Origin of the sequence: Stutzerimonas stutzeri (assembly GCF_024448895.1) — a bacterium.
Classification (GTDB): domain Bacteria; phylum Pseudomonadota; class Gammaproteobacteria; order Pseudomonadales; family Pseudomonadaceae; genus Stutzerimonas; species Stutzerimonas stutzeri_Q.
The window spans coordinates 57672-165192 of record NZ_JAMOIC010000012.1 but is presented as its reverse complement, the minus strand read 5'-3'; the positions used below and the strand labels follow the sequence as shown (position 1 = coordinate 165192).

Here is a 107521-nt window from a genome sequence, read left to right as displayed (position 1 = left end):
AACCCTTGCTCAGGCACGACAATGAAAAGTCGACCGCGGCTCCATCTATCTATGCCTACGCATGCCGCGGATGAACGCAGATTCGTAGGATGGGTCGAGCGAAGCGATACCCATCACAACCGCTCGGTCTACGGATCGTCACCGACCCAACCATCTGGCAGCGCTATCGCCCAGGCATGGCAATGAAAGTCGACCGCGGCTGCATCTATCTATACCTACGCATGCCTCGGATGAACGCAGATTCGTAGGATGGATCGAGCGAAGCGATACCCATCAAAACCTCTCGATCTGGGCATCGTCACCAGCCCAATCACCTGGCAGAACACCATCCCGAACGTAGCGGTGAAAGGAAGACCATGGCCAATCCGACACACGTTCTACATGCCCATGCTTGCGTGGGTTGTGGTGGACGTAATCGACGTGTCGCTCGAAATCCCGGTCGTCGCGGATGCGGTGTTCCCAGAAGCGTCGTTGCCAGATACCGCGCTCGCCCTTGCGCAATCGGCTGGGGCTGATGGGTTCGGTTCGGTTGAGGCTGCGTGAAAAAGTCGTTTTGATCAGGCGCCAGCGCAGCGCGTAATCGGCCTCGGTCGGTGGCAGCGTACAAATGGCATGGAGGTGGTCGGGAAGGATGACGATCGCATCGATCCGCCAAGGATGACGGCCCATGCTGTAACGGAAGGCGTCGCGTAACAAAGGGATGTTGTCGGTAAGCAGCGAGGATTGGCGGTCAGCGAGATTCAGGGTGAAGAACCATGTGGCGCCGGGGGTTTGGTCGCGGCGGTAGTTGGTCATGATGCAATCCTTTGCATTGTTCATAAGTGTGAGGGGGCGGTGTGATGGGTATCGCTTCGCTCAACCCATCCTACGATCGTAAGGCCTTTCTATTTCGATGGCTTCAGGCTGCGTGCATATAGCGCCTTGCCGCCCGTGGAGGTGGTGCCGCGGGCTTCCAGTTCGAAGCGTTTGGGTTGCGATTTGATCAGGTCGCTGAGTTTCTTGAAGCCGTAGAGGCGTGGGTCGAACGCGGGGCGGAGTTTGCTGATGTTGGAGCCGAGCTCGCCCAACTGGACCCAGTCGTCCTCGTCGTCGGCGATGTCGCTGAGGACTTTGGCGATGAAGTCAGCCGGGACCTTTTGCGCTTTGACCTGAGCGGTCTTGTCTGAGGCTTTTGCCTCTTCCTCGGCTTTCTCCATTGGCCCGGAAGCGGGGGCCTTGTCGCCATTGCTTGGCGGTTCCTGCGAGGTCTTGGGTGCATCGGCGCGGAGGATTTCGGTGTAGATAAACTTGTCGCAGGCTGAGACGAAGGGCGAGGGCGTTTTCTGCTCGCCGAAGCCGTACACCGTCAGGCCTTCCTCACGGATGCGCGCGGCCAGGCGGGTGAAGTCGCTGTCGCTGGAGACAAGGCAGAAGCCGTCGAAACGACGGGTGTAGAGCAGGTCCATCGCGTCGATGATCAGCGAGCTGTCGGTGGCGTTCTTGCCGGAGGTGTAGGCGAACTGCTGGATCGGCTGGATGGAGTAGTCGAGCAGCACCTTTTTCCAGCTGCCCAGGTTGGGCTTGGTCCAGTCGCCGTAGATGCGCTTGACGCTGGCGACGCCGTATTTGGCAATCTCTTCGAACAGCCCCTCGACGATGGCGGCGGGTGCGTTATCGGCGTCGATGAGTACCGCGAGATGGATCTGCTGACGGGTATTGCTCGGTTTAGCGGCCATGATTCGTCCCAGGGTGGAGGTGTGTCGACCTTAACGTCAGTGGTGCCGGTGCGGCCATAGTCATCTGTAGCCAATGCGTGGCCTGTCGCGGAGCGACCACAGCGCCGCTTGAATCTGTAGCGTGCAGACCCAGGTCGCGATTACAGAGCGGTCTGACGGAACCCTGGCGGCCGAGGCCTTTCAGAGACCTTGGTCCGCTGCGGATGCGCTTGGTCAATGCGTGTCCCGCACTCATATTCATCGGACGGTTTCGACCGATGCGGCGCTCTGGCTGGTGCTCTCGGGCTCAGCGACTAGAGTTAGCCGTATCCGTCCGTCCCTCAACGACAAGGCGTTTCCATGACCGCGATCATCGACTTCCTCAACACGATCTTCTGGGGCTATGTCCTTATTTACGGTCTGCTCGCGGTTGGGGTGTTCTTCACCATCCGCCTGGGCTTTCTGCAGTTCTTGCACTTCGGCGAGATGGTGCGCGCCATTCGCGGCGCGCGGCAAAGTGACGCCTCGGGGATCTCACCGTTCCAGGCGCTGTGCACCAGCCTCGCATCACGGGTGGGTACCGGTAACCTGGCCGGCGTGGCGGTTGCGCTCTATCTGGGCGGCGCTGGGGCGATTTTCTGGATGTGGGTGGTGGCACTGGTGGGGATGGCGACGGCCTACGCCGAGAGTTCGCTCGCTCAGCTCTACAAGGTGCGTGACGGCGAGGGCCAGTATCGCGGCGGCCCTGCCTTCTATATAGCCAAGGGCTTGAGAGCCCCTTGGGCCGGCGGAGTGTTCTCCGTCGCGCTGATCATCTCGTTCGGGCTGGTGTTCAACGCCGTGCAGGCCAACTCCATCGCCGATGCCATGGAGGGTGCGTTCGGCTTTTCCAAGCTCTGGGTCGGGATCGCCATCGCCATTCTCGCTGGCGCGGTGATCTTCGGCGGGCTGCGTTCGATCGCGCGCTTCGCCGAGCTGGTAGTCCCGCTGATGGCGGGCCTCTATGTGCTGATGGCGTTGATCGTCCTGGTGATGAACATCACCGAAGTGCCGGGCGTCCTGATGACCATCGTCCGCAGCGCGTTCGGGCTGGAAGAGGCCGCCGGCGGTGTGGCGGGCTCCGTGACCGCGGCGATGCTCAACGGCATCAAGCGCGGGTTGTTCTCCAACGAAGCGGGCATGGGATCTGCGCCCAACGTGGCTGCGACTGCAACGCCGGCCCCACACCATCCGTCTTCGCAAGGACTGGTGCAGTCGATGGGTGTGTTTATCGACACCATCGTCATCTGCACCGCCACGGCGATAATGATTCTTCTGTCAGGCGTGCTTGAGCCGGGTTCGGGCGTGACCGGCACTCAGCTCACCCAACAGGCGATGGAAAGCCATATCGGCGTGGCGGGAACCTACTTCATCGCCATCGCGATTCTGTTCTTCGCCTTTACCTCCATCGTGGCCAACTATTCCTATGCCGAGAACGCGCTGATATTCCTCGGCGGCGGCAACAAGCTCGGGCTGACGCTGCTGCGCATGGCGGCTTTGGGCATGGTGATCTGGGGTGCTTACGAGGCGGTGGCCACTGTGTTCAACGCGGCGGATGCGTCCATGGGGCTGATGGCGACGATCAACCTGATCGCCATCACGCTGCTTTCCGGCACGGTGGTCAAACTAACGAAGGACTACATGGCGCAGATCAAGGCGGGCGTGGTGCCAACCTTCAAAGCGGCTGATTACCCGGAGCTTAAAGAGAAGATCAACAACAACATCTGGCGCTGAAAGATACATGCCCCGGCATGCGTGCCGGGACATGGTGTTGCGGGATCACTCCGGGAGCCGGTCCAGGCTTTTCGGCTCATGCATCGGGCAGCCATTGTGGCGAGCGCGAAACTCGGACGACATTTCATACGCCGGCTTGCGTGAACGCATGATGCCGCCGAGTGGGCGGTGCGCCGCGAGACCGTGCCAGGGGCTGAATGACATCTCGTCATCCACCTTCTTGGCACGCGCCTCGCTCCAGGCCGTTTGCGGCTGGACGTCGATCCGCGCCACCGTGACGTAAGGGCTGAGATCTTCCGGCCAGACCACCGAGGCATCTTCGATTGGCATCTTGTCGATGTCGGTGGCCAGCTGAACGCGCAACTCCCAGCTTCCGCCTTCTGTTGCGAAATGCGCGGCAATGGCCTCGCGCAGTCCGTTGGGCTTGTCGCTCAGGTCGACAGCTTTGTCAGTCAGTGCTTTCAACCCGGGAGAGACTGGCACCAGCGACAGCTTGGCGAAATAGCGGCCGTACAGGATCGGGACCACGCTGTAATAGGTTTCGCCCAGCAGATTGGTCATCGGGTGGCCGCCCATTCCCTTGAGCGTAGGACTCTCGCCTCCCGCTTTCTCGAGCAGGCTTTCAGCACCGCGCAGCGCGGCGGAAAGCGCCTGTTTGGCCCGAGGCGCGCGGTCGGTGGTCTTGGCAATCAGCTTCACTGACTTGAGAAAGTCCTTGGGTGTCGGCGCAAGGAAAGCTGGCGCGTTGACCATGACGAAGTCCTGGGTCACCTGGCCGTCGCTGTTGGGCAGCCGCTCACCGTCGACGCCAATCAGCTTGATCGCCAGCCCGCGCGGGGTCGACACCTTGTCATCGAGGATGTCGCCGGGGTTGGTCGAAAACCGCATCACCACCGGCATCCGCCCCGCCTTGGCAAACGCGCCCTGGGCCAGCTCCGGCGGCAAGTCGTCCATTACCTCGATCTCGCCCTGCAGCAAGCCGTGGCTCTTGGCGTGCACGCTGCGGATCGCATGGCCGCTGTGGGCGAAGGTCGTCTCGGTGATCTCGCGCATGGCCTGGATAAGGCCGGAGATGGTCTCGGACTCATCGTCAGGAACCTGTTCGTAGGCAGGGTCGAAGGGAAGAGGCGTGATGCTCAGGTGATCGGTCATAGGCTCGGCTCCGGAAGGTGATGCGGCTTATGTACGGCTGCGCCGCTGTCCAGTAAGTCGACTGCCCTCTGGTGTGATCGTTTCCTGATCCTGCATCTAGCCGGTGCCGTTCGGCACTCCGCTCCACCCGATGCTCTGCGGTTCGCCAATCAGACGGAACAGCGCTTAGCGCAGCCCTTGATTTAGCATCAGTCTCTGCTTGGTATGACCTGTATGCGGAATGTCGTAATACTACTCGTCTGATTTTTGTGGGCATTCGAAGTCGGGTTAAAGCCGTGGATGCCCAGTAAAGCCATCAATATCAATTATTTAAGATGGTTTCCGATCAGCTGATAGCGTCTAGCGTCCAATGTCTGGTCGTCATACCTATAGTTGACAATATGATGACTTGGGAAAATACTTGCACGTAGTACGACGACATACAGAGTCTCAGCTCTGATAACAAAAATGCTCAGGACAGTCTCGCTGCTATGAAAATCACCCGTGTCAGTGTCGAAGTGTTTGCCTACCCAACGCGCCGCGCCGTAGACAGCGCAGGCCATTCCCATCCAGGCGAGGAATCGCAGGCCAGCATGGCGATGCTGCGCGTCGTCACTGAAGACGGCTGCGAGGGTTACGCCTTCGGTGCGCCGGAATTGTTGCGGCCACACCTGATTCATAACTTCGTGCGCAAAGTCCTGATCGGACAGAACGCGATCGACCGAGAGCGTATCTGGCAGGACCTGGCGCATTGGCAACGGGGGAGTGCGGGGCAGTTGACCGATCGCAGCCTGGCGTTGGTCGAGCAGGCACTGTGGGACTGGGCTGGCCGGCGCTTCGAAGTACCGGTGTACAAGCTGCTGGGCGGTTATCGCGACAAGGTTCGCGCGTACGGCTCGACCATGTGCGGCGACGACACGCCGGGCGGCTTGTCCACGCCGGACGAGTATGGCCGGTTCGCTGAAAAGCTGGTCAAGCGTGGCTACAAGGGCATCAAGTTGCACACCTGGATGCCGCCGATCTCATTCGCGCCGGACCCGAAGATGGACGTCCGTGCCTGCGCCGCAGTACGCGAAGCAGTTGGTCCGGATATCGCGCTGATGCTCGACGGTTATCACTGGTACAACCGCACGGACGCGCTCTACATCGGCCGCGAGATCGAGAAGCTCGACTTCGCCTGGTTCGAGGAGCCGATGATGGAGGAGTCCGCCGAATCCTACGCCTGGCTGGCGGCCAACCTGACGATCCCTGTGCTTGGCCCGGAAAGTCTGGGCGGCAAATACCACAGCCGCGCTGGCTGGGTCAGTGGCCAGTCCTGCGACATCCTGCGTGCAGGTGTGGCCGGAGTGGGCGGTATCGGCCCGGTAATGAAGGTTGCCCATCTGGCCGAATCATTCGGTCTGGACTGTGAAATCCACGGTAATGGCGCGCCCAACCTGGCCGTGGTCGGCGCGATCAAGAACTGCAGCTGGTACGAGCGCGGTCTATTGCACCCCTTCCTTGAGTACGACGACGTACCGGCGTATCTGAACAGCATCGTCGACCCGATGGACGACGAGGGCTATGTGCATCTCCCGCAGCGTCCGGGGCTAGGTGAGGACATCAATTTCGCCTACATCGAGGCCAACACCCTCAGCCGACACTGATACCTGCAACCCCACGCATCAAGTCTGAATAACTACAAAAAAGGACTGATCGATGAAGCGCTCCTGCACCGTCTCACCGCGACCGGCCTGCCCGGTCGCCCATTCTCAGCCGTCGTGGACACTCGCCTACGACGTGCGGCCCGGTTCGCCGTGCGGGCGCTCTCCGCCCGGATAGCGATGGCGAGCGCATTGCTCGTCTAACTGAAGTTGTTCTACCTGGTTATTCAATTTGTTCTTTCAGCTGCTTGTTTTGGCAATGAGCGGGACGCTTTCGCTCGGAAAAAAGCTGGAACAGCATATGGAATATAAGAGCGTGGATAGTTTTCCAGGTGATCCTTTGTCTGTGCCTATAACTTTCAACAAATAAGAATAAAACCATGAAAAAGACAATTATCACGTTCGCTGCTGCAACACCGCTGATCCTTCTTTCATTTGCCCAGCCGGCTTTTGCCAATGAAGGTTACGTAAACTATCGCCACCAATATCTGGATGATTCGGAGCTGCACTCGGATCGTTTTCTGATTGGTACACGGTTGAAGAATGGCCTCGGCTTTCATGGCGAGTTGAAATACAAGACGGCCGGCAACCGCGAAGGTGTGGCATTCGACAACACCGTCGGCAGCGGTCACGAGCTGGTCATCGACTACCGTCACGTACTTTCACCTCAATGGGCGCTGACGCCCTTCCTCCGACTGGACAGCGTCGAGGAAGCCATGACATATAGCGGCGGTTTGCGTGTGGATTACCGACTGAACGAGCAGCTGAACCTGGCCGGGCGCTATCGCTACGAGGCGCGCAAGCTGGATCGGGACAAGGTGGACGAGTCGATGCCGGACCGGGCGCGGCAGGATCAGCACATCAATCGCTTCGACGGTTGGCTGACGTATATGCCCGAGGGTAACTGGACGTATGAATATAACTTCGTCTACCTGAAGACTGATTACATACGTTTCGATAACAAGAAATACGATTACGAGAACAACTTTGCCTTCAAGTACAAGTGGGACAAGAACTGGCATCCCTTCTTCGAGATCGGCGACGTCAAAGTCAATTCATTTGACGATGACCGGCAACTGCGTTTGCGCGTGGGCGTGCATTACAAGTTCGACTAGCCAACAACAGGCGTGCACGGCGAGTAATTGCCGGGCCGACCAGCCTGTGGTGGCGGCTCGGCACGACGTTGATGCCCACCGATACGAGAGAGCGCAATGAACATAGATATTATGGTGGTGGCGGGTTATTTCCTGCTGATGGTGTTCATCAGTGTCGCCTTCCGCAAAATGGCCAGTAAGTCGGCCAGCGATTATTTCCGTGGCGGCGGCCGAATGCTGTGGTGGATGGTCGGGGCGACCGCCTTCATGACGCAGTTCTCCGCATGGACCTTCACCGGTGCCGCGGGCAAGGCCTTTTCCGATGGCTTCGCTGTGACCTTCGTGTTTCTCGGCAACATCTTTGCCTACATGTTCTCCTACTGGTGGTTCAGCCACCGCTTCAGGCAGATGCGCGTCGATACGCCTACCGAAGGCGTGCGCCGCCGGTTCGGCAACGGCAACGAGCAGTTCTTCACCTGGGCCATCATTCCACTGAGCGTGCTCAACGGCGGAGTCTGGCTCAACGGTCTGGCGATTTTCGTCGGTGCCGTGTTCGGCTATGACATGACCACTACCATCTGGATCACCGGCATTTCGGTGCTGCTGGTTTCGCTGCTCAGCGGCGCCTGGGGTGTGGTGGCCAGCGACTTCGTGCAGACGCTGGTGGTGGCGGTGATCTCGGTAGCATGTGCGGTTGTGGCGCTGGTAGCGGTGGGCGGCCCCGGTGAGATCGTCACCAAATTCCCGTCCGACTTCTTCATGGGACCGGACATGAACTACGGGTTGCTGTTGGTGGGCTCGTTCATCTTCTTTCTGGTGAAGCAGCTGCAAAGCATCAACAACATGCAGGACTCCTACCGCTTCCTGAATGCGAAAGACTCGGTGAACGCGCGCAAGGCGGCGCTGTTTGCCCTGGTGCTGATGGTCTGCGGCACGCTGATCTGGTTTATCCCTCCCTGGGCCACCGCGGTGCTCTATCCGGATGCGCTCAGCGCCCACGCCGAACTCGGCAATAAGGCCAGCGACGCGGTGTATCTGGTGTTTGCAGAGCGACTGATGCCAGTCGGCACCATCGGTTTGCTGGTGGCGGGACTGTTTGCCGCGACCATGTCATCGATGGACTCGGCGCTGTGCCGCAATGCCGGAATATTCGTCCGCAGTTTCTGGGCGCCGGTGGTGGCTCGCAACAAGCCACTGAGCGAGAACAAACTGCTGCGGATCAGCCAGGCGGCCACCGTGGTCAACGGCATCCTGGTCATTCTGATTGCGCAACTGTTCGCTCAACTGAAGGGGCTGAGCCTGTTCGAACTGATGATGCGCGTGGCGACACTGCTGCAATCGCCGATTCTGGTGCCGCTGTTCTTCGGCATGTTCATCCGTCGTACGCCGAAGTGGGCAGCGTGGGTCACCGTCTGTTTCGGCATGCTGGTGTCCTGGCTGGTGATGACGGTGTTCACGGCGCAATGGTTCGCTGGCCTGGCGGGCGTCACCCTGACGGCGCGCGAGCTGTCCGAGCTGACCACCACGATTACCGTGGCGGCGCATCTAATCTTCACTGGCGGCTTTTTCTGCCTGACCAGTCTGTTCTATCGGGCAGAGGCCAGTACCAGTGAGGAACTGGAACGCACGGCCAAGTTCTTCCGCGACGTGGAAACGCCGGTCATCGCCAAGGATGATCAGGACATCTATGACCGGCTGCAGCGCAACAAACTCGGCCAGATCACCCTGATGATGGGTGCCGGGCTGATGCTGATGGTGCTGCTGCCCAATCCACTGTGGGGGCGGCTGATGTTTGCGGCCTGTGCGCTGTCGATATTGCTGATCGGCTACCTGCTCAAACGAAGTGCCAATGTCGAAGAGGTGATCCGGACCATCCCGACACCTCTTGCCGAACGGCCTTCCTGACGCTTTGCGTTTACCAGCATCGGCCTACTTTGCGGTGCTGGTTTTTTTATTCTCGATGGTGGACGTGAAAAAGGCGCGGCGATGACCTCTCTCGACCTGGCGGTGTTGGCGGTCTACGTGCTGTTCATCATCGGTTCGGCCTGGTGCTTTCGGCGGATGGCCAACAACAGCAGCCAGTACATCAACGGCGGCGGCTCCATGCAGTGGTGGATGGCGGGCGCCACGGCATTCATGACCCAGTTCAGCGCCTGGACCTTCACGGGCGCCGCCGGCAAGGCCTACACCGATGGCTTTGCGGTGCTCATGCTGTTCTGGGGCAATGCCCTGGGCTTCTTCATCGCGAGCCGCTTCTTTGCCGCACGCTACCGCAAGTTGCGTGTTGAAACCTCGATGCAGGTGATCGCGCTGCGTTTCGGCAGGCCGACCGAACGGCTGTTCACCTGGCTGCAGCTGCCGCTCTCGACCCTGAGCGCGGCGGTCTGGTTGAACGGGCTTGCCTACATCATTTCCGCTATGACCGGGCTGGACATGCTGCCCGTGCTGCTAGTTACCGGCGTCATCATCACCTTTATTGCCAGCAGTGGCGGGGCCTGGACGGTGAGCGCGACGAACGTCATCCAGCTGGTGCTGATCCTCGCCATCACACTGGTGACAGGTGGATATGCGCTGTACATCGGCGGCGGGCCTGCGGGGGTCGTGAGTCAGTTTCCGGTGGATTTCTGGCTTGGTCGCGAAATGAACATTCCGGGCATCCTGGCGCTGTGGATGGCGGTGATCCTGATGCAGCAGACGGTATCGACCAACAACGCCATCACCTGCTATCGCTTTCTGGTCACGCGCAACGAGCGTGAGGCACAGAAGGCCGCGTTGCTTGCGGGGGTGCTGTTCGTTATCGGGCCGGTGATGTGGTTTATCCCGCCTTGGGTAGCCGCGGCGCAAGGTGTGGATCTGGCGGCGTACTACCCGCAGCTCGGCGATCGCGCCACCAACGCTGCCTACCTGCTCTTCGTCGAGCAGGTGATGCCGGCCGGCACGCTGGGGCTGACCATGGCGGCGATGCTGGCTGCGACCATCGCGCCGATGAGCGCCGCGTTGAATCGCAACGCCGGCATTTTCATTCGCAACGTGTACCAGCGCAGCCGCCACAGCGAGCCACAGTTAATGAGGGTGGGGCGGCTGTTCACTCTGGTCAACGGGCTGGTGGCGACCCTTGTTGCGTGGTGGATGTCCCGGCAGACCGAGCTGAATTTTTTCGATCTGGTGCTGATGATCAGCTCGATGCTGCTGTTGCCGATGTCGATTCCGGCGCTGCTGGCCGTGGTGGTGCGTCGCACGCCGGACTGGGCGGGCTGGAGCACCGTGGCCGTCGGTGGTCTGGTGTCCGCGGCTATGTACCTGGGCTTCAACCCCAGCGGCCTGCCGGGGTGGCTCGGCGGTGAATCGCTGAGTGCGCGCGAGGCGGGTGATCTCAAGTTCGCGGCAACGGTCCTCGCGCACCTGCTGATTACCGGCGGGTATTTCTTCGCCACCAGCCTGCTCTACCAGCCGCGTGGCGAGCGGGGTCGCAGGCGGCAGCTGCGTGGAATGTTCACCAACATGTGTCGCTCGCTGCAGCCGGCCGAAATGGCGCGAGTCGACCCTCTGCAAGCCCGGCAGCTGGGCGCCTTGCTGATCATGCTCAGCATTTTGTTGTTGCCTCTGCTATGGATCGCTGACGGGTCGCAGGGGCTGTGGTTGCACGCGGCGATTGCGCTGACAGTGGCGATGGTCGGGCTGGCGCTGCGGTTGTTGGCTGGTGCGCGTCCGGTGGGAGACGACGAGTCCCGACTCGGTCGGTAGTGGGGGCTGAGCTAGTTGCCGTTCGGCACCGGCGTGACTTTCGCCATGCGCGTCCGGCGAAGCCGCTCGCGGCTGTTGTTCAGGTGCAGGTACATGGCCGCACGCGCCGAGTCTGGGCTCTGCATGGCGATGCCGGCGTAGATGCTGTCGTGCTCGTGGTGGACCATTTCCAGATACGCCAGCCGTTCCTCGTTCGAGGCATAAGCCGAGTTCATCTGGGTGCGCGGAATCATTTTGGTACCCAGGTGCTTCATGATGTCGAACATGTACTGGTTGCCCGACGCCCTGGCGATGCGCAGATGGAACTGAAAGTCTGCCTGGATCGCGATGCCGGGCTTCTTCGAGTCCGGCTCCTTCATGGCGTGAAGTGCCTGCCGGATGTCGGCCAGATCAGCGTTGCTGCGATTGCTGGCAGCCAGACCGGCCGCATCGACTTCAAGGCTGATGCGCAGCTCCAGCAGATGCAGCACGTCTTCCAGGGTGGTGATGCTTTCCGGCCCCAGGCGCAGCTCCTGTGGCGGCGGCATGTCGATGACGAAGGTGCCGACGCTGCGTCGTGTTTCAACCAGGCCAGCGGCCTGTAGACGGAGAATCGCTTCACGCACCACGCTGCGGCTGAAGCCTTCCTGGCTGGCGATATCAACTTCGGTGGGCAGTTTTTCCCCACGCTTCAGCACACCTTCACGGATGTACTGGGAGAGTCGTTGCACCAGTATTTCCGCTCGGCGCTTAGGCGGTTGTGGTTGCCCTTGGATCATGTCCGGCTCATCTGTTGATGGTTCGCTCGATTGCCTCAGCGTCGCAGCATACACAGTTCGCCTGCGATGCCGCCTGCCTTGCCTGGGCGGTGGCATTGGGGGTCAGGCGCGTGGCCTCGTCACTGCGGAATCACTCCGAGCCCGCGTGTCATCAATGCTGCCAGCAGAGGCAGTAGCAGCAAGGCGAGCAGTTCGATGCGGATTACCAGCTTGACCATACGTGCGTGGGTCGGGGTGATGCTCGGTACTTGGCCGGCCTTGAGCGCTGGCCGCCATTTCAGGAAGGTCACAGTGGGGTAGATCGACAGCAGCGCGACAACCACGAACAGCCCGAGCTTGGCGTGGAAAAAGCTGTTGTTGAGGTAATAGTCCAGCCCTTTGCCGTAGCGCATGGCGCGTGCTGCGCCGGTAACGAGTACGAAGCCCGCGGCGATGCCGAACGCCAGGTCGACTCGGAACAGGCTGCGTGCGCGCTTGAAATTCAGCGGCAGGCGAAACAGCTGGTGTTCAAGCACCAGCAGCGCAAACAGCAAAAAGATCGCCACGAAGTGCAGGTAGGCGGCGACGGCATAGGCCATTTTTTCAGGATCCTTTGGTTAGTGTTGCAGCGGCGTCTTCGTCATGGACGGATGCCGTATGGCTAGAGCGGAACCATAGGGCCTGACGTTGCAGCCTTCGGGCGATGCTGCCCAGGCAGACGCCCCGCAGGAGCATGAAGGCGAGGAAGGCCAACCACAATCCGTGATTGCCCATTCCGCGTAACAGCCAGCCCAATGGTAACGAAATCGACACGGCAAGCAGCATGGCGTTTCGCATTTCCCGCGCGCGGGTAGCGCCGATGAACAGGCCGTCGAGCAGGTAACTCCAAACGGCTACCAGCGGCAGCGCAGCGAGGTACGGCAGATAGGTGAGGGCGGTTTCGCGCACCGACGGGATGTCGGTCTGCAGGCTGATGAACAGCTCACCACCGAGCAGGAAAAACAGGCCGAACGCCAGGCTTGCCAGCAATGACCAGCCACCAGCAACGGTAAGGATCCGGCGCAATTCGGTGCGGTTCTGCGCGCCAATGGCATGGCCGCTCAGCGCTTCGACCGCATGCGCCAAGCCGTCCAGTGCGTGTGCTGTGAGCATCAAGCCGTTGAGCAACAGTGCATTGGCCGCCACCGTGGCGTCGCCCAGGCGCGTGCCCTGCACCGTGACCAGAAAAAACACCAGCTGCAGCGCCAGCGAGCGCAGGAAGATATCGCGATTGACCGACATCAGCGGTCGCCAGCTGGCCCAGCGGCGCATGGCCTGGCGGTTCAGCCGCCCCGGATAGCGCAGCAAGGCACCGCGAGTCAGCGCCAGGCCGACCAGCACGCCGCTCCATTCGGCAATGACCGAGGCGCGCGCGGCTCCGGCAACGCCCCATTCCAGGCCGATGACGAACCAAAGATCCAGGGCGACGTTGATCAGGTTGGTGGTCAGCAGAATGGCCAGCGGGGCTCGCGCGTTCTGAGTGCCGAGAAACCAGCCAATCAACGCCAGGCTGGCCAATGCGGCGGGCAGGCCGAACAGGCGCGTATGGAAATAGGCTTGGGTGAGGCTGTCCAGCTCGGCTGAAGGTTGCATCAGTTGCAACGCAAAGCCTTTCAGCGGCTGAGCCGTAACACTGAGAAGCAGGGCGAAGCCCAGCGCCAATAACAGTCCCTGCAGCAATACCTGGCGTAGTGCGCCGCCGTCGTCACGCCCTGCGGCTTGGGCGGCGAACCCGGTGGTGCCCATGCGCAGAAACCCCATGACCCACACCAGCAGGGTGTAGAGGCTGCCGCCGACGGCCACAGAAGCCAGCTGGTGGGCGTGTGGAAGATGGCCGATCACCGCGCTGTCCACCAGCGCCACCAGGGGCACGGATAAATTGGACAGGATCATCGGTGCAGCCAGCGCCCAGACCCTTTTATGGGTCGGGGCGTGCTGCCAGGCGGTCATTAGCCGGGACATGAAAGGCTCCAGAACAGCCGGGCATGATACGTCGCCGAGGTTCTGAGCGCAGCCAGGCGATGGGGTCTTGGCAGGGTTTAGGCTTGAATCAGTGGATCAACCAGCTCAACAGCCACAGGCCGAGGAAGAGATAGATCACGCCCGAGATGAACGAACGTCGGAAGAACGCACGGAAGGCGCCAACCAGCAGCATCAGGCCGATCGCCAGGGCAATCAGGCTGATCAGTGAGCGGTCCATGCCGAGGGTGCGTGACAACCCCTCTAGAAAGTTGGCCCCGGCAGCAGCGAACAAGCCGAAGAACCCGCTGAGCGCATCGACGATGTAGCGAATCACCGTACCGAGCGCCTGGCCCAGCCATTCGAAAAAACTTTCCACCCGCATGTCGCTCTCCTGCCATTCGATCCAGGGCTGCAAGCGCAGCCGTTTCCTGGGGCATTGGGCTATCAATCCGCCCGGCAGTTCCCAAGGCGCAACTGAACCGAGATCCGCATGGTGGGTCTGTTCAAGGCTGACCGGCGCTTCAGGCCGCGTCGTCATGCAATTGCAATCCTTCCCGAGCAGGCTGTGTGCCACTGCTCCGACGAGAAAATAACGATGCCGATTGTTACCAGTCTGCGACCGGAATGGCTATCAGCTGTGCGCCCGCGTGCTTGGGCGCTGGGCCTGCTGGCCACTGGCATGCTTTACGCTGCGGCCACTTTCCACCTCGATGAGCGCGTGTTCTACAGCCTGAAGTCGGCCTGGCACGAGAATACCTGGGTCTCTCGCAGCCTCTGGTTGCCGGAGTATCAGGTGCGGGTCGATGCGCTGCCCGTGGCGTCGGTCGCCAACAACCTCTCTGGCCTGACCTTTGATGAACACCGTAACCATCTCTGGGCGGTGGTGAACAACCCGGAGCAACTGGTCGCACTGGATCGCGATGGCAACTTCATCGCGGGCTATCCACTGGCCGGTTTCAAAGACGTCGAAGGGATCACCTACCTGGGCGACAACCTGCTGGCCGTCACCGAGGAGCGCAGCCAGTCAGTGGTGATCGTGCCGGTGCCCGACCGACCCGGTGCGTTGCAGCGCGGCGATCACGCTTCGATCACCCTGGGCATTGGAGCAGGGGAGAACGCCGGTTTCGAAGGGGTTGGCTACGATCGCGCCGGCGACCGCCTTTTCGTCGTCAAGGAGCACTCGCCGCGAAAGCTCTACGAGATCAAGGGCATCAAGGCCACCTACAACGGCCAGATGAACCTGGAAATCATCGACCGTGAGGCCTGGATCGAAGACAAAGACATGGCCAGCGATCTGGCGTCGGTGCATTTTGACGAGCGCACCGGCCATCTGGTGCTGCTGAGCGATGAAGCAAAGATGATTCTGGAGCTCGATGGCGAGGGCGAGCTGGTCAGCTTCCGCTCGCTTTGGAGCGGTTTCGCCGGATTGAAAGACAGCGTGCCGCAGGGCGAAGGCATGACCTTCGATGCCCAGGGCGATCTCTATCTGGTCAGCGAACCCAACCTGTTCTACGCCTTCGAACGCAAGTGACCGCCCGCCGCGCTCAGCCGCGGCGGATCATCCACACGCCGCCAACGATCAGCAGCAGACCGGCAACCTTGCCGATGCTGATCGACGACTGACGAAAGCCTGCCCAGCCGAAGTGGTCCAGCAGCAGCGCCATGCCCAGCTGCCCGGCCAGCACCAACGCCATGAACAGCAGCGCACCGATGCGCGGCCCGGCAAAGGCTGCGGTAGCGATAAAGAACATGCCCAGTAGCCCGGCGCACCAGTGCCACCAATTCAGCCCTCGCAGCGCCTGCAGCGCGGGTAACTCCCGCTGGAACAGCACGATGCAGAATAGCGCCAGCGTCCCCACTGCGAAGGACAGCATCGCCGCGCTCATCACGCTGCCGAAATGCCTGGCCACCTGACCATTGATGCCGGCCTGCAACGGCAGAAAGGATCCAGCGACAAAGGGCAGCACGAGGAGCCACCAGGCAACAGCGGGCATTTGAATTTCTCCGGTAGTCACGAATGGATTGCTAGAAGCGAGACGGGATCGAGGACGACACTCGTATTGGCAAGTTTGCAGGCCGTGGCAGCCACGGTGGGATAAATCCCACCCTACAAAGCGGCGCCGTTACGGCCATTTATGAGGGGCGCGGCCGATCCCGACTCGTAGGGGCGAATTTATTCGCCCATTGCTAGCGCGGCGGGTACTGCGAGAGCACCTTGCTGACGGTTTCCCGGTACATGTCCGTGCGCTCCTGCGGGCCGCCTGGGTTGTCGCGCAGAACATGCTCGGCGCTGCCTCGCCAGACCAACTTGCCGTCGGCTGCATCGTAGAAATCTACCTGTAGCGTGCCGACTTGGTAATGAATGGTGCGGGTGTCGCTATACATCGGACCGCCCCAGAAGCCGTGCCAGGGGCTGCCCCAGGCGCCCATCGAAGCGGTGGTGTACTGCTGCGAGCGCTCATCGACAATAAGCCAGGCCTGCACCAGCACGTCCGGTTGGGCGCCTGACGCGGCCGGTCGCAAGCCGCGCTGGTCCAGCTGCTCGCTAACTGCGCTGCGGATGCGTTGCTCGGTGAGGTCGCTCTTGATGCGTGGATCGTCGGGGCGATACTGCAACGCCGGCTCCTTCCAGCCCCAGGAGCGATACGCGGAAAAGTCGCGCTGCGGATCGAAGTCACGTTGCACCTGCGTGCTTTGGCACGCGGCCAGCAGAAAAAGCAGGGGGAGCATCATCAACTGCCGGAACATGTCGGTTTCTCCTGGGAATTTGCTGAATTCAGCGCGGCGGGTAGTCAGCCAGCAGACGGTTTATGGCGTCGCGGGCGGCATCCTTGCGCTCGGCCTGGTTACCGCCACTGCGGGCTTCTGCCCGATTGCTCCAGACGCTCTGGCCCGAGGCACTGTCGATCATCTCGACGCGCACGGTAACGACTTCCTCTTCGTAGTTACGCACGATCGGTGCACTGGCGCCGATGCCAATCCCGGAACCGTAGCCTGGACCGTATCCGCCATAGCGACCGGCACCCACCCGGCTCCCGTAGTCATCGTATACCTGTCGCACCCGCGTCTCCATCTGCGCACTGGCGCTGATCTGCACGTCGCCCTTGCTGCCCTGAGGTGCAGGGCGCAGACCGCGCTGATCGAGCGCGCCGGCGACCATTTCCTGCAACTCCTCACCGCCGATGGATGCGGTGCCGGCCGGTGGATTACGCCAGCTCCAGCTCTGATAGGACGAGAAATCCCGTGGCGCGGCCGGGTAGGTCGGCGACTGGATCTGCTCGATGGGGGGCGCCGGCGGAATCGGTTCGGATTCATCGGTATAGGGGTTGCTGCTCTGGCAGGCTGCAAAGCTCAAGAACAAGGGGCACAGCAGCGGTAAAGCAATGCGGATCGACATCGGTACCTCCCGGCCGGCATTCAGCGGGGCCGGCACAACCAGTGCAGGTAACGCCCGAGGCCGGCGAAGCTGGGATGGCGGCGGTAGGCCAGTTCCATCTCGATCAAATCGGCAGGCTCGGTACGGGCCTGGAAATCGGCGGGCATGTAGTCATGGAATACGCGCACGCCACTGGTTGATTCGACCTGCCAGTGCGGCGCTAGTTGCGCGGCCAGCTCACGGGGGTCGAGCGGTTGTTGTGGTGTCAGGCTCTGGCGCTCGCCAGCATAGGTCTGGCTGCGCAGCTTCTTGAAATGGCCCTTGAGCAGGTTGCGGTAGATCAGCGCGTCGCGGTTGTAGAAGGCCAGCGAGAGCCAGCCATCCTCGGCAACCAGGCGATGCAGTACCGGCAGGATCGCCTCAGGCTCGGCCAGCCATTCCAGCACGGCATGGCAAATCACCAGATCGAAGCGGCCTTCGACCTGGCTTTCGACGGCCTGCCAGGGCGCCTGAATGAAGGTCGCATTCTGGCCGGCTTTGGCGAATCGCTGCCGAGCGCCTTGGAGCATGGGCTCGGCGGGTTCGGCGAGCGTGACCTCATGGCCTTGCTGCGCCAGCCACAGGCTCATGTGGCCGAGGCCAGCACCAATGTCGAGCACCCTCAGTGGGCGTTGCGGCAGGACCTCGGCGAGATCGGCCTGCAGCACCGCGAGACGGATCGCACCCTTTGCGCCACCGTAGATCTTCTCGGCGAAGCGCGTTGCCAGCTCATCGAAATGGCGGTCGCTCATCGGGCGAACCGCTGCTCGTTGTCGGCCAGCTTGGCCAGCAGCGCCTGTTCCATGTCGATGCCCAGCTCGCTGCACATCAGCAGCAGGTACATGAGGATGTCACCGACTTCCTGGCCGGCATGCTCCAGCTTGTCCGCTGGCAACTGGCGCGATTCATCCTCGGTCTGCCATTGGAAGATTTCCACCAACTCGGCCATTTCCACGCTGGCGGCCATGGCGAGGTTTTTCGGGCTGTGAAAGCGCTGCCAGTCGTTCTGGTCGCGGATCGCATGTAGGCGTTGGGTGATCTGTTCGATGTTCATTTGAAAAAGCGGGCTCGTTGTTTTGAGTGTGTGCCGGAAGCTGGTGGCAACAGCTCGTTCGCGCCTGGCGCGGCAGGGTCTCGTAGGAGCGTGCTTGCTCGCGATCAGCTTCTTCAGGCTACGGCTGCACTTGGCTGGTGTGGCGGCTTTGATCGCCAGCAAGCTGGCTCCTACAAAATCGCTGCAACTCGTGCAGGTCGCGCCAGTCGAGCTTCCTCGCGGGTCCGGTCGCCAGAGAGGCCGCAAGCTTCCTTCAGCTAAACAACGCCCGCAAGGGGCAGATTGATCAGAGCCGGCGAATCTTGAGCTCACGCTCGATCGCGATGACCCCGGGGCGATAGTCACGCAGCTCAATGGCACGTATCGCGAGGTCCAGTGCTTGCTCGGCGATTTGCTCGTGCTGCTGGGAAATCCCATTGACCCGGATCGGCAGGAAATCCAGCAGCTGCGCGTCCCCAAAGGTCGCCAGCCGCAAATGCTCCGGCCAGAGCAGGTCCCGTTCACGCAGGGCATCGAAGACGCCTTCGAGCAACACATAGGCGGTGGTGATCAAGGCATCGGGCAGCGGTCCGCGGTCGAGCAGGGCGAGCATCTGCTCGCGGCCACAGGCCCGGCTGAACTGTTCGGCCCGCAGCACGCTGACCTGGCCCTGATGCTGCGCAAGAGCCTGATGGAAGCCCTCTTCGCGTTGCTGGCTGATGCGCAAGGCTGGCCTCGCGCTGATCAGGGCGATGCTCGCTCCCGCGGGAGCGTCCAGTGAGCGGGTCAGCTGCGCTGCCGCCTCGCGGTCATCACTGACCACCGAACAGAAATGCTCGGCATCCAGCGCCCGGTCGAGAGCGATCACCGGGGTGCCGCTAGCTTGAAGCTTGCGGTAGCTCTGGTCGTCAGCCGGCAGGCAGCTGGCAACGATCAGCGCGTCGCAACGGCGGGAGCGAAGCACCTGAATGACCTGACGCTCGGTGTCCGGCTCGTCATCGGAACCTGCGATCAGCAGTTGATAGCCGCGCAAGCGGGCGCGCTGTTCCAGCAATTTGGCCAGGCGCGCATAGCTCGGGTTCTCCAGGTCCGGAACGATGAAGCCAAGGGTTCGCGACTGCCCGCGGCGCAGCCCGGCCGCCTGCTGATCGAGCTGGAAACCCTGTTGCTCGGCTACGGCCATGACGCGCTCGACCGTGGCTGGGCTGATTCGCCGTTGCGCAGCCTTGCCGTTAAGCACATAGCTGGCGGTGGTTACCGATACGTTGGCGAGGCGGGCGATGTCGGTCAGTTTCAACTAGAAATCCTTGGTCTGTTCCTGTCTGCAGTGACTATGGAACACGTTCTTACGGAGGGGTACATGGATGCCCGAGACGGGTGGTTTGAACTCGGGCTTCTAGAGTTACCCAAAATTGCGTAATGTGCCAAGTTCTGGTGAAACGTTTCAGCAGCTGTCCGGTCATAAGCGCCAGCCCAGGATTCGGGTCATGCCGGCGCGCTGTCGTTCGCACGCCGCCGGTATAAAAACAATCGCGAGCCCGCAAGGAGTTCTCCATGCTTGAGTTGAATGCCCAGCACATCCACATGCGTCAGCACGCGGCGGACAAGCCCGCGGCCCTCGCCCTGCTTGGCGAGGTACTGGTCGCCGATGGACTGGTGGCGCCCGGTTATCTCGACGGCCTGCGCGCGCGCGAAGCGCAGGGTTCGACCTATCTCGGGCAGGGCATCGCGATCCCTCATGGCACGCCGGAAACCCGCGATCAAGTGTTCACCACCGGCGTACGGTTACTGCATTTCCCCGCCGGGGTGGATTGGGGTAATGGCCAGCTGGTGTATCTGGCGATCGGTATTGCCGCGCGGTCGGATGAGCATCTGCGGCTGCTACAGCTGCTGACCCGAGCATTGGGCGAGGGCGATCTGAGCGAGGCGCTGCAAAAAGCCGAAAGTCCCGAAGCCATCATCGACCTCCTGCAGGGTGCGCCACAGGCGCTGGCGCTGGATGGCGAGCTGGTCTCATTAGGGGTCGCTGCGGATGATTTCGACGAGCTGGCCTGGCAGGGCGTCAAGCTGCTCAAGCGCGCCCAGTGCGTGGAGCCAGGCTTCAATGCCAGCCTGCCGCTTGGCCAGGCGTTGCCGCTGGGTGATGGCCTCTGGTGGCTGAGTAGCGAGCAATCGGTGCAGCGCCCAGGGCTGGCGTTCATCACCCCGACATCCAACCTTGAACACCAGGGCCAACCCCTCAACGGTCTTTTCGTGCTGGCCAGCCTGGGCGAAGCGCATCGGGCGATGCTCGAGCGCCTGTGCAACCTGCTGATTGAGGGCCGCGGCCAGGAGCTGAGTCAGGCAACGTCCAGTCGCACAGTGCTTGAAGCCCTGGGCGGAGAAGTGGCTGCAGACTGGCCGAGTGCCCAGGTGCCGCTCGCCAACGCCCATGGCCTGCATGCGCGTCCGGCCAAGGTGCTGACCGAAATCGCTCAGGCCTTCGATGGAGAAATCCGTGTGCGGCTGGCTGGCAGTGAGAGCGCCGGGGTATCGGCCAAGAGCTTGAGCAAGTTGCTGGCCATGGGTGCGCATCGCGGTCAGATGCTGGAATTCATGGCCGAACCTGCCATTGCCGGCGATGCGCTGCCGGCGCTGGTGCGCGCCGTGGAAGACGGGCTGGGCGAGGAAGTCGAGCCCTTGCCGGCCGCGGGTGAGTTGGAGCAGCCGGTTATCGCCATGCAACCTGATGAATCGGCCACCGAGCATGCCGCCTTGCGTGCGGGCGACCAGCTGAATGGCATTGCTGCCTCGCCCGGCATCGCCATCGGCCCTGTGCTTGTGCGTAAACCGCAGGTGATCGACTACCCCAAGCGCGGCGAGTCCCCTGTAGCAGAGTTGCGGCGTCTGGATGCCGCGCTGAAAGGCGTGCACGACGACATCGGCACGCTGATCGAAGCGAGTCAGGTCGCCAGCATCCGCGACATCTTTACCACCCATCAGGCCATGCTGCGCGACCCGGCGCTGCGCGAGGAAGTCCAGGCGCATCTGCAAAAAGGTTTGAGTGCCGAAGCCGCCTGGATGGAGGAAATCGAAATTGCGGCGCAGCAGCAGGAGGCCTTGCACGACAAGCTGCTGGCTGAGCGTGCGGCCGATTTGCGTGACGTTGGCCGCCGTGTGCTGGCCTGCCTGACGGGCGTTGAAGCCGATCAGGCCCCAGACGAGCCCTACATTCTGGTGATGGACGAGGTGGCGCCTTCGGACGTCGCCACGCTCAACGCCCAGCGCGTCGCAGGCATTCTTACCGCTGGCGGCGGCGCCACTTCGCACAGCGCCATCATCGCCCGCGCGCTGGGCATTCCAGCTATCGTCGGTGCTGGGCCGTGTGTGCTTGGGCTGGCGCCGAACACGTTGCTGCTGCTAGACGGCGAGCGCGGTGAGCTGCTGGTGTCGCCGACCGAGGCGCAGCTGGAACAGGCCCGTAGCGAACGTGCCACGCGCGAGGAGCGCAAGCGCCTGGCAGACGAACGCCGCATGGAACCTGCCATCACCCGTGACGGCCATCCGGTAGAGATCGCTGCCAACATCGGCGCTGCTGGCGAAACCCCGGAAGCGGTGGCGATGGGCGCCGAAGGCATCGGCCTGCTGCGTACCGAACTGGTGTTCATGAACCATTCCCAGGCGCCGGATCAGGCGACTCAGGAAGCCGAATACCGCCATGTGCTTGAAGCCCTCGAAGGTCGCCCGCTGGTGGTGCGCACTTTGGACGTCGGCGGTGACAAGCCGCTGCCGTACTGGCCGATGCCAGCCGAGGAAAACCCCTTCCTAGGTGTGCGCGGCATTCGACTGAGCCTGCAGCGCCCGGACATTCTCGAAACCCAGCTGCGTGCTTTGCTCTCGTCGGCCGATGGCCGCCCGCTGCGGATCATGTTCCCCATGGTCGGCAATATCGACGAGTGGCGCACCGCCAAAGCCATGGTCGACCGCCTGCGCGTTGAGCTGCCGGTAGCTGACCTGCAGGTTGGCATCATGATCGAGATCCCCTCTGCGGCCCTGATCGCGCCGGTGCTGGCGCAGGAAGTCGACTTCTTCAGCATCGGCACCAATGACCTGACGCAATACACCCTGGCCATCGACCGCGGCCATCCGACGCTTTCGGGACAGGCCGATGGGCTGCATCCGGCGGTTCTGCGCCTGATCGGCATGACGGTCGACGCCGCCCATGCACACGGCAAGTGGGTCGGCGTCTGTGGTGAGCTGGCTGCCGATGCGCTGGCGGTGCCGATGCTGGTTGGCCTGGGCGTGGATGAGCTGAGCGTGTCGGCGCGCAGCATCGCCTTGGTGAAGGCGCGCGTTCGCGAGCTGGATTTCGCGGCCTGCCAGAGGCTGGCTCAGCAAGCCCTGATGCTGCCTGGCGCCCATGAAGTCCGCGCTTTCGTCGGGGAGCACTGCTGATGGCTCGCGTGCTGACCGTCACTCTCAACCCGGCCCTTGACCTGACCGTGCAGCTGCCGTCGCTGCGCCTGGGCGAGGTCAATCGCAGCGAAAGCCTGCAGGTGCATGCCGCCGGCAAGGGGCTCAACGTCGCGCAGGTGCTGGCTGATCTCGGTCATCAGCTGACCGTCACCGGCTTTCTCGGTGAGGGCAATCTGCAGGCCTTTGAGCAGCTGTTCGCCGCGCGTGGATTTGCCGACGAATTCGTCCGCGTGCCGGGCGATACCCGCAGCAACATCAAGCTGGCCGAGGCGGACGGGCAGGTCACCGACATCAACGGCCCGGGGCTCAAGGTGAGCGAGGCGCACTGCACGGAGCTGCTGACGCGGCTCCAGCGGCTGGCGCCCGCTCATGACCTCGTGGTCGTCGCAGGCAGCTTGCCGCGTGGCATAGACAGTAAGTGGTTCGTCCAGCTGCTGCAGGCGCTCAAGAGACTCGGCGTGCGGGTGGCGCTGGACACCAGCGGCGCCGCGTTGCGTGACGGGCTGGCGGCCACGCCCTGGTTGATCAAACCCAACGAGGAAGAGCTGGCCGAGGCCCGTGGCGTCGAACTCAACGAGTCGGCAGCGCTGACAGCCGAAGCGCGACGACTGCAAGCCGAAGGCATCGAGCACGTGGTTATTTCGCAGGGCGCCAATGGCGTCAGCTGGTTCTCGCCAGGCGACCCGCTGCATGCCAATCCGCCAAAGGTTCAAGTCGTCAGCACCGTGGGTGCCGGCGACTCGCTGCTGGCCGGCATGCTTCACGGTCTGCTGGAAGGCTGGCCGGCCGAACGCACCCTCACACACGCCACCGCCATTGCCGCGCAGGCGGTTGGGCAGGTCGGCTTTGGCATCACCGACACGGATGGACTTGCGGACCTGGAGGCCAGGGTCCGGCTCCAGCCGCTGAGCCAATAAATCGAACAAGAGGTGAAGGAATGAATCTTCTCATCGTTACGGCCTGCCCCAACGGAATGGTCACCAGCGTGCTCACGTCACGCCTGCTCGAAGCGGCTGCCCATCGTCTGGGCTGGTCGACCGCCGTGGAAGTCCACGATCCCAAGGCCATCGGCTCGCCGCTGACGCCCGCACAGATCACCAATGCCGACCTGGTGGTCGTGGTGAAAACCGGGCCGTTGTCATTGCAGCGCTTCGTTGGCAAACGCGTCGCCCAGTCGACGCCATCCGAGGCGCTGCTCGATCCGGAAGCCTTCCTGCGCAGCGCTGCCGATACGGCGAGCGAACTGCAGCAGGACGACGAAGCGGATGCCGCGCACACCAGCGGCAAGCCCAAACTTGTCGCCATCACCGCTTGCCCGACCGGCGTGGCGCACACCTTCATGGCGGCTGAAGCCCTGCAGCAGGCCGCGATCCGCAAGGGTTACGACCTGCAGGTGGAAACCCGCGGCTCGGTGGGGGCGCGCAACGTGCTGGAAGCGGACGCCATCGCCGCAGCCGACGTGGTGCTGCTGGCCGCTGATATCGAGGTGGATGTCGCCCGTTTCGCCGGCAAGCGCGTGTTTCGCTGCGGCACCGGCGTGGCCCTCAAACAACCCGACGCGACGCTTGATCGCGCGCTGGAAGAAGGCGCTGTGCTAGCCGGAGGCGCCACAGCCAATACCGGCGGCGGCGAACAGAAGGGCGAAAAGACCGGTGTCTACAAGCACCTGCTGACCGGCGTTTCCTACATGCTGCCGATGGTGGTGGCGGGCGGTTTGCTGATCGCGCTGTCGTTCGTATTTGGCATCGAAGCGTTCAAGGAGGAGGGCACGCTGGCCGCCGCGCTGATGAAGATCGGTGGCGAAACGGCCTTCCAGCTAATGGTGCCGCTGCTGGCCGGTTACATCGCCTATTCCATCGCGGATCGCCCGGGGCTGGCGCCGGGGATGATCGGTGGGCTGCTGGCTGGCACGTTGGGGGCGGGCTTCATTGGCGGGATAATCGCAGGCTTCGTTGCGGGCTATGCGGCCAAGGCAGTGAGCCGCTGGATTCCCTTGCCAGCGAGTATCGAATCGCTCAAGCCAATCCTGATCATTCCGTTGCTGGCGAGCCTGGTAACCGGTCTGGTGATGATTTACGTGGTCGGCACGCCGGTGGCCAAGATGCTCGCCGGGCTCACCGAATTCCTCGACACCATGGGGACTTCCAACGCGATCCTGCTAGGGCTGCTGCTCGGCACCATGATGTGCGTCGACCTCGGCGGACCAGTGAACAAGGCCGCTTATGCCTTCTCCGTCGGGCTGCTCGCCTCCCAGAGTTACGCGCCGATGGCCGCCACCATGGCAGCGGGGATGGTGCCGCCAATCGGCATGGGCATCGCCACGCTGATCGCCCGGCGCAAGTTCGCGCAGACCGAGCGCGAAGCCGGCAAGGCCGCGCTGGTGCTGGGCTGCTGCTTCATTTCCGAAGGCGCGATTCCGTTCGCTGCGAAGGATCCGTTGAGAGTGATTCCGGCCAGCATCGCCGGTGGTGCGCTGACCGGCGCGCTGTCCATGGCCTTCGGCGCAAAGCTGCTGGCGCCCCATGGCGGGCTGTTCGTGCTGCTGATCCCCAACGCCATCAATCACGCGCTGCTGTATCTGCTGGCGATCCTCGCCGGCAGCCTGGTGACCGGGGTGATCTACGCCGTGATCAAACGGCCCGAGGCGCAGCCGCTCGCAGTTGGAGCAGCCGCTTGATGAACCGATCGAAGCGGCTGAACTAAAGCCCGTCGAACCTTATCCACTCAAAGCTGGTCGAGACTTTGTGTCAGAAAGTTTCACCGGCTTTATTTTTTGCTTTTGTTTGTTCGAACGAATCGGCTGGAGATTGTAGATGAGCATCGATTATGGGCCGCGCCCCCTGCGGATCACGCTAACCGCCCTGGTGGTTCTGGTATTGGGTGCATTGATGGCGGCCGGTGGTGCCTATCTGGGTGTGCTGGGCGGGTCCTGGTACTACCTGATCGCCGGCATCGGCCTGCTGGTGGTAGCGGGGTTGCTGTTCGCCCGCCGTCGCGCGGCTATCTGGCTGTACGCGGTGCTGCTGCTGGCGACACTGGCCTGGACGCTCTATGAAGTCAGCTTCGACTGGTGGCAGCTGGCGCCGCGCATCGACCTCTGGTGCATCCTCGGGCTCTGGCTGATCCTGCCGTTCGTCAATCGCTACGTGAGCGACCAGCTGGTCTGGCGCGACGGTGCGAGCGGGCTGCTCGCTATCGGCCTGTTGGGCGGCGCGCTGATGGCTGGGTTCGCCCTGACTCAGGATTACCACTCGCTCACCGGTGAATTCAGTGACGCGCAGATGCAGGGGCTCAACCCCGACGGCCAGGCGGGCCGCTCGGCCAGCGAATGGACAGCCTACGGCGGCTCCAACCGCGGTGATCGCTATTCCCCGGCCAACCTGATCACGCCGGATAACGTCGGCAAGCTGGAGAAGGCCTGGGAGTTTCACACCGGCGATCTGCCGGGCGAAGGTGATCCGGGCGAGATCACCAATCAGGTCACGCCGCTGAAGGTTGGGGACAACCTGTTCATCTGCACCCCGCACAGCATCGCCATTGCCTTGGATGCCGACACCGGCGAGGAGCGCTGGCGCTTCGACCCGAGCATCAACCGCGATGCCGAGTACTACCAGCACATGACCTGCCGCGGCCTGGCATTCCATGACGCCACGGCTTACGGGCCCACCGCGACGACGCCTTCCGATCAACCCGTGGCGCGTTGCGAGCGGCGCCTGTTTCTGCCCACCAATGACGGCACCCTGATTGCGCTGGACGTCGAAGATGGAAAGCCCTGCGAAGATTTCGGCGATAACGGCGTCGTCGATCTGAAGGCCGGGCTCGGCGAGGGCGCGTTGGGTGTCTACCTGCCGACCTCACCGCCCGTGGTCACAGAGAAGCTGGTCATCGTCGGTGGCTCGATCACCGACAATGGCGCGGTGGATTCACCCGGCGGTGTGATTCGCGCCTATGACGTGCGCAACGGCCAGCTGGTGTGGAATTTCGACCCGGGCAATCCGGAAGCCACGGACCCGCTGCCACCGGGCGAAACCTACGTGCGCAGTACGCCTAACTCCTGGACCATTGCCTCAGCCGACGAATCCCTGGGCCTGGTATTCATCCCCACCGGCAACCAGACGCCGGATCAGTGGGCGGTGCCACGCACGCCCGAATCGGAACGCTTCACCGACACGCTGGTAGCGCTGGATCTTGCCACCGGCAAGGTGCGCTGGGAATTCCAGACCGTGCACCACGATCTCTGGGACCGCGACCTGCCATCCCAGCCGACGCTGGTCGACATCGACGGGCCAGAGGGCAAGGTGCCGGCGATCATTCAGCCGACCAAACGCGGTGATCTTTACGTGCTGGACCGCCGCACCGGGACGCCCATCGTGCCGGTGGAAGAGTTCGCGGTTCCCCAGGGCGCCATCGAAGGTGATTACGCCGCGCCGACTCAGCCAGCTTCGGCCCTCAGCTACGCGCCGCAAGAGCCGCTGTCCGAGAAGGACATGTGGGGCGGCACGCCGCTGGATCAGATGATGTGCCGCATCCAGTTCCGCAAGCTGCGCTACGACGGTGATTTCACTCCGCCCTCCGAGCAGGGTTCGCTGATCTATCCGGGTAACGTCGGCACCTTCAACTGGCCGTCCGTGGCGGTCGATCCGAGCCGCCAGCTGCTGTTCGGCGCGCCGAATTACCTGGCGTTCATCTCAACCATGGTCAACCGCAACGACGTCGATCCGGACGAGCGCACCGGTGGCGGCGAGACCGGTCTGCAGCCCAACCTGGGCGCGCCCTGGATGGTGCGGCTGGAGCCGTTCATGTCGGTGCTCGGCCTGCCGTGCCAGACGCCGCCGTGGGGCAACGTGACAGCCGTCGATCTGCGCACCATGAAGAAAGTCTGGATGCACAAGAACGGCACCAGCCGCGACAGTGCACCGCTTGGCATCCCGTTTCCGGTTGGCACCCCGGCGCTGGGCGGCCCGATCGTCACGGCTGGTGGCGTGGGCTTCATGAGCGGCACGCTGGATTACTACCTGCGCGCCTACGACCTGCAGACCGGTAAGGAGTTGTGGAAAGGTCGGCTGCCTGCCGGTGGCCAGGCAACTCCGATGACCTACGTTTCTGAAAAGACCGGCAAGCAGTACGTGGTGCAGATGGCCGGCGGGCATGGCTCGTTCGGCACGAAGATCGGCGATTCCGTTATGGCCTGGACGCTCGAGGATGATGCGAAATAGGTCGATCGGAGATGATCTGATCACCAGCCTTCTCCCTCACAGGGAGAAGGCTTCCGCAATAGCTAACGCGTCGCCCTTAGCAATCTCCAGCGCTGGCGGCCACTCAGCAGGGGCGCCCTTGATAGCTGCGGTTCTCGCTGGGCTGTACGCATTGTTGCTCCGTGCGCTGCTCAATACGCGGAGACTTGTCCCGTAGGCTGGATGTCAGGCTGCCCAGAAACTTCATGGCCTGCGCCTGATCGTCGAAACGCCGCGCCCCGTTCAGCGATCCGGTATAGCTACCGTTGCTGGCGGCATAGCATTCCTGATTATTGGCACAGGTGAGGCCGACTACCCAGTACGGGCTGTTGATCAGCACCCCGGCCTGAGCGGAGGTCGTGGTCAGTGCTAAGGCGAACAGAAAACGCTTCATGATGTGGCTCCTGGGCTTGGTGCCGCGAACATAGCCTATCGCCGAAGCGCCGGGTGTGGGCGGCATCTCGATCGTTGATCCACCTGCTCTTTGCGATTGTCGAAAGACCACACCCAGCGATGGCGTGCAGTTAGGACGTTTTATTGACTACCGTTCGTCCGGGCGTCACGGTTCTGTCAAGCGGCTCGCTTAAACCCTTCTTCCAGCTTCCGTTGAAGGGGACGACCATGACCGACTCAACCAAATCCGAACTGGACCAGACACGCCGCCGCCTCGTTCAAGGCATTGGTGCGGGTCTTGCGCTGCCGGCCCTTGGCGTATCGCCTGCGATTATCGCGGCACCCGCCGCGCGCCCCTGGATCACCGATGGCGTGCAGTCCGGCGACGTACTGGCCGACCGGGCCGTGATCTGGAGCCGCTGTGACCGGCCGGCGCGGTTGGTGGTGGAGTGGGACACCAGCAGCGGCTTCGGCAATGCTCGGCGGATTGCCTCGCCAGTCACGGATGAGCGGCTCGACTACACGGCGCGGATCGACCTGCGCGGGCTGCCTTCGGACCAGTCGATCTTCTACCGCGCCCGCTTCGAGGACGCTCGGGATCACACCCGTAGCGAACCCTGGCTCGGTCACCTGCGCACCGCGCCTCGTCAGGCACGGGACATCCGTTTCGTCTGGGGCGGCGACACCTGCGGGCAGGGTTGGGGTATCAATGCTGATTTCGGCGGCATGCGCATCTACGAAGCGATGCGTCAGCGCCATCCTGACTTCTTCATCCAGAGTGGCGATGCGATCTATGCGGACGGCGTGATCCAGGCGGAAGTGGAGGCCGAAGACGGGCGACTCTGGCGCAATATTGTTACCGAGGCCAAGACCAAAGTGGCCGAGACGCTGGACGAGTTCCGCGGCAACTACCGCTACAACCTGCTCGACCATAACCTGCGTCAGTTCAACGCTGAAGTGCCGCAGATCTGGCAGTGGGACGACCATGAAGTCACCAACAACTGGTCGCCGGGCAAGGAGCTGGACGAGCGTTATCAGGTCAAGGACATCGAGTTGCTGGCGCGTCGCGGTCGGCAGGCGTTTCTCGAGTACGCGCCGATGCGGCTCACCGGCCGGGATGCGTCCGGCCGCGTCTATCGCAAGATCCCCTACGGCCCGCAATTGGATGTGTTCGTGCTGGACATGCGCAGCTACCGCGGCCCCAACACCCACAATCTGCAGTCGGAGCAGGGGCCCGATACCGCCTTTCTCGGCAGGCAGCAGCTTGCCTGGCTCAAGCGCGAGCTGCGCCGTTCGCGGGCTACCTGGAAGGTCATCGCAGCCGACATGCCCATAGGTCTCCACGTGCCAGATGGTACGGATGCTGCCGGCAGGGCGCGCTGGGAGGCGATCGCCAACGGACAGGACGGCCCGGCTGCCGGTCGCGAACTGGAAATCGCCGAACTGCTGGGCTACCTGCGCAAATTTCGGGTGCGCAACACGGTCTGGCTGACTGCTGACGTTCACTACTGCGCAGCCCACCACTACCATCCAAACCGCGCGCTATTTCAGGATTTTGATCCGTTCTGGGAGTTCGTTGCCGGGCCCCTCAATGCAGGCAGCTTCGGCCCCAATCCGCTGGATGCCACCTTTGGCCCCGAGCTGGTGTTCCAGAAAGCACCCGCTTATGCCAACGCATCGCCCTACGCCGGTTTTCAGTTCTTCGGTGAAGTGGAAATCGATTCACGCAGCGGCGCCCTGAGCGTCACCCTTCGCGATATCGACGGTGCGTCTGTCTTTTCCAAAACCCTCCAACCCCAATACGCCTGATCCCAGGGAGCGATATCCATGCGCCGCAACGACCGCTTCAAGCCGCACCCGCTCGCCGTTGCATTGCTGGCAATCGCCACGCTGAGCGCGCACTCCATGGCGTCCGCCGATCTGCTGATTTCCGAGTATGTGGAGGGCAGCGGTAACAGCAAGGCGCTGGAGTTCTACAACAGCGGGGAGACAGCGATTGCCCTCGACGGCTACCGCGTCGACTTCTACTTCAACGGCTCGACCAGCAGCGGACGCAGCATCGCGCTCACCGGTGAAGTCGCGCCGAGCGGCGTGCACGTGCTGGCTCATGAAAGCGGCGACCCGGCGTTGCAGGCCACGGCGAATCAGCGCGGCAGTGGCAGCTGGTACAACGGTGACGACGCCATCGTGCTGCGCGGTCCATCAGGGGAAATACTGGACAGCATCGGCCAGGTCGGTTTCGATCCGGGCAGCGCTTGGGGTTCGGGGCAGACGCAGACGGCTGATCGAACTCTGACCCGCCGGGCGTCCGTTAGCGTGGGTGATCGGAATCCCAGTGATGCCTTCGATCCGGCCACCGGGTGGCAAGGTTATCCGGTCAACACCTTTGCCCATCTCGGCCAATATGGCGAAGGCGAACCGGGTGGCAACGATGCGGGGCGGCGCTCGATTGCGGAAGTTCAGGGCGCCGGGGACGTCAGTCCGCTGGTGAACCAGACGGTGACGGTCGAAGGCATCGTCGTGGCTGACTTCCAGGCTGAAGGTGAGCTGGGCGGCTTCTTCATCCAGGCGCCGGATAATGAAACCGACGACGATCCGCGAACGTCCGAGGGGCTGTACGTCTTCGGATCGGGCAACGGGGTGGATGTGCAGGTTGGTGATCGGGTCCAGGTGCGTGGACTGGTAACGGAATACAACGGCCTGACCGAGCTGACCTCGCCGCAGGTCAGTGTTCAGGCACGCAAGCAACCGCTGCCGGCCGTGACCCAGATCAGCCTGCCACTTGCCGCAGCCGATGCGCTTGAGCGTTACGAGGGCATGCAGGCGCGCTTCGCTCAGACGCTGACGGTCAGCGAAGTCTATGATCTGGGCCGTTACGGCGAGGTGGTGCTGTCCTCCGGCGGACGCTTGTGGATACCCACCAACAAGGTGTCGCCAGGCGAACCTGCACAGCGGCTGCAGGCGCAAAACGATCTCAACCGGATCGTCCTGGATGACGGGCGCAGTGGGCAGAATCCCGATCCGATCCGCTATCCGACGCCGGAACTCGACGCCTACCGAACCTTGCGGGTCGGTTATGAGGTCACCGATGTGCAAGGGGTGCTGCATTACCTGGCTGGGAGCTATCGCGTCCAGCCGACCCAAGCTCCGAAGTTCGTTGCGGCGAACCCCCGACCTGCGTCGCCGCAAGCGGTGGATGGGCGCCTGCGGGTTGCGAGCTTCAATGTGCTGAACTACTTCAACGGCAACGGACGCGGTGCAGGCTTCCCTACTTCTCGTGGCGCCGATACGCGTGAGGAATTCCAGCGCCAACGCGACAAGATCATCGCCGCGATTCTCGGCGCGGACGTCCACATCATCGGCCTGATGGAAATCGAGAACGACGGATATGGCGAGCACAGCGCCATTGCCGATCTGGTGGCCGGCCTGAACGCCGCGTCACCGAGTCGCGATCGCTACGCTTTCATCGACCCGAAGCAAAGCCGACTCGGTACGGATGCAATCGCCGTCGGGCTGATCTACCGGCAGGACATGGTCAGCCCGCACAAGGATGCGGCGGTGCTCGACGGCTCGGTCGACCCGCGCTTCAACGACATGCGCAATCGCCCGGTGTTGGCCCAGACCTTCCGCGAACGTCGCAGTGGCGAGCGTCTGACGGTGGCGGTCAATCATCTCAAGTCCAAGGGGTCGAGCTGCGACGACATCGGCGACAAGGACATGGGCGACGGCCAGGGCAACTGCAACCTGACCCGTGTTCGTGCTGCCCAGGCGCTGGTCGACTGGCTGGGGCGTGATCCGACGCGCTCCTACGACCCGGATCGGCTGATCATCGGCGACCTGAACGCCTATGCGAAGGACGACCCGATCAACGTGATCCGCGCATCGGGCTACACAGATCTGCTGGCAACTTTCGGCGGCGGAGACGCGTATTCCTACGTCTTCTCCGGACAATCCGGCTACCTCGATCACGGCCTGGCCAGCACCAGCCTGACCCCGCAGGTGCGCGGCGCGACCGAATGGCACATCAACGCCGACGAGCCGCGGGTGCTGGATTACAACCTCGAATTCAAGACGCCACGCCAGCAGTCGCTGCTCTATAACACCGAGCCGTATCGGGCATCCGATCATGATCCGTTGGTGATCGGGATTGATTTGGGGCGTTAGTAGTTGAGCTGGAGTGAGCGATCCAGCCCCCTCTCCCTATGGGAGAGAGCTGGGGTGGGGGAATGTGCTTCGATCGTTTTTGGTGGGGCGTAGATAGTAAATGCTCTGAGCTAGAAGCGTTGATTGGGGCTTGGCGTGGCGAATGAGATACGCCCGGCCTCTCACCCTAGCCCTCTCCCCGGAGGGGAGAGGGGACTGATTGGAGTGGGCTGATGATTGGGTGTTCGACGGGGCTCGGTGGTTTGGCACTGCGTGGCTTGAGGTGTCGTTTGACGGTCAAAGGGTACCTAGAACTTACCCCTTGCGCTGCCGCCCCGGTATGACCCCTGACGTTCCGACGCACTCAATCCCGCCCCCTCTCCCTTTGGGAGAGGGTTGGGGTGAGGGTGCGTGCTTCGATCCAATGCAATAGCTCCGTCAGAACACCCTCCAGATTCTGCAGCACATCCAGATTATTGAAACGCAACACCTTCAGCCCCTGGCGCTGCAAATAGGCGGTACGCGAACGATCCTTCTCTAGTCCGGTATCGTCATAGTGCTGCCCCCCATCGAGCTCGACCACTAGCCGCAGCTCTGCGCAGTAAAAATCCAGCACATAGGGCGGGTACGGGTGCTGCCGGCGGAATTTCAATCCTGCCAAGCCGCGATTGCGCAGTCGCGACCACATCAACCGTTCGCAATCGGTGAGCCGAGTTCGAAGCTTTTTGGCGAAGAGACGCTGTTCAGGAGAAGGAAGTTCGGTGGGCATTTCACGTCCTTGTGGTAAACAAATCTCTCGCATCCATGCGAGAGATTCTCAGGGATTGAGCACAGCCGCGTTTGCTCAATTATCGCGCTGCTGATCTGAAGTAGGCGCGTTTACGGCTTAATGATGCTCGCGCGTCGCCCTGAATTTCACATCCGGCCAGCGTTCTTCCATCAGGCTCAGATTCACCCGGGTCGGCGCCAAATAGGTCAGGTGGCCGCCACCATCGAGTGCCAGGTTCTCGTAGGCCTTGTCGCTGAATTCCTTGAGCTTCTTCTCGTTGTCGCACTCGATCCAGCGGGCCGACCAGACGTTGATCGCCTCGTAGGCGCATTCGACTTTGTATTCCTCTTTCAGGCGGCTGGCGACGACGTCGAACTGCAGCACACCGACCGCGCCGAGGATGATGTCGTTGTTGCGTTCGGGGAAGAACACCTGGGTGGCGCCTTCTTCGGCCAGTTCCTGCAGGCCCTGGCGCAGCTGCTTGGATTTCAGCGGGTCCTTCAGGCGCACGCGGCGGAACAGTTCCGGGGCGAAGTGAGGGATGCCGGTGAAGCCGAGGTTCTCGCCTTCGGTAAAGGTGTCGCCGATCTGGATGGTGCCGTGGTTGTGCAAGCCGATGATGTCGCCGGCCCAGGCTTCTTCCAGCTGTTCACGCTCGCTGGAGAAGAACGTCAGCGCATCGGCGATGCGGATGTCCTTGCCGATGCGCGCGTGGCGCAGCTTCATACCCTTTTCGTACCTGCCTGAGCAGATGCGCATGAAGGCGATGCGGTCGCGGTGCTTGGGGTCCATGTTCGCCTGGATCTTGAAGACGAAGCCGGTGAACTTGTCCTCGACCGGCTCGACAACGCGCTCGTTGGCAGCGCGGGGCAGCGGCCGTGGTGCCCAGTCGACGACGGCATCGAGCACGTGATCCACGCCAAAGTTGCCCAGCGCGGTGCCGAAGAACACCGGGGTGAGCTGCCCGTTCATGAACTCGTCCTGATCGAACTCGTGGCAGGCGCCCTGCACCAGCTCGAGCTGCTCGACGAAGCGGTCGTACTCATCGCCGATGTGCTTGCGCGCTTCGTCGGAGTCGAGTTTCTCGATGATCTTGACGTCGGTGCGCTCGTGCCCGTGGCCAGGGGTGTAGACGATGATGTAGTCGTCGGCCAGGTGGTACACGCCCTTGAAGTCGCGATAGCAGCCGATCGGCCAGGTGATGGGCGCGGCCTTGATCTTCAGCACTGCCTCGATCTCGTCAAGCAGCTCGATGGGGTCGCGGATGTCGCGATCGAGCTTGTTGATGAAGCTGACGATGGGTGTGTCGCGCAGGCGGCAGACGTCCATCAGGGCGATGGTGCGCGGCTCGACGCCCTTACCGCCGTCAAGAACCATCAGTGCCGAGTCCACTGCGGTCAGGGTGCGGTAAGTGTCTTCCGAGAAGTCTTCGTGGCCGGGGGTGTCGAGCAGGTTGATCATGTGCTCGCGGTAGGGGAACTGCATCACCGAGGTGGTGATGGAGATGCCGCGCTGCTTTTCCATTTCCATCCAGTCGGAGGTCGCGTGACGGTCGGATTTACGCGACTTCACGGTCCCGGCCACGGCAATGGCCTTGCCCATCAGCAGGAGCTTTTCGGTGATGGTGGTCTTGCCCGCGTCGGGGTGGGAAATGATGGCGAAGGTGCGGCGCTTCGCGACTTCGGCGGCCTGAGAGGTCATGGCGGTCCCGGTATGAAATCGTGTCGGAAAAAGCCGGCGATTATAAAGCAAAGCCACCGGGCTGGCTTGGCGTATCAGCGCCGGGGCAAGCAGGGTGCATGGATTGGCATGTAGATGCTGACAGGCATCACTGCGTTGGCTGAGCGCTCAACCCATCGCCGCCGAGCGCTACCTTGCGTCTCTTGCGAGGAACATCCCCGCGTCATGTCGGTCGGTTTGAATAGGGTAGGTTCGCCCGTGCGGCAAAATATGGACTGAGAGCGGATTTTTCATTGATCTCAACCAGCTGTGGTTCTAAAGTTCGCGCCCGAACGTCCATGCTGGCAACGATCCATCCGGCTCAAGTACTGACGACGAGAGATTCACCAGGTCAACGCACCGGCTGCGACGGCCTGGCCGTGATACTCGGCGACATGCCTTGGGAAGTAGGCGAACCAAAGTGGGGAAACTGATCAGGCGTTCTTGCTCACCCCTAATCCGATTTTACGTTTCCCGATTTGGAGCCATGCATGTCGATCAAGATCGAAGATTATTACTCCCGTTCCACCTTCCAGAAGATGAAGGCGTTCGCTGACCAGCAAGAAACACCCTTCGTGGTCATCGACACCGCAACCATCGATAAGGCGTACGACGATCTGCGCGCCGGTTTCGAATTCGCCAAGGTCTACTACGCGGTGAAGGCCAACCCGGCGGTGGAGATCATCGATCTGCTGCGTGACAAGGGTTCGAGCTTCGATATCGCCTCGATCTATGAGCTGGACAAGGTAATGTCCCGTGGCGTTGGCCCAGAGCGCATCAGCTACGGCAACACGATCAAGAAAGCCAAGGACATCCGCTACTTCTACGACAAGGGTGTGCGCATGTTCGCCACCGACTCGGAAGCCGACCTGCGCAATATCGCCAAGGCCGCGCCGGGTTCGAAAGTCTATGTACGCATCCTGACTGAAGGCTCCACCACCGCCGATTGGCCGCTGTCGCGCAAGTTCGGCTGCCAGACCGACATGGCCATGGATCTGTTGATCCTCGCCCGTCAGCTGAAGCTGGAGCCTTACGGTATCTCCTTCCACGTCGGTTCGCAGCAGCGCGACATTTCCGTATGGGACGCCGCGATTGCCAAGGTCAAGGTGATCTTCGAGCGTCTGAAGGAAGAAGACGGCATCGAGCTGAAGATGATCAACATGGGTGGCGGCTTCCCGGCCAACTACATCACCCGTACCAACAGCCTGGAAACCTACGCCGAGGAAATCATCCGCTTCCTCAAGGAAGACTTCGGCGATGAGCTGCCGGAGATCATTCTCGAGCCGGGTCGTTCGCTGATCGCCAACGCCGGCATCCTAGTCAGTGAAGTGGTGCTGGTAGCGCGTAAATCGCGAACTGCCGTCGAGCGCTGGGTCTATACCGACGTGGGCATGTTCTCCGGCCTGATCGAAACCATGGGCGAAGCCATCAAGTTTCCGATCTGGACCGAGAAGAAGGGCGAGATGGAAGAAGTGGTGATCGCCGGCCCAACCTGCGACAGCGCCGACATCATGTACGAGAACTACAAGTACGGCCTGCCGCTGAATCTGGCTATCGGTGATCGCATGTACTGGCTCTCCACCGGTGCCTACACCACCAGCTACAGCGCGGTGGAGTTCAACGGTTTCCCGCCGCTGAAAGCGTTCTACGTCTAAGCGCTGGAGCCAATACTGACGCCGCGCTCAGAGTGGCGACAGGCTGAAAAAACCCCGCCCCGCTGGCGGGGTTTTTTTTGGGGTCTCATTGAGGAGTGGCGTTGATGACGGCTGGAGTCGCCGGCGGGCAGACGCACTGCTGCGGTCTTGGCGCAGTGACAATTTTCCAGCTCACTGTTGAGTCAGTACAGATCCCGGCGATACCGGCCTTCATCTTCAAGGGCTTGCAGCTGCGCTTCGCCGAGCACGCCCGCCAGAATCTGCTGCACTTCTCGGCCCATGCCTTCAAGACTGCCGCACACATAGATCGCCGCGCCCGCGGCGACCCAGCCGCGCAAGTCGTCGGCGGCGTCACGCAATAAATGCTGCACATAGACTTTTGTCAGTTGATCGCGCGAGAAGGCAAGGTCGAGTCGCTGAAGATGGCCGGACTGCGTCCAAGCCTTCAACTCGTTCATCAGTAATTGGTCATGCGCAGCGCTGCGCTCGCCGTACAGCAACCAGTTGCGCGATCCGGGCGTTGCGGCACGTTCACGCAGATGCGCTCGCAGGCCGGCGATGCCGGTGCCGTTGCCGATCAGGATCATTGGTCGGGCTGGATCCGTGCCGTGAAAGCCGGGGTTGCTGCGAATGCGCAGATCGATCCTGCCGCCGACGGGCGCGTGCCGGCAGAGCCAGCCCGAGCCGAGCCCGAGGCGGCCGTCTGGAAGCTGCGCTTCGCGGACCAGCAGCATCACCTGGCCTTCCGCTGGAATCGAGGCAATGGAGTATTCCCTGTGTGGCAGGCGAGGAAGCGCCAGGAGCGTGGCAAGGTCGCAACCATCCGTTTCTGCCGGCAAGCGCCGATCGGTGAGCGTGGCGGCCAGCGATTGCTTCTGCCCAATGAGCTGCGAGGGGTCGAAGCCGAGCTGATGGAGCAGGCTTTCCACATCGGCGTGCCGATTATGGGGTCCGACTTCGGCAATGTCGCCGGCCTGCCACTGCGGCGTTTCGCCAAGCGGTCGCAAGGTCAGCTGATAAACCGGAGCGCCCTGGCTGCCAGGGTTCAACAGCACTCGGCTTTGGAGCTCCCACGGCTGATAGGCGGCCGGCTGCCAGTCGGTGAAGTCGCTGCGCCCGCTGATGTGACCCAGTTGTTGCTGCCAATGGCGCAAGGTGCCTGGATCGGCGCGATCAGCCTCCAGTCGATTGAACAACGGCTGGGCCCCGAGAGCGCGCAACCGCGCATCGATCCGGCGGCCGAAGCCGCAGTAGTGTCGATACTGATGGTCGCCTAACGCGAGTACGGCGTATTCGAGCGAGGAAAGGTCGGGCGTTGCATTCAGCAGCCACTGTTCGAAGCGGGCGGCGTTGTCCGGTGCCTCGCCCTCGCCGTAGGTGCTAAGAATGAACAACGCGCGTCGGGCCTGACCCAGTGTTGCTCGGTCGATCGCGTTGAGCGCCTGAACGACTACCGCAACACCGGCTTCGCGCAGCTGCTCGGCGCTGCGCTTGGCCAGCTCCTGGGCAGTCCCGCCCTGGCTTGCGTAGCCGATCAGCAGCGCCTCGGCTGCATGAGCGGATGAATGCCGAGCGGGCTTGAGCTGGCTGCGCCATAAGTGCGCGCATACGCCGAGGTAAGCCACGATCACGAGGGCTGCCGAGATGGTGCGCGGTGGTTGCCACCAGAACAGGCACATCGCAAGCAGCAGGCTGGCGATCAACGGTGCATAGCGCAGGAGCGCGGAGGTGCGAGCCAAGAAAGCCGCCTCCTGAGATCAGGCTGGAAGAGGGTGATGGAACGTCGTGCTTCTCGGTCCGCTACTGCGGAGAAGCGGACGCCGAAGCGACGATGGCACTTCGGCGTCCGACGGTTACTGCGGTAGCACCTCGAGCGTTGCGCTGTAGCTGGCGCGGCGTTCGGTGGCGGGCTTGCTGACGCCCTTGTCGGTCTTCAGCTCGGCCTCAAGCCAGTACATGCCTGCGTTCGGCCAGGTGACGCTGACCTTGCCCTGGGCATCGGTCTTGGCGTTGATCTCGCCCAGCTCATCGCGGTAGCGGTTGCCGCCTGGAATCACACTGATCTCGACATCCGCCGCGGGCTTGCCATCAAGCAGGAATACAAACTCGGCCGCTTCGCCGGCGAACAGATCGTTAGGGTGAGTGATCGGAGCCAGCTCCAGACCCGTGCCAGTGGTTTTCAGAACGTCTTCGGTGGGGTTGCCGGAGGTCACGAAGACTTCCATACGGTTGCTGTTTTGGCTGACTTTGAGGTCCTCAGCCTTTGCCGGAACGGCTTTGGCGAAACCCTCGGTGGTGCCCATCCAGCGGTGGGTTTCGCCGTTCTCCTTCCAGCTGGCGAACAGGCCGTCATTGGCCACGGCAAGCTTGTAGGTGCCTTTCTGGGTCAGGTGCAGGTCGAAGGTGCTGCGGTAGCGACCCAATGCCCCATTCTCGACTTCGGCCTTGGAGCCATCCGGAGCGAACACCTGCAGTTCCGGTACCGGCCGCGGCGGCATGCCCGGGCGGCCAGCGGGCGGCGTGTTGTCTTCGCCAATGCCTTGCAGGCGCATCGGGAAATGCTCGAAGTAGAACAGGTCGTTGGAGACCGCGGCATCAACCGTCACCCAGGGATCCTCGCCAGACAACACGGTGGCGGACGGCAACATCCAGGCGCGGTGTGCCTGAGCCGAGAGTGGCAGGCAGACGGCGAGCGCCAGGGCGGTCCACTTCATTGCGGTTTTCATCGTGGGCTTCCTTGTATGAGGTTCGAGGTCAGGGTTTGAGGGTGAGGGAGATGGCGCCCAGTTCGCTTTCGCCCTGAGCTTTGTGAGTCTGTTTCGCCGTGGCCGGCCAGCTGAACGGAACGCGCAGCAGCTCGCGACCACCTACCTCCCGCGCGGCCTCGACGACCAGACGGTAGTCGCCTGGCGGCAGATCCTTGAGGGGCGCCTTGCTGTCATCGAATGTCAGTGTGTGGCTGCCGACCGCTCGGGTCGCGGCGCTGACGCCATCGACAGGCAGTTCAAGACTACGGCCGCTGCGTCGCCACCACTGGCGCAAGTCCTTGAGCCACTTTTCGCCTTCCTTGTCCTTGAGCTTGACGTCGTACCAGACGGCCAGATCGGCCACGTGGCTCTGGTCGGTTTTTTCCAACCAGAGCGCGACATAGGGACGGTGGTATTCGGCCACCTGCAATCGGGGAATCTCGACTGATACGTTGAGCTCCGCCGCCATCAATGGCGTGCCGAGCAGGGCAAGGGGTAACAGCAGGGTTTTACGCATCGCAAATCCTTAATGAATGAACAGCAGCGCAAGCAGCACGGGTATGACCAGGCCTGCTCCGACAAGCGGCCAGGTTGTCGGGCGGCCCGCGGCGTGGCGCTGCAGCAACAGCAGGCCCGTGAGGCTGAACACCACGCAGGCTGCGGCGAAGATATCGATGAACCAGCTCCAGGCGCCGCCAGTGTTGCGGTCTTTGTGCAGGTCGTTCAGGTAGGAAATCCAGCCGCGGTCGGTGGATTCATAAAGCAGCTCGCCGCTCTCGACGTCCAGGCTCAGCCAGGCATCGCCACCGGGGCGGGGCAGGGCGACATAGAGTTCGCCATCCGTCCATTCGGCTTCGCGCTCATCGAGGTCCAGGTCCAGTTGGCTCTCGATCCACTGGCGCAGGGGGCCAGGCAAACCGCTTATTGGCGTTTGTGCTTGCAGGCTTTCTTGAAGAGCCGCCGGCAGCACCGCCTGGCGTTCGATGACGACAGGTTTGGCCTCGATCTGCGCGGCATGGTTGAGCGTGATGCCCGTGACCGCAAACAACAGCATCCCGACCAGGCACAGCGCCGAGCTGATCCAGTGCCATTGGCGAAGCGTGCCGAGCCAGAGCTGCATGGAGATCCTTGAGTAACAGGGCGGAACGGGGATTCTAAAGTTCGGGTGCGGCTAAATGCCAAGAATTTACAGAAGACATACATTCGCATTGGTGCGGCACCGGAAAGCCGGTGCCGCACGCTGCAGCGGGGTTATCAGAAGTTGTAGGTTGCAGAAAGCCACAGTCGACGGCGTTCCTGGCTGTTGTTGTACGCGTTGTCATAGGCAAGCTCAGACTGGCCTCGGACGACATTCGTATAGGGCTCGTAGTCGAGGAAATCCTTATCGAACAGGTTGTATATCGTTGCGTTGAGAGAAAGCGCCTCGGTCGCCTGATAGCTGCCTCCGAGGTGGAAAAGGCTATACGCCTTGTAATCACCGAAGGCCTCTTCGGCATAGTTGATGCTGTTGGTAGTGTTGCGCGCGCGCTCGCTTCTGTATTCCCCGCGTAGCCAGGCGCTCACGCGGTCCGTGGCTTGCCAGTTGAGTGAGGCGTTGACCAAGTGTTCAGGGGTGTCGCTGAGTGGCCGCCCCTTGTTGGCGCCGCTCTTCTGTTCACTGTCGGTGTAGGTGTAGTTGGCGCTCAGTGACCAGCGCGGTGCCAGTTGCATGCGACTGGCCAGCTCGACGCCCTGGGTCACTGCTTCGTCGACATTGATGCTTCTGTTGAACGTAGGCGCAACGTTATCCCAGCCAGGGCCGATATCGACGCAGCCGGCACTGGCTGTTACCTGACAATTGTCCACTGTCGTCGAGGAAATCTTGTCCTCGAATTTGTTGTGGAACAGCGTGGCGTTGGCACTGAAACCCTCAAGGCTATCGAAATAAACACCGAACTCGCTGCTGGTGCTGGTTTCCGGTTGCAGGTCGGGGTTACCAATCAACGGCAGTGTTCCCTGGCGGCCGAATCCATTGATGCCATCGGCCAGCTGTTCGAGGCGTGGCGCTTTGAAACCCTGACTCATGCCGCCTTTCATCGTCCAGTTATCACTGGTGTTCCAGACGACGTAAGCGCGCGGGCTGAGCTGGCTACCGAACTGATCGTGATCGTCGCGTCGTACGCCAAGGGTCAGCGCCAGATCGTCACGCAGACGCCATTCGTCTTCGATGAACAGGGCCGTCATGCGGTGCTTGAAGGTGTCGTCGATAACACCATCGACCATCTCTGCATCCCACCATTGGCCGCCAACGGTTACTGCATGGTTGCCAAGGTGCGTGATGAATTTGGTGTCGAAGATGGTGTTCTCCGTCTCCAGCGTTCGATCACGTAGCGGCTCGCCGGCAGGTACCGGGATGATGCGGCCAATGGTTTCAGTGGTATTGCGAGTCAGGCTTGATTCCAGCGTGCCGAATGCAAAACGGCCGGTATGCGCGACGTAGTACTGCTCGCGTTCATAACGTTGTTCGTCGGAGTAGCCCTGATTGCCAAGGGTGCCCAGCTGACCTTCGCTGTTGTCATACCGCTGCTTGCCGACTTCGTAATCGAGGCTCACATCGTGATCGGCGTTGGGGGTGAACGTCAGGCGCCCGCCAGCATTGTAGATATCGGATTCGACCGGGTTGCGGCCCATCCAGGGCGTAACTTCGTTGTTGTCGACGTCCGAGTAGCGGATGTTCGACTCGTCGCGCTCGATGTAATTACCGCGCAGCGTGAGCCCCAGCCGATCCTCCACCAGTGGCCCGCTGAGGTAGAGATTGGTCCCGTGGCCATCACCGTACTCGTCATGTTGCTGGAAAGTGCTCTCGACCGACGCAGAGCCGTGCCATTGCTTGCCGACTTTACGCGTGATGATGTTGATCACACCGCCCATGGCATCAGAGCCGTAGAGCGTCGACATGGGGCCGCGGATGACTTCGATGCGTTCTATTGAAGCTACCGGCGGCATGAAACTGGTGGACGTCTCGCCAAAGCCGTTCGGCGTGACGCTGCCTGCGGCGTTCTGCCGACGGCCATCGATGAGAATCAGGGTGTAGTCGCTGGGCATGCCGCGAATGCTGATGTTCATGCCGCCGGTTTTGCCAACGGTTCCGCCGACGTCGACGCCTTCCACATCCTGAAGGGCGTCGGCAAGGCTGGTGACACGCTTGCGCTGAAGCTCTTCGCGACCGATCACGCTGATACTGGCGGGAGCTTCGGTGATCTTCTGCTCGAAGCCGGACGCACTGACGACTACATCGCCCAGGTCGACGGAATCAGTGTTGGCCATCAGCGGGGCGCTAATGGCAATAAGAGCGCCTGCCAATGCAGTGCGATTGAAGGGTATGCGCATGCGTGTCTCCATGACATCAATAGTCGGGTCGACGCGCATGATAGTGATTCGCAGTAGAGAATCTTTCGTATCTTGTTGCGAGATGTATCAGGACGGCTTCCCGCCTCGCTTAAGCGTGGCGGGAAGGCGCATTAACGATGTTTCGAGATGATGCGGAAAGCCGTTGGGCAGAGCAGAAGATTTGGTCCGTCTTGAGCGGCCCGGCAGATATATCAGGGCATCTGTACTTCGATAACGCCCTCGGCATTGATGCTGATTTGCCTGGTGCCGGCCTCGACGTCTGGTGTCGGCATGGCATCCATGCTGCTCTTCATGGCGAAGTTGCGCATTTCGGGCTGATAGCCGCCGCCGCTGCTTCCAAGGTTTAGGTTGACGATTCGGTAGTCGGAGCCTCCAAGCGCCTCGGTGGCCAACTGCGCACGGGCACGGAAAGCAGCGACGGCATCTTTGAGCAGGCTGTCTTCGTTCTGCTTTCGGATGCCGTCGGAGACGCTGAAATGCATGCTGCCCATCTTCAGGTCCTGCATCAGTTCGCCCGTCAGCTTGGACAGCACTGCAAAGTCACCACTTTCCAGTCGCAACTCGGCACGCTCGCGCCAGGCGGTGATCTGCTGGCCCTTTTCTTCGTAGACCGGGTAGCTGCTGCGGCTACCCTGGCTGACCACTACACCCTTAGCCTGGCGGGCGCGCTGCAGTGCCTTGTTCATGGCTTCGGTCGTTTGTGCGGCCAGCTGCGCCGGGTCCTGATGCTGGGCTTCGCTATACAGCGTGACGTGCATGCGGTCATGAGCCACTTCGCTGGTGGCCTCGGCGCGCAGGGAAATCTGGTTGTAGCGCGGCTCGTCGGCGACAGCGGGAAGGCAGGCCACGCAGGCCAGCAGCGCAATGCTGCGGGGGATGGAAACGAACATGAAAGCTCCTGAGTCGATTGCACCAGCGGTGCGGCGAGCAGACTTTATCCTTTTGATTGTTACTGCGCAGTTTTTCGTGCGTCGCGTTGACGCAGATCGGCTGTGCTTCAGGCGGCTTGGTTATACTCGCGGCACCTTTGGAGACCCCATGCACGCATCCGTTCACCTGCTGTCGGCCAGCCGTCAGAACCTCCGTCTGCTTACCCTGATTCGCATCCTCGTGCTGGCAGCACAGGCCGGTGCGGTCGGGCTCGCCTACGCGACGCAGATGTTCGGCCTGCCGTGGTTTCATCTGGCAGTTACCCTCGGGATCTCGGCGCTGATCTGTATGGGTACGGCGTTACGCCTGCGCGGCCCATGGCCGGTGACAGAGCTCGAATATGCTGTGCATCTGGCGACCGATCTGCTGATCCATAGCGCATTGTTGTATTACTCGGGCGGCTCGACCAACCCCTTCGTGTCCTATTACCTGGTGCCGCTCACCATTGCGGCGGCAACGCTGCCTTGGCTGTATTCAGTGGTGCTTTCGGGCCTCGCGCTGGTGGGCTACACCTTGATGCTGGTGTGGTACGACCCAGTCATCGCACCGCCAGTGGATCGAACCACGCTGCTGGTCTACGGAATGTGGCTGAGCTTTGCGCTGGCCGCTGCGCTGATTACCTTTTTCGTGGCACGCATGGCTGAACAGCTTCGGCGTCAGGAACAGCTTCAGGCACAGCGCCGTGAAGAAAGCATGCGGGATCAGCAGTTATTGGCGGTGGCGACTCAGGCCGCGGGTGCAGCTCATGAGCTGGGCACGCCGCTGGCGACCATGAGTGTGCTGCTCAAGGAATTGCGCCAGGACCACAAGGAGTCGCCGCAGCTCGGTGAAGACCTGGCGTTGCTGCAGTCCCAGGTTCAGTTGTGCAAGGACAGCCTTCGGCAACTGGTTCGCGCAGCTGAAGCAGATCGTCGGCAGGCCATCGTCGAGCAGACCGCCCGCGAATGGGTCGAGTCCGTGCTGCAGCGCTGGCATCTGATGCATCCTGAGGCCACCTATCGCTTCCAATGCCTTGGCAAAGGCTCCCCGCCGCGCTTGATGCCGCCCGCGGATCTCGGTCAGTCACTGCTCAATCTGCTCAATAACGCCACCGATGCCAGCCCGGACAATCTCGATATTCGCCTGGACTGGGATGCGCAATGGATCAAGCTGACCATTCGGGACCACGGCGCCGGCGTGCCATTGGCTATCGCCGAGCAGATCGGCAGACCCTTCATCACGACCAAGGGCAAGGGTTTCGGCCTTGGTCTTTTCCTGAGCCAGGCGAGCGTCACGCGCGCCGGTGGTACTGTGAAACTTTACAATCACGAAGATGGTGGCACCCTGACTGAATTACGCTTGCCACATGGCTCTGTGCGGGCCTGACCCGACGTGATCAATACGCGAGGAATGCAAACATGACCGAAGAGCTGCAGCACGACGGCGAAGAACAGCCCCATCTGCTGCTGGTGGACGACGACCCGACCTTTACCCGCGTCATGGCCCGCGCCATGAGTCGCCGCGGCCTGCATGTCAGCATTGCTGGCTCAGCTGAAGAAGGCCTGGAAATGGCAAAGCAGGATCTGCCGGATTACGCGGTCCTGGACTTGAAGATGGAAGGCGATTCCGGTCTGGTGCTGCTGCCCAAGCTGCTTGAGCTGGACCCGGAAATGAAGGTCCTGATTCTCACCGGTTATTCGAGCATCGCGACTGCCGTCGAGGCCATCAAGCGCGGTGCCTGCAACTATCTCTGCAAGCCGGCCGATGCCGATGACGTGCTGGCAGCACTGCTTTCCAAGCACGCCGATCTGGACACCCTGGTCCCCGAAAACCCGATGTCGGTAGATCGCCTGCAGTGGGAACACATCCAGCGGGTACTCACCGAGCACGATGGCAACATCTCTGCTACGGCGCGCGCGCTGGGCATGCACCGACGGACTTTGCAGCGCAAACTGCAAAAGCGCCCCGTCAGGCGGTAACTCTCCGTCGAGCTGGAAGCGGGCGGATACCGGGCCGCTTCCAGCTTTTGACGTATCTGCAGCTAACCTAGGACGGCTTCTTCGTCCCGAGTTTGTCCATGTTGTCCGTCGCCATCCAGACCCTGGGCATTACGGCCCCAGTCTTCGTCATGCTGTTCATCGGTGTGGCGCTCAAACGCCTGGGCTGGATCGATGCAGCGTTCATACAGACTGCCTCGACGCTGGTCTTCAAGGCCACGATGCCGACACTGTTGTTTCTGTCCATCATCAATGCCGACCTCGACGCAGCACTGCAGCCGGCCTTGCTGACCTATTACGTCATCGCCACCGTTGCGATGTTCTTCCTGGCGTGGGCATGGGCTCTGTGGCGCTGCCCAGTCGCGGACCGTGGCGTGTATGTCCAAGGCGCGTTCCGGGGCAACAACGGCATCGTCGGTCTGGCGTTGGCAACCAGCCTCTACGGGGATTACGGGCTATCGCTCGGCGGCGTACTGGCTGGCATCGTGATCCTGGTCTACAACAGCCTGTCGGCGCTGATTCTGGCCATCTACAACCCGAATGGGCGCGTTAGTGCCGGCGCGATTCTGCTCAGCATTCTGCGAAATCCCCTCGTCATCGGCGTTACCAGCGCCGTTCCCTTTGCCTATTGGCAGGTCCCGCTGCCGGACTGGTTGCTGACTTCGGGGCGCTACTTCGCGCAGATGACCTTACCGCTGGCACTGATCTGCATCGGCGGCACGCTGACCCTGTCCGTTTTGCGCGAGAGCAGCCGCACGGCAATGAGTTCGAGCATGATGAAAATGCTCTGGCTGCCCGCATTGGCGACGGTGGGCGCCGGGCTACTGGGTTTCCGGGGCGCGGACCTGGGCATCCTGTTTCTTTACTTCGCAAGTCCCACAGCCTCGGCGAGCTACGTCATGGCGCGAGCAGTCAATGCCAACCATCAGCTGGCGGCGGTCATTATCGTGATCACCACATTGATGGCTGCGCTGAGCGTGAATATCGGACTCTTCCTGCTTGGTTGGGTCGGCTGGATCTAGACCAGGCATCCGCTTCGTTTCGAGCAAGGTCGTTGCCGATTGATTGCCGACTGCGGACGTGCTCATGGCAAGCGTGCTGTGATCTGCTTTGTTTTTCCGATCAATGGCAGCATCGTCAGGTCCGTAATCGGTCATCAGACCTCAGAAAAGAATAACGTTTTCCTTCATCTTCCCCGCGACATTCCAAGGCCCACCTCACGGGCCGGCACCTTGTTTTGGGGATTCGCATCATGTCGCTATTCACACCGACGAGCCGGTCGCTGACCCGCGACGCTGACCGCGTCGTCAGTTTGCGTCGCAGGTTTGGCCCTGGTCTGGCGCTGCTGCTACTTTTGAATGTCGGGACCTTTGCAGGTGGCGTCTGGTTTGGACGAGACCAGGACGTTGCCCCTCAAGCTGTCATTCATGAAGCGCCCGCCGCTGACGTCGAGGGTAGTTTCGCCATCGCCCGTGTCGGCAAGGTGGTGGGCCGGCTCAAGTCGCTGGAGTCCGATGTGCTGGCGCTGCAGCAGATGATGGGCGAGCAGCGCGCCCTGAATGCCCAGCTTTCTGCACTCGATCCCACGCTTCTTCCATTGCTGGCGCCAGAGCGTCCGGCTCGAGGCGGCGAAGGGCAGGGCGGCGTGCTGTTGCCGCCACAGACTTGCTCTGGCGCTTTGTCGGTGGAGGCAGGCAGCGTATCGCTGGCTGACCTGGAACACACCGAAACGTCAGCCCGCTGCATACGCGAAGTACTCGACCACATGATGCAGCGTGTCGCTGAACGTAACGCCGCGCTCATGGCGATTCCCTCTCGCAGACCGGTTGATCAGGCGCGTCTGGGTTCGCCATTCGGTAACCGCATCGACCCTTTCCGCAAGCAGCCAGCCTTTCACTCAGGCGTGGACTTCGCGCTGCGATCCGGCGCGGATGTTCGTGCCGCTGCTGGCGGACGGGTACGCTTCGCCGGATATCGCGGTGCCTACGGCAAGCTGGTAGAGGTCGACCACGGGAACGGCTTGGTGACTCGCTACGCCCACCTGTCAAAAATCCTGGTACGCAAGGGCGAAGTAATAACGCCGGAGCAGAGTGTCGGTGCCGTCGGTTCCACTGGGCGATCGACCGGCCCTCACCTTCACTTCGAAGTGCTGCACAAGGGCCGGTTCGTCGACCCGCAGCGCTTCCTTGCCCTCGGCGACCTGGAACGGGCTGTTGGCCAGGCCGATGACTAGAGCAATCGACACTCGAGAATTACTGCGTGCAGAGCACCGGCTCGTGGCTGAACGCGCACCACGGCGGTGGCTGTGGCTGTTGCTCACGATGCTGTGCGTTTTGGCGGGTCTGCTTTATCTGCGCTGGGAAGATGGCACCGATCATGGCCGCCAGATCGCAGAGTTGATGAATCGAAATCAAGTGCTACAGGTGGCGCTCAGCCAGAGCCGACTGCAAGAACAGGAAGCCGAAGCCACGCAGGAGCAGCTGCTCAGCCGGATTACTAGATTGTCCGCCCAGATCGAGCGCCTGCAGACCGACCTGGCCTTCTTACAGCAGCAGAAGAAGTCTCGTTAATTCCATTGGAGGTACAGATGTTCAACAAGAAAAAGCCGGTGTCGCAGATCACCGTCGATCAATTCTCAAGCCTGATATCGAGCAACTTGTCCCTCAGCGGCGACGTTGAGTTCGAGGACGGGCTGAAGGTAAACGGTACGGTAAAGGGCAACGTCCAGCACAAGGCCGGTACGCGCAGTTTGTTGGCGCTGAGTGCTGAGGGGCGGATCGAGGGCAGCGTTAGCAGTCACGATGCCCTGATCGACGGCACCATCGTCGGCGACCTGATGGTCGAAAATCTACTGGAGCTGCATTCCAATGCACGCGTACGCGGCAATATCCGCTATCGCCATTTGAGCATGGAGAACGGTGCCGTCGTGGAAGGTACGCTCAGCCGCATGAGCGATGAAGAACAGACCGCGCAAGTCTTGGAGCTGCCGCGATCTCAGGTGCGTGAGGGCTGACGCCCGCGCCGTGTCGTTGCTGCCTGACTAGACCCATCAGGAGGTTGAGTCACGTCACTGTCGCGGGCGCTCGTCACTTCAGTGCTGCTTTTTCCAGGAGCGGGTGGCCACGACCAGCAGGGTCACCGCAGTAAGCGGAACAACATAGCCAATCATCGCATCGCCGAAAGTTTCGGCGAACGGTCGCCCGGCGCTAACCATGACCAGGTAGCCGGTATAGGCCGCGTAGTAGGCCAGGAACAGCAGTCCCTCCCAGCGGTTGATCGCATAGCCGGTAAAGAAGATCGGCAGGCAAGCCACGGCGACTGCGATCATGACCGGGAAGTCGAAAGCCAGGGCGCTGGCCGCTACGCTGATAGCTGCCGGCGACACCAAGGATGCGAGCCCCAGCACGCAGAGCAGGTTGAAGATATTACTACCGACGATGTTGCCCACGGCGATGTCGCGCTCACCTCGGATGGCGGCGAGTATTGATGTGGCCAGCTCCGGCAGCGACGTCCCTATGGCGATTACCGTCAAGCCGATCACCAGCTCCGACAGGCCCAGTGCCCGCGCCAACGAAACGGCGCCTTCGACGAGAAAATTGGAACCGGTAACAAGCAGCACCAGACCCACGACAACCAGCGCGGCATTGATCAGGGTCGCATAGGGTTTTGGCGTTTCGTCGAGGCCGAATTCCTTGGCGAATTCGTCATCTGCCGCGGCGGCTGCACTGGCGCGCCGACTGCTGATGATCAGAAACAGCGTGTAGCCGACCACGGCCGAGAACAGCAGCGCTCCATCCAGACGGCTAAGCGAACCGTCCCACGCCAACGCGTAGGTGACCAGGCTTGCTCCGATCATGATCGGCACATCGAGACGAATCAGCTGACGGGAAACGATCAGCGGCGCGATCAGCGAAGTCATCCCGAGAATCAGCAGCACATTGGCAATGTTGCTGCCCAGCACGTTGCCGATGGCAATATCTCCGCTGCCATTGAGAGCGGCTTGCACGCTCACGGCTGTCTCCGGCGCGCTGGTTCCGAACGCAACTACGGTCAGGCCAATGATCAGTGGGGGGATGCCGAACTGAGCCGCCAGTTTGGCCGCGCCCCGCACCAGTACTTCAGCGCCTGCAACCAGCAGGACCAGGCCAGCAATCAGATATACAAAAGTCATCGCGGACACGATGGGAACGCTCCAATTAGGACGAAAACGAAACAGCTCAGCGCTGATGCTTCAAAGCGCGCAGGAAGATCACCAAAAGCGTCACGGCGGTCAAGGGCAATACGTACCAAGTCATTGCGTGGCGCAGCAGTTCGATCGCCGGTAATCCTGTGGAGAACATCACCAGGTAGAGGGTATAGGCGATGTAATAGCTGAAGAACATCAAGCCTTCCCAGCGATTGATCCGGTATCCCGAAAAGAAGATTGGCAAACAGGCGGCGAAGACCGCGAGCATGACCGGGAGATCGAACGCCAGCGCATTGGGTGAAATGGACAGGCCATCAGCCGAAATCGCAGCGCCGGCCCCGAGCACCAACAGCAGATTGAAAATGCAGCTGCCGACGATGTTGCCCACTGCGATGTCGCGCTCGCCGCGATACACCGCCATCAAGGATGTCGCGAGTTCCGGCATGGACGTCCCGACAGCAATCACGGTCAGTCCGATGACCAGCTCGGATAAACCAAGCGCACGTGCCAGCGCCACGGCTCCCTCGATCAAGAAGTTTGAGCCGACGATCAACAATCCCAGGCCGAGCAGTACCAAGAACAATTGGAAGACCCAGCCAAAAGGTTTGGCGGTTTCATCGGCACCGTATTCGTCGACGAACTCATCCTGCTGACGGCTCTTTTCTCGCTTGCTGACGATTACCAGAAAGGCGGTGTACGCAAGCAAAAGCGCTAAGAGGATGAAGCCGTCGAGCCGGCTGACTTGGCCGTTCCACGCCAGGCCGAAGGTCAGCAAACCGGCGCCGATCATGACCGGTACGTCGAGACGGACCAGTTGTCGCGAAACCACCAGCGGCGCGACGAGCGCGGAGAGACCCAGGATGAGGAGGATATTGGCGATGTTGCTGCCGATCACGTTGCCGACGGCGATATCCCCGCTGCCATTGAGCGAGGCCTGGATGCTCACCGCTGTTTCCGGCGCGCTGGTACCAAAGGCAACCACGGTCAGGCCGATGATCAGCGGCGAGATACCAAAACGTGCCGCCAGCCTGGAAGCGCCGCGCACTAATGCTTCCGCACCCGCGACCAGCAATACCAGCCCACCGACCAGATAGGCCAATGTGATCAAACTCATTGAAGCTCCTCAGCAATGGTCAGGATGGTCAGTCAAGCGCCTCGATCTTGACAGGGGCGATGCCATCCTCGAGCAGGTCGATTCGGTTAGCTGCGACCCGAGAAAGATCGATGATGCGCCCTGGTTTGAAGGGCCCTCGATCGTTGATCCGAACAGTGACCTTCTTGCCGTTTTCCAGATTCGTAACCTGCACGCGGGTGTCGAACGGCAACGTTTTGTGCGCCGCTACCAGCTCGTTCTGATTGAAGGTTTCGCCACTAGCTGTCTGCTCGCCGTGGAAGCTGCGTGCGTAGTAGGACGCCTTGCCCTTCTGGGTAAGGGTGCTTTCGTTGGCATCCGCTTCCGGTGATTCGCCGCAACCGGCAGCGAGAGCGAGCAGGATCGGGACGGTCAGCATTCTGGTTTGCATGAGCAATCCTTCCTGAGCGGATCAGGCAGCAGTAACTGTTTTTCCTCATCTGGATTGGAGCGCCAGGGCGCGTGGCCGTTCACTTGCCCCGATCAGGTGTGATCAGGCTTTGATTAGTACGGCCGCTTTGACGGTCAGTGAGAAGCTGCGCACTTGGGCGTGCCGGCGGAAGACTACCGGCTGAACGCGCGCAATCACAGCGACTAATTGCTGCGTTCAGCCAGCTTTTGCCTATCTGGCCTTCGAGTACTAATGCTCGAATGGCCGGTCCTAGACCCGTTGGGTTCTACCCTTCAAGCTTGCTCTTCAGCAGCTGGTTCACCTGGCCTGGATTCGCCTTGCCCTTGGAGGCCTTCATCGCCTGACCGACGAAGAACCCGAACATCTTGCCGCGCTTGGCTTCATCGCTGGCGCGGTACTGTTCGACCTGCTCGGCGTTCGCAGCAAGCACCTCGTCCAGCATCTTCTCGATGGCGCCCGAATCGGTGACCTGCTTGAGGCCCTTCTTCTCAATAATCTCGTCCGCCGAACCTTCGCCAGCAGCCATCGCCTCGAAGACCATCTTGGCGATCTTGCCGCTGATGGTGTTGTCCTTGATGCGCTGAATCATGCCGCCTAGCTGCTCGGCCGAAACCGGCGACTGCTCGATCTCGAGATTGTCCTTGTTGAGCAGGCTGGACAGCTCGCCCATGACCCAGTTGGCGGCCAGCTTGGCGTCGCCGCAGACCCGCTGTACCGCTTCGAAGAAGTCGGCTTGCTCACGACTGGCTGCCAGCACGTCGGCATCGTAGGCGGACAGGCCGAACTCCCGTTCGAAACGCGCACGCTTCTCGACCGGCAGCTCCGGCAGGCTGGCGCGGATTTCATCGAGCAAACTCTGTTCGATCACCACCGGCAGCAAGTCGGGGCAGGGGAAGTAGCGGTAGTCGTTGGCTTCCTCCTTGCTGCGCATCGAGCGCGTTTCGTCTTTATTCGGGTCGTACAGGCGAGTTTCCTGGACGATTTTTCCGCCGTCTTCGATCAGCTCGATCTGCCGCTGCACTTCGTGATTGATCGCTTTCTCGATAAAGCGGAAAGAGTTGACGTTCTTGATCTCTGCGCGGGTGCCGAACTCGGCCTGCCCCTTCGGCCGAACCGAGACGTTGCAATCGCAACGCAGCGAACCTTCAGCCATGTTGCCGTCACAGATGCCGAGATAGCGCACAAGCGCGTGGATGGCCTTGACGTAGGCAACCGCTTCCTTGGCAGAGCGAATGTCCGGCTCGGAGACGATCTCCAGCAGCGGCGTACCGGCGCGGTTTAGGTCGATACCGCTCATGCCCTGAAAGTCTTCGTGCAGGCTCTTGCCGGCGTCTTCTTCGAGGTGCGCACGGGTGATGCCGATACGCTTCTGCGAGCCATCTTCAAGGGTGATGTCGAGGAAGCCCTTACCGACGATGGGGTGGTCCATCTGGCTGGTCTGGTAGCCCTTGGGTAGGTCCGGGTAGAAATAGTTCTTGCGCGCGAAGACGTTCTTCTCGGCGATCTCGGCATCGATCGCCAGGCCGAACTTGCATGCCATGCGCACGGCTTCGGCGTTGAGCACCGGCAGGGTGCCCGGCATGCCGAGGTCAACGAGGTTGGCTTGAGTGTTGGGCTCGGCACCAAAGGTGGTGGCGCTGCCGGAGAAGATCTTCGACTGGGTCGCGAGCTGTGCGTGAATTTCCAGCCCGATCACGGTTTCCCATTGCATATATGTCGTCCTCAGAATCCGCTCGGTGCTTGTTTGTGCCATTCAGTGACCTGCTGGTACTGATGGGCGACGTTGAGCAGACGGCCTTCTTGGAAGTACGGCGCCAGCAACTGCACGCCAACCGGCAAGCCATCGATGAAGCCGGCTGGCATGGAGATGCCTGGGATGCCGGCCAGGTTGGCGGTGATGGTGTAGATGTCTTCGAGGTAAGCCGAGACCGGATCGTTGTTCTTTTCGCCAAGCTTCCAGGCGAGGTTCGGCGTGGTCGGGCCGAGGATGACGTCGACTTCGTCGAAGGCGCTGACGAAGTCGTTCTTGATCAGTCGGCGGATCTTCTGCGCCTTCAGGTAGTAAGCGTCGTAGTAGCCAGCAGACAGTGCGTAGGTGCCAACCATGATGCGGCGGCGGACTTCGTCACCGAAGCCCTCGGCGCGCGAACGCTTGTAGAGATCGGTCAGGTCGGCAGGGTCGTCGCAGCGATAGCCGAAACGCACGCCGTCGAAGCGTGACAGGTTGGAGCTGGCCTCAGCGGGCGCGATCACGTAGTAAGAAGGGATCGCGTGCTGCATGTTCGGCAGGCTGATTTCTTTGACCGAGGCGCCGAGCTTTTTCAATTCTTCGACTGAGGCCATCACGGCGTCGGCGATCTTTGCGTCCAGCCCGTTGCCGAAATATTCCTTCGGCAGGCCGATGCGCAGACCCGTGAGCGGCTTGTTCAGTGCCGCGAGGTAGTCGTCCAGTGGCTGATCGACACTGGTGGAGTCCTTCGGGTCGAAGCCGGCCATGGCGCCAAGCATCAGCGCGCAGTCTTCGGCCGTGCGGGCCAGCGGACCACCCTGATCGAGGCTTGAGGCGTAGGCGATCATGCCCCAGCGCGAAACGCGTCCATAGGTTGGTTTGAGGCCGGTGAGGTTGGTCAGCGCTGCAGGTTGGCGGATCGAGCCGCCGGTGTCGCTGCCGGTAGCTGCGGGCAGCAGGCGCGCTGCAATGGCGGCTGCCGAACCGCCGGACGATCCACCTGGCACACGGGTCGTATCCCAGGGGTTCTTGACCGCACCGTAATGACTGGATTCGTTGGCCGAGCCCATGGCGAACTCGTCCATATTGAGCTTGCCCAGCGATACGGCGCCGGCGGCTGCCAGGCGCTCAACCACGGTGGCGTCGTAGGGGGCCTTGAAATTGTCGAGCATCTTCGAACCGCAGCTTGTGCGGACGCCTTGGGTGCAGAACAGGTCCTTGTGACCGATCGGCGCGCCGAGCAGCGCGCCGCTCTCGCCCTTGGCACGGCGTGCGTCTGCAGTCTGGGCCTGGGCGATAGCCTGATCCCGCGTGACCGTGACGAAGCTGTTCAGTTGGGGGTCGAGCGTATCGATTCGCTGCAGCAGCGAGCGGGTCAGCTCTTCGGCCGAGAATTGCTTGTCAGCCAGGGCGCGGGCGATCTCGGCGAGTGTCAATTCGTGCATGTCGAGGTCCTTCATTACTCGATTACCCGCGGAACCAGATACAAGCCGTTTTCCACGGCCGGGGCGATGGCCTGGTAGGCGTCGCGCTGATTGCTCTCGGTAACGGTATCGGCGCGCAGACGCTGATGAGTTTCCAGCGGATGAGCCAGTGGCTCGATGCCGGTGGTGTCCACGGCCTGCATCCGATCGATGAGGCCAAGGATGTTGTTCAGGGTCTCGGTGGTGCGGGGCAGGTCGTCTTCATTCAGACCCAGGCGGGCCAGATGAGCGATCTTTTCCACCTCGGAGCGTTCAAGCGCCATCGGGATTCTCCAGCGGGAAGCGAGTCGGGTGCGCCTTTCGTCGGCAAAGCGTGACGAGGGGCGGCGGGTTCGAGCCGCAGCGGTGGGCATTCGAGCCCGGAAAAGCCGTCAATCTTACATGCCTGAGGGGGTTCCCGGTAGCGCGGCTGCGGCTTGCCGGGCTTTTCACTGTTGTGCATTTTTAGCGCAATGGCTCACGTATGGCCCGTTTGCCGCGGACTCTCGCCTTGCCCTAAGTTCGCACCATTGTTAGAGTTTGCGGCACTTTTTTCCCCACGCGTTTGCCCCAGGGCCCTTTTCCCATGTTCAAGAAACTGCGTGGCATGTTTTCCAGCGATTTGTCGATCGACCTGGGCACTGCCAATACCCTCATTTATGTGCGCGATCGCGGCATCGTCCTGAACGAGCCTTCGGTCGTCGCCATCCGTACTCATGGCAACCAGAAAAGTGTTGTGGCTGTGGGTACCGACGCCAAGCGGATGCTTGGGCGTACACCGGGCAACATTAACGCCATCCGCCCGATGAAAGATGGCGTGATCGCCGATTTCAGCGTCTGCGAAAAGATGCTGCAGTACTTCATCAACAAGGTTCATGAAAACAGCTTTCTGCAACCCAGCCCCCGCGTGTTGATCTGCGTACCGTGTAAATCCACCCAGGTCGAGCGTCGTGCCATTCGTGAGTCCGCCCTGGGTGCCGGAGCGCGCGAAGTCTTCCTGATCGAAGAGCCCATGGCTGCTGCCATTGGCGCGGGTCTGCCGGTAGACGAGGCTCGCGGTTCCATGGTCGTCGACATCGGCGGTGGCACCACCGAGATCGCGCTTATCTCTCTGAACGGCGTGGTATATGCCGAATCCGTGCGTGTCGGCGGCGATCGTTTCGACGAATCCATCGTCACCTACGTACGCCGCAACTACGGCAGCCTGATTGGTGAATCCACCGCCGAACGCATCAAGCAGGAGATCGGCACCGCTTTCCCAAGCAGCGACGTGCGTGAAGTCGACGTGCGCGGCCGCAACCTGGCAGAAGGCGTTCCACGTAGCTTCACACTCAACTCCAACGAGGTGCTCGAAGCGCTGCAGGAGTCTCTGGCGACCATCGTTCAGGCGGTCAAGAGCGCGTTGGAGCAATCCCCGCCGGAGCTCGCCTCCGACATCGCCGAGCGCGGCCTGGTGCTGACTGGCGGCGGTGCGCTATTGCGTGATCTGGACAAACTGCTGGCTCAGGAAACCGGATTGCCGGTGATCGTGGCCGAAGAGCCGTTGACCTGTGTGGCACGCGGCGGCGGGCGAGCACTGGAAATGATGGACCGTCACGCCATGGACTTGCTCTCCACGGAGTGAGTGACAAGCGGTAAGCTCCAAGCGCAAGCCGATAGCAGAGTTGCTCTGCTCTCGGCTTGTCGCGTTTAGTTTGAAGCCTGCAGCTGCGAGGACCCGCCCATCAAACCACTATTCGCCAAAGGCCCTTTGCTCGGCGTTCGCCTGCTGGTGCTCACCGTGCTTTGTGTCGCGCTGATGGTGGTCGACGCTCGCTTCGAAGCACTCAAGCCGATTCGCAGCCAAATGGGGCTGGTGCTGACTCCCTTCTACTGGCTGGCTGATTTGCCGGTACGCACATGGCAGCGGACAACCGAGCAGATCAGCAGCAGCACCAGCCTTGTCGCCGAGAATGAGAAGCTCAAGGCCGAGGCGTTACTCATGCAGCGTCGCCTGCAACGACTGGCGATGCTCACTGAGCAGAACGTGCGCTTGCGCGAATTGCTGAACTCCGCTGCATTGGTCGACGACAAGGTGATTGTCAGCGAGCTTATCGGGCTGGACCCCAACCCTTTTACCCATCGCATTCTGATCGACAAGGGCGAGCGCGACGGTGTGTTCCTCGGCCAGCCGGTGCTGGATGCAAGCGGTCTGATGGGGCAGGTAGTGGAAGTCATGCCCTATGCCGCTCGCGTACTGTTGTTGACCGACGTGACCCATAGCATCCCGGTGCAGGTCAATCGCAACGGCCTGCGCGCCATTGCAGTCGGCACGGGTAGTCCGGATTACCTCGAGTTGCGCCATGTCGCCGAGACAGCCGATATCAAGGAAGGCGATCTGTTGGTCAGTTCCGGTCTGGGTCAGCGCTTTCCCAGCGGCTATCCGGTGGCGCAGGTAACCGAAGTGGTGCGTGGCTCCGGACAACCCTTTCTGATCGTGCGCGCCATTCCCACTGCGATGCTCAATCGTAGTCGTTACCTGCTACTGGTCTTCAGTGACTCCCGCAGCCCTGAAGAGCGGGCGACTGCAGCGGCCGAGGCTCAGGAAACAGCCGACCGCGAAGCGGCAGAGCAGACCGGCGAATCGGTTCCGCCGGAAGCTGCGCCCGCGCCTCAAGCGCCTGATCCCGCCCCGGCAGGTGCCGGCACGCCGGCGCCAGCTCCCGAGGTGCGTCCATGATTAACGGACGCCTCAATAATGGTTGGGTCATCTGGCTGTCGCTTCTGGTCGCGCTGCTGCTCAGCGTGGCGCCAATGCCACAGAGCTTCGGGCTGGCTCGACCGCTCTGGCTCGGAATGTTCATCGCCTACTGGGCCATTGCCTTGCCTCACCGGGGCGGCATGGGAGCGGCATTCTTCTTCGGGCTGATGCTGGATGTACTCTCGGGTACCTTGCTCGGTCAGAACGGCTTACCTCTTATCCTGATTACCTTTCTGGTGCTTAGTCTTCAGCAGCGTTTGCGCATGTTTCCGCTGCTGCAGCAGAGCCTGGTGCTGCTTGTGCTGCTGGGTCTCGGGCAACTTGTCCACCTGTGGCTCAGCACACTTACCGGTAACCGTCCGCCCACATTGCTGTTTCTGGTTCCGGTACCCGTGAGCGCGCTGCTCTGGCCGTGGGTATTCGTCGCGCTGGAATGGGCGAGGCGGCGCTTCAACGTCTATTGACGCTCCCTTCGCCTCGGTCGCGCGGCTACCGGGGCGCCGCTGGATATGCGAATCTGCTTCGCTCTGTTTCCCTTAGGAGCTGGCATGCCTGCCTTGTATCTCGCTTCTGCATCCCCGCGACGCCGCGAGCTTTTGACTCAGATCGGCGTCCCGTTTTCGCTGCTTTCCGTATCAATCGATGAGACACCAATCGAGTCGGAGCCCGCCGACGTCTATGTTCAGCGCTTGGCGCGGGAGAAGGCGCTGGCGGGTCTTGCGCAGCTCGAGGACAGTTCGGCTTGCGTGCTGGGTGCCGATACCACCGTCGTGCTCGATCAGCGAATTCTGGGCAAGCCGACTGATAAAGCGGATGCGCTGGCCACGCTGCAGGCGCTGTCTGGACGCGAGCATCAGGTGATGACAGCCATCGCGCTCGCCAGCAATTCGGGTTGCACCGTGCGACTCGTCACCAGTCGGGTGCGCTTCCGGCACATTTGCGACGACGAAGCTGAGGCCTACTGGGCCAGCGGCGAGCCACGGGACAAGGCCGGCAGCTATGGCATACAGGGCTGGGGCGCGGTCTTTGTCGCAGGGCTCGAGGGCAGTTATTCGGCCGTGGTTGGCCTGCCGTTATGCGAGACGGCACAGATGCTCAATGCACATGGGGTCGCCTACTGGACTAAAAGCTCAGTCTAGAGCCTGTGGATTGGCGGCTTATGCCGTTAGAATCGAGCCAACTCGTCAGCTTCGGCTGCTTTACCCCACGCCATCGGCCGAGAATAACAATGAGCGAAGAAATTCTGATGAACATCACCCCAATGGAATCGCGGGTGGCGGTGGTGGAGAACGGTGTCCTGCAGGAGGTGCACGTCGAGCGCACCCAGCGCCGGGGCATTGTTGGCAATATCTACAAAGGCAAGGTGGTCCGGGTACTCCCGGGCATGCAGGCGGCGTTCGTCGATATCGGTCTGGAGCGTGCTGCGTTCATCCATGCCTCTGAGATTTCCAGCCGTGAAGGCAATGCCGTCGAACCCATCAGCGCGTTGGTTCATGACGGTCAGGCACTGGTCGTGCAGGTCACCAAGGATCCGATCGGCACCAAGGGCGCCCGGCTAACGACCCAGTTGTCGATACCCTCGCGTTACCTCGTCTACATGCCTAAGACCAGCCACGTCGGCATTTCGCTGCGTATCGAGGACGAGGCCGAGCGGGAGCGTCTCAAACAGGTCGTCGCTGAGTGCATCGCAGCCGAAGGCATCAAGGAAACCGGCGGTTTCATCCTGCGTACCGCAGCGGAAGGCGCCGGTAGCGACGAGATTCTCATGGACATCCGTTACCTGCGCCGTCTGTGGGAGCAGATAGACGGGCAGATCAAGACCGCCGGTGCACCATCGGTCATCTATGAAGATCTCTCGCTGGCCATGCGTACGCTCCGTGACCTGGTCAATCCGCGAATCGAAAAGATTCGAATCGACTCACGGGAGAATTTCCAGAAGGTCAGCCAGTTCGTGGGCGAGCTGATGCCTGAACTTGGCGAGCACCTGGAGCATTACCCCGGCGAGCGGCCCATCTTCGATCTCTACAGCGTCGAGGACGAGATCCAGAAGGCCCTCGAGCGCAAGGTCATGCTCAAATCCGGCGGCTATCTGATCATCGATCCGGCCGAGGCGATGACTACTATCGACGTCAACACTGGCGCGTTTGTCGGTCATCGAACGCTCGAAGAAACCATCTTCAAGACCAACCTCGAGTCTGCCACCGCTATTGCGCGCCAGCTGCGGCTGCGCAACATCGGGGGGATCATCATCATCGACTTCATCGACATGGAAGACGAGGAGCATCGCCGCCAGGTACTGCGGACGCTGGAAAAGCAGCTCGAACGTGACCACGCCAAAACCAACATCATCGGAATCACCGAGTTGGGCCTGGTGCAGATGACCCGCAAACGTACGCGCGAGAGTCTGGAGCAAATCCTGTGCGAGCCCTGCATGTGCTGCCAGGGACGCGGCAAGCTGAAAACTCCCGAAACGGTCTGCTATGAGATCTTCCGTGAAATCCTTCGCGAGGCGCGGGCCTATCAGCCCGAAGGTTACCGTGTGCTGGCGAACCAGAAGGTCATCGACCGGTTACTGGACGAGGAATCCGGCAACGTGGCCGATCTCGAGAGTTTTATAGGCCGCTCGATCAAATTCCAGGTTGAAACCATGTATTCCCAGGAACAGTACGACGTGGTGCTGCTCTGAATAGATGCAAGCTTGGCCATCGGGGCCCGCACGCGCGGAGCATATCGGTATGAGTCGGCTCCTGGCCCTTGTTCTCGTTTTCCTCCGTCGCAGCCTCTGGCTGGCTGCGATCTGTTTGATGCTGCTTGCCTTGTACGTCAGCCTTGGGCGGCAACTCGTGCCCTTGGTTGCCGAGTATCGCCCCGAAGTTCAGGACAAGGCGCGCGAGCTGCTCGGAATGCCAGTAGTCCTTGGTAACCTTGAAGGCCGCTGGGATAGGTTTTCACCGCAGATTCTCGCGCATGATGTGATGATCGGTGATGAGGAATCAGCGGTGCGGCTTGATCGTCTGGCACTGGTTCCCGACGTCTTGTCCAGTCTCCTAGCCCGCCAGCTGCGCCTGAGCACAATGGAGTTCAGCGGCGTCCAGCTCAGTTTGGTGCAGGGCGCGGAAGGGAAGTGGCGTGTAGCTGGGCTTCCTGATCGCAATCGCGAGGATAAAGAGCCGGCTGACATACAGAAGCTGTTCGCGGAATTGCAGAAGATTCGTGATCTGAGACTGCTCGACAGCCAGCTAACCGTCGAACCCCACGCCGCAGCGCCTTTGACGCTCACCTACGCCAGCCTGCAATTGCGTACCGTTGGCGAGCATTTGCGGCTGGATGGGCAGGTGCTGCTGCCTGACGGCCAGCCAGTGAGCCTGCATGCCGATGCGCAGGTACAGCCGTCCGACTGGCAGGCCAGCGACGCTAAAGTCTATCTGAGCCTGCCGCAGAGCGACTGGGCTGCCTGGGTGCCAGAACGCCTGCTCCCGAACTGGGAGTTGAAGCAGCTCAAGGCCGGAGGAGAACTGTGGATAGACTGGCGTGACCGAAAGGTCTCGCGCGCTGTGGCTCGCTTGAATGCGCCTGCCTTGCAGCTTGCCCAGCAGGATCGTGATGCGGTGCAGATCGACGACCTGGCCGTTACAGCTTTCCTCGATCGCGCGGACGATGGCTACCGTTTGCAACTTGGGGGTCTGGCTTTCACGTTCGGTGAGGAACGTTGGCGGGATACCACGCTGCTTATCGAGCAGCACCTCGCGGAAAATCGCTGGCATTTGCAGACCGACCGCATCGCCGTTGCCCCATTGGCGGAACTGATTCATGCCTTGGCGCCTCTGCCGGACGTGGCGAAGGAGTACCTATTGGGCCTCGCACCCAGTGGAACCTTGCGCAATCTGCAGTTCAACTACAGGCCCGCCCTGTCTGGGTCCGAGCGGCTCGCGTTCACGGGTAATCTGGATGCGGTAAGCATCGCCGACCATAACTGGATCCCCGGCGTGCGTAACGTTTCCGGCGAGATCCGAGGTGACCTTGGGGGCGGTGAGCTGCGTTTCGATAACCGTGACTTCGCATTGCACCTCGCGCAGCTGTTTGCACAGCCGTGGGACTACCCGCGCGCGCGCGGCAGCTTGCGGTGGAGCCTCGATGAGGCGGCGTTCACCCTTGTTGCGCCTTACCTGCAGGTCGAAGGCGAGGAGGGACACATCGCAGGTGATTTCCTGATTCGCCTGATGCGAGACCCCGAAGCTGAGGACTACATGGACCTTAGAGTCGGTATCAGCGATGGCGATGCCCGCTTCACCCAGAAGTACTTGCCGACATCAGCTGCGTTGAGCCCTGCGCTGAGCGAATGGCTCAATTCGGCGATACGCAGCGGCACTGTCGAGCAGGGCTATTTCCAGTACCAGGGCGCGATCAGCAAAGGCGCTGGTAAAGCCGCCCGCAGCTTGAGCCTGTATTTCAAGGTGCATGACGCCGAGTTGGCATTCCAGCCGGGCTGGCCGGTGCTACGTGACGGCCGGGCAGAGGTGCTGATTGAAAACAGCGGCGTTCGGGTACGGCTTGCCGAGGCGCGCATGCTCGACAGCCGGGTCCATGATGCTACTGCCCATATACCTCTTGGCGGCAGCGATACAGCACTCACCCTGGATATCGAAGGTCAGGTAGACGGTCACCTGCGCGATGCAGTGACGCTGATGCAGGTGGCCCCTATCGGCACTGGCGAAATTTTTGCTGGCTGGCGGGGTGACGGCGCCATGAGCGGATCGCTTCGGCTGGGCATACCCCTGGCCAAGGGTAACCGCCCACATGTCGCGGTCGATTTTTCCAGCAGCGATGCGTGGCTTTTCATTGAGCAGGCAAATCTGCAGATTGATGGACTGGCTGGCGACTTTCGCTATGACAGTGACGAGGGCTTCAGCGCGAGTGCATTCCGGGGCCGAACCCTGGGCGCGCAAGTCGAGGGCAAGGCCATAGCGACAGGCCGAACAGGTAGCCCGTCCACCCGGATAGAAGCGACAGGCACCATCGGTTTGCAGCCTCTCCTGACGTGGCAAAAGTTTGAGCAGAACTTGCCTGCCTCTGGCGCGTTGCCGCTCAGAATGACGCTATCACTGGATGAAGCCGAGAACCTGCTGCAGCTCGATTCCTCGCTGATTGGCACTGAGATGGCGCTTCCCGCGCCGTTCGGCAAGAAAGCCGAGGAGCGGCGCGATACCACCCTGAGAATGACCTTGGGAGGGGAGCGGCAGCGCTATACGCTTCGGCATGGCAGCTTGGCTGCAGCGACATTCGTGGCGCCAGCTAATGATTGGGGCGCGGGTGGTGGTGAGCTTGTTCTGGGTGGTGGCGCGGCCAATCTGCGGACCGATCAGGGGTTTTATGTGCGTGGTCGCCTGCCGCAGTTCGATCTTGGCGAATGGCAGGCTGTGCTTAGCGATCATGGCGGAGCGCAAGCGGGCAAGGAGGGCGCATCGCTATTGCGTCGTGCTCGTCTGGATATCGGCACGTTCACCGGGTTCGGCAGCCAAGTGGACAATCTTGGCGTCGACTTGCAGCGTCGTAACGCGGCCTGGTTGCTGGGATTGCAGAGCACTACGGTCGATGGGACCGTCCTGCTACCTGACGCAGAGGCTGAACCCATTGCGCTGAATCTATCCCGCTTGCGTCTGCCTCCGGCTGAGGAGAGTGATCCTCAGGTGCCCCCTCACGACGCTCTGGAAGGTGTGAATCCGAAAGATTTGCCTGCGATGGATGTTGCCGTCGCTGAGCTGCTGAGAGGCGACGAGTTGCTGGGAGCGGGATCCTTGAAAATGCGCCCGAGTAGCGACGGCGTCTTGTTCTCCGATCTGAATTTCGATCTCAAGGGGCTTAAGCTTGGCGGCGCCGGCGGCTGGGAGCAATCGCGCACCTGGTACAGGGGACGACTACAGGGGCAGGACCTCGCTGACGTGTTGCTGGCATGGGGCTTCGCTCCTTCGACGACCAGCGAGGATTTTCGTCTCGATGTAGACGGCAGCTGGCCTGGCTCCCCCGCTTTCTTCGGCCTCAATCGGTTGTCCGGCACGCTTGACGCCCGGCTGCGCAAAGGACAGCTTCGTGAAGTTGACGGCGGCGCTCAGGCGTTGCGGATATTCGGTCTGCTCAATTTCGATTCGATTGGCCGACGTCTGCGGCTGGATTTTTCTGACCTCTTTAGCAAGGGGCTGAGTTATGACCGGATCAAGGCGCAGTTGCGTGCCACCAACGGTGTGTTTCTGACCTCCGAACCGCTGACTGTTGCCGGGCCGTCCAGCAATCTGGAGCTGGATGGCAAGCTGGATCTGGTCAATGATCGGATCGACGCCAAGCTATTAGTGACACTGCCTGTCAGTAATAACCTGCCGCTGGCGGCGCTGATCGTCGGCGCTCCAGCCATCGGTGGCGCGCTTTTCGTGGTCGACAAATTGCTGGGAGACCGGGTCGCCCGCTTTGCAACCGTGCAGTACAACGTCGAGGGGCCGTGGCAGGCGCCGAAAATCACCTTCGATAAACCTTTCGAAAAGCCCAATTGATCGCACTGAATACGCGGGCTGATCGCGATAAAGGCATTCAAGCATGAGCCTCGCCGTTATTCAGATGACCAGTCAGGCCGACATCGGGATCAACCTTTCCTCCGCCAGGCAGCTGTTAGAGCGCGCGGCAGAGGGTGGTGCGCGGCTTGCGGTGCTGCCAGAAAACTTTGCAGCCATGGGCCGTGCGGATCTGTCTGCAGTCGGTCGGGCCGAAGCCGATGGCACTGGGCCGATCCTGCCATGGTTGAAACAGGTCGCGACCGACCTCAGGTTATGGATCGTCGCCGGCACGCTGCCGCTGCCCCCGGATGATCAACCGCAGGCGATGGTCAGGGCGTGTTCGCTGTTGGTCGATGACCAGGGGAGTCGCGTGGCTCGGTATGACAAGCTGCATCTGTTCGATGCGGATGTCAGCGATGCTCGCGGGCACTATCGTGAGTCGGACAATTATGCCGCCGGAGACCGTCTGGTTGTGGTCGATACTCCCGTAGGTCGCCTGGGAATGACCGTCTGTTATGACCTGCGTTTTGCTGAGCTGTACTCGGCGCTGCGCCTGGCTGGTGCTGAACTGATCAGCGCTCCGTCGGCTTTCACCACGGTTACAGGGCAGGCACATTGGGAGATGTTGATACGCACGCGGGCTATCGAGACGCAATGCTATATGCTGGCCGCAGCCCAGGGGGGTGAACACCCTGGCGGACGATCGACCTACGGGCATTCGTCTATCGTGGATTACTGGGGGCGCGTGCTGCATGAGCAGGCGACTGGCGAAGCGGCCCTGGTTGCCGACCGAGACACTGCTGAACAGGCTGATGCGCGCCAGCGTATGCCGGTGCTGAATCATCGCCGATTTACCGAGCCCCATATTGTCTCGGGCACTTTGGAGTAGATATGAGTGAACTGTTGTTACCCGTCACTGAGCGCTTGCTGACCCCGGGAGGTCTGGGGCTTGAAGATCTGCCGGGTTTTCTTGGCGAGTTGGCCGGTCCCGGTATCGATGCGGCCGACCTGTACTTTCAGGACCAGGTAACCGAATCCTGGGTACTGGAAGATGGCATCGTCAAAGAGGGTAGTTTTCACCTGGAGCAAGGCGTGGGCGTCCGCGCGCTGTCCGGGGAAAAGACCGGCTTCGCATACAGCAATGCGATCACCGCCGATGCGTTGCGCCAGGCTGCAGAGGCCGCTCGGTCAATCGCCCGTGGCGGTCAGCAGGGCCGTGTACAAGTGCTGTCGAAGGCTGCGTTCTCACCGCTATACAGCCAGGACAACCCGCTAGACGGACTGGGCCGGGCTGAGAAGGTCGAGCTGCTCAAGCGGATAGATCTCGCTACCCGCGCGCTGGACCCGCGCATCAAGCAGGTGACGGTGAGCCTGGCGGGTGTCTGGGAACACATTCTGGTAGCGGGGCTGGACGGCATCATGGCCGCCGACATCCGCCCCCTGGTGCGCTTCAATGTAAGTGTAATTGTCGAGCAGAATGGTCGTCGCGAGCGCGGCGGGCAGGGCGGTGGCGGGCGCACCGGATACGACTACTTCCTCACCGAAGACCGTGCGATGGGTTATGCGCGTGAAGCGCTGCGGCAGGCACTGGTCAATCTCGAAGCCAAAGCGGCGCCTGCCGGCACGCTGCCGGTGGTGCTGGGTCCAGGCTGGTCCGGCGTATTGCTGCACGAAGCAGTTGGGCATGGACTTGAAGGCGACTTCAATCGCAAGGGCAGTTCGGCATACAGCGGGCGGATCGGTCAGCAGGTCGCCTCCAAGCTGTGCACCATTGTCGATGACGGGGCCCTGGCTGATCGGCGTGGCTCGCTGAGCGTCGATGACGAAGGTACGCCGACGCAGTGCACCACCTTGATCGAGAACGGGATTCTGAAGGGCTATATCCAGGACAAACTCAATGCGCGTCTGATGGGGGTCGCCCCTACTGGTAATGGTCGGCGCGAATCCTATGCCCACCTACCAATGCCTCGAATGACCAACACGTACATGCTGGCGGGCGAAAGTGACCCTGAAGAGATCATCCGTTCGGTAAAGAAGGGGATCTACTGTGCGAGTCTCGGTGGAGGGCAGGTGGACATCACAAGTGGCAAGTTCGTGTTTTCCACCAGTGAGGCCTATTTGATCGAGGACGGCAAGATCACCGCTCCGGTGAAAGGCGCTACCTTGATCGGCAACGGGCCGGAAGTGATGAACAAGGTTTCCATGGTCGGCACCGACCTCGCACTTGACAGCGGAGTCGGCACCTGCGGCAAAGATGGCCAGTCAGTGCCCGTCGGGGTCGGTCAACCGACCCTGAAGATCGACGGCATCACGGTCGGTGGTACGGGCGGTTGAGATGAAGGCCGGAGAGCTGAGGTTGCGTAATTCCCGCCTTCAGCTCGTTGCGCCTACCTTAGGCCGCGTCGGGTTTCGTCCAGCTCGCGGATGTATTTGAAAATCTTGCGGCTGGCGGCCGGCGGCTTGTTTCGCGCCGCTTCGTGCTGGGCATGACGTATCAGCCCACGCAAGTGCTGGCGATCGGTTTCAGGGTATTCAGTGACGAAGGCTTCAAGGGTTTCATCGTTACCAGCGATCAGGCGATCTCGCCAGCGCTCTAGCGCATGGAAGCGTTCGTTGTACTGACGAGTAGAGGCATCGAGCTGGTCGACGAGGGCAAGGATGCCCTCGATGTCCTGATCGCGCATCAGTTTGCCGATGTATTGAAGGTGACGTTTGCGGGCAATGTGCGCGGTGTGCTTGGCCGAATCAGCAAGGGCCTTGCGCAGCGCATCAGTCAGGGGCAGACGGTCTAGCACGTCGGGCTTGAGGGTTGTGAGGCGTTCACCCAGATCCTGCAGCGCATGCAGTTCACGCTTTACCTGGGTTTTGCTTTTTTCCTCGAAGCCGTCGAGATCGGAAGTATCAGACATGGGGCTGGTCCAGTAGGGAATGCCGCCATGATAACAGCAGCCTTGCTGCGGGGCTTGCCGAGCACCGTGGGCTGCGAATTGTCGAATCAGTTGTCGGAGTTTTTATGAGTGAAGTGGATGGCATCGGGCCGCACGCCTTGCCTGGATTGCGCGAGAAGATCGCACGAATCATCGATGAGGCCAGCCGCCAGGGCGCCAGTGCCTGCGAGGTATCCGTCTCGATGGAGCAGGGTCTGTCGACCACTGTCCGCCAGCGCGAGGTAGAAACGGTCGAGTTCAATCGTGATCAGGGCTTCGGCATTACCCTGTACGTCGGTCAGCGAAAAGGCTCGGCCAGCACCACCGGCAGCGGCGATGAAGCCATACGCGAAACCGTTGCGGCTGCGTTGGCGATTGCCAAGCATGCATCCGAAGATGAATTTGCAGGGCTAGCCGATCCAGCGCTGATGGCAAAAGATCTGCCTGATCTGGATCTCTACCACCCCTGGGGCATATCCCCGGACGCGGCCGTGGAGTTGGCCCTCAGCTGCGAGGCAGCGGCTTTCGCAACCGACAAGCGCATTCTGAATGCCGACGGCACCAGCGTGAGCACTCATCAGGGCTGCCGCGGGTACGGCAACAGCAATGGATTCATCGGAGCCTACTGCAGTTCGCGTCACAGCCTCAGCTGCGTGATGATCGCTGAGGCTGATGGACAGATGCAGCGCGACTACCACTACGACGTCAGTCGCGTGGCCGCAGACCTTGCTTCGGCCGAATCCATTGGCCGGCGCGCTGCAGAGCGGGCTGTACGCCGCCTGGGTGCTCGGCCTGTCCCTACTTGTGATGTGCCGGTTCTGTTCTCATCAGAGCTTGCCACAGGGCTGTTCGGTCATTTCCTCGCTGCGATTTCCGGCGGCAATCTCTATCGCAAGTCCTCCTACCTGGAGGACGCGCTGGGCCAGACGCTTTTCCCCGAGTGGCTCAACCTCGATGAGCGTCCCCACCTGCCGCGCGGTTTGGCGAGTTCAGCTTATGACGGTGATGGGCTGGCGACCTATGCCAAGCCTTTCGTTGAGAATGGCAGGCTGCTTTCCTACGTGTTGGGCACCTACTCAGGACGCAAGCTGGGCATGCCGAGTACCGCCAACGCGGGAGGCGTGCACAACCTCTTCGTAACCCATGGCGATGAAGATCAGGCCGCACTGATCCGCCGGATGGACCGCGGTTTGCTCGTGACCGAGCTGATGGGGCAGGGACTGAACCTCGTAACCGGGGACTATTCGCGCGGTGCTGGTGGTTTCTGGGTGGAAAATGGAGTGATCCAGTTTCCGGTACAGGAAGTCACCATTGCCGGCAATCTGCGGGACATGTTCCGGCAGATCGTTGCGGTGGGCTGCGATGTCGAAACCCGCAGCAGTATTCACACAGGGTCGGTGCTGATCGAGCGGATGAAGGTGGCGGGACAGTAGAAAGCAACAGCCAGTCGCTATTCGCCTTCTTCGAAATAATCATCGATCAGGGCGATCAGTGCGCTGATCGCCTCTTGCTCCTGTTCGCCCTCTGCGCGCAGGTGCAAGGTGGTTCCTTTGCTGGCAGCGAGCATCATGACGGCCATGATGCTCTTGCCGTCAACGAGGCTGTCTGCGCAACGCCCTATCCGAATGTCACAGGGGAACCGGTTGGCGACACCGACGAACTTGGCCGCAGCGCGGGCATGCAGGCCCAGCTTGTTGATGATGGTGATATCGCACGAAGGCATGTGTATTCCTAGGCCAGGTCGCGGTGGCGTACCTGGACATTCTTCAAAGGATCTCGCAGCGCCTGGCCTAGGCGCTCTGCCAGATAGACCGAACGATGATGTCCGCCCGTGCAGCCGATGGCGACTGTAACGTAGGCACGGTTACTGGCCGCGAAACGCGGTAGCCATTTGCTCAGGTAGGCAAAGATGTCCTGGAACATCTCTTCGACATCGGCCTGCGTGGCAAGGTAATCGATGACGGGTTGGTCCAGTCCGGAAAAATCACGCAGGTCCGCTTTCCAGTAAGGATTGGGCAGGCAGCGAACGTCGAACACCAGATCGGCATCGACGGGCATGCCGCGTTTGAAGCCAAATGACTCGAACAGAAACGCCGTGCCCGGTTCGGGCTTGTTCAGCAGGCGCAGCTTGAGGGTATCTCGCAACTGATAGAGGTTCAGGTGCGTGGTGTCGATCTTGAGGTCAGCGTGATCGATGATCGGCGCCAGAAGCAGCTCTTCGTCATGAATGGCTTCGGCTAATGATCGGTTCTCATTGGTCAGCGGATGTCGTCGCCGAGTCTCCGAAAACCGTTTCAGCAGTGTTTCGTCAGCCGCATCGAGATACAGCACATCACACTGTATATAGCGCGCTCGCACATCCTCTAGCAGTTCCGGGAAGCGCTTGAGATGGCTGGGAAGATTGCGTGCATCAATGGATACCGCCACCTGAGGCTGCAGCAGTTCGGTATGCAGCAAGGCGCGCTCGGCCAGTTCCGGTAGAAGGCCGGCGGGCAGGTTGTCGATGCAATAGAAGCCGTTGTCCTCAAGCACGTTCAGCGCGGTGCTCTTGCCGGAGCCGGAACGGCCGCTGACGATGATCAGGCGCATCGCGGGCCGTCGCTCGGCATGGCACTGTTCACGAGCCGAACGTCGGTCGGCGTGCAATTATTCAGGGGCAGGTGCGGATAGTTGGGGGGCACGTCTTTTTCCTCACTGAGCGTCGCGGCGGGAGTGCCGCTCCGCTAGCGACCGCTCTGAATATCGACGACCGCCTGATACAGGTCCTGTCCCGAAGTTGCCATGCGAAGGCGCTCGCGAACATCCTCGCGGTCCAGCATGCTTGCAATCTGGCGTAGCAACTCCAGATGCTCATCAGTCGCCGCTTCGGGCACTAACAAGACGAAGAGTAGATCGACAGGCGCGCCGTCAATTGCATCGAAATCCACCGGAGCATCGAGCCGCAGCACCGCACTGAACGGCGACGTACAGCCGGACATGCGACAGTGGGGAATGGCGATGCCGTTCCCGAAACCGGTGGAGCCAAGCTTTTCGCGCGCAATGAAGCTTTCGAAAATAGCTTGGCCGTCCAGGTCCGGTAGATCCCGGCCGAGCACCTTGGCGATTTGTTCGAGAACGCGTTTTTTGCTGCCGCCCGGCACGTTCACGAGCGAACGTGCGGGGGTCAGGATGTTTTCAATTCGGATCATGATGGGTCAGCGAGCCAGGGCGCCCTGATTGTGGTCGAGCTGTTTTTCTTTGTGTTTGATGAGCTGCCGGTCGAGCTTGTCCGCGAGCAGGTCGATCGCGGCGTACATGTCGCTGTGCTCGGCGTTGGCAACAACTTCGCGGCCAGCTACATGCAAGGTTGCTTCGGCCTTCTGCCTCAGCTTCTCGACTTGAAGAATGACTTGAACGGCGATGATGCGATCGAAATGCCGTTCTAACCGCTCGAATTTCTCCTCGACGTAGTCACGCAGGGGTTCTGTGATTTCCAGGTGAAGGCCAGTGATGTTGACTTGCATACTGCGTCTCCTTTTGCCACATGCGGATTGGTGGGCCTGTAAGCCCGCCATCGGAAGAACTCGACCAGTGCTCTGGTGTTACATCAGCCGCTTGCGCTCGCTGGATGGCGCGATACCGAGTGATTCGCGGTACTTCGCGACGGTGCGGCGTGCGACCTGAATCCCCTGTTCCTCCAGTAAACCAGCGATCTTGCTGTCGCTCAATGGCTTTTTCGCGTTTTCCGCCGCGACCAGCTTTTTGATGATTGCCCGGATCGCGGTGGATGAGCATTCACCCCCCTCGGACGTGCTCACATGGCTGGAAAAGAAATACTTCAGCTCGTAGATGCCGCGGGGCGTGTGCATGAATTTCTGAGTAGTAACCCTCGAAATGGTTGACTCATGCATGCCCACGGCTTCGGCAATGTCATGCAGCACAAGCGGCTTCATGGCTTCATCACCGTGTTCGAAGAAGCCTCGCTGGTGCTCGACGATCTGCGTGGAAACCTTCATCAGAGTTTCGTTGCGGCTGAGCAGGCTCTTGATGAACCAGCGTGCTTCCTGAAGCTGGTTACGCATGAAGGTATTGTCCGCGCTGGAATCGGCGCGTTTGACGAACCCAGCATATTGCGCGTTGACACGAAGTCGCGGCATCGCGTCCTGATTCAGCTCGACCAACCAGCGGCCATTGTGCTTGCGTACGATAACGTCCGGCACGACGTACTCCGGCTCGCCCGCTTCAATTTGCGAACCTGGCCTGGGGTTGAGCGTTTGGATCAGATCGATGACCTGGCGCAGTTCGTCTTCCTTGAGCTTCATGCGGCGCATCAGCAGGCTGTAGTCACGTCCGCCGAGAATGTCCAGATGGTCGCTGACAAGCTTGATCGCCTCGCTCAGCCAGGCGGTTCGCTCAGGCAGCTGGCGTAACTGCAACAGCAGACATTCACGCAGGTCGCGAGCGCCGATGCCCGCCGGCTCGAACTGCTGAATGCGCCGCAGCACCACCTCGATTTCGTCGAGTTCGATCTCAAGTTCGGGGTCGAACGACTCGAGCACCTCTTCGAGCGTCTCGTCGAGATAGCCTTGAGGGTTGATGCAGTCGATCAAGGTGGCGGCGATGAGACGATCGGTGTCGCTCATCGGGGCGAGGTTGAGTTGCCAGAGAAGATGACTTTGCAGGCTTTCCCCGGATGACGTGCGGGTGGTGAAGTCCCATTCATCATCGTCATTGCTGGGCAGGCTGCTGGCGCTGGTCTGGTAGATATCTTCCCAGGCCGTGTCTACAGGAAGTTCATTGGGGATGCGGTCGCCCCAGTCGCCTTCCTCGAGGTTCTCCACCGTGTTGATGGGTTCCTCATAATGATTGTCCGGCTCGCTTTGCTCGGGTGCATCAGTCGATGGGCTCTCGCTTTTCTTCTCGATCGACTCTGCCATCGGATCGGAGTTGTCGAAGTCGTCTCCTTCTTCTTCGCGCTCGAGCATCGGGTTGGAATCCAGCGCCTCCTGAATCTCCTGTTGGAGATCGAGCGTGGATAGCTGGAGCAATCGTATGGCTTGTTGCAGCTGCGGTGTCATCGTCAGCTGCTGGCCCATCTTCAGGACTAGCGATGGTTTCATGGCAGAGGACTTCGAACCTTGTTTGCCGGCGCAACCGCGCCTGTTCCGATTTCGCTGGCGCCGCGCGCCGGTGTAAGCAAATTATATGCCTGCCGGCGAAGCCTTTGCCTAGCCCTAGATGAGCGTCCCGGTAGAAAAAATTGCTATCAAAGTCTGAATTCGTGTCCGAGGTAGACGTCTTTCACCAACTGGTTGGCCAGGATGGTTTCTGACGTCCCTTCAGCTATCAGCTGGCCGTCGTTGACTATGTAGGCAGTCTCGCAGATATCCAATGTCTCGCGGACATTGTGATCGGTGATCAGAACACCGATGCCCTTGGCTTTCAGGTGATGAATGATCTGTTTGATGTCACCAACCGAGATCGGGTCAACACCGGCAAAAGGTTCATCGAGAAGAATGAACTTGGGTGCGGTGGCCAGGGCCCGGGCAATTTCGACGCGACGCCGTTCGCCACCGGACAGGCTCATCCCGAGGCTGTCGCGGATGTGGTGAATGTGAAACTCCTGCAACAGCCCCTCAAGCGCCTGTTGACGCCCGCTGCGATCCAGATCCTTGCGGGTTTCCAGAATCGCCATGATGTTGTCCGCAACTGACAGCTTGCGAAAGATCGATGCTTCCTGGGGTAGATAGCCAATCCCAGCTCGGGCGCGGCCATGCATGGGAAGGTGTGTCACATCATGATCATCGATCAGTACGCGGCCTTGATCGGCTTTCACCAGCCCGACGATCATGTAAAAGCATGTGGTCTTTCCCGCGCCGTTGGGCCCCAGCAGGCCTACGATCTGCCCGCTTTCTATGGACAGGCTGACATCGCGCACGACTTGCCGGCTCTTGTAGCTCTTCGCCAAATGCTGAGCCTTGAGGATCGCCATTACTCGGTCTGCTCCGCTGCGGGCTCATCTTTCTTGCGCGGCTGTATGACCATGTCCACGCGAGGGCGTGGCGTCGTGACGTCGGTATTGGTCGCACGTCCGGCATTCACTATCTGTCGTTGGGTGTCGTAGACAATCTTCTCGCCCTCGAAGGTGTTGCCTTCCTGAACGACTTTTGCCTGGTCAATCAGCACGATTCGCTCGTTCGCTGCGAAATACTGAATCGTCAAGCCGTACGCCTTGACGATCTCCTTGTCAGCTGAAGGCTTTTGTTCGTAGTAGGCGGGCTTGCCGATGGAGGTGAAAACCTCGACGTCGCCGTTGCCGTTCTGGGTGATCGTGACCGTATCACCGGTTATCTTCATCGTGCCCTGCGTGATCACGACATCCCCGCGATACACGGCGACGCCCTGGCGATCATCCAGTTCTGCCGTGTCGGCCTGGACGCGAATGGGCTGATTGCGGTCCTCTGGCAGCGCATGGGCGTTTGAGCCGAGCAGGAAAATGCTCAAACCGATCAGGAGGGGGAGAGTCTTAACGCAGCTCATGCTGGCCTCTTACATTGGATAGCAGGAGCATCCTGCCTTCGTCTAGATACGCTTTCATGCCTGTAGCGGTCGTCACGCCGTTTGCGGCGACGATTCTAACGGGTTGGCGGGTCTCGGCATAATCCTTCTCGGGGAGCACCGTCATTCGGCTGGAAGTGACAACGGTCGCGCGTCCCTTGGTATCGGTACGCTCGATCCTCACGTTGTCTATCAGCTCCACTTCTTCACCCTGCGGGCCCACTTCGCCGCGATCGCTGGTGACATGCCAGGGCAGCTCGGTGCCTCGATAGGATCGCAGGTTAGGTTGCGTGAGCAGGCTGACGTCGCTTGCCTTGATGTGCTCTACCTTGTCAGCTGTCAGCTCGTAATTGCGCTTGCCGTCCGGTTGGTACTGCACGGTTCGTGAGTTGATCACGTAGAAGTCGATTGGAGATTCCTCGCCCTGGGCCACCGGCGCCTCCTGCATGAAGCTTTCGGGGCGGATGTTCCAATAGCCTACCGCGACCAGGAGCAGGGCGATCAGCAGCAGGATGGCAGGAAGGCGGATTTTGCTCAGCATTGAAACCTCTTAGAGATAGGCGGCCTGTGCGGCCTCAAGGCTGCCCTGGGCGCGCATGATCAGTTCACAGAACTCCCTTGCTGCGCCTTCGCCGCCGCGAGCGGTGGTAACCCCATGGGCGTGCTGGCGGACAAAGGCGTCAGCGCTGGCAACCGCCATGCCGAGCCCGACACGGCGGATCACTGGCAAGTCTGGCAGGTCATCACCCAGATAGGCGACTTCAGCGTAGTCGAGTCCAAGCTCTGCAAGTAATTCATCGAGCACTACGAGCTTGTCTTCGCGGCCTTGATAGAGATGCTGGATGCCCAGGTTCTGCGCTCGCCGCTCGACCACCGGCGTCTTTCGGCCACTGATGATAGCGGTGCGGACTCCAGAGTTGATAAGCATCTTGATGCCATGGCCGTCGAGCGTGTTGAAGGTCTTGAACTCACTGCCATCAACCAGAAAATAGAGTTTGCCGTCTGTGAGTACGCCGTCGACATCGAAGATGGCGAGGCGGATATCCCTTGCACGTCGTAACAGATCGTTCACTTACATCACTCCCGCACGTAGCAGATCATGCATGTTCAACGCGCCAACCGGGCGATCGTTCTCGTCGACCACTACGAGTGCGTTGATCTTGTTGTCTTCCATTATCTTCAGTGCTTCGGCGGCAAGCATGTCGGCCTGGGCGGTCTTGCCATGGATCGTCATCACCTGGTCGATGTTGGCCTGGCGGACGTCGATGCCTTTATCCAGCGTGCGCCGCAGATCACCGTCGGTGAAAATCCCGGCGAGGCTGCCGTCCGTCTCGATTACCGCTGTCATCCCAAGCCCTTTCTGGGTCATTTCCAGCAGCGCTTCGCGAAGTGGTGTGCCGCGGTTGACCAAGGGCAGGCGTTCCCCGGCATGCATGACGTGTTCGACTTTAAGCAGCAGGCGTCGACCCAGGGCGCCGCCCGGGTGCGAGAACGCGAAATCTTCCGCTGTGAAACCGCGCGCTTCCAGCAGCGCGATGGCCAGCGCATCACCGAGCACCAGGCTCACGGTGGTCGAAGAAGTCGGGGCGAGGTTCAGCGGGCAGGCTTCGATGGCAACGCTGGCATCAATGTTGACCTCGGCTGCCTTCGCCAGGACGGATTCCGGATTGCCGGTCATGCTGATCAGTGTGATGCCGAGCCGCTTGATCAGTGGAAGCAGCGTGACGATCTCATTGGTGCTGCCCGAATTGGACAGGGCCAGGACTACGTCGTCCCGGGTGATCATGCCCATATCGCCATGACTGGCTTCGGCAGGGTGAACGAAGAATGCGGTGGTACCGGTGCTGGCAAGTGTGGCGGCGATCTTGTTGCCGATGTGACCGGACTTGCCCATCCCGACGACTACGACACGACCTTTACATTGGAGAATGAGCTCGCATGCTTTGACGAAGTGGTGGTCGATGCGCGTCTTGAGTTGCTCGACCGCTTCGGTTTCCATGCGAATGGTGCGCTGGGCAGTCTCGATCAGCTGGCTGCTCTGGCTCATGTCGATCTCATCGGCTGAATTAAAGCGCGGGATTATAGCGGTAAACCCGATGCCGCTCACTGAAAAGCATCAGTCGTAATCGTCGCGCTTGAAGCTGAACTCAAGCTGAACAACTGCACGCTCTGGCGGCGGGCGCTGCTGCCGCCAGCTTGGGGTGCCCTCGGCGCAGTGCTATAGTTCGCGCCGCCAAAACAGCTCTGCGAAGTATCTCCGTAAGGGCGGGGAGCGTCAGATTCGCAAGCTGTATCCGAGGAGATCCGATGAGCGCCGCCAACGCTAACGCCGTCGAGCTGAAGGGTGTCACCTTTCAGCGCGGTGAGCGGAGCATTTTCAATAACATCGATATTGTCATCCCCCATGGGAAGGTCACGGCCATCATGGGCCCGTCCGGCTGTGGCAAGACGACCTTGCTGCGTTTGATCGCTGCTCAGCTCAAGCCGACCAGCGGAGAGGTTTGGGTGGCTGGAACCAATCTTCCGACGTTGTCGCGCCGCGAGCTGTTTGATATGCGCAAGCAGATGGGCGTTCTATTCCAGAGCGGCGCCTTGTTTACCGATCTCGACGTTTTCGAGAACGTTGCGTTTCCGTTGCGCGTTCATACCAAGCTGCCCGAAGAGATGATTAGGGACATCGTCCTCATGAAGCTGCAGGCAGTAGGGCTGCGCGGAGCCATAGAGTTGATGCCCGATGAGCTTTCCGGTGGCATGAAGCGTCGCGTAGCGCTTGCGCGTGCGATCGCGCTTGATCCGCAGATTCTCATGTACGACGAGCCTTTTGCGGGCCAGGATCCGATTGCGATGGGCGTTCTGGTGCAGCTTATCCGGCTGCTAACCGATGCGCTGGGCATCACCAGTATCGTGGTTTCTCACGACTTGGCCGAAACCGCGAGCATCGCCGACTACATCTACGTGGTTGGAGATGGCCAGGTGCTGGGGCAGGGTACGCCGGCAGAGCTGCACGAATCGACCAACCCGCGGATCAGACAATTCATGAAGGGTGCTGCGGATGGCCCTGTGCCTTTCCACTTCCCGGCACCCGCGTATGCCGATGATCTGTTGCGAGGCGCCGATGCGTAGACGTTCTCTGATTGAACGAGTCAGGCTGTTCGGTGAAGGCGGCTTGAATGTGTTGGCGGCTCAAGGCCGCGCGACAGTGTTCCTGTTTCACGCGCTATTTGGTCAAAGCGGCCTCGACAACCGATTTTCGCTACTGATTCGTCAGCTCTATTCAGTGGGTGTGCTGTCACTGGCAATCGTGGTTGTCTCGGGGATATTCATCGGCATGGTCCTCGCCCTTCAGGGCTACAGCATTCTCAGTAGCTATGGCTCTGAGCAGGCGGTCGGCCAGATGGTTGCGCTTACGCTGTTGCGTGAGTTGGGGCCGGTTGTCACGGCGTTGCTGTTTGCCGGGCGTGCCGGCTCAGCGCTGGCTGCCGAGATCGGCAACATGAAGTCCACCGAGCAGCTGTCGAGCCTGGAAATGATTGGCGTCGATCCGCTGAAATACATAATTGCGCCGCGTTTGTGGGCGGGCTTCATCTCGCTTCCGTTGCTGACCGTGATATTCAATGTGGTCGGTATTTGGGGCGGGGCGATGGTGGCTGTGGATTGGCTCGGCGTTTATGACGGCTCGTTCTGGTCCAATATGCAGAACAGTGTCGTCTTCACGACGGACGTGCTCAACGGCGTCCTCAAGAGTGTGGTGTTTGGAGTCGTGGTCACCTGGATTGCGGTATTCCAGGGCTACGACTGCGAGCCGACCTCCGAAGGGATCAGTCGCGCCACCACCCGGACTGTGGTTTACGCCTCGCTGGCCGTACTTGGCCTCGACTTTATTCTGACCGCGTTGATGTTTGGAGATTTTTGATGCGTATCCGCACCCTGGAAATTGGTGTTGGCTTGTTTCTGCTCGCGGGCGTTCTTGCCCTGCTGCTGCTATCGCTGCGCGTGAGCGGGCTGAACGTCGATAGCGCCGATACCTACAAGCTTTACGCCTACTTCGACAATATTGCCGGTCTGAGTGTCAGATCCAAGGTCACCATGGCTGGCGTGACCATTGGCAAGGTGACTGCGATTGATCTTGATCGCGAGAGCTATACAGGCCGTGTCACCCTGGAAGTTCAGAAGGATATCGATATCCTGCCGACCGACTCTACCGCGTCGATCCTAACGGCTGGCCTGTTGGGTGAGAAATACGTCGGTATCAGCGTCGGCGGAGAGGAGGAGACACTTGGCGATGGCGATACCATTCGCGATACCCAGTCGTCTCTGGTGTTGGAAGAACTGATCGGCAAATTCTTGCTCAATTCAGTCAACAAAGAATGAGGTGTACTTACATGATGACTGCCCTGCGTCGCGGCTTACTGGTTTTGTTGGCGACCCTGCCCATGCTTGCCCTCGCGGCCCCAAGTGCTCACGAAGTGATCCAGAAATCCACCGATGAGCTGCTGGCTGATCTCAAGGCCAACAAGGATCAGTATCGTCAGGATCCAAATGCGTTCTACGAGTCGCTCAACGGAATTCTCGGCCCGGTTGTCGACGCCGAGGGTATCTCGCGCAGCATCATGACCGTGAAGTACTCGCGCAACGCCAGCCCGGAACAGATGACCCGCTTCCAGGAGAACTTCAAGCGCAGCCTGATGCAGTTCTATGGAAACGCTTTGCTGGAGTACAACAATCAACAGATTCGTGTATTGCCCGCGAGCGGCAAGCAGGATCAAGAGCGCACCAGCGTCGGCATGGAAGTCACTGGGCGTCAGGGCGAGATTTACCCTGTGTCGTACACGATGGTCAATCACGGTGGGGATTGGCTGGTGCGTAACGTGATCATCAACGGAATCAACATTGGCAAACTGTTCCGTGACCAGTTTGCAGACGCCATGCAGAAGAACGGCAATGATCTGGACAAGACCATTGATGGATGGGCTGAGGTCGTTGCACGCGCCAAGGACACTGAGGCTGGCCAGCAGGCGGCGGGCGATGAGTGAAGGCCGGGTTGAGCGGGGCGTTGGCGGTGAGATATTGCTGTCGGGGGTGCTCGACTATCAATCCGGCCCGGCGCTTCGTCGGGCCGGGCAGGCGCTGATCCTTGCTGATAGAGGGCAGTCTTTGTTGATTGATTGTTCGGCGGTAGAAAAATCCAGCAGCGTCGGGTTATCGCTACTCTTGTCATACGCCCGCGATGCAGCGGGTTCGGGTCGCGAGGTTTCCATCTTTGGACTGCCAGGGGATATGCGGGAGATAGCCCGGGTATCTGGCCTTCTGGATGTCCTTCCCATCGCTGACGAAGCACAGGGAGCTGCTTGATGCTGCGCTGGGCAGAGGCCACTCGCGGTAAGGTGCATGCCATCGCCGAGTCGCTTGGCAACCTCTTGGTCGAGACCTTCCATTACCTTGCGCTCTTCGCCATCGGTGCGGTAACCGCATGGGCGGGGCTGGTAGCGTTTCTGGGAATGGTCGAGAAGGGCAGCATCAGTGTTGATGACATCCTGCTGCTGTTCATATACCTCGAGCTTGGCGCCATGGTTGGAATCTATTTCAAGACCAACCATATGCCGGTGCGTTTCCTCATCTACGTGGCCATTACCGCCCTGACCCGCCTTCTTATCTCGGATGTGTCGCATCATCATCGCCCTGACATGGGCGTGGTCTATATCTCCGGTGCAATTCTGTTGTTGGCCATCGCTATTCTGGTTGTACGTTTTGCGTCATCGAAGTTTCCGGCTGCAGCGGCAGGTCCTGCTGGCCGCCCTCCACGTTCGTCAGACAGCGAGGCGGAAGCGCTCGAGTGAGTGCTTCGTCACCCCATGTGGCTTCAGGGTTCGCAGTCTTCGGGCTTTTTTGTATGATGGCCGGCCGCGCGCGTCCGGCGCTGATCGAGGTTGAACATGCAGGCCGTAGAAGTTAAGAATTTTCTGGAGCAGAAGCTTTCAGAAGCCCAGGTGGAAGTCGAAGGCGAGGGCTGCAACTTCCAGCTGAACGTGATCAGCGATGAGCTGGCCGGCTTGAGCCCGGTCAAACGCCAGCAGCAGATATATGCTCATCTCAATCCATGGATTGCTGATGGCAGCATTCACGCTGTCACGATGAAGTTCTTCAGTCGTGCCGATTGGCTTGCACGCACCTGATCGTCACAGGCGACAGGCATCTCTTAGCCGAAATGCGATCAATGCATCGTGTATCGGCTCCTCATCGCCAGCGCTTCGAGCCTGCGAGTTACGGGAATACCCATGGATAAATTGATGATTACCGGCGGTGCCCGCCTCAACGGCGAGATCCGCATCTCCGGTGCCAAAAACTCGGCCCTGCCTATTCTGGCGGCCACGCTGCTTGCCGATACACCAGTCACCGTCTGCAACCTGCCGCACCTTCATGACATTACCACCATGATCGAGCTGTTCGGTCGCATGGGTGTGCAGCCTGTCATCGATGAAAAGCTCAGCGTGGAAGTCGACGCCAGCAGCATCCAGACGCTGGTAGCACCCTATGAGCTGGTAAAGACCATGCGTGCCTCGATCCTGGTGCTCGGCCCTATGGTCGCGCGCTTCGGAGAGGCCGAAGTGGCGCTGCCGGGCGGATGTGCCATCGGCTCGCGCCCAGTGGATTTGCACATTCGCGGCCTAGAGGCCATGGGTGCGCAGATCGACGTCGAGGGTGGTTACATCAAGGCCAAGGCCCCTGCGGGCGGTCTGCGCGGTGCGCATTTCTTCTTCGATATCGTCAGCGTGACCGGTACCGAAAACATCATGATGGCAGCAGCGCTAGCCAACGGCCGTAGCGTCTTGGAAAACGCGGCACGTGAGCCGGAAGTGGTGGACTTGGCCAACTTCCTCAATGCCATGGGCGCGCAGATCACTGGCGCCGGTACCGACACCATCATCATCGATGGTGTGAAGCGTCTGGGTGGCGGGCGCTACAGCGTCATGCCTGACCGTATCGAGACGGGCACGTACCTGGTTGCTGCGGCTGCAACTGGCGGCCGTGTCAAACTCAAGGACACCGACGCTACCTTGCTGGAGGCGGTCCTGCACAAGCTTGAGGAAGCCGGTGCCCATATCGATACTGGCAGCAACTGGATCGAGCTGGACATGAAAGGCAATCGTCCGAAAGCAGTGAATGTCCGCACGGCGCCTTATCCTGCCTTCCCAACCGACATGCAGGCCCAGTTCATCGCCATGAACGCGATAGCTGAAGGGACCGGCACCGTCATCGAGACCGTGTTCGAGAACCGCTTCATGCACGTCTATGAAATGAACCGCATGGGCTCGCAAATCCTCGTCGAAGGCAACACCGCGATCGTGACCGGTGTTCCGAAGCTCAAAGGTGCGCCGGTCATGGCGACAGATCTTCGTGCATCCGCCAGCCTGGTCATCGCAGGACTCGTTGCCGAGGGCGACACCCTGATCGATCGCATCTACCACATCGACCGTGGTTACGAGTGCATCGAGGAAAAGCTGCAGTTGCTGGGCGCCAAGATCCGCCGCGTACCAGGCTAGGTAACGGCTGACGATGCAGCCGCCAGCTCGAAAGCTGGCGGCTTGCCGATACCAGCGCTCGTTCGCCCACGCCTGTGCAGGGCCGCCATCAACAGGCTTCAAGGAATCATCGTCCATGCTCACCATCGCCCTTTCCAAAGGCCGCATTCTTGACGACACCCTGCCGCTGCTGGCGGCTGCCGGTATCGTTCCTACCGAAAATCCTGAAAAAAGCCGCAAGCTAATCATCCCCACCACACAAGACGACGTGCGTCTGTTGATCGTACGCGCAACCGACGTGCCGACCTATGTCGAGCATGGCGCTGCTGATCTGGGAGTGGCAGGCAAGGACGTACTGATGGAGTACGGTGGGCAGGGCCTGTACGAACCGCTTGATCTGAAGATCGCCAACTGCAAGTTGATGACGGCCGGGAAGGTCGGCGCCGTGTTGCCCAAGGGGCGGCTTCGGGTTGCCACCAAGTTCGTCAACGTTGCCAAGCGCTATTACGCCGAGCAAGGCCGTCAGGTCGACATCATTAAGCTCTATGGCTCGATGGAGCTCGCACCATTGGTGGGGCTGGCGGACACGATCATAGATGTCGTTGACACAGGCAACACACTGCGCGCCAACGGGCTTGAACCGCAGGAGCTGATCGCCATGATCAGTTCGAGGCTGGTGGTCAATAAGGCCTCCATGAAAATGCAGCATGCCCGTATCCAGGCACTGATCGATGCGCTGCAAAGCGCCATTTCGCAGCAAGCCTGATTTCTGCCGATTCGCGTTGCGTATCCGGCCGCTAATCCGTGTCATAGCTAAATTCTCAGGTGCTCGCACGGCTGGCTTGTTAATCTAGCGCGCTTGAAATCAGCCTGTCCGTATCTCCCATGAGGCCCGCTATGACTGCTCCCATCGACATTCGCCGACTCAATGCCGCTGATCCGGACTTTGCTCGACATCTGGATCATCTGCTGAGCTGGGAAAGCGTGTCCGATGACGGCGTCAATCAGCGCGTCTTGGAGATCATCAAGGCTGTCCGCGAGCGCGGCGATGCGGCGCTGGTTGAGCTGACCCAGCGTTTCGACGGCCTCGAAGTCGCTTCGATGGCCGATCTGATCCTGCCGCGCGAACGTCTCGAACTCGCGCTGACGCGCATCAGCCAGGACCAGCGCAAAGCGCTCGAAGCTGCGGCGGAGCGCGTTCGCATTTATCACGAAAAGCAAAAACAGGACTCCTGGAGTTACACCGAATCCGACGGCACGGTGTTGGGCCAAAAGGTCACGCCGCTTGATCGCGCAGGTTTGTACGTACCGGGCGGAAAAGCGTCCTACCCCTCATCTGTGCTGATGAACGCTATTCCAGCCAAGGTAGCCGGTGTTCCGGAAGTCGTCATGGTAGTGCCAACCCCGCGGGGTGAGGTTAACGAACTGGTACTGGCGGCGGCCTGCATTGCCGGCGTGGACCGGGTGTTCACCATCGGTGGCGCTCAAGCCGTTGCTGCATTGGCCTATGGAACTGAAAGCGTACCGCCCGTAGACAAGATCGTAGGTCCGGGCAACATCTATGTCGCAACTGCGAAGCGCCATGTGTTTGGCAAGGTCGGTATCGACATGATTGCCGGGCCCTCGGAGATTCTGGTGGTGTGCGATGGCCAGACCGATCCTGATTGGATCGCGATGGATCTGTTCTCACAGGCCGAACATGACGAAGATGCGCAATCGATTCTGGTCAGCGCGGATGCTGCCTTTCTTGATCTCGTCGCCGAGAGCATCGCTCGCCTGCTGCCAACCCTGGAGCGCAGCGAGATCGCACGAGCCTCGATCCAGGGGCGTGGCGCACTGATCCAGGTGGCTGATATGCAGCAGGCTATCGATGTCGCGAACCGCATCGCGCCTGAGCACCTTGAGCTGTCGGTCGCTGATCCCGATCAGTGGCTGCCACAGATTCGCCATGCCGGCGCCATCTTCATGGGGCGTTATACGGCGGAGGCCTTGGGCGACTACTGCGCCGGCCCCAATCACGTGTTACCAACATCGGGCACCGCGCGGTTCTCGTCGCCGCTGGGGGTTTATGACTTTCAGAAGCGCTCGTCGATCATCAACTGTTCGGCCGAAGGTGCATCCGAACTAGGAAAGATCGCTTCGGTGCTGGCTCGTGGTGAGTCGTTGACCGCTCACGCACGTAGCGCCGAATATCGAATCAAGCCGTAACGCCGTTGAGACGCTAGCGCGCTCCACCTGTCGGTTAATCGAACATAGTTGAGGAGACAAGGGCAGATGAGCAAATTCTGGAGCCCCTTCGTCAAGGATCTGGTGCCTTACGTGCCGGGTGAGCAACCTAAGCTGGCCAATCTGGTCAAGCTCAATACAAATGAAAACCCCTATGGCCCGTCGCCGCTGGCGCTAGCCGCGATGCAGGCTGAGCTTAACGACAATCTGCGGTTGTACCCGGACCCGAACGGTGAGCGCCTGAAGCGCGCGGTTGCCGACTATTACGGCGTGCAACCGGCTCAGGTCTTCGTGGGCAACGGTTCGGACGAGGTCCTGGCCCATGCGTTCCACGGCCTGTTTCAGCACGACAAGCCGTTGCTCTTCCCTGATGTGAGTTACAGCTTCTATCCGGTTTATTGTGGACTGTATGGCATCGGTCATGAAGCCGTTGCGCTGGACGAGCAGTTCCAGATCGATGTCGCCGATTACTGCCGACCAAATGGCGGGATCATATTTCCGAACCCCAATGCCCCGACCGGCTGCCTGCTATCGCTGGATGCGATTGAGCGTCTGTTGCAGGCGAATCCTGACTCGGTTGTGCTGGTAGACGAGGCCTATATCGACTTTGGCGGCACGTCGGCGATTGCTTTGGTTGATCGCTATACGAACCTGCTGGTTACACAGACGTTATCCAAGTCGCGCTCTTTGGCGGGGCTGCGTGTGGGCCTGGCGGTCGGGCATCCCGATCTTATCGAGGCCCTGGAGCGCATCAAGAACAGCTTCAACTCCTACCCGCTCGACCGGATCGCCATCGCGGGCGCCGCTGCCGCGTTCGAAGACCATGCTTATTTCGAGCGGTGCACTCAGCAGGTGATTGTCAGCCGCGAGGCGGTGACCAGCACGATGCGAGCGCTAGGCTTCGAGGTGCTGCCGTCGGCGGCGAACTTCATATTCGCCCGTCATCCTCAACACGACGCGGCAGCGATTGCCGCAGGTCTGCGCGAGCAGGGCGTCATCGTTCGACATTTCAAGCAGCCGCGGATCAGTCAGTTCCTGCGGATAACCATCGGCGCGCCGGAGCAGAATCAGGCGTTGCTCGATGCGCTTCAGGAAATCATCTGAATAGCCGCTCGCCATAAGGGCTGCGGCACTGAGTGGCTGACCTGAAGGGTTACGCGCCCTTCGATGAAGTGGCGCGTGGTTGCTAGCGGTCGGCGACGAGTCCGGATGCTCCCATCGCCGAGACTGTCTTAATTCGCCGCCTTCTCAACCAGCGGCCGCATTCCTACTTCTGCGGTAAGGGTAAGCGGCTTGCCGTTGCGCAGAATGTCGATATCAATCTCATCGCCCGGCCGTACTCGGGCAACCTGATTCATCGAGCTGCGCCCATCGCTTGCTTGATGGCCGTCGATGCTGAGGATCAGGTCACCCGGCAACAGTCCTGCACGTTCGGCTGGACCATCGCGATAGACACCAGCAACCACGATTCCGGGCCTGCCTGCTTGGCCGAAGGATTCCGCCAGTTCCGGCGTGAGCGATTGAACCTCGACCCCGAGCCAGCCACGGATGACCTGGCCATGCTCGACGATGGATTTCATCACGTCCATGGCCAGCTTTACCGGGATCGCAAAGCCGATGCCCTGGGAGCCGCCCGTTTCGGAAATGATTGCGGTGTTAATGCCGATCAGGTGGCCTGCCGTGTCGACCAGGGCGCCGCCGGAATTGCCGCGATTGATGGCCGCGTCGGTCTGGATGAAGTCTTCATAGGTATTGAGGCCCAGTTGGTTGCGGCCGGTCGCGCTGATGATGCCCATGGTCACTGTCTGGCCCACGCCGAACGGGTTGCCGATCGCCAGCGTTACGTCGCCGATGCGGATGCCGTCCGACTGACCGATGGTAATCGCGGGGAGGTCGGCCAGATCGATCTTGAGTACGGCGAGGTCGGTTTCCGGATCGCTACCGATCACCCGGGCGAGCGTCTCCCGTCCATCCCGTAAGGCCACGACGATCTGCTCTGCATTCGCGGTCACATGATTGTTGGTCAACAGATACCCTTCAGGGCTCATGATCACCGCGGATCCCAGGCTCGACTCCATCCTGCGTTGCCGCGGCAGGCTGTCACCATAGAAGCGCCGGAACAGCGGGTCGTCCTTGAGCATGGGCGCCTTGCTCGAGTTATCGATCAACTTTGTGGTGTACAGATTGGCAACTGCAGGCGCTGCGCTGCTGACCGCGTTGGCGTATGAGTAGGGTCCTTGCTGCGGTATGCCCACTACCGGCGCTTGTTGCAGCGTGTAAGCCGGTTCGGCTCCCAGGCCTACCAGATGCGGAAAGCGCTGAATGACCAGCAGGGCGACCAACAGGCCTACCAGCAACGGCCAGCCAAGAAAACGCAGGGCATTGATCATCGCAATTGGGAGTCCGGACAAGTTGCGGAGGGCAGATGCGCCCCTTAAGGTGGCGGCATTATACGAAGCTGGCCGCGAAAAGCAGCCTTGCCGCCGAGGAAACTGCGCGGCGTTAGCTATGCGGCTTAAGCCAAACATTTTGCACGCTCTCCCGGACGTGATCTACGCCGTCATAACCGATATGTGCGTCCAACTATCATCATGAGGATCTTCAATGGCCGTTGCGCTGACTACTCTGGTCGAGGAAGCCGACCGTTTTCTGAATGCTGCGAGAATTTCCGACTATTGCCCGAACGGTCTGCAGGTCGAAGGCCGACCGAAAGTGCAGCGCATTGTCAGCGGTGTGACTGCGAGTCAGGCGCTGTTGGATGCAGCGGTGGAGGCAGGCGCTGATGTAGTGCTGGTTCACCACGGTTACTTCTGGAAGAACGAGGATCAACGCGTAGTCGGAATCAAACAGCGGCGGATGAAGACATTGCTCTGCAACGATATCAGCCTGCTCGCCTACCACTTGCCGCTGGATGTCCACCCAGAGGTCGGCAACAACGTCCAACTAGCGCGGGTGCTTGGGCTTACCGTAGAAGGTCCGTTGGAGCCGGACAATCCGCGCTCGGTCGGGCTTGTCGGATCCCTGGAGACGCCGCTGTCCCCTGTGGATTTCATGGAGAGAATCCGTACTTCGCTTGTGCGCGAGCCGTTGATGGTCGAAGGGCCCGACCTGATCAGGCGGATCGCGTGGTGCACCGGCGGCGCCCAGGGCTATATCGATCAGGCCGTAGCAGCGGGCGTAGATGCTTATCTGACGGGGGAGGTGTCCGAGCCCACGGTGCATATTGCTCGGGAGAACGGCATGAGCTTTTTCGCCGCGGGTCACCATGCCACGGAGCGTTATGGCGTTCAGGCACTGGGTGATTACCTGGCGAAGCGTTTTGCCATCGAACATATCTTTATCGATTGCCCGAATCCCGCTTGAGTGGTTTTTCGGCGACAGGGTTTAGAAGCAGAAGTACTCGCGTCTTGGGCCAATAGCGCTGGCATAAAGCTAGAGCATTTAGATCTAAGTAGCAGCCTGATTAGAATTTTGTGTCGTGTTAAAGTTGCGCCTCTTTCCGGCTGAGCCGGCCGTCCACCTGCAAATTCGTGAGTAGCCATGGTCGACAAACTGACGCATCTGAAACAGCTGGAGGCGGAAAGCATCCACATCATCCGTGAGGTGGCCGCCGAGTTCGATAACCCGGTGATGCTCTATTCCATCGGCAAGGATTCGGCCGTGATGTTGCATCTGGCACGCAAGGCCTTCTTTCCCGGTCGTCTGCCGTTTCCCGTGATGCATGTCGACACGCGCTGGAAATTTCAGGAGATGTACCGCTTCCGCGAGAAGATGGTCTCCGAAATGGATCTGGATTTGATCACGCACATCAATCCGGACGGCGTGGCGCAAAACATCAACCCGTTCACGCACGGCAGCGCCAAGCACACCGACATCATGAAGACCGAAGGCCTCAAGCAGGCGCTCGACAAGCACGGTTTCGATGCTGCCTTTGGTGGCGCGCGGCGTGACGAAGAGAAGTCCCGCGCGAAGGAGCGCGTCTATTCGTTCCGCGATAGCAAGCACCGCTGGGACCCTAAGAATCAGCGTCCTGAACTCTGGAACGTGTACAACGGCAACGTGAAGAAAGGTGAGTCCATCCGCGTCTTCCCACTGTCGAACTGGACCGAGCTGGATATCTGGCAGTACATCTATATGGAGCAGATTCCAATCGTCCCGCTGTACTTCGCAGCCGAGCGCGAAGTCATCGAGAAGAACGGCACGCTGATCATGATCGACGACGAGCGCATCCTCGAACACCTGTCCGACGAGGAAAAAGGCCGGATCGAGAAGCGTATGGTCCGCTTCCGTACCCTTGGCTGCTACCCGCTGACGGGCGCGGTGGAGTCCACGGCCACCAGCCTTCCGGAGATCATCCAGGAAATGCTCCTGACGCGTACTTCCGAACGTCAGGGCCGGGTCATCGACCACGATGGCGCTGGTTCGATGGAAGAAAAGAAACGTCAGGGCTACTTCTAAGGATTCCGCACCATGTCTCATCAGTCTGATTTGATCAGCGAGGACATCCTCGCGTACCTGTCCCAGCACGAACGCAAAGAGCTGCTGCGCTTTCTCACCTGCGGCAACGTCGATGACGGCAAGAGCACCCTGATAGGGCGCCTGCTGCATGACTCCAAGATGATTTACGAAGACCATCTGGAAGCCATCACTCGCGATTCGAAAAAATCCGGCACGACGGGCGACGACGTCGACCTGGCGTTGCTGGTCGACGGCCTGCAGGCCGAGCGGGAGCAGGGCATCACCATTGATGTCGCCTACCGCTATTTTTCAACCGCCAAGCGCAAGTTCATCATCGCCGACACCCCCGGCCATGAGCAGTACACGCGCAACATGGCGACCGGCGCATCCACCTGCGACCTTGCGATCATCCTGGTCGATGCGCGCTATGGCGTGCAAACTCAGACCAAGCGCCACAGCTTCATCACCTCGCTGCTCGGCATCAAGCACATCGTCGTGGCCATCAACAAGATGGACCTGATGGACTTCGATCAGACCGTTTTCGAGCGTATCAAGGCCGATTACTTGGCCTTCGCCGAGCGCATCGAACTCAAGCCATCCTCGCTGCATTTCGTGCCGATGTCGGCGCTCAAAGGCGACAACGTAGTCAACCCATCCGAGCGCGCGCCGTGGTATGAAGGGCAGTCGTTGATGGAGATCCTTGAAAGCGTCGAGATTGCGGGCGACCGCAACTTCGATGACCTGCGCTTTCCCGTGCAGTACGTCAACCGTCCCAACCTCAACTTCCGCGGCTTCGCCGGCACCCTTGCCAGCGGTGTCGTGCGCAAGGGCGACGAAGTGGTCGTGCTGCCGTCCGGCAAACGCAGCACCGTAAAATCCATCGTGACCTTTGATGGCGAACTGGAGCAGGCGACACCGGGTGAGGCTGTTACCCTGACGCTTGAAGACGAGATCGACGTATCGCGCGGCGACATGCTGGTACACGCCGACAACCAGCCTCGCATCACCGACGGTTTCGACGCCATGCTGGTGTGGATGGCCGAGGAGCCGATGCTGCCGGGCAAGAAATACGACATCAAACGCGCCACGAGCTACGTGCCGGGCTCCATCGCCAGCATCACCCATCGGGTCGATGTGAACACCCTGGAGCATGGCCCCGCGAGCAGCTTGCAGCTCAACGAGATCGGCCGGGTAAAAATCAGCCTCGACGCGCCGATTGCACTGGACGGCTACGCGCAGAACCGCACTACCGGCTCCTTCATCATCATCGACCGCCTCACCAATGCCACTGTTGGCGCGGGAATGATCATTGCCGATCCGGTCGCTCACGGCCCATCAGGACATCACGGCGCTCTCGCTCACGTACTGACCGAGGAGCGCGCAAGCCGCTTCGGCCAACAGCCTGCTACTGTACTGTTCACCGGCTTGTCCGGCGCAGGCAAGAGCACGCTGGCCTACGCGGTTGAGCGAAAGTTGTTCGACATGGGCCGCGCTGTGTACGTGCTGGATGGCCAGAACCTGCGCCACGATCTGAACAAGGGTCTGCCACAAGACCGCGCCGGCCGTACCGAGAACTGGCGCCGCGCCGCGCATGTGGCGCGTCAGTTCAACGAGGCGGGCCTGCTGACGCTGGCTGCGTTCGTCGCGCCAGATGCGGAAGGACGTGAACAAGCCAAGGCGCTGATCGGCAGCGACCGGATGCTGACGGTCTATGTACAGGCATCGCCGCAAGCCTGCCAGCAACGTGACCCGCAGGGCTTGTACGCAGCGGCGGATGATAACATCCCCGGTGAATCCTTCCCTTACGATGTGCCGAGTAATGCTGATCTGGTGATCGACACCGAGTCGCTTACGGTCGAGGAAAGTGCAAAGCAGGTTATCGATCTGCTGCGCAAGCGTGGCGCTATCTGATCAATGAAGTAAGCCATTCCGCCTTGGGTAGTCAGGGCGTTCAGGGTGATGATCAACCCCGCCCAAGTGGCGGGGTTTCTTTTTGTTGGGGCAGGCGGATCGCTTAAGAATGATCTACGGATTTGATCCGTGGCACTTGCAAGTCACTACGGGTCTTACTGCACCACGTATTTCAGAATTTCCACGACCTGTTCGGTAGTGGTGGCCCATGCCATGGCAGCCGCATCGACTTCCTTCAGCGGGTGCACAATATCGTCGTCATGCAGCGTGACATAAGGCTTGCCCAGCGCGGCGCAGTAACCGGCATCAAACGCCGCGTTCCACTGCTTGTACCTATCGCCGAAACGCACCACCACGAGGTCCGCTTGCTGGATCAGCGTCTTGGTGCGGATTGCATTGACCTTGGATGACTTGTGGTCGCGCCAGAAGGCGTTGGGCTCGGCGCCTAGGCAATCACCAGCGGCATCGCTGGCTTCGTGATCGGTTACGGCTGAGGTGAATAGCACATCCAATCCGGCTGCGGCGGCGCCACGCTTGATCTCGTCGCGCCAGTCGGTGTGAATTTCGCCGGACAGATAAACGGTAAAGCTCATGAATCCTCCTGGGATTTGGGCTGCGCTGCGCTTTGGCAAAGAAGGCTCGATGCTAGCCCGGTAGACGCCTCAAGGCCAGCCACTGGCAAATGCTCAGCGGATGATCAAGCTTCTGTAGGAGGCGCGCCTCGCGGCGAATGCGGCCTATGGTCGGCGCAACAAGCTGCATCCCGTCAAAAGGCGGTCTGTACGATTACGCCTAGGAGGCTTCGGCGAGAATGCGGAAGAACAGGGTTTCTAGCGATACGGCAGGCTTGACGGTCAGCAGATGGCCACCGGTGTTGCCCAGCTGCGCGATGGCAGCCGGTAGCTCGCTTTGTGCAAGCTCGCACTCGAACTCGCCAGGACGAAGTGCGATACACGCTGGCGTTAGCGACTGATCCGCCTGGTAACGCAGAATAAAACAATCAGCGCGTTCTGCGGCCAATTCGCGAGGCGAGCGGACGGTGACCAGCTGGCCTTTGTTGATAAAGCCGAAGCGGTCGGCGATTCGTTCCACGTCATGCAGCACGTGAGAAGTGAAGAAAATCGCGCCACCTTGTTTCTTGTACTCATTGAGAATCTCGACCACATCCTTACGGCCCACCGGGTCGAGGCCAGACAGCGGCTCGTCGAGGATCAGCAGTCGTGGCTCCACCGCCATGGCATGAGCCAGTGCGACCCGCTGTGCGTTGCCCTTGGAGAGTTCGCGCATCCGCCGTTTACCGGTGCCGTCCACGGAGAATCGCTCCAGCCACTGCAAACACCAGGCATCCGCGTCGCTGCGCTTGATGCCATACATGGACAGGCCCATGCGCAGTATTTCCAGCGGCGTGAATTGGTCGTACAGCGCCGGCGCTTCCGGCACATAGGCCATGCCCTGGCGGGCTTCGGCCCGGCGGGCGTCAATGCCGTAAAGCGTCACCTGACCCTGGTAGTCGTTAATGATGTCCAGCATGATCTTGATCGTGGTGGACTTGCCAGCGCCGTTGGGGCCGACAAAGCCGAACACCTCGCCCTCGGACAGGCTGAAGCTTACATCCCGCACCGCCTGGACCTGTTTGCCCTTGGCTTGGTAGGTATGGCTGACACCCTTAAACTCAACGGCTGCGCTCAAGGTTGTTCCTCCAATCCGGCGATTTTCAATTTCTTTAGTTCGATGCGCCCGTCACGCAGCTCATAGCCGAGGCGCAGTGGGTCGGCTGGCAGGTTGTCGATCAGGTGCTGTTCGACCAACTGCTCAAGTGTTAGCAGTGGACCATGTTTGTCTTCATAGCGGCGTTGCGCCTCGCGCAGCGCGATCAGACCCAGAAGGCGAACAACGCGCTTGTCGAGCATATCTCGCAGCTTTGGGTCGGCTGCGCTGTCACGTTGTTGAATCAGGTAGTTGAGTGCCAGGCGTTCGTCGGCGAACTGCTCGGCGCGCAGCATCACCGCTAGTTTGCGCATGGCGGCGGCGTTCTGCGGAGAGCGCTCTGCGCCAATCTCCAAAACCCGCGCGGCTTCTTCGTTGTTGTGCTGGAAGAACGAGAGGTTAATGCCATAGAAGAAGGGCGGAATTTCATCCCAGAAACGGCACTCGACGGCCGCACGCAAAACGTCATTGCCTTCTTCTACCGCTCCGCCCCAAGTCAGCAGACCGTTTGCTAAATAGTAGTTGTCTTCGTGGCAGGGGTTGAGCCGTGCGACTTCGCGCTGAGCGCGGACCAGATAATCGGTATCAGCGCCGCGGTCATCTATGCCAGTGGCAGCCAGGCGCATAGTTTCAAGGTCTGCCGCTAGAAAGCGGTCGCCGCCATGAAGCGCGATTAGCAATGGTGCAGGAATCACTACTCGGTCGGTGAAGAATTGCGGTGTCAGTGCCACTGGTTGCTGCGCGCGCCAGGTGGCGATCCCGGCGAACAGCGCGAAACTAAGCAGGGCAATCGATAGCGAGCGGCGTCTATGCATATCAGGCGAAACGCTTTCGTTGCAGAGCCCAAACTGCCAAGGCCAGCAAGCCGACTATGTAAGTCAGATTTGACATCACCAGCCAGGGCCAGTCGGCGGGTAGCAATTCCATCCGACCATAGAGAGTGACCATGCGCACATCCAGCGCGCCTAGATCGGGCAGCAGGTAGCTCAGTAGGTCGACGCCGGAGCGGTAACCGTCGGCATCGTTCACTACCGTTGTGTTGCGGGTCAGCAGTTCAACTATTGCGCCAAATGAACGAGCCACGAGCATAAAGCCTAAGGTGCCGATTAGTACAAAGCTGGGTGTGGAGGCGAGCACTGCGAGCAGGGTGGCTACAGCGCTCAGCTGTAGTAGGTCCAAACTTATGAACGCAATCGTGACGAGGTAATGGGTGCCCAGCGTAACCGGGGTGCTCTGTGCGTAGCCGTGACCTATCAACCCAACTAGTAGCGCGAGCGCGCCAGCAAGCAAAATTAACAGCCCGAGCGTTAGTAGAACTACGGCAATAAAACGGCCCAACAACAGATGATGCCGTGGGTGCGGATACGACAAAGTATTGAAAAAATAACGCCGATCAAATTCACGTGATAACAGCTCTTGAGTCATCAATATTAGCACCAGGGGCAACATTAGGCGGATCACCGATAGGCCGATATCCATTGCCACTGTCGCGGGTTGGCGGCCGCTGAATTGGGCGGCCAAAAAAACCGCGAGGGCTAGAACTAGCAACGCGTTGCCAGTCAGCCAGCCAAATCGTGCGCGAAAGGCGAGGCGGAGCCCGGTTGATAGGTTTGGGAAAGACCGCATGCGAGGTTATCTAGCCAAAGAGATTAAACGTGAGCGTGAGATTGGGATTGTAATGCGTGCCGAAGGTGCGTGGCATTATCAGCGTGCAGCTGGGGGTAAATGTCGCAAAGCTTGTCCAGACTTTCTATAGGCTTTTGAGCTTGTCGGATAAAAGCGCGAGCGGTTCACCCCACTAGTAGGCTTTGACGGCGTAGAACGTAATCGTGAAAACAAAACCCCGCCGAAAGGGGCGGGGGTTTTGTGTAGCTATCAGGCAATGCGTAACCGCACGGATTTATCCGCTTGGTAGGCTTCGCATTAGCCAATGCTAGTATCTCTAAGTGAGAGGACTACCGACCTCTCCACCGTACTATTGCAATCAATCAGCTAACCGCGTGGTCGCAGCAGCTTCGGCGACAGCGGTTGTACATGCTGCTGCTTCTGGGTAAAGCGAAACGACCGTCCCCTGGAATGTCGATCCGGTGGCAACGGCAGGGCCCTTAGCGGTCTTATAGACTTTCGGGTTCTGCGAAACCATGGTTCCGGTCGGTGCAGTTGGATCTGACGACGCCACCAATACTTCAACTTCACGTGCAGTTGTGCGGCCGGAAGTATGGCAGCCTGCCAAGGCGATGCCAGCAGTATTGCAAGACGCACCCGCTACGACGCCTGTCGACAGATTGATCTGCACGTTCTCATTTAGCAGCGGTGCGCAATCGGTCATCTTGAGCGAGCCAGACTGCTCAAATGTCACGGCGGACGCCATTCCAGAAGCCATCAAACCTGCGATCAATAGTGTTAGCTTTTTCATTTTACGCCTCCAAGGCTTCTGATTAGTTCAAAGACGAGATGATGGCGGTTGTGCCGTTTTTTACGTCAGCTACTGCAGACGTATCATTAGCCTTAGCTCGGTACTCATTGAACTGAGGAATTGCGATAGCTGCCAAGATTCCGATAATGGCAATTACGATCATCAATTCAATCAGAGTGAAACCTTTTTGCTTCTTGATGGACTGCATTGAAAAGCTCCTTGTTGGTGAGGTCGTTGGACCTGTAGATATAGGAGCAGCTTCTGTGCCAAGCGGGGCGGGGAGGCGTTGAGAGGAGTTGGAGCTGTGCGGTGGTTCACTCTTTGGCTTCTGTACTGGGTTGGTGGTGGCGCCGGACTTTAACTTGGTTGGCGGAGCTTTCGCCGCGGGGCGCGCCTCCTACAGGAGTGCGAATCTAGAGCCTGATGCCCGCTGGGCTTGAGCTGTGGGCGCTTTAGCGCTGGCCTCGGTCGAATGCCTTCGCTTATATAAGGGACCTCGACAGCGTTTCGCCGCGAGGGTGCGCCTCCTACAGTGTGTGCTGCGGGTAAGTCAGTTGAGCTAGTGGTTTGTTGGGGGGTAGCTCGGTTAGACAGTAACGCCCCCAGTCAACAAGTGACAGAAATTGCCACATCTCGTTAGCGCGTTTGGCAGGTCTTTGGAACTGCGTTATAAGGGCGCCACATTTCCCCAGCCTTTATAGGCAGTTCAATGAACGAAAACGCTCCCCTCGGTGGTTTGGCTCGCCAGTTGGTTTTGGTCGGTCAGCTTGATGAAAAAATTGCGCTGCAGGCGCAGCAGCAGGCCCAGCGTAACCAGGTGCCGCTGGTTTCCTGGCTGGTGCAGAACAAGCTGGTCAAAAGCCGGGCGGTAGCAGAAGTCGCGGGTGAGCAGTTCGGTGTTCCGTACTTCGATCTGACGACGCTGGATAAAGAAACCCAGCCTCAAGATCTCGTCAGTGAAAAGCTGGTCCGTCAGCACCGGGTGCTGCCGCTGCAGCGTCGCGGCAATAAACTGTATGTGGCGGTGTCCGACCCAACCAACCACCAGGCCATCAGTGATATTCAATTCAATACTGGGCTGTCGGTCGAGTCGGTGCTGGTTGAAGATGACAAGCTGGGTGAGGCCATCGAAAAGCTTTTCGAGTCGGCCAATACGGCGCTGGACGGACTGTCGGACTCCGATCTGGATGATCTGGATATCGAGGTAGGTGGCGGAGCTGCTCCCAAGGAAGAAGGCGAGCACAACGAGGCGGATGACGCCCCGGTTGTTCGCTTCGTCAATAAGATGCTGCTGGATGCGATCAAGCGCGGCTCATCTGATCTGCACTTCGAGCCCTACGAAAAATCATATCGCGTCCGCTTTCGCACCGATGGGGTGCTGCATGAGGTAGCGCGGCCGCCGGTACAGCTGGTTAGCCGGATTTCGGCGCGCCTCAAGGTGATGGCGGCGCTGGACATTGCCGAGCGGCGCAAGCCGCAGGACGGGCGGATCAAGATGAAGGTCTCCAAGACCAAGTCCATCGATTTTCGCGTCAACAGTCTACCCACGCTGTGGGGCGAAAAGATTGTGATGCGAATTCTGGATTCGTCCAGCGCCAAAATGGGGATCGATGCGCTGGGTTATGAGGAAGAACAGAAAGCGCTGTATATGGCCGCGCTGAAGCAGCCGCAAGGCATGATTCTGGTCACGGGCCCGACGGGCTCGGGTAAGACCGTTTCCCTGTACACCGGGCTTAACATTCTAAATACAGTGGACGTGAACATCTCAACCGCTGAAGATCCGGTGGAAATCAACCTCGAAGGTATCAATCAGGTAAACGTTAATCCTCGGCAGGGCATGGATTTCGCCCAGGCGCTGCGCGCCTTCCTGCGCCAGGATCCGGACATCATCATGGTGGGCGAGATTCGTGACCTGGAGACTGCGGAGATCGCGGTCAAGGCCGCCCAAACCGGCCATATGGTTATGTCGACCCTTCACACCAACAGTGCTGCGGAGACGCTCACCCGTCTGCGTAACATGGGGGTACCGGCCTTTAACATTGCCACATCAGTCAACCTGATCATCGCTCAGCGGCTCGCTCGTAAGCTTTGCTCTAGCTGCAAAAAAGAAGTGGAGGTGCCACGCGAGGCGCTTTTGAAGGAAGGCATCCCGGAAGACCGGATTGGCACGTTCCAGCTCTACGGGCCGGTGGGTTGTGATAATTGCAACGGCGGCTACAAGGGCCGTGTCGGTATTTATGAAGTGGTTAAAATCACGCCTGCCCTGCAGCGGCTTATCATGGAGGAAGGTAACTCCATCGATATCGCCATTCAGGCGCGCAAAGATGGTTTCAATGATTTGCGCATTTCCGGTCTGGTCAAAGCCATGAATGGCATTACCAGCCTGGAAGAAGTCAACCGCGTGACCAAGGATTAACCATGGCGGAAAAAGCGTTGAAAACCAGTGTGTTCACCTGGGAAGGGACTGACCGCAAGGGCAGCAAGATCAAGGGTGAGCTATCCGGCCAAAGTCCGGCGCTGATCAAGGCGCAACTCCGCAAGCAGGGTATCAATCCGCTCAAGGTGCGCAAGAAAGCCGTCTCGCTGTTCGGTGCTGGTAAAAAGATCAAACCCATGGACATCGCGCTGTTCACTCGGCAGATGGCGACCATGATGAAGGCGGGCGTGCCGCTGTTGCAGTCGTTCGATATTATTGGCGAGGGCTTCGACAACCCCAACATGCGCAAGTTGGTGGACGAGGTTAAACAGGAGGTGGCGGCGGGTAACAGCTTCGCTGGCTCCCTGCGCAAGAAGCCACAGTATTTCGATGATCTCTACTGCAACCTGGTGGAGTCCGGTGAGCAATCGGGTGCGCTTGAGACGCTGCTGGACCGAGTTGCGACCTATAAAGAGAAAACTGAGCAGCTCAAGGCAAAGATCAAGAAGGCAATGACTTATCCGATCGCGGTCATCATTGTTGCGATCATCGTGTCCGCCGTTCTTCTGATAAAAGTGGTGCCGCAATTCGAAAGTGTGTTCCAAGGTTTTGGTGCCGAATTGCCCGCGTTCACCATGATGGTGGTCGGGCTGTCCCGATGGCTGCAGGAGTGGTGGTATCTAGTGGGGATCGGGTTGTTCCTGTTCGCCTTCACGTTCAAACATTTCTACAAGCGTTCACAGAAGTTCCGCGATGCGCTTGATCGCGGTCTGCTGAAGACCCCGATCGTTGGGGATATTTTGTACAAAGCGGTGGTGGCTCGCTATGCGCGAACGTTGTCGACGACCTTCGCTGCAGGGGTGCCGCTAGTAGATGCGTTGGACTCAGTCGCCGGGGCTACTGGCAATGTGGTCTTCCGTAACGCCGTCGCCAAGATACGCAATGACGTTTCCTCCGGCGTGCAACTGAACTTCTCCATGCGCACCACCGGTGTGTTCCCCTCCATGGCGATTCAGATGACGGCTATCGGCGAAGAATCCGGTTCGTTGGATGAGATGCTGGACAAGGTCGCCGGGTTCTACGAAGACGAAGTCGACAATATGGTGGATAACCTCACGACCTTGATGGAGCCGATGATCATGGTGGTTTTGGGTACGCTCGTGGGTGGCCTGATCGTGGCCATGTACCTGCCCATTTTCCAGCTCGGCAGTGTGGTCGGATAAAGCAATGATTCTCGACGTTCTGGCCAGCAGCACGCTGGCCTTTGTTTTATGTGCACTGGTGCTGGGTTTGCTGGTGGGCAGTTTTCTCAACGTGGTCATCCATCGCCTGCCGATCATGATGCAGCGGGACTGGCGTGCTCAGGCGCGCGAGTTTCTCGACCTGTCTGCCGAGCCGGCTTCCACCTTCAATCTGGTGCTTCCCAACTCTCACTGCCCGCATTGCGATCATGAGATCCGTCCTTGGGAAAATATTCCCTTGGTCAGCTGGCTGGCGCTGCGCGGTAAGTGCTCGTCTTGTCGGGTGTCGATCAGTCGCCGTTATCCATTGATTGAGCTGCTCTGTGGCCTCTTGTCCGCCTATGTGGCCTGGCACTTTGGGTTCTCCTGGCAGGCCGGCGCGATGTTGCTGCTGACCTGGGGACTTTTGGCGATGAGCATGATCGATATCGATCATCAATTGCTGCCCGACTCGATCGTGCTGCCGCTACTTTGGCTGGGGTTGATCGTCAATGTCTTCGGGGTATTCGCCTCGTTGCCGGACGCAGTGTGGGGGGCGGTTGCTGGGTATCTCAGCCTGTGGTCCGTGTACTGGTTGTTCAAGCTCATCACCGGTAAAGAGGGCATGGGCTACGGGGATTTCAAGCTATTGGCGATGCTCGGTGCCTGGGGCGGCTGGCAGGTTCTGCCACTGACCATTCTGCTTTCGTCTGTCGTAGGTGCAGTGCTTGGGACGATCATGCTGCGCGTGCAGAAGGCTGAGAGTGGGACGGCTATCCCCTTTGGCCCATACTTGGCTATTGCCGGCTGGATCGCCCTGTTGTGGGGTGACCAGATCACGTCAAGCTACCTTCAGTTCGCAAGGCTTTGATCATCAACTGGGTTTCTACCTGTGAAGGTCGCTGTTCATTGTCAGAGTCCTACATTGAGCGTTAGGCATTTAGTAGCCAAATTTTCCAAGCTCCGATTGGTTTGCGGATAATCACCGGCAAATGAGTGCCTAAGCTTGAATAGCTGGGCGCGCTCGCCAATCTTTCAAATCGAATACCGAACCTGATCCTCGTGAGCTTGGCGCTCTTACCGGTTTGATTCTTCGTATCCGTGTGTCGACAGCACCCTTGCATCCTCGCTGATCAAGCGTTACTACTGCGCGTCGTTTAATGGCGTGGACGGTTGTTGATGAAGCCTTGGGTGCTTGGTTTGACTGGCGGTATCGGCAGCGGCAAGAGCGCTGTGGTCGAGGAGTTCGGCAAGCAAGGGGTGCATTGGGTCGATGTCGATCATGTTGCGCGTTGGGTTGTCGAGCCAGGCAAGCCGGCACTCGCGGCCATCGCTGAGCGATTTGGGACAACCGTTCTCGCGCCGGATGGCAGCTTGGACAGGGCGGTCATGCGTGAGCTGGTCTTTCAGGAGCCCGCGCAGCGCAAGTGGCTGGAGGAGCTTCTTCACCCGCTGATCCGGAAGGAAACTGTTGACCACCTCGCTCGCGCTGAATCAGCCTACGCGATCATGGTTTCGCCCCTGCTGGTAGAGTCCGGCCAGTATCGTCAGGTTGATCGAGTGCTTGTGGTCGATGTGCCTGAAGTGTTGCAGTTGGAGCGAGCCGTTCGGCGTGATCAATCCAGCGAAACGCAGATTCGCGCCATTCTGAACGCTCAGGCCAGTCGTGAGGATCGCTTGCGTCACGCCGATGATGTGTTGGTCAATGACCGAGACCTGAATTGGCTGAAGCAGGAAGTAGAGCGCTTACATAACTTTTATCTGACGCTACGAGGAGGTCAGGAATGAGCAGTACGGTCGTCGAATGCCCCGCCTGTGGTGCGCCAGTTGAATGGAGCGTGAAAAGTCCTAACCGTCCGTTCTGCTCGGGGCGTTGCAAGCTCATCGATCTTGGAGCCTGGGCATCTGAAGAGCATGCAATCCCGGGCAACGAGCTTGAAGATGATCTTTTTTCTGATGACATCCCGTCTCGCTCTCATTGAGCGGGAGAGTTGGGCGCATCAAAGCGCTGAAGCTGTGCTGATTGAGGGTCATGCCTGCTTGTTGCCATCATCCTTCCAGGGCGCTTGCAGGTATCGGCTGCGATTAAAGGTTTCCATCCAGTCGGGATAGAAAACCACCAGAGCGCTGACGACGGTGCCGTTGATGAAGGCTTCTGGAAACATTACCAGCCAGATATAGCCGGCGAAATCTTCCAGCCAGGGTGGCATCGGGTAGCGGCCATCGATCAATAGAATTCCGAGTCCCGCCAATATGCAGCACAGGGCTGCGAGGCCTGCAGCGAAGAATCCGGAAAAGAAGATATAGACGAAGAGGTTGCGCGGTTGGGTTCGCTCGACCGCGATGGCGCAGATCTCCGTCACGGTGACGGGGATCAGCACCAGCAGTACGCCATTCAACCCTAGGGCGGCCAGCTGCTGATGGCCAGTAAGGGTCAGCCCCAACTGGGCAGCGAACGCCGCTAGCATCGCCAGCGGCCAGTCCAGCAAAAGCGTCACGGCCGTCAGACCGATGAAATGAAAGGACAGCCCTGAGTCGAAATCCCGACGAACCAGCCAGAGCAGAAAGATCGAGAGCACTGCGCCGAACAACAAATGCTGTCGCCGTATATCGCTGAACAGCTCGACCCAGGGTGCTCGTAGGCACGCCCATAAAAGAACGGCCCCGTAAAGCATCCAGCCCAGCAGAAGGCTTGTTGGTGCGAGTAGTTCAGCGGCAATCATCCGTTGCCTCCTGGTGTGTTGTTGATGGTGGCGCTGAAGCTGGCTCGTCCGCCGTTTGGGCCGGATGCTATGCGTCCCTCATGGCGCGGGGTTGGGTTGCTCTGTGTGGATTGCCTCGATGGCTTCCAGGACTTCGGGTGATAGTCGCAATTCGGCGCTGGCCAGATTGCTCTCCAGTTGCTCTAGAGAAGTGGCTCCGATGATATTGCTGGTCACGAAGGGCTGCTGCGTCACGTACGCCAGCGCCATCTGCGCAGGGTCCAGCCCATGCTCACGGGCGAGCGCCACGTAACGGGAACAAGCCGATTGCGCCTGAGCATTTGCGTATCGCGCGAAGCGGCTAAACAATGTGATGCGCGCTCCGGCTGGCCGTGCTCCATTTTCATATTTGCCGCTCAGCATGCCGAACGCCAGAGGCGAGTAGGCAAGCAGCCCGCACTGTTCACGCATGGCGATCTCAGCGAGTCCAACCTCGAAAGTGCGATTGACCAAGTTGTAGGGGTTCTGAATCGAGACGGCGCGCGGCCAGCCTCTGGACTCTGCGAGCTGCAGAAACTTCATTGCGCCCCAGGGGGTTTCGTTCGACAGGCCGATATGACGAATTTTGCCAGCCTTCACTTGGTCATCGAGTACCTGGAGGGTTTCCTCGATTGGCGTAAATTCCTGGTCCTGATGACGATAGCCGAGCTGGCCAAAAAAATTGGTGCTGCGTTCGGGCCAGTGCAGTTGATAGAGGTCAATCCAGTCTGTCTGCAACCGCTGAAGGCTGGCGTCCAGCGCGGCGACGATGTGATGAGCGTTCATCTTCAGCTGGCCATCGCGTATGTGGCTGATGCCATTCCCAGGCCCTGCGATCTTGCTCGCCAGGATCCAGTCTGCGCGGTTACCGCGGGCCTTGAAGTAGTTGCCCAAGTAGCGTTCCGTGGTTGCGTAGGTCTCAGCCCGGGGAGGTACTGGGTACATCTCCGCGGTGTCGACAAAGTTGATGCCGGCTGCTCTGGCGCGATCAAGCTGGGCAAAGGCTTGGTCCTGATCGTTCTGCTCGCCCCAGGTCATGCTGCCGAGGCAGAGTGAGGTGACTGTCAAGTCGGTGCGGCCGAGTTGGCGCAGTTCCATGCGGTATTCCTTCTGTCTGGAGATTGTTGGATCGGATCGCGCGGTTGGCGCGGAAGTTTCGTTAGGTTCGGGGATGGCTCGTACTGCGCGCGACCACATATGTTCAGGCGGGGCTATGTGCTTTGTCTGTTGGTCATTCGAACATGCTTGCTATTTTGCGCGTAATCCGGATAATTCCGCAGCCTGTCGTCGGGGATGCCTAGCCCGCTGACGCAAAAACAAGGTAGGGGATGCCTAGCCTACCGAACACTGCCGTAGCGGACGCGCTGACCCGAGCCCCCGATAGCGTCTGTTTCCGGCTGTCCTGGCCTTGCCAGGGCGAGCACCATTCAGTAAGATTCGCCGTCTTATTTTCAGGGCGGCCCCTGAGGCTATAACGAATGAAGACTTTTACTGCTAAACCGGAAACCGTCAAGCGCGACTGGTTCGTCGTCGACGCTGCCGGCCAGACCCTGGGTCGTCTGGCAACCGAAATCGCTAGCCGCCTGCGTGGCAAGCACAAGGCGGAATACACCCCTCACGTCGATACCGGTGATTACATCGTCGTTATCAACGCCGAGCAAGTGCGTGTTACCGGTGCGAAGACCACCGACAAGATGTACTACTCTCACTCCGGTTTCCCGGGTGGCATCAAGTCGATCAACTTCGAGAAGCTGATCGCCAAGGCGCCAGAGCGTGTGATCGAGACCGCGGTCAAGGGCATGCTGCCTAAGAACCCGCTGGGTCGCGACATGTACCGTAAGCTGAAGGTGTATAAGGGTGCTAGCCATCCACATACCGCTCAGCAGCCCCAAGAACTGAAGATTTAACGGAATAGTTCATTATGTCGGCGACTCAAAACTACGGCACTGGCCGTCGCAAGACTGCAACCGCGCGCGTTTTTCTGCGTCCGGGTACTGGTAAGATCTCCATCAACAACCGTGAGCTGGACAACTTCTTCGGGCGTGAAACTGCTCGCATGGTTGTTCGTCAGCCTCTGGAACTGACTGAGACCGTCGAGAAGTTCGACATCTACGTCACCGTTCTTGGTGGTGGTGTGAGCGGTCAGGCCGGTGCGATCCGTCACGGTATCACTCGCGCACTGATGGAGTATGACGAGTCTCTTCGTCCTGCTCTGCGCAAGGCTGGCTTCGTTACTCGCGACGCTCGCGAAGTTGAACGTAAGAAAGTCGGTCTGCGTAAAGCGCGTAAGCGTCCGCAGTACTCGAAGCGCTAATCCGCTTCACAAAAAACGCCCAGCTTTATCCGAAGCTGGGCGTTTTTTTATGGGCGGATTTTATCCATGCGACAGCATGTCGCGTTCGAAGAGTCCCGATTTTCGGGGCTTGGCGGTTGGTTGTATCTGGTTATTACCTTGTCATGCGAGGGGCTTTTCTTTACCATTTGGCGAATTTTTCGCGGCTGATTTTTGCGTAGTAGACGCCTGCCTTCGGTGGGCCATAAGAAACTGATGGGAGACGACTGAATGAGCAATGACGGCGTGAATGCTGGCCGGCGTCGCTTCCTGGTAGCCGCTACTTCGGTAGTAGGTGCTGCAGGAGCGGTGGGTGCCGCGGTCCCGTTTGTGGGATCGTGGTTCCCGAGTGCCAAGGCCAAGGCAGCCGGTGCACCGGTTAAGGTAAATATCAGCAAGATCGAGCCGGGCCAGCAGATGGTCGCCGAATGGCGCGGTCAGCCGGTGTTCATTGTGCGTCGTACCGAGGAGGCGCTGGCTAATCTGGAGAAGCTGACCGATACGGTCGCTGATCCGAAGTCCGAAGCATCCGAGCAGCCAACTTACGTAGATCCGTCGGTTCGCTCAATCAAGCCTGAAGTGCTGATTGTGGTTGGGCTCTGCACCCACCTCGGCTGCGCTCCATCTTTCCGTCCTGAAGTCGCGGCCCCGGATCTGGGTGCAGATTGGCTCGGCGGCTACTTCTGCCCGTGCCACGGTTCGAAATATGACATGGCTGGCCGCGTCTACAAGGGGCAGCCTGCGCCCTTGAACCTGCCGGTTCCCCCTCACACCTACGAGACGGACGCATTGGTCGTCATCGGCGTGGATCAGGAGAGCGCGTGATGAGCAAGTTCATGGAATGGGTCGATGCGCGCTTCCCCGCGACCAAGATGTGGGAAGACCATCTAAGCAAGTACTACGCGCCGAAGAACTTTAACGTTCTGTATTTCTTCGGCTCCCTGGCACTGCTGGTGCTGGTTAACCAGATACTCACCGGCATCTGGCTGACAATGAGTTTCGAGCCGTCCGCCGAAGGTGCGTTCGCTTCTGTCGAATACATCATGCGTGACGTCGAATACGGCTGGATTATTCGCTATCTGCATTCCACCGGCGCTTCTGCGTTCTTTGTGGTTGTCTATCTGCACATGTTCCGCGGCATTCTCTACGGCTCCTATCAGAAGCCACGCGAGCTGGTGTGGATCTTCGGCATGATGATCTACCTGGCGCTGATGGCAGAAGCCTTCATGGGCTACCTGCTGCCTTGGGGGCAGATGTCCTACTGGGGTGCGCAGGTGATCATTTCTCTGTTCGGTGCCATTCCGGTCATCGGCGCGGATCTGACCCAGTGGATTCGTGGTGACTACCTGATCTCCGGCATCACGCTCAACCGCTTCTTCGCATTGCACGTTATTGCGTTGCCGATCGTCATCCTCGGGCTGGTTGTGCTGCACATCCTGGCTCTGCATGAGGTCGGATCGAACAACCCGATGGGTGTCGACATCAAGAAATCCAAGAACGAGGCGGGCGTGCCGCTCGACGGTATTCCGTTCCATCCGTACTACACGGTTAAGGATATCGTGGGTGTGGTGGTGTTCCTGTTCGTCTTCTGCGCCATCGTGTTCTTCTTCCCGGAAATGGGGGGTTACTTCCTGGAGAAGCCTAACTTCGAAGTGGCCAATGCGTTCAAGACTCCTGAGCACATCGCGCCGGTTTGGTACTTCACTCCGTACTACGCAATCCTGCGGGCGGTACCGGACAAGCTGCTAGGTGTCATTGCAATGGGCGCGGCCATCGCCGTTCTGTTCGTGCTGCCTTGGCTTGATCGCAGCCCGGTCAAATCCATGCGCTACAAAGGCTGGATGAGCAAGGTCGCACTGGTGCTGTTCTGTATCTCCTTCATCATCCTTGGCGTGCTTGGCGTGCTTTCCCCTACGCCTGAGCGCACGTTGGTATCTCGGATCTGTACTGCTATCTACTTCGGTTACTTCATCCTGATGCCGTTCTACACCAAGCTCGAGAAGACCAAAGTAGTTCCGCAAAGGGTGGATGGCTGATGAAAAAGCAATTTGCTGCATTGATTCTTGCGCTGGTGCCTGCATTCGGGTTCGCTGCCGGTGGTGGTGCTCACCTGGACGAGGTCGATATCGACTTGACCGATAAGGTGGCCCTGCAAGATGGTCTGAAAACGTTCGCCAATTACTGCATGGGTTGTCACAGTGCGCAGTACCAGCGTTACGAGCGTGTTGCGACCGATCTGGGTATTCCAGAAGAGGTCATGCTCGATAACGTCGTCTTCAGCGATGCCAAGATCGGCGATCACATGAAGATTGGTATGAAGGCTGACGATGCGAAGAACTGGTTCGGCGCAGCGCCTCCGGACTTGACTCTCGTGGCGCGCGTGCGTGGCAATGATTGGTTGTACTCCTACATGCGCAGCTTCTACGAAGACCCTGCACGGCCTTATGGTGTCAACAACACGGTCTTCCCCAATGTGGGTATGCCGCATGTTCTGGCGCCGCTCCAGGGTCGTCAGGTGCTGCCGAGCAAGCTGCCGGAGGGCGAGTCGGTCGCGTGCAAGCAGGTTCAGGTCGTGGAGGATGGTCGCAAGCAGTTCGATCCTCTGACCGGCACGCCGATTACACATGAAGACTGCAACGTCATGACCGTTGTCCCGGGCACCGGTGAGTTGAACGAGGCTGAGTACGACGAGAAGATCAAGAACCTGGTGACCTTCCTGGCTTACTCGGCCAATCCGGTCAAGCTGGAAAGCCAGCGCATCGGCACCTATGTGTTGTTGTTCTTGGCGTTCTTCTTTGTATTCGCTTATTTGCTCAAGCGGGAATACTGGAAAGACGTCCACTGATCTATCGCTGTTTTGCGTTACCCTGCGCGCGCCCTTATGGGCGCGCGTTTTTTTCTGCCATTCCATAATTCCAATGAGGAGGGACCCTATGGCCGCTACCAATCGGCTGGCTTGCTATTCCGATCCCGCCGACCATTATTCGCATCGTGTGCGTCATGTCCTTGCTGAGAAGGGAGTAAGCGTCGAAATCATCGATGTTGACGCGGCTCACTGCCCGATCAGGTTGACTGAAGTAAACCCCTACGCGAGCGTGCCCACGCTAGTGGATCGCGATTTGGCGCTCTATGAGCCGAACGTAATCACCGAATATCTCGAGGAGCGTTATCCGCATCCGCCGTTATTACCGGTTTACCCGGTCGCTAGGGCGAATACCCGATTACTTGTGCATAGAGTTCAACGAGACTGGTGCAGTCTTGTGGACAAGATCGCCGACCGCCGCACCGCCGACGCATTGCGAGCTCAGGCACGCAAGGAATTGCGCGAAAGCCTTACGGGCGTTTCACCGGTGTTTGCCGAGAAGCCGTTCTTCATGAGTGACGAGATCAGTCTTGTTGACTGCTGCCTGTTGCCTATCCTGTGGCGTTTACCCAAACTCGGAATCGAGTTGCCGCGGGCGGCGAAGCCCTTGCTCGACTATATGGAGATCAATTTCGCTCGAGAGGCCTTCCAGGCCAGTCTATCCGCCGTTGAGCGCGGCATGCGCTAAGAGGGGTATACATGACATCAAGTCGTCCTTATCTGGTCCGAGCGTTGTACGAGTGGATAGTCGACAACGACTGCACTCCGCATCTTCTAGTCAACACTGAGCATCCAGGCGTTCGAGTGCCAGAAGGGTTTGCGAGCGATGGCCAGATCGTGTTGAACGTAGCACCAAGTGCGGTGCGCCATCTTGAGATGGATAATCAGGCAGTCAGCTTCGAGGGCAGGTTTGGCGGCATACCGCACAGTCTGCATGTGCCGGCCGCAGCTGTAATGGCGATCTATGCCCGTGAAAATGGGCAGGGAATGGTGTTCGAGGCCGAGCCTACGCCTCCGGAGGATAGCCCCTCCTCAGAAAGCTCATCTTCCGAGCCGAGCCCGTCGTCGCGGCCGGCTTCCACTGGTAGACCGAGTCTGAAAGTCGTCAAATAACACAGTAGGTTGGAAGCTTATGAGGCGGCGTGGCGGTTGTTCGGTGTGAGCGACCGCCACCCCGTCGATGGTCAATCGATGTATTCGAACAGCTTAACAATCCGCTGAACGCCTGATACGCCCTGCACCACGCTCGTTGCCCGGCTGCCTTCCTGGCGGCTGACCAGCCCCAGCAGATAGACGATTCCGTTTTCGGTGATGACCTTTATGCGTGAGCCGGGGACGCTTGCGTCTGAGAGCATCTGCGCCTTGATCTTGGTTGTCAGCCAGGAGTCGTTACTGCGAGCCAGCGCAGACGACGGTTTCAATACCTGGAGCTCGTTGTGTACTCGCTTGACCCGCTGTACCGAACTGGCCGCCTGTTCAGCCGCCTGCTTCAATTCTTCGCGGGGCGTCTGGCCTGCCAGCAGCACCACGCCGTTATAGCTGGCAACGACAACGTGTGAGCCTTTGTCGAGATCGGCATGCGCCTTAGCGATGTTCACAGCTGCTTTCGTTTCGATCAGCGAGTCGTCAATGGTGCTGCCGATCGTGCGTGTGCCGCGGTTGTCGTTTATCGGGTCGTCCCGTGTGGCCGTCAATACGGAGCTGCAGCCGGTGGCAGCCAAGCAGAGCGCAAGAGTAAGTGCGTGCAGTCGAACCGAATTCATTCTTCGCTCCCAAATAGCTGGTTGTCGATCAGATCACACAGGCAATGAATGGCCAGCAGGTGGACTTCCTGTATTCGCGCGGTCACCTTGGCGGGTACACGGATTTCAACGTCTTCAGGCAGGAGCAATGAGGCCATGCCGCCGCCGTCCCTCCCGGTAAGGGCAACCACCACCATCTCCCTGTCATGCGCGGCTTGTATGGCCTGGATGACGTTGGCGGAATTACCGCTGGTGGAAATCGCCAGCAGCACATCCCCAGGCTGGCCAAGGGCACGGATCTGCTTGGAAAAAATTTCGTTATAGCTGTAGTCGTTGGCGATTGAGGTCAGTGTAGAGCTATCCGTCGTCAGAGCGATTGCGGGCAAGCTCGGGCGCTCGCGTTCAAAGCGGTTCAGCAGTTCCGAAGAAAAGTGCTGAGCGTCGCCGGCTGATCCGCCGTTGCCGCAAGTCAGGATTTTGCCCTCACTAAGCAATGTGTTGACCATGGCCTGGCCGGCTTGCTCGATGCTGGGTGCAAGTACATCGATCGCGTTCTGTTTGGTCTCGATGCTGGCCTGGAATAACTGACGTATACGGGATTGCATATCCATCGGATTAGAAAACC

The 107521-nt window shown here is 60.2% G+C and carries 104 protein-coding genes; 54 read left to right on the top strand and 50 right to left on the bottom strand.

Annotation, left to right across the window (positions count from 1 at the left end):
* Positions 1–273: 273 nt before the first annotated feature.
* Together NA619_RS15685 and NA619_RS15680 are read right to left on the bottom strand one after the other, a co-directional pair.
* On the bottom strand, positions 274–795 hold the full coding sequence (locus NA619_RS15685) for an REP-associated tyrosine transposase (RefSeq protein WP_255962776.1): 522 nt from the start codon (positions 793–795) through the stop codon (positions 274–276).
* A gap of 89 nt (positions 796–884) precedes the next feature.
* Positions 885–1715, bottom strand: a complete 831-nt coding sequence (locus tag NA619_RS15680; RefSeq protein ID WP_255962775.1) for an NYN domain-containing protein — start codon at positions 1713–1715, stop codon at positions 885–887.
* A gap of 339 nt (positions 1716–2054) precedes the next feature.
* On the opposite strand from NA619_RS15680, the gene NA619_RS15675 reads away from it, so the two are divergent.
* Positions 2055–3467, top strand: a complete 1413-nt coding sequence (locus tag NA619_RS15675) for an alanine/glycine:cation symporter family protein (RefSeq protein ID WP_255962774.1) — start codon at positions 2055–2057, stop codon at positions 3465–3467.
* Positions 3468–3512: 45 nt separating this feature from the next.
* On the opposite strand, the gene NA619_RS15670 is transcribed toward NA619_RS15675, so the two are convergent.
* The gene (locus NA619_RS15670) at positions 3513–4619 is read right to left on the bottom strand and encodes a catalase family protein (RefSeq protein ID WP_255962773.1); all 1107 of its coding nucleotides are present in this window, start codon (positions 4617–4619) and stop codon (positions 3513–3515) included.
* A gap of 470 nt (positions 4620–5089) precedes the next feature.
* Here NA619_RS15670 and NA619_RS15665 point away from each other — a divergent pair, with 470 nt between their 5' ends.
* The 4 genes from NA619_RS15665 (at position 5090) to NA619_RS15650 (ending at position 11079) form a co-directional block, all read left to right on the top strand.
* Entirely contained in the window at positions 5090–6244 is a 1155-nt protein-coding gene (locus tag NA619_RS15665; protein WP_255962772.1) for a mandelate racemase family protein, read from the top strand.
* Between the two features lie 377 nt (positions 6245–6621).
* Positions 6622–7356 (top strand): oligogalacturonate-specific porin KdgM family protein, encoded by a 735-nt coding sequence (locus tag NA619_RS15660; protein ID WP_255962771.1) that lies wholly within the window; start codon positions 6622–6624, stop codon positions 7354–7356.
* A gap of 96 nt (positions 7357–7452) precedes the next feature.
* Positions 7453–9240: a sodium:solute symporter family transporter gene (locus NA619_RS15655; RefSeq protein ID WP_255962770.1), complete on the top strand. Its 1788-nt coding sequence runs from the start codon at positions 7453–7455 to the stop codon at positions 9238–9240.
* Between the two features lie 81 nt (positions 9241–9321).
* On the top strand, positions 9322–11079 hold the full coding sequence (locus NA619_RS15650; protein WP_255962769.1) for a sodium:solute symporter family transporter: 1758 nt from the start codon (positions 9322–9324) through the stop codon (positions 11077–11079).
* Positions 11080–11090: 11 nt separating this feature from the next.
* Here the strand turns inward: NA619_RS15650 and NA619_RS15645 are convergent, their stop codons facing one another.
* The 4 genes from NA619_RS15645 to NA619_RS15630 all read right to left on the bottom strand — a co-directional run bounded on the left by NA619_RS15645 (position 11091) and on the right by NA619_RS15630 (position 14199).
* Positions 11091–11837, bottom strand: coding sequence for a FadR/GntR family transcriptional regulator (locus NA619_RS15645; RefSeq protein ID WP_255962768.1), 747 nt, complete (start codon positions 11835–11837; stop codon positions 11091–11093).
* 119 nt (positions 11838–11956) lie between these two features.
* Positions 11957–12415, bottom strand: coding sequence for a DUF2214 family protein (locus NA619_RS15640; RefSeq protein WP_255962767.1), 459 nt, complete (start codon positions 12413–12415; stop codon positions 11957–11959).
* A gap of 4 nt (positions 12416–12419) precedes the next feature.
* A complete protein-coding gene (locus NA619_RS15635) occupies positions 12420–13817 on the bottom strand; it encodes an MATE family efflux transporter (protein WP_255962766.1) in 1398 nt (465 codons plus the stop codon).
* An 88-nt stretch (positions 13818–13905) separates the two neighbouring features.
* Positions 13906–14199, bottom strand: coding sequence for a hypothetical protein (locus NA619_RS15630; protein ID WP_255962783.1), 294 nt, complete (start codon positions 14197–14199; stop codon positions 13906–13908).
* Between the two features lie 213 nt (positions 14200–14412).
* Here NA619_RS15630 and NA619_RS15625 point away from each other — a divergent pair, with 213 nt between their 5' ends.
* Complete coding sequence (locus NA619_RS15625; protein ID WP_255962765.1) at positions 14413–15348, top strand: SdiA-regulated domain-containing protein; 936 nt, start codon at positions 14413–14415, stop codon at positions 15346–15348.
* A 13-nt stretch (positions 15349–15361) separates the two neighbouring features.
* On the opposite strand, the gene NA619_RS15620 is transcribed toward NA619_RS15625, so the two are convergent.
* The 6 genes from NA619_RS15620 to cra form a co-directional block, all read right to left on the bottom strand.
* Positions 15362–15811, bottom strand: a complete 450-nt coding sequence (locus tag NA619_RS15620) for a DMT family transporter (RefSeq protein WP_255962764.1) — start codon at positions 15809–15811, stop codon at positions 15362–15364.
* 193 nt (positions 15812–16004) lie between these two features.
* The gene (locus tag NA619_RS15615) at positions 16005–16565 is read right to left on the bottom strand and encodes a DUF4136 domain-containing protein (protein WP_255962762.1); all 561 of its coding nucleotides are present in this window, start codon (positions 16563–16565) and stop codon (positions 16005–16007) included.
* A gap of 28 nt (positions 16566–16593) precedes the next feature.
* The gene (locus NA619_RS15610) at positions 16594–17214 is read right to left on the bottom strand and encodes a DUF4136 domain-containing protein (protein ID WP_255962761.1); all 621 of its coding nucleotides are present in this window, start codon (positions 17212–17214) and stop codon (positions 16594–16596) included.
* A gap of 20 nt (positions 17215–17234) precedes the next feature.
* Positions 17235–17984: a methyltransferase domain-containing protein gene (locus NA619_RS15605; RefSeq protein ID WP_255962760.1), complete on the bottom strand. Its 750-nt coding sequence runs from the start codon at positions 17982–17984 to the stop codon at positions 17235–17237.
* Entirely contained in the window at positions 17981–18286 is a 306-nt protein-coding gene (locus NA619_RS15600) for a nucleotide pyrophosphohydrolase (RefSeq protein ID WP_255962759.1), read from the bottom strand. The genes NA619_RS15605 and NA619_RS15600 overlap by 4 nt, the downstream gene beginning before the upstream one ends.
* Positions 18287–18572: 286 nt before the next feature.
* Positions 18573–19562, bottom strand: coding sequence for a catabolite repressor/activator (cra, locus tag NA619_RS15595; RefSeq protein ID WP_255962758.1), 990 nt, complete (start codon positions 19560–19562; stop codon positions 18573–18575).
* A 257-nt stretch (positions 19563–19819) separates the two neighbouring features.
* Between cra and ptsP the strand changes: the two genes are divergently transcribed.
* From ptsP to NA619_RS15575, 4 genes are all read left to right on the top strand, one after another.
* A complete protein-coding gene (gene ptsP / locus NA619_RS15590; RefSeq protein ID WP_255962757.1) occupies positions 19820–22699 on the top strand; it encodes a phosphoenolpyruvate--protein phosphotransferase in 2880 nt (959 codons plus the stop codon).
* Complete coding sequence (gene pfkB / locus NA619_RS15585; protein WP_255962755.1) at positions 22699–23637, top strand: 1-phosphofructokinase; 939 nt, start codon at positions 22699–22701, stop codon at positions 23635–23637. Before ptsP ends, pfkB begins: the two co-directional genes overlap by 1 nt.
* 20 nt (positions 23638–23657) lie before the next feature.
* Positions 23658–25397, top strand: a complete 1740-nt coding sequence (locus tag NA619_RS15580) for a PTS fructose-like transporter subunit IIB (RefSeq protein WP_255962754.1) — start codon at positions 23658–23660, stop codon at positions 25395–25397.
* Positions 25398–25533: 136 nt separating this feature from the next.
* A complete protein-coding gene (locus tag NA619_RS15575; protein WP_255962753.1) occupies positions 25534–27936 on the top strand; it encodes a membrane-bound PQQ-dependent dehydrogenase, glucose/quinate/shikimate family in 2403 nt (800 codons plus the stop codon).
* A gap of 103 nt (positions 27937–28039) precedes the next feature.
* Here NA619_RS15575 and NA619_RS15570 read toward each other — a convergent pair whose 3' ends face one another.
* On the bottom strand, positions 28040–28348 hold the full coding sequence (locus NA619_RS15570) for a hypothetical protein (protein ID WP_255962750.1): 309 nt from the start codon (positions 28346–28348) through the stop codon (positions 28040–28042).
* Positions 28349–28575: 227 nt separating this feature from the next.
* On the opposite strand from NA619_RS15570, the gene NA619_RS15565 reads away from it, so the two are divergent.
* A complete protein-coding gene (locus tag NA619_RS15565; protein WP_255962749.1) occupies positions 28576–30156 on the top strand; it encodes an alkaline phosphatase D family protein in 1581 nt (526 codons plus the stop codon).
* A gap of 18 nt (positions 30157–30174) precedes the next feature.
* Positions 30175–32511 (top strand): ExeM/NucH family extracellular endonuclease, encoded by a 2337-nt coding sequence (locus NA619_RS15560; protein ID WP_423836840.1) that lies wholly within the window; start codon positions 30175–30177, stop codon positions 32509–32511.
* Positions 32512–32854: 343 nt separating this feature from the next.
* On the opposite strand, the gene NA619_RS15555 is transcribed toward NA619_RS15560, so the two are convergent.
* Together NA619_RS15555 and NA619_RS15550 are read right to left on the bottom strand one after the other, a co-directional pair.
* Positions 32855–33259, bottom strand: a complete 405-nt coding sequence (locus NA619_RS15555) for an endonuclease domain-containing protein (RefSeq protein ID WP_336605462.1) — start codon at positions 33257–33259, stop codon at positions 32855–32857.
* 117 nt (positions 33260–33376) lie between these two features.
* Entirely contained in the window at positions 33377–34960 is a 1584-nt protein-coding gene (locus tag NA619_RS15550; protein ID WP_255962748.1) for a peptide chain release factor 3, read from the bottom strand.
* 509 nt (positions 34961–35469) lie between these two features.
* On the opposite strand from NA619_RS15550, the gene NA619_RS15545 reads away from it, so the two are divergent.
* Complete coding sequence (locus NA619_RS15545; protein ID WP_255962747.1) at positions 35470–36633, top strand: type III PLP-dependent enzyme; 1164 nt, start codon at positions 35470–35472, stop codon at positions 36631–36633.
* 182 nt (positions 36634–36815) lie between these two features.
* On the opposite strand, the gene NA619_RS15540 is transcribed toward NA619_RS15545, so the two are convergent.
* From NA619_RS15540 to NA619_RS15515, 6 genes are all read right to left on the bottom strand, one after another.
* Positions 36816–38312, bottom strand: coding sequence for a sulfite reductase subunit alpha (locus NA619_RS15540; protein WP_336605463.1), 1497 nt, complete (start codon positions 38310–38312; stop codon positions 36816–36818).
* A gap of 174 nt (positions 38313–38486) precedes the next feature.
* Positions 38487–39359, bottom strand: a complete 873-nt coding sequence (locus NA619_RS15535; RefSeq protein ID WP_255962745.1) for a DUF4198 domain-containing protein — start codon at positions 39357–39359, stop codon at positions 38487–38489.
* A gap of 28 nt (positions 39360–39387) precedes the next feature.
* Positions 39388–39897, bottom strand: a complete 510-nt coding sequence (locus NA619_RS15530; RefSeq protein WP_255962744.1) for a DUF2271 domain-containing protein — start codon at positions 39895–39897, stop codon at positions 39388–39390.
* Between the two features lie 9 nt (positions 39898–39906).
* Positions 39907–40500, bottom strand: a complete 594-nt coding sequence (locus NA619_RS15525; RefSeq protein ID WP_255962743.1) for a PepSY-associated TM helix domain-containing protein — start codon at positions 40498–40500, stop codon at positions 39907–39909.
* Between the two features lie 134 nt (positions 40501–40634).
* Positions 40635–42749 (bottom strand): TonB-dependent receptor domain-containing protein, encoded by a 2115-nt coding sequence (locus tag NA619_RS15520; protein WP_255962742.1) that lies wholly within the window; start codon positions 42747–42749, stop codon positions 40635–40637.
* 212 nt (positions 42750–42961) lie between these two features.
* Complete coding sequence (locus tag NA619_RS15515; protein ID WP_255962741.1) at positions 42962–43660, bottom strand: SIMPL domain-containing protein; 699 nt, start codon at positions 43658–43660, stop codon at positions 42962–42964.
* A 148-nt stretch (positions 43661–43808) separates the two neighbouring features.
* Here NA619_RS15515 and NA619_RS15510 point away from each other — a divergent pair, with 148 nt between their 5' ends.
* From NA619_RS15510 to NA619_RS15485, 6 genes are all read left to right on the top strand, one after another.
* Positions 43809–45065 (top strand): ATP-binding protein, encoded by a 1257-nt coding sequence (locus tag NA619_RS15510; protein WP_255962740.1) that lies wholly within the window; start codon positions 43809–43811, stop codon positions 45063–45065.
* Positions 45066–45097: 32 nt separating this feature from the next.
* Positions 45098–45658, top strand: coding sequence for a response regulator transcription factor (locus NA619_RS15505; protein WP_255962739.1), 561 nt, complete (start codon positions 45098–45100; stop codon positions 45656–45658).
* A 98-nt stretch (positions 45659–45756) separates the two neighbouring features.
* The gene (locus tag NA619_RS15500; RefSeq protein ID WP_255962738.1) at positions 45757–46698 is read left to right on the top strand and encodes an AEC family transporter; all 942 of its coding nucleotides are present in this window, start codon (positions 45757–45759) and stop codon (positions 46696–46698) included.
* 230 nt (positions 46699–46928) lie between these two features.
* A complete protein-coding gene (locus tag NA619_RS15495) occupies positions 46929–47909 on the top strand; it encodes a M23 family metallopeptidase (protein WP_255962737.1) in 981 nt (326 codons plus the stop codon).
* Complete coding sequence (locus NA619_RS15490; RefSeq protein WP_255962736.1) at positions 47902–48246, top strand: hypothetical protein; 345 nt, start codon at positions 47902–47904, stop codon at positions 48244–48246. Before NA619_RS15495 ends, NA619_RS15490 begins: the two co-directional genes overlap by 8 nt.
* Positions 48247–48263: 17 nt before the next feature.
* Positions 48264–48689: a bactofilin family protein gene (locus NA619_RS15485; RefSeq protein WP_255962735.1), complete on the top strand. Its 426-nt coding sequence runs from the start codon at positions 48264–48266 to the stop codon at positions 48687–48689.
* Between the two features lie 78 nt (positions 48690–48767).
* Here the strand turns inward: NA619_RS15485 and NA619_RS15480 are convergent, their stop codons facing one another.
* The 6 genes from NA619_RS15480 to gatC all read right to left on the bottom strand — a co-directional run bounded on the left by NA619_RS15480 (position 48768) and on the right by gatC (position 54882).
* Positions 48768–49856, bottom strand: a complete 1089-nt coding sequence (locus NA619_RS15480) for a calcium/sodium antiporter (RefSeq protein WP_255962734.1) — start codon at positions 49854–49856, stop codon at positions 48768–48770.
* Positions 49857–49893: 37 nt separating this feature from the next.
* Positions 49894–50976: a calcium/sodium antiporter gene (locus NA619_RS15475; RefSeq protein WP_255962733.1), complete on the bottom strand. Its 1083-nt coding sequence runs from the start codon at positions 50974–50976 to the stop codon at positions 49894–49896.
* 28 nt (positions 50977–51004) lie between these two features.
* Positions 51005–51385 (bottom strand): septal ring lytic transglycosylase RlpA family protein, encoded by a 381-nt coding sequence (locus NA619_RS15470; RefSeq protein WP_255962732.1) that lies wholly within the window; start codon positions 51383–51385, stop codon positions 51005–51007.
* Between the two features lie 286 nt (positions 51386–51671).
* On the bottom strand, positions 51672–53117 hold the full coding sequence (gene gatB / locus NA619_RS15465) for an Asp-tRNA(Asn)/Glu-tRNA(Gln) amidotransferase subunit GatB (RefSeq protein ID WP_255962731.1): 1446 nt from the start codon (positions 53115–53117) through the stop codon (positions 51672–51674).
* Between the two features lie 11 nt (positions 53118–53128).
* Positions 53129–54580 (bottom strand): Asp-tRNA(Asn)/Glu-tRNA(Gln) amidotransferase subunit GatA, encoded by a 1452-nt coding sequence (gene gatA / locus NA619_RS15460; RefSeq protein ID WP_255962730.1) that lies wholly within the window; start codon positions 54578–54580, stop codon positions 53129–53131.
* Between the two features lie 14 nt (positions 54581–54594).
* Positions 54595–54882, bottom strand: coding sequence for an Asp-tRNA(Asn)/Glu-tRNA(Gln) amidotransferase subunit GatC (gatC, locus tag NA619_RS15455; protein ID WP_255962729.1), 288 nt, complete (start codon positions 54880–54882; stop codon positions 54595–54597).
* 302 nt (positions 54883–55184) lie between these two features.
* On the opposite strand from gatC, the gene mreB reads away from it, so the two are divergent.
* The 8 genes from mreB to tldD all read left to right on the top strand — a co-directional run bounded on the left by mreB (position 55185) and on the right by tldD (position 66214).
* Positions 55185–56222: a rod shape-determining protein MreB gene (gene mreB, locus NA619_RS15450; RefSeq protein ID WP_122168235.1), complete on the top strand. Its 1038-nt coding sequence runs from the start codon at positions 55185–55187 to the stop codon at positions 56220–56222.
* Positions 56223–56348: 126 nt separating this feature from the next.
* Positions 56349–57317, top strand: coding sequence for a rod shape-determining protein MreC (gene mreC / locus NA619_RS15445; protein ID WP_423836839.1), 969 nt, complete (start codon positions 56349–56351; stop codon positions 57315–57317).
* A complete protein-coding gene (mreD, locus tag NA619_RS15440; protein ID WP_255962728.1) occupies positions 57314–57802 on the top strand; it encodes a rod shape-determining protein MreD in 489 nt (162 codons plus the stop codon). The genes mreC and mreD overlap by 4 nt, the downstream gene beginning before the upstream one ends.
* An 84-nt stretch (positions 57803–57886) precedes the next feature.
* Positions 57887–58477 carry a Maf family protein gene (locus NA619_RS15435; RefSeq protein WP_255962727.1) on the top strand — a complete coding sequence of 197 codons (591 nt, stop codon included), beginning with the start codon at positions 57887–57889 and terminating at the stop codon, positions 58475–58477.
* An 89-nt stretch (positions 58478–58566) separates the two neighbouring features.
* Entirely contained in the window at positions 58567–60024 is a 1458-nt protein-coding gene (gene rng / locus NA619_RS15430; protein ID WP_255962726.1) for a ribonuclease G, read from the top strand.
* Between the two features lie 49 nt (positions 60025–60073).
* On the top strand, positions 60074–63880 hold the full coding sequence (locus NA619_RS15425; protein WP_255962725.1) for a YhdP family protein: 3807 nt from the start codon (positions 60074–60076) through the stop codon (positions 63878–63880).
* A 43-nt stretch (positions 63881–63923) separates the two neighbouring features.
* On the top strand, positions 63924–64769 hold the full coding sequence (locus NA619_RS15420) for a carbon-nitrogen hydrolase family protein (protein WP_255962724.1): 846 nt from the start codon (positions 63924–63926) through the stop codon (positions 64767–64769).
* Positions 64770–64771: 2 nt separating this feature from the next.
* Complete coding sequence (tldD, locus tag NA619_RS15415) at positions 64772–66214, top strand: metalloprotease TldD (RefSeq protein ID WP_255962723.1); 1443 nt, start codon at positions 64772–64774, stop codon at positions 66212–66214.
* Between the two features lie 53 nt (positions 66215–66267).
* Here tldD and yjgA read toward each other — a convergent pair whose 3' ends face one another.
* Positions 66268–66789, bottom strand: a complete 522-nt coding sequence (yjgA, locus tag NA619_RS15410) for a ribosome biogenesis factor YjgA (protein ID WP_255962722.1) — start codon at positions 66787–66789, stop codon at positions 66268–66270.
* A gap of 104 nt (positions 66790–66893) precedes the next feature.
* Here yjgA and pmbA point away from each other — a divergent pair, with 104 nt between their 5' ends.
* Positions 66894–68240, top strand: a complete 1347-nt coding sequence (gene pmbA, locus NA619_RS15405; RefSeq protein WP_255962721.1) for a metalloprotease PmbA — start codon at positions 66894–66896, stop codon at positions 68238–68240.
* Between the two features lie 17 nt (positions 68241–68257).
* On the opposite strand, the gene NA619_RS15400 is transcribed toward pmbA, so the two are convergent.
* The 10 genes from NA619_RS15400 to NA619_RS15355 all read right to left on the bottom strand — a co-directional run bounded on the left by NA619_RS15400 (position 68258) and on the right by NA619_RS15355 (position 75391).
* Positions 68258–68530, bottom strand: coding sequence for an HPr family phosphocarrier protein (locus NA619_RS15400; RefSeq protein ID WP_255962720.1), 273 nt, complete (start codon positions 68528–68530; stop codon positions 68258–68260).
* Between the two features lie 8 nt (positions 68531–68538).
* On the bottom strand, positions 68539–69396 hold the full coding sequence (rapZ, locus tag NA619_RS15395) for an RNase adapter RapZ (protein WP_255962719.1): 858 nt from the start codon (positions 69394–69396) through the stop codon (positions 68539–68541).
* Between the two features lie 134 nt (positions 69397–69530).
* Positions 69531–69995, bottom strand: a complete 465-nt coding sequence (ptsN, locus tag NA619_RS15390) for a PTS IIA-like nitrogen regulatory protein PtsN (RefSeq protein ID WP_255962718.1) — start codon at positions 69993–69995, stop codon at positions 69531–69533.
* Positions 69996–70001: 6 nt separating this feature from the next.
* Positions 70002–70310 (bottom strand): ribosome hibernation-promoting factor, HPF/YfiA family, encoded by a 309-nt coding sequence (gene hpf, locus NA619_RS15385; protein ID WP_255962717.1) that lies wholly within the window; start codon positions 70308–70310, stop codon positions 70002–70004.
* 78 nt (positions 70311–70388) lie between these two features.
* Positions 70389–71906 (bottom strand): RNA polymerase factor sigma-54, encoded by a 1518-nt coding sequence (locus tag NA619_RS15380; RefSeq protein WP_255962716.1) that lies wholly within the window; start codon positions 71904–71906, stop codon positions 70389–70391.
* 146 nt (positions 71907–72052) lie between these two features.
* Complete coding sequence (gene lptB, locus NA619_RS15375; protein ID WP_255962715.1) at positions 72053–72778, bottom strand: LPS export ABC transporter ATP-binding protein; 726 nt, start codon at positions 72776–72778, stop codon at positions 72053–72055.
* Positions 72778–73326: a lipopolysaccharide transport periplasmic protein LptA gene (lptA, locus tag NA619_RS15370; RefSeq protein WP_255962714.1), complete on the bottom strand. Its 549-nt coding sequence runs from the start codon at positions 73324–73326 to the stop codon at positions 72778–72780. Before lptA ends, lptB begins: the two co-directional genes overlap by 1 nt.
* Positions 73313–73885, bottom strand: coding sequence for an LPS export ABC transporter periplasmic protein LptC (lptC, locus tag NA619_RS15365; protein ID WP_255962713.1), 573 nt, complete (start codon positions 73883–73885; stop codon positions 73313–73315). Before lptC ends, lptA begins: the two co-directional genes overlap by 14 nt.
* A gap of 9 nt (positions 73886–73894) precedes the next feature.
* Positions 73895–74416, bottom strand: a complete 522-nt coding sequence (locus NA619_RS15360) for a KdsC family phosphatase (protein WP_255962712.1) — start codon at positions 74414–74416, stop codon at positions 73895–73897.
* Positions 74417–75391, bottom strand: a complete 975-nt coding sequence (locus tag NA619_RS15355; protein ID WP_272891787.1) for a KpsF/GutQ family sugar-phosphate isomerase — start codon at positions 75389–75391, stop codon at positions 74417–74419.
* A 260-nt stretch (positions 75392–75651) separates the two neighbouring features.
* Here NA619_RS15355 and NA619_RS15350 point away from each other — a divergent pair, with 260 nt between their 5' ends.
* From NA619_RS15350 to hisC, 11 genes are all read left to right on the top strand, one after another.
* Positions 75652–76467, top strand: coding sequence for an ATP-binding cassette domain-containing protein (locus NA619_RS15350; RefSeq protein WP_255962711.1), 816 nt, complete (start codon positions 75652–75654; stop codon positions 76465–76467).
* Positions 76460–77257 (top strand): lipid asymmetry maintenance ABC transporter permease subunit MlaE, encoded by a 798-nt coding sequence (gene mlaE, locus NA619_RS15345; protein ID WP_255962710.1) that lies wholly within the window; start codon positions 76460–76462, stop codon positions 77255–77257. Before NA619_RS15350 ends, mlaE begins: the two co-directional genes overlap by 8 nt.
* The gene (gene mlaD, locus NA619_RS15340) at positions 77257–77715 is read left to right on the top strand and encodes an outer membrane lipid asymmetry maintenance protein MlaD (protein WP_255962709.1); all 459 of its coding nucleotides are present in this window, start codon (positions 77257–77259) and stop codon (positions 77713–77715) included. The genes mlaE and mlaD overlap by 1 nt, the downstream gene beginning before the upstream one ends.
* 11 nt (positions 77716–77726) lie before the next feature.
* Positions 77727–78377: an MlaC/ttg2D family ABC transporter substrate-binding protein gene (locus NA619_RS15335; RefSeq protein WP_255962708.1), complete on the top strand. Its 651-nt coding sequence runs from the start codon at positions 77727–77729 to the stop codon at positions 78375–78377.
* Positions 78370–78696, top strand: a complete 327-nt coding sequence (locus tag NA619_RS15330; RefSeq protein WP_255962707.1) for an STAS domain-containing protein — start codon at positions 78370–78372, stop codon at positions 78694–78696. The genes NA619_RS15335 and NA619_RS15330 overlap by 8 nt, the downstream gene beginning before the upstream one ends.
* Positions 78693–79181 carry a phosphate-starvation-inducible protein PsiE gene (locus tag NA619_RS15325; RefSeq protein ID WP_255962706.1) on the top strand — a complete coding sequence of 163 codons (489 nt, stop codon included), beginning with the start codon at positions 78693–78695 and terminating at the stop codon, positions 79179–79181. Before NA619_RS15330 ends, NA619_RS15325 begins: the two co-directional genes overlap by 4 nt.
* 96 nt (positions 79182–79277) lie before the next feature.
* The gene (locus NA619_RS15320; protein WP_255962705.1) at positions 79278–79517 is read left to right on the top strand and encodes a BolA family protein; all 240 of its coding nucleotides are present in this window, start codon (positions 79278–79280) and stop codon (positions 79515–79517) included.
* A gap of 102 nt (positions 79518–79619) precedes the next feature.
* Positions 79620–80885: a UDP-N-acetylglucosamine 1-carboxyvinyltransferase gene (gene murA, locus NA619_RS15315; RefSeq protein WP_255962704.1), complete on the top strand. Its 1266-nt coding sequence runs from the start codon at positions 79620–79622 to the stop codon at positions 80883–80885.
* 115 nt (positions 80886–81000) lie between these two features.
* On the top strand, positions 81001–81630 hold the full coding sequence (gene hisG / locus NA619_RS15310; RefSeq protein ID WP_255962703.1) for an ATP phosphoribosyltransferase: 630 nt from the start codon (positions 81001–81003) through the stop codon (positions 81628–81630).
* A gap of 131 nt (positions 81631–81761) precedes the next feature.
* Entirely contained in the window at positions 81762–83072 is a 1311-nt protein-coding gene (gene hisD, locus NA619_RS15305; protein ID WP_255962702.1) for a histidinol dehydrogenase, read from the top strand.
* 66 nt (positions 83073–83138) lie between these two features.
* Entirely contained in the window at positions 83139–84194 is a 1056-nt protein-coding gene (hisC, locus tag NA619_RS15300; RefSeq protein ID WP_255962701.1) for a histidinol-phosphate transaminase, read from the top strand.
* 128 nt (positions 84195–84322) lie between these two features.
* Here hisC and algW read toward each other — a convergent pair whose 3' ends face one another.
* Positions 84323–85480 (bottom strand): Do family serine endopeptidase AlgW, encoded by a 1158-nt coding sequence (gene algW / locus NA619_RS15295; RefSeq protein ID WP_255962700.1) that lies wholly within the window; start codon positions 85478–85480, stop codon positions 84323–84325.
* 214 nt (positions 85481–85694) lie between these two features.
* On the opposite strand from algW, the gene NA619_RS15290 reads away from it, so the two are divergent.
* The 3 genes from NA619_RS15290 to cysN all read left to right on the top strand — a co-directional run bounded on the left by NA619_RS15290 (position 85695) and on the right by cysN (position 89459).
* Positions 85695–86453: a Nif3-like dinuclear metal center hexameric protein gene (locus tag NA619_RS15290; RefSeq protein WP_255962699.1), complete on the top strand. Its 759-nt coding sequence runs from the start codon at positions 85695–85697 to the stop codon at positions 86451–86453.
* Positions 86454–86630: 177 nt separating this feature from the next.
* Entirely contained in the window at positions 86631–87548 is a 918-nt protein-coding gene (gene cysD, locus NA619_RS15285) for a sulfate adenylyltransferase subunit CysD (protein WP_255962698.1), read from the top strand.
* A gap of 12 nt (positions 87549–87560) precedes the next feature.
* Positions 87561–89459, top strand: a complete 1899-nt coding sequence (cysN, locus tag NA619_RS15280) for a sulfate adenylyltransferase subunit CysN (protein ID WP_255962697.1) — start codon at positions 87561–87563, stop codon at positions 89457–89459.
* 155 nt (positions 89460–89614) lie between these two features.
* Here cysN and NA619_RS15275 read toward each other — a convergent pair whose 3' ends face one another.
* The 6 genes from NA619_RS15275 to NA619_RS25065 form a co-directional block, all read right to left on the bottom strand.
* A complete protein-coding gene (locus NA619_RS15275) occupies positions 89615–90052 on the bottom strand; it encodes a YtoQ family protein (protein WP_255962696.1) in 438 nt (145 codons plus the stop codon).
* 199 nt (positions 90053–90251) lie between these two features.
* Positions 90252–91148, bottom strand: a complete 897-nt coding sequence (locus NA619_RS15270; RefSeq protein ID WP_255962695.1) for an ABC transporter ATP-binding protein — start codon at positions 91146–91148, stop codon at positions 90252–90254.
* Positions 91145–91981 (bottom strand): hypothetical protein, encoded by an 837-nt coding sequence (locus NA619_RS15265; protein WP_255962694.1) that lies wholly within the window; start codon positions 91979–91981, stop codon positions 91145–91147. The genes NA619_RS15270 and NA619_RS15265 overlap by 4 nt, the downstream gene beginning before the upstream one ends.
* A 1-nt stretch (position 91982) precedes the next feature.
* Complete coding sequence (locus tag NA619_RS15260) at positions 91983–92792, bottom strand: ABC transporter permease (RefSeq protein WP_255962693.1); 810 nt, start codon at positions 92790–92792, stop codon at positions 91983–91985.
* A gap of 358 nt (positions 92793–93150) precedes the next feature.
* Positions 93151–93582 (bottom strand): hypothetical protein, encoded by a 432-nt coding sequence (locus NA619_RS15255; RefSeq protein WP_255962692.1) that lies wholly within the window; start codon positions 93580–93582, stop codon positions 93151–93153.
* 22 nt (positions 93583–93604) lie between these two features.
* Positions 93605–93790, bottom strand: coding sequence for a prepilin-type N-terminal cleavage/methylation domain-containing protein (locus NA619_RS25065; protein ID WP_272891786.1), 186 nt, complete (start codon positions 93788–93790; stop codon positions 93605–93607).
* 501 nt (positions 93791–94291) lie between these two features.
* Here NA619_RS25065 and pilB point away from each other — a divergent pair.
* The 5 genes from pilB (at position 94292) to yacG (ending at position 99200) form a co-directional block, all read left to right on the top strand.
* Positions 94292–95998 (top strand): type IV-A pilus assembly ATPase PilB, encoded by a 1707-nt coding sequence (gene pilB / locus NA619_RS15245; RefSeq protein ID WP_255962691.1) that lies wholly within the window; start codon positions 94292–94294, stop codon positions 95996–95998.
* 2 nt (positions 95999–96000) lie between these two features.
* Complete coding sequence (locus tag NA619_RS15240; RefSeq protein ID WP_255962690.1) at positions 96001–97221, top strand: type II secretion system F family protein; 1221 nt, start codon at positions 96001–96003, stop codon at positions 97219–97221.
* Positions 97222–97225: 4 nt separating this feature from the next.
* Positions 97226–98089, top strand: a complete 864-nt coding sequence (locus NA619_RS15235; RefSeq protein ID WP_255962689.1) for a prepilin peptidase — start codon at positions 97226–97228, stop codon at positions 98087–98089.
* 308 nt (positions 98090–98397) lie between these two features.
* On the top strand, positions 98398–99006 hold the full coding sequence (coaE, locus tag NA619_RS15230) for a dephospho-CoA kinase (protein WP_255962688.1): 609 nt from the start codon (positions 98398–98400) through the stop codon (positions 99004–99006).
* Positions 99003–99200, top strand: coding sequence for a DNA gyrase inhibitor YacG (yacG, locus tag NA619_RS15225; protein ID WP_255962687.1), 198 nt, complete (start codon positions 99003–99005; stop codon positions 99198–99200). The genes coaE and yacG overlap by 4 nt, the downstream gene beginning before the upstream one ends.
* A gap of 48 nt (positions 99201–99248) precedes the next feature.
* Here yacG and NA619_RS15220 read toward each other — a convergent pair whose 3' ends face one another.
* The gene (locus tag NA619_RS15220; RefSeq protein WP_255962686.1) at positions 99249–99941 is read right to left on the bottom strand and encodes an energy-coupling factor ABC transporter permease; all 693 of its coding nucleotides are present in this window, start codon (positions 99939–99941) and stop codon (positions 99249–99251) included.
* 78 nt (positions 99942–100019) lie between these two features.
* A complete protein-coding gene (locus tag NA619_RS15215) occupies positions 100020–101057 on the bottom strand; it encodes an NADP(H)-dependent aldo-keto reductase (protein WP_255962685.1) in 1038 nt (345 codons plus the stop codon).
* Positions 101058–101437: 380 nt separating this feature from the next.
* Between NA619_RS15215 and rplM the strand changes: the two genes are divergently transcribed.
* The 7 genes from rplM (at position 101438) to NA619_RS15180 (ending at position 106267) form a co-directional block, all read left to right on the top strand.
* On the top strand, positions 101438–101866 hold the full coding sequence (rplM, locus tag NA619_RS15210) for a 50S ribosomal protein L13 (protein ID WP_168425219.1): 429 nt from the start codon (positions 101438–101440) through the stop codon (positions 101864–101866).
* A gap of 14 nt (positions 101867–101880) precedes the next feature.
* The gene (gene rpsI, locus NA619_RS15205; RefSeq protein WP_158187526.1) at positions 101881–102273 is read left to right on the top strand and encodes a 30S ribosomal protein S9; all 393 of its coding nucleotides are present in this window, start codon (positions 101881–101883) and stop codon (positions 102271–102273) included.
* Positions 102274–102522: 249 nt separating this feature from the next.
* The gene (petA, locus tag NA619_RS15200) at positions 102523–103116 is read left to right on the top strand and encodes a ubiquinol-cytochrome c reductase iron-sulfur subunit (RefSeq protein ID WP_255962684.1); all 594 of its coding nucleotides are present in this window, start codon (positions 102523–102525) and stop codon (positions 103114–103116) included.
* Positions 103116–104327, top strand: a complete 1212-nt coding sequence (locus NA619_RS15195; protein WP_255962683.1) for a cytochrome b — start codon at positions 103116–103118, stop codon at positions 104325–104327. Before petA ends, NA619_RS15195 begins: the two co-directional genes overlap by 1 nt.
* Positions 104327–105136 (top strand): cytochrome c1, encoded by an 810-nt coding sequence (locus NA619_RS15190; RefSeq protein ID WP_255962682.1) that lies wholly within the window; start codon positions 104327–104329, stop codon positions 105134–105136. Before NA619_RS15195 ends, NA619_RS15190 begins: the two co-directional genes overlap by 1 nt.
* Before the next feature lie 88 nt (positions 105137–105224).
* A complete protein-coding gene (locus NA619_RS15185) occupies positions 105225–105842 on the top strand; it encodes a glutathione S-transferase N-terminal domain-containing protein (RefSeq protein WP_255962681.1) in 618 nt (205 codons plus the stop codon).
* Positions 105843–105853: 11 nt separating this feature from the next.
* Entirely contained in the window at positions 105854–106267 is a 414-nt protein-coding gene (locus NA619_RS15180; RefSeq protein WP_255962680.1) for a ClpXP protease specificity-enhancing factor, read from the top strand.
* Positions 106268–106338: 71 nt separating this feature from the next.
* Here NA619_RS15180 and NA619_RS15175 read toward each other — a convergent pair whose 3' ends face one another.
* Both NA619_RS15175 and NA619_RS15170 read right to left on the bottom strand, forming a co-directional pair.
* Positions 106339–106917 carry a BON domain-containing protein gene (locus tag NA619_RS15175; RefSeq protein ID WP_255962679.1) on the bottom strand — a complete coding sequence of 193 codons (579 nt, stop codon included), beginning with the start codon at positions 106915–106917 and terminating at the stop codon, positions 106339–106341.
* On the bottom strand, positions 106914–107507 hold the full coding sequence (locus NA619_RS15170; RefSeq protein WP_255962678.1) for a phosphoheptose isomerase: 594 nt from the start codon (positions 107505–107507) through the stop codon (positions 106914–106916). Before NA619_RS15170 ends, NA619_RS15175 begins: the two co-directional genes overlap by 4 nt.
* Between the last annotated feature and the right edge of the window lie 14 nt (positions 107508–107521).

Excerpts from the sequence above, each read along its gene's own strand:
- NA619_RS15640 (WP_255962767.1), bottom strand. The coding sequence starts at position 12,415 with ATGGCCTATGCCGTCGCCGCCTACCTGCACTTCGTGGCGATCTTTTTG.
- algW (WP_255962700.1), bottom strand. The coding sequence starts at position 85,480 with ATGATCAATGCCCTGCGTTTTCTTGGCTGGCCGTTGCTGGTAGGCCTG.
- gatC (WP_255962729.1), bottom strand. The coding sequence starts at position 54,882 with ATGGCGCTTGAACGCTCCGAGGTGGAAAAGATCGCTCATCTGGCCCGC.
- NA619_RS15220 (WP_255962686.1), bottom strand. The coding sequence starts at position 99,941 with ATGATTGCCGCTGAACTACTCGCACCAACAAGCCTTCTGCTGGGCTGG.
- NA619_RS15350 (WP_255962711.1), top strand. The coding sequence starts at position 75,652 with ATGAGCGCCGCCAACGCTAACGCCGTCGAGCTGAAGGGTGTCACCTTT.
- NA619_RS15540 (WP_336605463.1), bottom strand. The coding sequence starts at position 38,312 with ATGTGCCTGTTCTGGTGGCAACCACCGCGCACCATCTCGGCAGCCCTC.
- NA619_RS15425 (WP_255962725.1), top strand. The coding sequence starts at position 60,074 with ATGAGTCGGCTCCTGGCCCTTGTTCTCGTTTTCCTCCGTCGCAGCCTC.
- cysN (WP_255962697.1), top strand. The coding sequence starts at position 87,561 with ATGTCTCATCAGTCTGATTTGATCAGCGAGGACATCCTCGCGTACCTG.
- rplM (WP_168425219.1), top strand. The coding sequence starts at position 101,438 with ATGAAGACTTTTACTGCTAAACCGGAAACCGTCAAGCGCGACTGGTTC.
- NA619_RS15255 (WP_255962692.1), bottom strand. The coding sequence starts at position 93,582 with ATGAAAAAGCTAACACTATTGATCGCAGGTTTGATGGCTTCTGGAATG.
- NA619_RS15190 (WP_255962682.1), top strand. The coding sequence starts at position 104,327 with ATGAAAAAGCAATTTGCTGCATTGATTCTTGCGCTGGTGCCTGCATTC.
- NA619_RS15475 (WP_255962733.1), bottom strand. The coding sequence starts at position 50,976 with ATGAGTTTGATCACATTGGCCTATCTGGTCGGTGGGCTGGTATTGCTG.
- NA619_RS15175 (WP_255962679.1), bottom strand. The coding sequence starts at position 106,917 with ATGAATTCGGTTCGACTGCACGCACTTACTCTTGCGCTCTGCTTGGCT.
- NA619_RS15420 (WP_255962724.1), top strand. The coding sequence starts at position 63,924 with ATGAGCCTCGCCGTTATTCAGATGACCAGTCAGGCCGACATCGGGATC.
- gatA (WP_255962730.1), bottom strand. The coding sequence starts at position 54,580 with ATGCACGAATTGACACTCGCCGAGATCGCCCGCGCCCTGGCTGACAAG.
- NA619_RS15685 (WP_255962776.1), bottom strand. The coding sequence starts at position 795 with ATGACCAACTACCGCCGCGACCAAACCCCCGGCGCCACATGGTTCTTC.
- NA619_RS15605 (WP_255962760.1), bottom strand. The coding sequence starts at position 17,984 with ATGAGCGACCGCCATTTCGATGAGCTGGCAACGCGCTTCGCCGAGAAG.
- NA619_RS15355 (WP_272891787.1), bottom strand. The coding sequence starts at position 75,391 with ATGAGCCAGAGCAGCCAGCTGATCGAGACTGCCCAGCGCACCATTCGC.
- lptC (WP_255962713.1), bottom strand. The coding sequence starts at position 73,885 with ATGCTGAGCAAAATCCGCCTTCCTGCCATCCTGCTGCTGATCGCCCTG.
- NA619_RS15550 (WP_255962748.1), bottom strand. The coding sequence starts at position 34,960 with ATGACCTCTCAGGCCGCCGAAGTCGCGAAGCGCCGCACCTTCGCCATC.
- murA (WP_255962704.1), top strand. The coding sequence starts at position 79,620 with ATGGATAAATTGATGATTACCGGCGGTGCCCGCCTCAACGGCGAGATC.
- NA619_RS15655 (WP_255962770.1), top strand. The coding sequence starts at position 7,453 with ATGAACATAGATATTATGGTGGTGGCGGGTTATTTCCTGCTGATGGTG.
- pmbA (WP_255962721.1), top strand. The coding sequence starts at position 66,894 with ATGAGTGAAGTGGATGGCATCGGGCCGCACGCCTTGCCTGGATTGCGC.
- NA619_RS15545 (WP_255962747.1), top strand. The coding sequence starts at position 35,470 with ATGTCGATCAAGATCGAAGATTATTACTCCCGTTCCACCTTCCAGAAG.
- petA (WP_255962684.1), top strand. The coding sequence starts at position 102,523 with ATGAGCAATGACGGCGTGAATGCTGGCCGGCGTCGCTTCCTGGTAGCC.
- NA619_RS15600 (WP_255962759.1), bottom strand. The coding sequence starts at position 18,286 with ATGAACATCGAACAGATCACCCAACGCCTACATGCGATCCGCGACCAG.
- NA619_RS15485 (WP_255962735.1), top strand. The coding sequence starts at position 48,264 with ATGTTCAACAAGAAAAAGCCGGTGTCGCAGATCACCGTCGATCAATTC.
- NA619_RS15435 (WP_255962727.1), top strand. The coding sequence starts at position 57,887 with ATGCCTGCCTTGTATCTCGCTTCTGCATCCCCGCGACGCCGCGAGCTT.
- NA619_RS15670 (WP_255962773.1), bottom strand. The coding sequence starts at position 4,619 with ATGACCGATCACCTGAGCATCACGCCTCTTCCCTTCGACCCTGCCTAC.
- NA619_RS15580 (WP_255962754.1), top strand. The coding sequence starts at position 23,658 with ATGAATCTTCTCATCGTTACGGCCTGCCCCAACGGAATGGTCACCAGC.
- NA619_RS15470 (WP_255962732.1), bottom strand. The coding sequence starts at position 51,385 with ATGCAAACCAGAATGCTGACCGTCCCGATCCTGCTCGCTCTCGCTGCC.
- NA619_RS15505 (WP_255962739.1), top strand. The coding sequence starts at position 45,098 with ATGACCGAAGAGCTGCAGCACGACGGCGAAGAACAGCCCCATCTGCTG.
- ptsN (WP_255962718.1), bottom strand. The coding sequence starts at position 69,995 with ATGATCCGAATTGAAAACATCCTGACCCCCGCACGTTCGCTCGTGAAC.
- NA619_RS15180 (WP_255962680.1), top strand. The coding sequence starts at position 105,854 with ATGACATCAAGTCGTCCTTATCTGGTCCGAGCGTTGTACGAGTGGATA.
- NA619_RS15520 (WP_255962742.1), bottom strand. The coding sequence starts at position 42,749 with ATGCGCATACCCTTCAATCGCACTGCATTGGCAGGCGCTCTTATTGCC.
- NA619_RS15650 (WP_255962769.1), top strand. The coding sequence starts at position 9,322 with ATGACCTCTCTCGACCTGGCGGTGTTGGCGGTCTACGTGCTGTTCATC.
- lptB (WP_255962715.1), bottom strand. The coding sequence starts at position 72,778 with ATGGCGATCCTCAAGGCTCAGCATTTGGCGAAGAGCTACAAGAGCCGG.
- NA619_RS15235 (WP_255962689.1), top strand. The coding sequence starts at position 97,226 with ATGATTCTCGACGTTCTGGCCAGCAGCACGCTGGCCTTTGTTTTATGT.
- hisD (WP_255962702.1), top strand. The coding sequence starts at position 81,762 with ATGACTGCTCCCATCGACATTCGCCGACTCAATGCCGCTGATCCGGAC.
- NA619_RS15615 (WP_255962762.1), bottom strand. The coding sequence starts at position 16,565 with ATGTTCCGGCAGTTGATGATGCTCCCCCTGCTTTTTCTGCTGGCCGCG.
- rapZ (WP_255962719.1), bottom strand. The coding sequence starts at position 69,396 with ATGCGCCTGATCATCGTCAGCGGCCGTTCCGGCTCCGGCAAGAGCACC.
- tldD (WP_255962723.1), top strand. The coding sequence starts at position 64,772 with ATGAGTGAACTGTTGTTACCCGTCACTGAGCGCTTGCTGACCCCGGGA.
- NA619_RS15570 (WP_255962750.1), bottom strand. The coding sequence starts at position 28,348 with ATGAAGCGTTTTCTGTTCGCCTTAGCACTGACCACGACCTCCGCTCAG.
- cysD (WP_255962698.1), top strand. The coding sequence starts at position 86,631 with ATGGTCGACAAACTGACGCATCTGAAACAGCTGGAGGCGGAAAGCATC.
- NA619_RS15620 (WP_255962764.1), bottom strand. The coding sequence starts at position 15,811 with ATGCCCGCTGTTGCCTGGTGGCTCCTCGTGCTGCCCTTTGTCGCTGGA.
- NA619_RS15335 (WP_255962708.1), top strand. The coding sequence starts at position 77,727 with ATGATGACTGCCCTGCGTCGCGGCTTACTGGTTTTGTTGGCGACCCTG.
- NA619_RS15495 (WP_255962737.1), top strand. The coding sequence starts at position 46,929 with ATGTCGCTATTCACACCGACGAGCCGGTCGCTGACCCGCGACGCTGAC.
- NA619_RS15265 (WP_255962694.1), bottom strand. The coding sequence starts at position 91,981 with ATGCATAGACGCCGCTCGCTATCGATTGCCCTGCTTAGTTTCGCGCTG.
- NA619_RS25065 (WP_272891786.1), bottom strand. The coding sequence starts at position 93,790 with ATGCAGTCCATCAAGAAGCAAAAAGGTTTCACTCTGATTGAATTGATG.
- yacG (WP_255962687.1), top strand. The coding sequence starts at position 99,003 with ATGAGCAGTACGGTCGTCGAATGCCCCGCCTGTGGTGCGCCAGTTGAA.
- NA619_RS15535 (WP_255962745.1), bottom strand. The coding sequence starts at position 39,359 with ATGAAAACCGCAATGAAGTGGACCGCCCTGGCGCTCGCCGTCTGCCTG.
- NA619_RS15660 (WP_255962771.1), top strand. The coding sequence starts at position 6,622 with ATGAAAAAGACAATTATCACGTTCGCTGCTGCAACACCGCTGATCCTT.
- NA619_RS15185 (WP_255962681.1), top strand. The coding sequence starts at position 105,225 with ATGGCCGCTACCAATCGGCTGGCTTGCTATTCCGATCCCGCCGACCAT.
- hisG (WP_255962703.1), top strand. The coding sequence starts at position 81,001 with ATGCTCACCATCGCCCTTTCCAAAGGCCGCATTCTTGACGACACCCTG.
- NA619_RS15565 (WP_255962749.1), top strand. The coding sequence starts at position 28,576 with ATGACCGACTCAACCAAATCCGAACTGGACCAGACACGCCGCCGCCTC.
- rng (WP_255962726.1), top strand. The coding sequence starts at position 58,567 with ATGAGCGAAGAAATTCTGATGAACATCACCCCAATGGAATCGCGGGTG.
- hisC (WP_255962701.1), top strand. The coding sequence starts at position 83,139 with ATGAGCAAATTCTGGAGCCCCTTCGTCAAGGATCTGGTGCCTTACGTG.
- NA619_RS15170 (WP_255962678.1), bottom strand. The coding sequence starts at position 107,507 with ATGGATATGCAATCCCGTATACGTCAGTTATTCCAGGCCAGCATCGAG.
- NA619_RS15635 (WP_255962766.1), bottom strand. The coding sequence starts at position 13,817 with ATGTCCCGGCTAATGACCGCCTGGCAGCACGCCCCGACCCATAAAAGG.
- NA619_RS15330 (WP_255962707.1), top strand. The coding sequence starts at position 78,370 with ATGAGTGAAGGCCGGGTTGAGCGGGGCGTTGGCGGTGAGATATTGCTG.
- NA619_RS15680 (WP_255962775.1), bottom strand. The coding sequence starts at position 1,715 with ATGGCCGCTAAACCGAGCAATACCCGTCAGCAGATCCATCTCGCGGTA.
- NA619_RS15260 (WP_255962693.1), bottom strand. The coding sequence starts at position 92,792 with ATGCGGTCTTTCCCAAACCTATCAACCGGGCTCCGCCTCGCCTTTCGC.
- NA619_RS15275 (WP_255962696.1), bottom strand. The coding sequence starts at position 90,052 with ATGAGCTTTACCGTTTATCTGTCCGGCGAAATTCACACCGACTGGCGC.
- NA619_RS15500 (WP_255962738.1), top strand. The coding sequence starts at position 45,757 with ATGTTGTCCGTCGCCATCCAGACCCTGGGCATTACGGCCCCAGTCTTC.
- NA619_RS15510 (WP_255962740.1), top strand. The coding sequence starts at position 43,809 with ATGCACGCATCCGTTCACCTGCTGTCGGCCAGCCGTCAGAACCTCCGT.
- NA619_RS15675 (WP_255962774.1), top strand. The coding sequence starts at position 2,055 with ATGACCGCGATCATCGACTTCCTCAACACGATCTTCTGGGGCTATGTC.
- NA619_RS15490 (WP_255962736.1), top strand. The coding sequence starts at position 47,902 with ATGACTAGAGCAATCGACACTCGAGAATTACTGCGTGCAGAGCACCGG.
- NA619_RS15515 (WP_255962741.1), bottom strand. The coding sequence starts at position 43,660 with ATGTTCGTTTCCATCCCCCGCAGCATTGCGCTGCTGGCCTGCGTGGCC.
- NA619_RS15630 (WP_255962783.1), bottom strand. The coding sequence starts at position 14,199 with ATGCGGGTGGAAAGTTTTTTCGAATGGCTGGGCCAGGCGCTCGGTACG.
- lptA (WP_255962714.1), bottom strand. The coding sequence starts at position 73,326 with ATGAGCTGCGTTAAGACTCTCCCCCTCCTGATCGGTTTGAGCATTTTC.
- NA619_RS15665 (WP_255962772.1), top strand. The coding sequence starts at position 5,090 with ATGAAAATCACCCGTGTCAGTGTCGAAGTGTTTGCCTACCCAACGCGC.
- pilB (WP_255962691.1), top strand. The coding sequence starts at position 94,292 with ATGAACGAAAACGCTCCCCTCGGTGGTTTGGCTCGCCAGTTGGTTTTG.
- NA619_RS15560 (WP_423836840.1), top strand. The coding sequence starts at position 30,175 with ATGCGCCGCAACGACCGCTTCAAGCCGCACCCGCTCGCCGTTGCATTG.
- NA619_RS15195 (WP_255962683.1), top strand. The coding sequence starts at position 103,116 with ATGAGCAAGTTCATGGAATGGGTCGATGCGCGCTTCCCCGCGACCAAG.
- NA619_RS15320 (WP_255962705.1), top strand. The coding sequence starts at position 79,278 with ATGCAGGCCGTAGAAGTTAAGAATTTTCTGGAGCAGAAGCTTTCAGAA.
- pfkB (WP_255962755.1), top strand. The coding sequence starts at position 22,699 with ATGGCTCGCGTGCTGACCGTCACTCTCAACCCGGCCCTTGACCTGACC.
- yjgA (WP_255962722.1), bottom strand. The coding sequence starts at position 66,789 with ATGTCTGATACTTCCGATCTCGACGGCTTCGAGGAAAAAAGCAAAACC.
- gatB (WP_255962731.1), bottom strand. The coding sequence starts at position 53,117 with ATGCAATGGGAAACCGTGATCGGGCTGGAAATTCACGCACAGCTCGCG.
- mlaD (WP_255962709.1), top strand. The coding sequence starts at position 77,257 with ATGCGTATCCGCACCCTGGAAATTGGTGTTGGCTTGTTTCTGCTCGCG.
- NA619_RS15525 (WP_255962743.1), bottom strand. The coding sequence starts at position 40,500 with ATGCAGCTCTGGCTCGGCACGCTTCGCCAATGGCACTGGATCAGCTCG.
- mreB (WP_122168235.1), top strand. The coding sequence starts at position 55,185 with ATGTTCAAGAAACTGCGTGGCATGTTTTCCAGCGATTTGTCGATCGAC.
- rpsI (WP_158187526.1), top strand. The coding sequence starts at position 101,881 with ATGTCGGCGACTCAAAACTACGGCACTGGCCGTCGCAAGACTGCAACC.
- NA619_RS15575 (WP_255962753.1), top strand. The coding sequence starts at position 25,534 with ATGAGCATCGATTATGGGCCGCGCCCCCTGCGGATCACGCTAACCGCC.
- coaE (WP_255962688.1), top strand. The coding sequence starts at position 98,398 with ATGAAGCCTTGGGTGCTTGGTTTGACTGGCGGTATCGGCAGCGGCAAG.
- NA619_RS15645 (WP_255962768.1), bottom strand. The coding sequence starts at position 11,837 with ATGATCCAAGGGCAACCACAACCGCCTAAGCGCCGAGCGGAAATACTG.
- NA619_RS15380 (WP_255962716.1), bottom strand. The coding sequence starts at position 71,906 with ATGAAACCATCGCTAGTCCTGAAGATGGGCCAGCAGCTGACGATGACA.
- NA619_RS15400 (WP_255962720.1), bottom strand. The coding sequence starts at position 68,530 with ATGCCTTCGTGCGATATCACCATCATCAACAAGCTGGGCCTGCATGCC.
- NA619_RS15215 (WP_255962685.1), bottom strand. The coding sequence starts at position 101,057 with ATGGAACTGCGCCAACTCGGCCGCACCGACTTGACAGTCACCTCACTC.
- NA619_RS15610 (WP_255962761.1), bottom strand. The coding sequence starts at position 17,214 with ATGTCGATCCGCATTGCTTTACCGCTGCTGTGCCCCTTGTTCTTGAGC.
- NA619_RS15240 (WP_255962690.1), top strand. The coding sequence starts at position 96,001 with ATGGCGGAAAAAGCGTTGAAAACCAGTGTGTTCACCTGGGAAGGGACT.
- NA619_RS15290 (WP_255962699.1), top strand. The coding sequence starts at position 85,695 with ATGGCCGTTGCGCTGACTACTCTGGTCGAGGAAGCCGACCGTTTTCTG.
- NA619_RS15555 (WP_336605462.1), bottom strand. The coding sequence starts at position 33,259 with ATGCCCACCGAACTTCCTTCTCCTGAACAGCGTCTCTTCGCCAAAAAG.
- mreD (WP_255962728.1), top strand. The coding sequence starts at position 57,314 with ATGATTAACGGACGCCTCAATAATGGTTGGGTCATCTGGCTGTCGCTT.
- NA619_RS15530 (WP_255962744.1), bottom strand. The coding sequence starts at position 39,897 with ATGCGTAAAACCCTGCTGTTACCCCTTGCCCTGCTCGGCACGCCATTG.
- NA619_RS15625 (WP_255962765.1), top strand. The coding sequence starts at position 14,413 with ATGCCGATTGTTACCAGTCTGCGACCGGAATGGCTATCAGCTGTGCGC.
- mlaE (WP_255962710.1), top strand. The coding sequence starts at position 76,460 with ATGCGTAGACGTTCTCTGATTGAACGAGTCAGGCTGTTCGGTGAAGGC.
- hpf (WP_255962717.1), bottom strand. The coding sequence starts at position 70,310 with ATGCAAGTCAACATCACTGGCCTTCACCTGGAAATCACAGAACCCCTG.
- ptsP (WP_255962757.1), top strand. The coding sequence starts at position 19,820 with ATGCTTGAGTTGAATGCCCAGCACATCCACATGCGTCAGCACGCGGCG.